The organism is Nostoc sp. (genome assembly GCF_036917275.1).
In the GTDB taxonomy this organism is placed as follows: Bacteria; Cyanobacteriota; Cyanobacteriia; order Cyanobacteriales; family Nostocaceae; genus Nostoc.
This window is the reverse complement of the sequence record NZ_JBALDF010000055.1, coordinates 115,344-230,686: the sequence shown is the minus strand read 5'-3', so window position 1 is coordinate 230,686 and position 115,343 is coordinate 115,344. Positions and strand designations below refer to the sequence as shown.

Below are 115,343 nucleotides of genomic sequence, written 5' to 3'. Positions count from 1 at the left end.
CTGCGTCGTTCGCTTCTTCAACGGCGCTGAGTATGAAATTCAAGGAATGTACGAATGGAATCGCTACAATTGGCGCTGGCCTCAGAAGTAGTGCTGTACATGGATAGCGGGGTGTTTAGTCGGTGCTGAGTTTTTAATCCTCGTGAATGAGTCTTTGATACTCATTAATCAGGCTCAGAACTCCGTTGATGAGTCTTTAATACTCGTTCATCGACCTTTTAACTCCGTTCACCGACCTTTTAACTCCGTTCATCGACCTTTTAACTCCGTTCATCCACCTTTTAACTCCGTTCATCGACCTTTTAACTCCGTTCATCCACCTTTTAACTCCGTTGATGAGTCTTTGATACTCGTTCATCCACCTTTTAACTCCGTTGATGAGTCTTTAATACTCGTTCATCGACCTTTTAACTCCGTTGATGAGTCTTTGATACTCGTGAATGAGTGTTTTATACTCTGACTATTGCTATAACGGTTCTCTTTACGTGAGGTACACCTGTAGGGGCACGGCACTGCCGTGCCCCTACACCTGGCGATATAATGTTGTACCGCATCTGAATGGAAACCGCTATATATACTGATGAAATTATTGCTTAAACAACGCCCAAGCCAAAAACCTTTCGGTATAATACAACGCTAAGTGATTGCTCACACCGTTAAAAACGGCATCAAAAGCGTGTTCTGCCCAAGGAATTTCTAAAAAAACCGCAGTATTACCAGATTCATGTAAACGTTTATACATTTGTCTACCAAATCGCGCTTCTACCAAATGGTCACGACTGCCGTAAATTAATAAAGTTGGTGGTAAAGGGTGCGTTAGATAATTTATTGGTGAAGCAATTTGATACTGATTAGGCAATTCATCTAAAGAACCACCGAGAAATGCTTTTAAAACAGCGCGGGTGTTGATAGGATCGGGAACTGGCGGTGTTTTGTATCCTTCAGTCAAGTTAACAGGCCCGTAATAGTTCACCACACCACGAATGGGTGGTGCATCTGGTTGATAAGCCGCTAGCATTGCTAAATGCGCTCCCGCAGAACGTCCTAAAAGTACCATACGTTTTGGATCGGCTTCATATTCTGCTGCATGTTTGCGAATAAAATTTAGGGCTGTACGCACATCATCTAACTGAGTTGGAAACTGATATTTAGATGCGTGTCGATAGTCAATTGCAAATACTGTATATCCACGATTAGCAATATATTGATTAAACTCAGAATTGGCATGAGGATTGCCATATTGCCAAGCTCCACCATAAATTACTACGACTGCTGGATATTTCCCTACCTCTGAGGGTTGGTAAACTTCCATTTTTAAAGGCACTCCCGCAGGAGTAGCAAAAATAATATCTGTTTGATGACGCGTTTTACCTAATGCAATACCCTTGAAGAAATTAACTAAGTTAAAGGGATTATTTTGCATCTTAGCCCTTACTTGGACTGGAATTTGCTCTAGATAATTTCCTCCCAATCCTTGTTTCATCGCTTTATCCATCTGCATTTGAGTCAGTGGAATATTCACTAGCACCCATCCACAAATTAGCAATCCTATCAAACTGAAAATGCAAGCTAAACGCTGTAGTTTATAACGACGGATGTAGAAAAAAGCAAGTGATAAAGAGAGCAAATTTAATAACAATAACCAAGGACTGATTTCTGGCGCTCCCACTGCTAGGGTGAGTAAAAACATATTTGGAGCCGGAAGAAGAATCCAAGAACTGAGAAACAGACTTGCAAAACTGAGTAATAATGCAAGCCAGGAGAAAAGTATTTTGGGTTTAGCAAACATAAATTAAAGTGCTGTAATAACGACTTTAAAGAAGTACAATCTATCCGCCAATGCTCCGGTTGGCAATAGTTAAATCATGTTGAGTCATATTACTTTAATAAGTATTCTTACTTTGAAGATGCACTAAAGCTGAGAGGATGTTTGAAAAGTCCATAATGATGTATCAAATATTTTTTCCCCCTCCCTAACCCTCCCCTTATGTATTGGCGAGGGAACCGAATTCTTATTGTTTCCCCCCAATATATCGGGGGGACTAAGGGGGGTAACAACGCAATTAAAATCACAGTTAACCACTTTTAAAACAACCTCTAAGATTAGGCGATCGCATTCAGCTTCTCAATTTTTTGTATAAATAAATACAAATGAGCCATATGTACGGAAATAGTTTGCCTTAAAAGTCAGAAATACTAGAGAATTGGTGCATAAGTTTTGGAATAACTTATTTCCTTAAACCCAGGTGATTTTGCAATGCTTGGCGCATCACTTCTACAGGTATAGTTTCCTGCTGCAACCAAATTTTTAAGGCTGCTACCCCTTGTTGAACTAACATTTCTAATCCATCGATCGCAATTGCACCTTGTTTTTGAGCTTGCTCTAGAAATTGCGTCGGTTTAGGGATATATATTAAATCGTAAGCGATCGCACCCGTTGGTAAATTCGCTATTTCCTCTACACTCAAAGGCGACTCATTAACTTTGGGATACATACCTATGGGGGTTGTGTTTACCAGCAGATTAGCTTGGGGAATTAGCTTTGAAAGTTCCTCCCATTGATCAACTTCTAAATTCTCACTTATGGGTGAATTGCTCCAACTCTTGGCAAATTCTTCTAATCTCTGCATATTCCGTCCAACAACATGAATTTTGGCAAAACCTAGCTGGTGACAACCTGCTACAACTGCCCTGGCTGCGCCACCATTGCCTAAAATTACCGCTACCTTCTGACTCCAATCCTGTTTATATGTTGTCTGCAAAGGAGCGATAAATCCTTCTATATCTGTATTTGTGCCCACCCATTTGTTATTTTGGCGACTAACAGTATTCACTGCGCCGATAGTTTTAGCCAGGGGCGTAATTTCTGAGAGGAAGGGCATGATTGCCTGTTTATGAGGGATTGTCACATTAAAACCGACAACCCCAATAGTAGCGAAACCTGCGATCGCTACCTCTAAATTCTCTGGTGCTATGGGAAAGGGAAGATAAACGTAATCTAATCCTAAATCAGCGATGTCTTCTCTGCGAGACGCTACGCGAACGACGAGCTGCGCTAACGCTGCATTATGCATCACTGGCGATAGCGAATGTTCTATCGGATGTCCAATTACACCGAGTAGTTTAGTTTTACCTGTAATTAATACTTTTGACATTTGTCATTAGTCATTTGTGATTTGTGATTTGTCAAGCATCAGCCTCAAAGGCTCAACGTTGAGGTTCAAAGGCTCAACGTTGAGGTTCAAAGGCTCAACGTTGAGGTTCAAAGGCTCAACGTTGAGGTTCAAAAGCTCAACGTTGAGGTTCAAAGGCTCATCGTTGAGGTTCAAAGGCTCATCGTTGAGGTTCAAAGGCTCAACGTTGAGGTTCAAAGGCTCAACGTTGAAGTTCAAAGGCTCATCGTTGAGGTTCAAAGGCTCATCGTTGAGGTTCAAAGGCTCATCGTTGAGGTTCAAAGGCTGAAACTTCAGACTTTTTTGCTTCTTTATCTCCTTCATCTTCCTCTGACTCCTCTGCTTTCTCTGCCCCCTACCTTCTTGCACTAGCCTACAATTATTAAAAGCTACTTAACATTTCTTATGATTATGCAGGCAACTACAGCCCCCTCTACAACTCCAATTCCTGGTAAATATTGGCAGTGGCGGGGGCACAACGTTTACTATGTGCGTGCGGGAGAAAAACAATCGCAACGTCCGCCTTTGCTTTTGGTACATGGATTTGGTGCTTCCACAGACCACTGGCGCAAGAATATCACAGGATTGTGTCAAAATTTTGAAGTATTTGCAATCGACCTTTTAGGATTCGGGCGATCGGCAAAACCCAAATTGCAGTACAGTGGCGACTTGTGGCGCGATCAACTCCATGATTTTATCAAAGAAGTAATTGGTCAAAAAGCAGTATTAGCGGGTAATTCTCTTGGCGGCTATGCTAGCTTGTGTGTTGCAGCACAACGTCCTGACAGTGCGGCTGGTTTAGTGTTACTCAATAGTGCCGGCCCTTTTAGCGAAAGCCAACCTACATCTGAGCCTGAAACTTTACAATCAGAAATTCAGCCACCGAAACAACCTGCTACTTTGCAGAAACTTCTCGGTGACAGTACTAAGTGGATTTTTCAACAACCTTTAGCCCAATCTCTGTTATTTCAATACGTGCGACAACGTTGGGTAATTCGACAAACCTTAGAAAAAGTTTATCTTGACAAGAGTGCGATTACAGACCAATTGGTAGAAGAAATTTCTCGCCCTGCTTACGATTCGGGTGCAATGGAAGTATTTGTGTCAGTCTTTAGCACTCCTCAAGGGGAAAAAGTTGATGTGCTACTAAAGCAATTAACTTGTCCTCTGTTGATGTTGTGGGGAGAAGCTGACCCTTGGATGAATGCTAGAGAACGTTCCCAAAAGTTTCGTCAATATTATCCTAAACTCACAGAACATTTCCTAACAGCCGGTCATTGCCCCCATGATGAAATACCTGATAGAGTAAACCAACTTTTAGGCGATTGGGTTTTGTCTATCTAAATTGCTAAAAAAACTCTTTCAACTCGCATCCACAAATATTAAGTATGTGATGCGAGTTGCACAAAGATATCAACGCCGCAAATGAAGTGCGATTCGTTCAGTCAAAACCGAGCAATCGGCGGATGACTGGCTTCTACAGGGTAATCCATGAGGATTGAGTTCGCACTTTAACCCCTTATAGATGATAAACTTCATAACCTGAGTCGATTTTATGTATCAGATACACAGCTAAAATAATTTAAAGGAAACTTTTCAGCAGAACATCCAATGCTGAGAATTAGTCTGTAAATATTATCTGGTGCGATCGCAGGAGGCAAAAAATGGGCTTGGCTGGATTAAGAATTGTGTTGGTAGAGCCAGCTGGGCCGATAAATGTCGGGGCGATCGCCAGAGTTATGAAAAATTTCGGAATACATCATTTAGTATTAGTAAATCCCCAATGCGATCCGCTATCAGTGGAAGCCTTGAAGATGGCTGTTCATGCTAAGGAAATTTTAGAATCTGCGGTATTAGTGGCGACATTACCAGAAGCATTGCATGGATGTGTACGGGCGATCGCTACTACTGGTCGCGTTCGGAGTTGGGAAACACCCTTAGAAAAACCCCGCACTGCACTACCCTGGTTACTGGAGGAACCAGAAAAACCGGCAGCCCTGATTTTTGGTAGGGAAGACCGGGGATTAAGCAATGAAGAATTAAATTATGCACAAAGGTTTGTTGGCATTCCTACGAGTCCAAATTATGTAGCCCTGAATTTAGCTACCGCCGTAGCAATCTGCTGTTACGAATTGTCACAATGCGTAGAACAACCGGATACTCAGACCTTACCCCAAACAGAACTTGCACCCTTAGATATAGTGGAAGCATATTACCAGCAATTAGAATCATTATTACTGAAAATTGGTTATGTGTATCCACATACGGCAGCTAGTCGCATGGAAAAATTTCGCCAACTATATAATCGCGCTCACCTGAAAACAGGGGAAGTAGCCATGCTGCGAGGGATTTTGCAGCAGGTAGAATGGGCGCTTAAAAACCAGAGGGATGGTGAAAACTTATAATTATTCGTTTAATATGTACGCAATCATCCCCCCAAAATAATTAAGATGGCTTATATAAACACAAAAATGCTACTTAGTGGCAAAGTTGAATTTGAGTATTAATATTGCTTAAAGATTAAGTTTTGGGTCAGGAGTCTGCAATAAAAAAGCCTAGTGGGTCACAAGGAGTAACGGTGTCAGAGTCAAGTGACGAATTAACAGCTTTCTCGCGGCGTCAACCTTTAAATGGCCGCCAGCGTCCACAAAAGGTTCAAAAAGTGGTACAGAAGAAAGTGAAAGTTAAGAGCCAGAAGCAGCAAGGTGCCACTGGCAAAGAAGCGGCGCAAACACGCCCAAAAGATCAGAGCAGTCCTCCCCCAATCCCTACTGCTACACGCAGGGTAAAATCGGGGTTAGTCATGCCAGCAGCAGTAAAACCAATACCTAGTGTTAAGGGGATTCCTCCTTTTCGACCAGGTGCTGTGATGGTGAAAACAGTGCAAATGGAAAAGCCAAAAAGAGGCCGGCGATCATCACGGAAGACGCGATTAAAGCCAATGGCCAAAACCATGTTGTATGTTGTGCGGTTGTTAATTGTAGGTGTGGGAATGGGTGCGATCGTTGGCACCGTGTTGTCAGTATTAGACCCGGCTAATCGCATCGGCACAAATTCGGTGACGCAATCTAATAGTAATGTGGCGCGATCGCAGCCACAACCTACCCAAACTCCCCCAGCCCCAGGTTCAAGCCTATACCTATCCCAAGAAATTATCCCTTTGAAAAATGCCGTGCAAAATTTGGCGGCGACCAACCCAAATCTTACACCCGGAGTTTTCTTGGTAGATTTAGATACTGGTAATTATGTAGATGTCAATAGTTCCGCCAGTTTTCCAGCAGCTAGCACAATTAAAGTGCCGATTTTGCTTGCCTTTTTCCAGGATGTGGACGCGGGAAAAATTCGCCTGGATGAAATGCTGACCATGCAACAGGATATGATAGCTGGCGGTTCTGGAAATCTGCAATACAAACCAGCCGGAACCCAGTACGCCGCTCTGGAAGTCGCCACTAAAATGATTACAATCAGCGATAACACAGCGACAAATATGCTGATTGCCCGATTGGGAGGAATGGAAGCTTTAAACCAGCGTTTTCGGAACTGGGGATTGACAAACACAATAATTCGTAATCAACTCCCAGATTTAGAAGGGACAAACACCACTAGTCCGAGGGAATTGGGGAATTTGATGGCGATTTTGAGTCAGGGAAATTTAGTGAGTATGCCATCACGCGATATCATGCTCGATATCTTGCGTCGCACTCAGAGAGACACTCTGCTACCATCGGGTTTGGGAACAGGCGCGAGGATATACCACAAAACTGGCGATATTGGCACAATGTTAGCAGATACAGGTTTAGTTGCTTTGCCAACTGGCAAGCGCTACATAGCTGCTGTGATGGTACAACGCCCTAATAACGACCCTCGTGCCGAAAAACTGATTAGCTCAATTTCTAGTGCTGCCTACCAAGAGTTTAGCCAAAATGCTGTTACACCCAACACTACCACAAGCACTATACCCGCAAATGGTTATCAGCCCTCTATTGTAAGTCCGGCTTTACCCAACGGTACGACAGGCATTGTACCCATGAGTGTCTATCAGCCTCCTGTTGTGAGTCCTGTACCTAACACTATGGGAGGTATGCCGGCAAATGGTTATCAATCTCCAGTCATGAATCCGCAGTATTATCCCCAAAGATAATTTGAAATTTTGGAATTTTGCATTGTTCATCACATCCACCCCCCCCTCATAAATGAGCGGCGAACTAGAACTGATTGCTTGCCAACCTCACCCGATTGAGAGTAACGGTTTTAATCCTAACGCGACTCTGCCATACGACTGTACAATTGAACACATTCTTTTGGTAATGAATAATTTTGTAGAGTTTTTAGGCTTTATAAATCAACAGCTTTACAGTAAGCAAATGGAACGTCTTGAGGTAATGCTGATGCCAGCCAACTTTAGTAGTATGGTTGGAGAATTCATGATTTCAAATATTCCGAAATACTGCTCTAACTTGGTGAAAAATCAATATCATAACGGACATCCTGACTTAATCCCTGCTGGGATGTTTCCTAAAAACTCTGTACAGCATTCTCATGTTGGTATTGAAGTAAAAGCTTCTCGTTATCAGAGTGGATGGCAGGGTCATAATCCCGAAGATACTTGGCTAATGGTATTTGTTTTTGATAGCAACCGTCCTGGTGACGCTGTTCAAAGTATTCAGCCAAAGCCCTTTCGTTTTATCAAGGTTATTGGTGCTAGCCTCACAAAAAATGATTGGTCATTCTCTGGACGTTCGGAAATTAGTCGCAGAACAATAACTGCCAGTGTTACTAAATCTGGATATCAAAAAATGATGTCCAACTGGATTTATAAAATTCCCAATTTACCATAGCGTTAGTTGCAAGTCTGTAATATTTGGGGAAGGTGTTTCTAAAGTTATCAAGTTAGGAATAGCGGTGCCACTCATCTCGTAATAATCTAAATTCCGCTCAATACCAATGCAGCAAACACCAACAGCTTCTGCCGCTGCAACTGTCGAACCAGAACCCATAAAAGTATCAGCAATTATGCCTTCACCTAAAGGTAGTGCAGCATAAACGAGCTGACGTAAAAAAGACTGTGGTTTAAGACTTGGGTGATTTGCAATAGCTCGTTCCTTCTGAGGTGTCCTTTCACTAGCAATAACATCACCCAAAGGTGTACCATCTCTGTTGCGTCTTAACCCTCCAGTTTGAAATTCTCGCAGACATTCGCTAAGTTTCATCCCTACTGGTATCGGCTTTCGTAAAATACCCCACGGCTCATAACATCCTCTGAGCATGGAAGACACATTAGGAAATTCATCTTCGGCATTTTTAGGGCGATCGCCACCACGAAGTGTTCTCACCAGGCGAATCAATTCTCCGCGAAACTCCAAACCGCCCTCAACTAGAGCAGAGAAAACTAACTGGGAAAGAAATGCATTACTTGCTATAAAAACATGACCACCAGGGCGAAGTACATTTACTACTAGTTTTGCCCACTCTACAAAGAAATTTTTTAAAGTTAGACGTTCTTTAGTAGTAAGTGCTGTAAATCGTGGTAAAGGTGCGCGTTGATGTCCATCAAATGATGGTGGTATTCTCCAAATACCTCCGTTTCCATTTGCTCTTTTTAGCAACTGGTCAAAATCATATTCTTTCACGCCGTAAGGTGGATCTGTAACTACTGCATGAATGCTGTTTTCGGGGATTCGACTTAGCCACTCGAAACAATCTGCGTGCAAAATAACAGATTTACCTATATTTTCTACTTTGTATTCAAAAGCCCATTGATTCATGATTTTAAGTAGTTTGTTTTCATATAAAAATTGTATTTTTATATTCCCATAAATATCAGGGTTAAATCGTTAAAAACAAAGTTAAAAAGCTCAACTATGCTGTTCTCTTTTAACGCTTAACTTTTTTGATACCGCATTCCGGGCAGTTGCGAAATTAAACCCATAAGTTCCAACTCTAACAAAGCACCGGAAACAGAGCCAGCAGCCATGCCGGTTTGTTGGATAATAAAATCGAAGGGTAAAGCATCACTAGCGAGTGCCTCCGGCACGCCTGCGGCGATCGCATCCATTACCGTTTGTAATTCTGGCGACAAAGTTGGCATTAACTGTTCTGGTGCTGTGGAAGCCTCGACTCCATCAATTTGTGGTATTGCTCCTAGCATTGTTAACAGTTCGTCTAGTTCTTTGAGAATGAAAGTTGCTCCCTGACTCAGTAACTTTAAACACCCTTGAGATGGATAATCGTCCAGTCTCCCAGGCAGTGCATAGACATCTCTACCAAATTCATTTGCGTAGGTAGCTGTTATTAAAGCACCAGATTTTAACGGCGCTTCCATTACCAGGATGGCGCGGCTTAAACCTGCAATAATTCGGTTGCGGCGGGGAAAGTGCGTGCGATCGGGTGGGGTTTTCGTGGGGTACTCACTCACGACTAACCCAGCCGTCAAAATTTGCTTGTACAAATCCCGATTTTTATGTGGATATATGACATCTACACCAGTTCCCAAAACTGCGATCGTGCGTCCACCTGCTTTCATGGCGGCGATGTGGCTTTCTGTGTCAATTCCCTCTGCCATACCAGAAACAACTGTAAAGCCATTTTTAGCCAAAGCTGTACTAATTTGGCGAGTCCAACGAATGCCGTATTCTGAGGGTTGGCGTGTTCCGACAATTCCAACCATCGGTTTTTGTCCAAGATTTTCTTGGAGTTCGACTTCACCGCGATAGTATAAAATCGGCGGTGGACTCGGAGTTTCCAGCAGTAAGCGGGGATAATCTGCATCTGCTGGTGTCCAGAAATGAGAATTTTCCTGCTGGTGCTTGGTGAATAGTTGTTCTGGGTGCAAACGCGATCGCTGTTGTACTACTTTTTCTAGTGTTTGAAAACCAAAACCCTCTACTTCCCCTAACTGTACCTTGGTAGCGTTCCAAGCTGTTGCTAACGTGCCAAAATGCTGTTGCAGCCGTCGCAGTAATACCGGGCCAATTCCAGAAATTTGCGTCCAAGCTAGCCAATATGCACCTTCCTCTACCACAGTTCTATCCTCACGCCTACTTGATTGAGTATTCCCAAATTAGGTTTAGCTGTTGATATAAAAAGGGAGTGGGGGAGATGGGGAAAGTTTCTTAAAACATGGAAGTTGAGCCTTTAACTATTAAATATTGACTCTTGGCTCTTGACTCTTGACTCTTAACCATTGACTATTAACTGTTGACTATTCCACTATCTTCTGTAATGAAATATTTCTATCGTCTTTTAATATGCCTATCTGGGTGCTTAATATTTTTACTGCTGCATAGTGGTTTTGGTTTGTTGCCGAGTTTCGCCGCCGAAAAGATTGTCGCCAGGTACGGATTGTTTGAGCAATCGCTCCCAGTGGCAGATATACGCAAGTATGCCGAGACACAAAAGGTTTCTGGCGATTTGCAATCTTTCTTGGGTTACCTCAGCGCTAAGGAGAAACAGAAGTTCCAAGATGCTCTTCAGGTGAAAATGTCTCTTGATATTGCGGCTTTAGATAAGCTGATAAATACAGGAATAGGCAAGCAAATTTTATCTTTTGCTTCTCAAGCGACTGTCTTTCCGACACGCTCCCCGATCGCCCGTCGTGATCAAGGCAGTATACAAGCCCTACGAGCTGCTATTATCTTAGGAGCAAAATCACCAGAAGGTTTAGGAATAACCAGCTTTCTAGAAGCCTATCCCAGTAATCAACTAGTTATTGATGTGTCAAAAGTTTCCAAACTACTCAGCATGGCAAATGCATCTTCTGGTTCTGCTGATGCACCACCAAAGGACAATGTAAGTTCTTCACCCTTAGGGCAAATTGCACTGCAATATCAGATACTCGCCGCCCAAGGTAAACAGTTCTCTGGTTGCTTATTTGGTGATTCTATTTCGGCTGAACTTGGTAATACTCTTGGAAATGGTACTTTTAATTTTGGGTTAAATGGTCTAAGTACAATTTCATTACTGGAACAACTGAAAAGTTTAATTCCTACCAAGCTTAAATGCGAAAAGGCGATTATTGCCATAGGTGGAAATGATGCTTGGTATGGAATTAGTGATCAGTTATTTAGCAAAAATCTGCAAGAGGCGATCGCACTTATCCGCACAATGCAAACTAAAGAGATTTTTCTAATTCCGGCTTTTTATTCAACAGTTGCAGCAAGCTTAGATCCAACTGTAGCAGCCCCACTTTCTAGAGTTGAACAAATTAATGTTCTAATTAATCAAGTTTCTGAAACAGAAAAAGTGCCAGTTGCAGCAGCAGGACTAGCACCATTGTATGAAAATAATGTTCTTAAAGAGAATTTGACGAGTGATGGTGACCATCTGAATGCAGAGGGTTTAAAAATCTATCGACAAGCATTATTAGAAATACTGCAAAAGTAATATAATGTCCGTCAAATTGCCCAGATAAAATCACACCACCTTACCAAAGTTACGTTTTATCCAACATAGTTAGTAATTAGTAATTCGTAAATACAAATTACTAATTACGAATTACTAATTATCACTTTTAGGTTTTCCAATTCAAAAACCGCGCATAAATATAAGCGATCCCTTCATCAATAATTGTCCGTACGCCTTGGCTATAACCCCACCATTCGTTTGGATCATAATCTTGTGTTTTAGCAGCAATCGCACCAACTTTAATATTAGGGGTAAGTAGTTTTTTGAACAACAACCAACTCCTACGGGTGTGAACGTCTAAGGAAAAAATATTAATTGATTGTAGCTGTAAATTTGAATTAGATAGCCAGCGCTTAAATTCGGCAGCAGATGCATAACTACGATCCTTAATTACCGTAGGTGTGGGAACAGCTACCACCTTGTCTGATTCTAAACCGAGTTTCTTGAAGGTGGCGGCTGACACTTCTGCAAAGTTCTTGTATTCACTAAGGTAATTTCCTTTTTCTATTGTGCCTCCTGTGGTAATTACTAGACGATAAGAACCGGTTTTAAATTCAGTCAAAGCTTCTTCTATTGCGTAATCAGGCAGCCATCCTTCAACGACTAATACTTCTGCTGATTTCATAGGGGAAGTCACGGCGAGAAATGAGTGTACATGAGTAATAGTGAAAAATATTAAATAAGCAATCAAAGCGATTGCGATCGCCCACCCATGAGCCGTAAATATCCACATTTCTTGGCGTTTTATTAGTTTGATTTTTGGAAATTTTTGACGCCGACTATTTTTTGTCTGCATTAAACCTTAGCTAAACGTTGTTCTTTCAAGTAAGTAAATACAGACTTATCTCCAATATCATCAGGAATTGCTTGCACTGTCTTTCGCAGCGCAAACACCAAAAACAACGTCGCCCAAATTCCTAATAAAACATTTTCCCCCTGAGTTGGTAAAATTCTCACCAAATGTCCTAACAACAGTAGCGGTACTGTTAGGGTTAATACTTTCGTTTCCAGGCGATTGAAGCAAAAAGCCTCTTTAAAATAAATACCTGTTAAAGCAACGAAGATAAAACCAACTCCAAATAAGGTAACAGGCTGATTGTAAATAGTGAGAGCCAAAGGTTCACTACTAGAGATTGCCAGAATCACTGATGCTATACTACCGATAGCCCAAAAAATTTGCAACATTCGGTGCAGTGATGCCATGTAAATATGAATGGTAAATAAACTTACACCAAGAGCGAGAATAAAACAAGCATATAAAGGTGTAAGTGTGGTAAAAACAGTCGGGTTATTGTTGAGCAAAACTAAAGCACTGCCTATGGCAAAGCTCAGTGCTGCTACTAATAACCCAGCCCGATAGATAATTACACCAGTGCGATCGCTCTGAGTAATTGTAAATTCTCCAAACTGACCTTGATAAACTTTTGGTACAGATAGTGTTTGCGTAGTCATATTCAAGAATATAGTTATGATTCTCTAGTAGAGTACACCAAGAAATTGCTCAAGGGTTACTCTTTTTATTATGGGTAATAAAACTAACTTAGTGTCACAATCCCTAAATTCTTAAGCAATTTTTGTCGCGTGGGCATTGCCTACCGTGCGCTCAAACCCTTATTTTTAGTTTATGTGCAGTGCCCAACGCCAGTTGCTCTAGTTAGGGAAACCTTAGATGCACTCTCTACGCTTTAGATTTACTACCAGAGACACATTTCTTAAGAGATGAAACCTTGGCTCCTTATCATCTAACCCGCACCGAATAAAACTCAGTTTCTGCCGAGAACAGTGCTCCAAAGTCAGGTGCTAAATAATTAGGGGTATAAATCACCTCTTTAATAGTGCAACCCCGAATAGCCCGCATCGCAGCCAAATAGCTATTTTTATTGATAATATAGCTATATAACTGAGAATTAAAACCCGATCTAACTTTGGAGCATTGCTCCCGTTTCTACCTGTTTAAGAGACTTTTATCTCACATCGAACTCAGGTCTTAAGGAATAGAAACCGATCGCAATAACCGCTCAACAACAGTTCTTGCGTTGCGTCCTCCTCTAGGGATGAGGCGATGGCAAAGAACGTGAGGGACGAGAAATTTCACATCGTCAGGAATGACATAATCACGCCCTAATAAAAAAGCTAGCGCTTGGGCAGCCCGTTGTAATGCTAATGTGCCACGCGGACTGACACCAAGGGCTATTTCCTCATCTTGGCGTGTTGCCCGCACCAATTCGAGGATGTACTGTTGCAAGGAGGTTGCCACTTTTACTTGAGAGCAGAAGTAACGCAATTCCTGTACTTCGGCCAAGGTAATACAAGGCTGCAAATCAGCAACTTTTACGCCATTTTGGAGATTTTGCAGCATCTGGAGTTCTTCTGCCTCGGAAGGATAGCCCAAACTCAGCGACAACATAAACCGATCCATTTGCGCTTCCGGCAGCGGAAAAGTACCTTGATACTCAATAGGGTTTTGAGTGGCAATAACAAAGAAGGGCTGGGGAACTGCACGAGAGACACCATCGACTGTTACCTGATGCTCTTCCATGACTTCCAGTAAAGCTGACTGAGTGCGGGGTGTAGCACGGTTGATTTCGTCAGTTAGGAGGATGTTCGCAAAGACTGGCCCAGGAAGAAAAGTAAATTCACCGCTTTTTGGATTCCAGATGTTGGTGCCAGTGATATCAGTTGGCAGTAAATCAGGGGTACATTGTAGCCGTTGAAATTTGCCATCCACAGAACGAGCTAGGGATTTAGCGAGCAGGGTTTTACCAACGCCAGGGACATCTTCTAGGAGGGCATGACCACCACCTAGCAGGGCGACTAGCACCAAGCGTATTGCCTCAGTTTTACCAACGATGGTAAGAGCCAGATTTTGTGTTAAAACGTCAATTTTTTCTCTCATGCAGTGTGGGGAGTGGGGAATAGGGACTGGGGACTGGGGACTGGGAACTGGATTATTCCCAATGCCCAATGCCCAATTTCCATAAATACATTGTTCCCACTCCTAACTCCTAACTCCTGTACAGACGCGATTAATCGCGTCTCCTAACTTTTAACTTTGCGCTCCAGCACTCAAAACTTCTTTAGCAACAATACAGTCAAGTTGAATTTGTGTTTTCAGAGCTTCTAGAGAAGAAAATTTTTGTTCAGGGCGCAAAAATTTAACTAGCTGCACAGCCAGTTTTTTACCATATAAATCACCAGACCAATCGAATAAATGTACTTCCGCAGATGAATAAGTACCGTTTACAGTTGGGCGGTTACCGAGATTCATTATGCCCAAGCTCTCACTAGGAGTAGCATCTGATGTTTCACTGAGAGTGAAAACGCGGACAGCGTAAACTCCTTGGTGGGGCAAGAACTTTTCTTTTGGTAGTTCGAGGTTGGCGGTGGGAAAGCCAATGGTTCTGCCTAATTGTTGACCTTGAACGACAACACCAATGAGAGTGTAGGGGCGTCCTAATAGAAGATTTGCGTTTTCGATGTCGCCATGCTCAAGGGTTTGGCGGATCAATGAAGTGCTAATGCGGGCATCCTGAGTCGAAGTAGTACTGACGCAATTGCTTTGGGTAGGCGAGTCACCTGTATAAGTTTGTAAAGGAACAATGGTAACGGGGATATTGTGCTTGGCGGCGATTAATTGCAAATCCTTGGCAGTACCACTACGCTTTTCGCCAAAACAAAAATCTTCCCCTATACTAATTTGCTGACATCGCAGTTGTTGCACGAGAATTCTTTGTACGAATTCTTCGGGTGTCAAGGCAGATAATTCTTTGTCAAAGGGTAGTAGTACCAGTTGTTCCACCCCAAGCGATCGCAATTGTTGGACTTTTTCATCCAGTGGTGTTAGCAAAGTCCGGGGTTGCCCCGTAAAAAACTCCTGTGGATGGGGGTCAAAGGTGACAACTGTTGAGTAAGTATATTCTTTATTTGTCAATTGTCCGTTGTCAGTTGTTAGTTGTCGATTTTCCTTTGACTGCGGACTACTGGCTACTGACAAGTGACTACCAGCGTGCAAGACTGGTTGAATTACCCTTTGATGACCAAGATGAACACCATCAAACTTGCCAAGGGCAACAGCAGTAGGCATTAGCAGCCCTTCGCTCGAAGAAGCAACCCACATAGAACACCCATTTTTAGACAAATTTAGCACGTGGATTCTGAGATTTTAGGTTTATTTTAGCTATCAGCAGGAAGCTACCTTATGGTAAACCGCCTTGAGGAGGACAGCTTTTGTAGACGGTCTGAACTTCCACCAACTGCCCATGAGGTCTTGTGCTATCAGCCAGGGTGTTAATGTCACTCCTTTTAACTATCAGCTAAAAGCCTAAGCCACGGCAAGTCACTCAAGATGGTTTCTTGTGCAATTAGCTTAACTACGAATTTTAGATTTTAGATAAAAGATTTTTTGGTTCATGCCCCGCCATGTTAGGGCAAAACAAATCCAAAATTGGTTGACAGCTAATTGCTAAGTCCAGATAACCTCAAATACGAGAGCTAAAAAGGCTCTAGTTTTGTGTTGAGACTGCAACAAGGTTTTACCCTCCCATCAGCCGCAAGAGAGGGCGTCTGTGGGTATCTGGGCTGTGTTGGTAGAATCTATAAAGTGTGTCCTCCTGTTGTCGCCCTTATCCTGTGGTCGGCGTGACAACTCTGGGCAGCGCTGTCTCACCGTACAGCCAACAAGTACGCTATCGCGCTGAAAGCTTCTGATCACCAATCTAATCTAAAATCTCCAATTCCTCTGATCGCAATCTTTAGGTAGAAAACTTACTAACAGGAAAAGATTCTGATAAAGAAACTGAGGTGGGAACCTGGAGTACGATTCCTTCCCGTGCCATGATAGCCCCAGGAAATTCCGCAGATGCTTGTTTCCCTACATGATCTAAAAAGTCGTCATTGTGCGCGGGGTCGTGGTGGTAAATTGCCAGAGTTTTGACGTTAGCAGCTTGTGCCACTTTCACTGCTTCTTGCCAAGTAGAATGTCCCCAGCCAATTTTTGGGGTTTTTGAGCTATGGTATTCTTCGTCTGTATAGGTGGAATCGTAAATCAGAATGTCAGCATTACGAGCTAGCCACAGCACATTGTCATCAAGTCGGTCGGGAAAATGTTCGGTATCGGTAATATAAGCAGCAGCACCACCATGCCAGTTGACGCGGTATCCTACGGCTTCACCTGGGTGGTTTAAAGGTGCTGTTTCTACAGTAACGTCATCGATGTGTATTGGTTGCCCCGGTCGAATGTCGTAAAAATTTAAATTGGCTTGCATAATCTGCAAGGGTACAGGAAAGTTCGGGTGCAACATCTGGTCATTAAGGCGCTGTTCTATGGTAGAACCATCAGGAGCGATCGCGCCGTAGATATGAAAGTCATTCCCCTTTACAAATCCTGGGGTAAAGAAGGGAAAACCCTGCATGTGATCCCAGTGAGAGTGGGTAAAAAATATATGAGCTTCTAACGGCATTTGGCACAACAAAGATTGCCCCAAAACATGTAGTCCCGTGCCAGCATCGAAAATTAAGCGTTTATCGCCCGCTTGCATTGATATGCAAGGGGTATTACCGCCGTAACGAACGGTGTGTGGTCCTGGACTGGGGATGCTGCCGCGAACGCCCCAAAATTGTACGGTAAACTGGTTCTCTATCCTAGACATGGGTGTTGCTTGCTGGACTGAGCGGGCGATAAATGAAAAATTGCTACTTATTTTGTCTAAGTTTATGCTGTCTCACCGATTTTGCTAGAGGAAGGATTTCTTGGTAAAACAGCATACCCTGTTTCTGGCTAATTGTGTAAATGTGGATAAGATACTCTCAAGTAAAATTCTCAATTTTTTGGGGTGGGTGTGTATAAGTTATTTCAAGAGCGCCCCTACGTTATAGCCTACATTTTTCTGTAATGCATTTGAATAACCCCGGTTTTATCCTGATTAATCAAATGATTCACGAAAACTTGAATTCCAACTCAGACAATTTATCTAGCCCGGTTACGTAAGTAAGATTATATTGTAACGGGGTAATACTGATATAGTTTTTACGTACAACGTACACGTCTGTAGGTACATTTTGAGGCAGATTTAATCCGGTTGGAGGTTCTACTTCCTCAATTACCTCTCCGGTTAACCAGTAGTACGTCTTTCCACGAGGATCAACTCGTTTATCAAACACATCAATGTAACGCCGCACTCCTTGACGGGTAAGAGTAACTCCGGCAATTTCTTCCCACTGAACAGCAGGAATATTGACGTTGAGTAGCATCAAATCTGGCAGCGGTTTTTGGGCTAACTGGTCTACGAGAATTTTGGCAAACTTAGCAGCAGGTTGAAAGTCTTTAGATGTGTGACTAATAAGACTTAGGGCTACACTGGGAATGCCTTCAATTAGACCTTCCATTGCCGCCGAAACAGTGCCGGAATACAAGATTTCAGTTCCCAAATTCGCACCTTGATTAATGCCAGAGAGAACCAAATCGGGGGGAGTATCTAGCAAAGCCCACAGCGCCAATTTGACGCAATCTGAAGGTGTACCATCGCAAGCCCAAGCTTTGACAGCAGGATGAAAAATCCCTTCAACAATTTCGGCGCGAATTGGTTGGTGTAAAGTTAACCCATGTCCAGTTGCCGATCGCTCTCGATCTGGGCAAACTACACTAACATCATGACCTGCCTCTGCCAAGTAGTTGGCTAGGGTACGGATACCCAAGGCAGAAATGCCGTCATCGTTGCTAATTAGTAATTTCATAGTCATTGGTCATTGCTCATTAGTTATTTGTTATTTTTTATTAGCCATTTGTCAATGTCGGAGGTCACAGCCAGCAAAAAAACATATATACTCACTAGTACACTGTGGCGTCAGTTTGTCTACCTTTAACAAGTTACTCAAGTTTTGGGACTTTAGATGTTAGCTGAATTTGAGCCAAGCTGTACTAGCCCAATTGTCTCTAACTGATAAACAGAAGTTTGGTTTCGACCCTCAACTTTAGCTGATGTTAATGGCATAGCTGTAAGTTTATTTATCGAGCAGTTCACAGCTTTTGACTATAGACTAATGACTAATGACCAATGACTAATAACTAATGACTAGTAATTTAGAAGCTCAACTCTTAGCACTGCGGCAAGAAGGAGAAAAAGCGATCGCAGCCGCCGATACCCTAGAACGTCTGGAGGAACTCAGAGTTAACTATCTGGGTAAGAAAGGGGAACTAGGGGCACTGTTGCGAAGTATGGGGCAAATGAGTGCAGAGGAACGACCGAAAATTGGAGCGATCGCCAATACAGTCAAAGAATCTCTGCAAACTAGTCTAGACCAGCAACGCGCCGCCCTGGAAGCTGCACAAATTCAAGCTTTGCTAGAGGCGGAAACTCTCGATGTAACTATGCCGGGAATTTACAGCCCCCAAGGTCGGATTCATCCCCTCAATGGTATTATCGACCGGGCACTGGATATCTTTGTCGGTATGGGCTACACCGTGGCTCAAGGGCCAGAGATGGAAACAGATTACTACAATTTCGAGGCTCTGAATACCCCGCCTGACCACCCTGCTCGTGATATGCAGGATACATTCTACCTCCCAGATGGTAATTTATTACGGACTCATACCTCATCAGTGCAAATTCGTTACATGGAAAGAGAGGAACCACCGGTTCGGGTTGTGGCTCCAGGGCGAGTTTATCGGCGAGATAATGTAGACGCGACTCACTCAGCAGTATTCCATCAAATAGAACTTTTAGCCATTGATGAGGGACTAACTTTTACAGACCTCAAAGGCACAATTAAGGTATTTTTACAAGCAATATTTGGCGAGTTACCAATTCGCTTCCGCGCTAGTTATTTTCCGTTTACCGAACCCTCGGCTGAGGTGGATTTGCAGTGGAATGGGCGCTGGCTAGAGGTGATGGGCTGCGGTATGGTCGATCCGAATGTACTTAAGTCTGTGGGTTATGATCCAGAAGTTTATACAGGGTTTGCTGCCGGTTTTGGTGTAGAACGCTTTGCAATGGTGTTACACCAAATCGATGATATTCGTCGCTTGTATGCTAGCGATTTGCGGTTTTTGCAGCAATTTTAGGGAAGCGATCGCTGTAAATAATCAGGCGTTTACTAAATTTGCAAAAGTCAATTTGATGAAAATGGAACCACAGATAAACACTCATGAATTATCTGTGGTTTTAATATTTTTCCAGAATTACAGCTAACCACAGAGCAAGTACTCAACGCTGGATAAAGGAAGACAGACCAAGTGATTTGAGAGGTGCGATCGCTTTTCAAACTTTCATCACTCGCTATGGTGAAAAGTATATCATTCGTGCGTGTCTGCGAGGAATTAATGGCGTTGAACTCAATATCTTAAGCATTTGGATGGTTGCAAACGATACAACCAAATTTGTCACCTTAGTGCCAGATCAAGGAGCCAACTCATGAAGGTACAGCACCCCCTATTCTCCCAAGTTGCCTTAGCGCAAGACTTACCAGAATACAAGCTGAAGCGCGGGAATGTTGCAACAATTGTGGAACATTACCCTATGCCTGAAGGGGAAGAAGACGGGTATAGTCTGGAAGGGTTTGATCTGCCCCATGTGACGATCGAAGTACCAGCATCTCAAATTATCCTCATTGCCCAGTGGCAGCAAGAAGAAATGATTTTAGCCAAGTTACGCCAGCTATCTAAAGTGAGGCTGTTGCAATTACAAGACTATCTTGATTTTCTCTTGCAAAAAGAAGAGTCTGAGCATCAAAGTAGGTTAAAGCTGTGACTGTTACTGTGGTCGAAACTATTAATTAGTCCCGAAGGTTTATTTTTGTAAACTAGAGGCAACGCCAGTTCTGCTAATTGATTTTACCCCAAATGAACGAATCAGAAGACTTTCGCCGGAATCTTTTCAGATGCTTGGGAGGTGAGTGGCCCGAGCCTTGTCCGCTCGATCCACGGCTGGAGGACTCTATAGCTCGTGAGGGATATCGAATTGACAAAGTAACATATCAGGTCGAACTTGGAGAGCGTGTGCCTGCATATGTTCTTGTACCAGATGGTGTGACTTCCAAATCACCTGCCCCAGCGATCGCTGTCTGGCATCAGCATAATAATAATTGGGCGCTTGGCAAAAGCGAACCGGCTGGTCTTATAGGCGATCCGACACAATTCACAGGTGTTGCTCTGGCACATGAAGGATATATTGTGCTTTGTCCAGACGCCCTGTGCTTTGAGGAACGACAGGACTCGATTCTTCGAGGAGGTGATTTTGAGCGCTTTGCTTTCTTGCGCTATCTCGTGAACGGGAAGTGCCTTGCATGGAAATACATACTTGATATGCATAGAGCTATTGACTACTTGTGTTCGCGACCGGATGTGAATACTGATGCGATCGGTTGCTACGGTCATTCCCTTGGCTCGACTTTCACATCCCTGGTTGGCCCGTGGGAGACACGGCTCAAATGTTTGGTGGGAAATTGCACTTTGCCTATTTACTCAGCGATTCATAGGACTCGTTTGATTGTTGATTTCAGCATCTTTATTCCTGGTTTGAACCAATACGGAGATACACCAGATATTGCAGCCCTGATTGCTCCTCGTCCTCTACACCTCAATTTTGGCACCGAGGATAAACGCAGTCCGATGCTTGAGATCAGGAAGGCTATGGAGACGATTGAGAAGGCTTATTATAAGTATGAAGCCAAAGATAGCTTTACCTACTTTATTGAGGAGAACCAGGGGCACGTATTGTCTGAGCAGATGTGGGAGCGTGCGAAATCTAAGTTTCTCAAATATTTGCCGCCAAAAGGTGGTCAATGAATTACACTAACCACCATGCGTGAAACTTTATTTAACTATTCCTGAATGACCGGGGATATCTGCCAAAGGTTCAAATCTACCACCTATGTATTTGGCGAGAAAATTCTCTGCGATCGCAAAAAAGTGCAAGCGATTTTCTGGTCTGGCAAAACCATGTCCTTCAGCAGTTTAGCGGCAATTGTCGCAATGTCCACAACGCAAGTTAGCAGCTTCTTTGTCAAAACCAAAGGCATTTAATAAAAACTGCCAACGACACTGCTTGGTAGTCAGATATTGATGCATTTGTTTAGCAGCGTATAATTGCGTCGGTGGCTGATTTCCGGCTTTTTGCCCAATGGTGTAATGGAAAGGATCAAGCCAGTTTAACTGACCGTTGCTATGGAGTAAAGATAAAGCGATCGCACCTTCGGGAAATTGTCGGGCTACTGCATTCACTTCTCCCTGTTTTGGTAATTTTTTCACAAGTTGCTGCGCTATTTGCTGTTGCGATCGCATTTGTTCTTGAAAAAATTCCTGTCTTTGCTTATCCTCCGAATCTAACCACCCTGTAGGTTCACTCACTAATGTCAACGCCTCTGCCGGTTTCCCATCCCTTCCAGCCCGGCCAATTTCTTGCACATATTCCGAAAGCAGATGTGGCGCGTGAAAATGGGCTACCCAACGAACATCTGATTTATTTATTCCCATACCAAATGCACAGGTACAAACCACAAAGGGGATTTTGCCACTTAACCAGCTTGCTTCTACTGCACGGCGTTCTGCTGCACCCAATCCCGCATGATAACTTGCTGTGGCATAACCCATGTCTGCTAACCATTGGGCTAAATCCTCGCTATCTCTCCTAGTGCGAACATAAACTAATCCAGATTGTTGCGGTCTATTTTGAATAAACTTTAATAATTGTTGTTTCCTACCTCTTGGTGTCCAAGCAATGCGGACGCTGGGATGCAAATTAGGACGGTAGGGATTCAAGCGGAAAATCTCTGGTTGCTGTAATTGTAAAACTGTTTGAATAATCTTTTGGGCTGAGGGGTCAGCAGTAGCGGTAAAAGCAGCAATGCTAATTTTTGTTCCTAGTGGTTTTGATTTTAGTAATGCCGGACGCACAGCCCCTAATCTGCGATAAGCTGGTCGAAAACTATCACCCCACTGCACCAAACAATGAGCTTCATCCAAAATTAAGCCATTAATTTGCAATTGTGGTTGACATAATCTTTCCCAGACTGGCGCACTTAACAAAGTTTCCGGCGATAAATAAAGTAATCTTAGCTGTTGACGTTCTAAAGCTTGCAGAGTTGCACGGCGTTGAGATGAAGACAATTCACTATGTAAAAGTGCAGCTTTCTGATGGCTTTCTCGTAGTTCCTGTACTTGATTTTCCATCAACGCCACCAAAGGTGAAACTACCAAAGTTAATCCTGTTTGTAGCAGTGCGGGAAGTTGAAAACAAATCGACTTCCCTCCACCTGTAGGCATAATAATCAGCGCATCTTTTTGTGCTAATAAACTGCTGACAATTTCTCCCTGTGGTGGACGAAAATCTTCATAACCCCAGATTTTTTGAAAAGCTGCGCGAACTTCTTGCCAAGATTTTGTTGTAGGCTGATTCATAATCAATGTGTAGATGCACCCATATCTTTGAACACTGAATATAGCCTCTGTTATCCAGCTAATGGTTCAGTAATTTCATCATCTTAGGTTGCAACGCATTGACTGCAAGAATGAATTACAATTAATTATTAGGCATTAACATATTAAATACAAGTTTCACATAGATGAACGAATAATTAAAACACAGATTTTACATCAGCACCGAATACTAATCAAGCATAAGCAATGTCTAAATTTGGCAAAGCCTATGTAAACCAATTTTACTCGATATATCGCTTCTCGTTTTTATGCAATGCACTTTGACCTCTCTCCTAAAAGGAGAGAGGCTTTGAATCTTATTCCCCTTCCCTACAAGGGAAGGGGCTGGGGGTTAGGTCTTTTGGACTCAACACAGAAGCGCTATAAGCACTCTTGGTTATTTACTAAAAGCGCTGATCGAGTGAACTATATAAAAATTACTGACTGTTCTGATTTGGGGAATGGAAGGGACAACCGCCTGCCGTTAATTTATCAAGAAAGACATTATTATCAAAATAATGCTCTAAAAGCTCAATTTTCAAATCATCAGTCACGCGAGCAATACTAACTCCGACTATTTCTACTGTTTCTCCTGTGGGTGCATAGTCTTTATAGGAACCATTAAATGTTCCCCAATGTCGCCACTTAAAGGTTACATTAGGCGGCCCCGATAGGACTTCTGTTAATTCCCAAAGAAAGCCATTCTGAAAGGCATTATGAAAAACCTCAAATGAAGATTCAAAGGTTTCTGTTTCAGAGCTATAATGCTCACTTTTACCCAGAAATAGGTTATAAGTACCTTCGTGGGCGACCTCTTGAGCAGTGAATTGCTGCCCCCCATTGCTACTCATCCTAAACTTATCAGTAACAATCGAAAGCCACTGTTGAGGATTAGATTTATTAGAAGCTTCCATCTCAAAAGTTCGGACTAAGTTTTGGGCGTAGGCGCAGCCCGTCGTAGACATCGCTTCTAAAGAACCTTCTGGATGCTGAAATTTGCTTTCTTGATGAAGAAATTCATTAGTGTAAGAATAATCCGGGCGTATTCCTTCTCGCCACTGTACTTCTTCATCATGAGCAATGACTATATCTCTATCTTGTACCCAGAGCGGCAATCCTGGAGTTTTTTCGCTACTCATACAAGCTAACTGACTATAACATTTTTTAGAATAAGGTTTTATGGATATAAGGTAAATCTAAAAATCTAAAAAAGTAAACAATATTCATAATGAACTCAATAGACTTGACTTTTTGCAAAAATCCGAATACGAGCAAAAAGAACCACAGATAAACATCAATGTTTATCTGTGGTTCGATTATTTTTACACTTTCTGTGCAGTTACTTTCTCTGGCTTTTCTTGAGTTTGCAATGCAGAATACAGCCTATTAAGTGCATTTACATAAGCTTGAGCAGATGCCACGATAATATCTGTGTTCGCTGCATGACCAGAAAAGACTCTAGATTCATAACGTAAACGAATCGTCACTTCTCCAATGGCATCAATACCAGCTGTTACTGACTGCACAGAAAACTCAATCAACTCGTTGGGCACATTCACCACCCGGTTGATGGCTTTGTAAACTGCATCCACTGGCCCAGTACCGATCGCAGCATCGGTTAATTCTTCACCTTCTGGGGTGCGGAGGGTGACTGTAGCGGTGGGTTTGGCATTGCTACCACAGGAAACTTGCACCAACTCTACCCGGAACAAATCAGGTGCTTGTTGGATTTCATCGTTAACGATCGCTTCTAAATCCCAATCAGAAATTTCTTTCTTTTTATCTGCTACCTCTTTGAATCTGACGAATGCTTTATTTAACTCAGTATCCGACAGTTCAAAGCCTAATTCTTTCAACCGAGTGCGGAAAGCATTTCTACCTGAATGTTTACCCAAAACTATTTGATTGTCTGTCAAGCCAATCAATTGGGCATCCATAATTTCATAAGTGAGTTTGTTTTTTAGCACACCATCTTGGTGAATCCCAGACTCATGAGCAAAGGCATTCGCCCCAACGATCGCTTTATTTGGTTGTACTAACATTCCCGTCAAATTGGAAACTAAGCGTGAGGTTTTGTAAATTTGCCGGGTGTCGATATTTGTCAGGGATTCTTGAGATTCTTCTGCTCTGCCGAGATAGGGATTAAAATATTGCCGCCGCACATGCAGCGCCATTACCAATTCTTCTAGTGATGCATTTCCGGCGCGTTCACCAATCCCATTAATCGTACATTCTAGTTGCCGTGCGCCATTTTTCACGGCTTCTAAGAAGTTAGCAACTGCCAAGCCTAAATCATTATGACCGTGAACGGAAATAATCGCTTGGTCGATGTTGGGGACATTTTCAATAATCCCCTTAATTATTGCCCCAAATTCGCTAGGGGTTGTGTAACCTACTGTATCGGGAATGTTAACTGTTGTTGCACCAGCTGCGATCGCTCGCTCTAAGACTTGGTAAAGAAATTCTGGATCGGTACGAGCCGCATCCATTGGTGAAAATTCTATATCTGTCATGAAGGATTTGGCGTATGCTACCATTTCTTCAGCGATCGCTAGCACTTCTGTCCGTGACTTCCGCAACTGATACTCTAAATGAATATCAGAAGTCGAAATAAATGTGTGAATTCTGGCGTTAACTGCTGGTTTTAATGCTTCTGCGGCTGCTTCAATATCTCCTTTAATCGCTCTTGCCAAACTGCAAATTACTGGACCATTTTCTGTCCCCACAATTTGGGAAATTTTCTTAACTGCTTCAAAATCTCCCGGACTAGCAAAGGCAAAGCCTGCCTCAATTATATCCACGCCCAGACGCGCTAATTGCTTGGCAATAACTAGCTTTTCGTCTATATTCAGAGTCGCTCCGGGACATTGCTCTCCATCTCGCAGTGTAGTATCAAAAATAATGATTCGATCAGTTGTATTTGTCATATGCCGTTTGTTGTTTAGTTGTTACTTGTAGCTCAAAATATCTTCAACCTTAGTTTTTCTTTTACTCTTAACCTTTGTTAATAATTGCTAAGGCTACTAACCTTCGGTTTTTTCTATTTGCTCTCTGATATCATTTAAATCTATATATCTGTCAGTAGCATTGCGTAGCTCTCTAGCTATCATTCCTTCTGTTGATACTACCGTAATGTGTGTATTTTTTGAGCGTAATAATTCGATTGCTCTTTCAAAATCTCCATCGCCACTGAATAATACTACCCGGTCATACTGGTCTACTGTATTAAACATATCTACAACAATTTCAATATCTAAATTCGCTTTTTGCGAGTAGCGACCAGAAGTATCATCATAGTATTCTTTAAGAATTTTAGTTCTGACTGTATATCCCAGACTAATTAGAGCATCTCTAAAACCTCGCTGATCTTGTGGGTCTTTTAAACCAGTGTACCAGAATGCATTAATTAAGGTTGTTTCTGATTGCTCATGTTTTAAGTATTCTAAGACTCGCCGCGGGTCAAAAAACCAGCCATTTTTTTGTTGAGCATAGAACATATTGTTTCCATCTACAAAAATAGACAGACGATTCATTGGAGAACCCATACAAATTTACACCTAATAATATAAATGAATTTAGATGGAACAATAGATTATAGCAATTTTCAAATAGCAAGTTTGCTAATATCTATAAAGTAGCTCTTCATCTATAGGTTTTATCCTACCTCTTTCAAGGCATCAAAACGGATGCAACATTGGACTTGAGATCCTGGGTGCTAAACCTTATTCACCTCCGGCACTGCAAGAGCCACCCAGTGATCAAAATCTACCAATAAAATTGAACCAGTAACAGCATTCATCGCTGTATAACATTAAAGTTTACTCCTAAAGAGGTATAGCATAGGCTTAGGGTAGGATATAAATTAATGCCTATCTATAAGTAAAGCTTTCAGTATCAGGACACGCTTTGTGGGAAGTACCAATATTGCGCTAAAGACAGAAGACGGACTTAGTACAGCTTCTGGTAAAACACCCAGTTAAGAGCGTAGTTGTTGGTTAGGCGAGGGTAAAATCTTGCCGCAACCAAGTGCAGAGGCGAAGTATATCCGGGTCTGAACTGTGAGACAATTACTACTTGTAACTCACTCAACAGGAAAAGAATAACTTAAGCACTACCTGAGTAGGAATCTCTTGGGGGCTAGTGCCAATAAAAGTTTGTTGATGAATAGAAGATACTTTACAAATGTATAAGATTATCATCTAAGTTTTATTTCAATGTACTTGTACTAAAACGTGGTCTGAATAAATAAAAGTGTTGGACTTAAATCAATCAGTAACACGATATGGCAGAAGAACCTACATCTACTTTAACTAAAAACTATGTCTCTGCTGCCAATAGACACTCAAGTAAACCGACAAAAGTAACGTCAACAGCATCGGCTCGCCAATCTAGGTGGATGGTTCGCTTAGGTCATCTCCTCGCTGGTGCTTGGGCAATCAGTGCAGGAGTGCTGAGTGCTTCTGGTGGGAACTTGGTTCAAGTGATGGAAAATAAGGCGCTTTCTGGCTTTTTTCAACTGCGTGGGTCGATTGTGCCTCCAGAAGACATCGTAATTTTAGCAATAGACGATCAGTCAATATCAGTTCCCGAACAGTACTATAAAACAAATCCGAAACAGTATGCCTACCTAGAAACACTGAAATCTTATCCTTATAAACGTGCTGCATATGCTCAGGTAATCACAAAGTTAATCAAAGCCGGTGCCCGCTCTGTAGCGGTAGATGTCCTTTTTGACACGGGAAGTAGTTATGGAGTTACTGACGATCGCCAACTCCAGGCAGTATTACAAAAATATGGCAGCAAAGTTACCTTAGCAGCCGTCTACGAAAATTCCCTGACGCATCAAGGGTCTTTTATACAGCTCATAGACCCACAACAGATGTTTCGTAAAGGGTCAGTATCCATTGGCTCAGTAAATTTCCCCGTAGGGGTAGATGGTAAAGTTGAGCAATTGGCGAGTGAGTTTTCTAAGTTGCTAGCTGAAGATAATTTGCTCGAGAAACTACCTTCTTTTGATGAAGCAGCGCTTAAGGCAGCAAAAGTAAATTATCCTCAACCAAAGGGCGATCGCATTTATTTTTGGGGGCCTGCGGGTACATTTGAGCAAATACCCTTTTGGCATGTACTCGATCCAGAAAACTGGAACACCTATTTACAACAGGGAAAGGCCTTCAAAGACAAAATAGTGCTGATTGGTGCGACAGATAAGTTAAACAATGATTATTATCCAGTCGCTGCTAGCAACAGCACTCAACCGATGTCGGGCGTAGAAATTCACGCCAATGCGATCGCAACTTTGATGCAAGGTAAAGCGATCGCCCCAGCAATTAACAGTCCACCGTTGCAGGGGTTGTTTGTGCTAATTCTAGTTGGCAGTACAGCCTTGATGATTAGCAGACGCAAACGTAGTATTAATAGATTTCTATATAGCCTTGCCCTTTCTGGCACTTGGGTAGGAATTAGTTATGGGTTATTTGTCTATAGTGAATTAATTTTCCCTACTACTTTACCAATGATCGCGATCGCGATGACCGGACTTTCCTATCTGACAACTTCATTGGTAAGGGAAAGTATCAGAAAACGCCAATTATTAGATATATTTCAGAAGTATAAAACTTCCCCCATTGTCCAAGAGATTATTAGCCAACAGGATGACTTACAAGACCTAATCCAGCAACGAGATTTAGCCTTATCAGGAAAAGTTTTGGCTCAACGCTACAAAATTGTCAAAGTTCTCGGTTCCGGTGGATTCAGCGAAACCTACATTGCCATAGATACCCAACGTCCTGGTAATCCGCGATGTGTTGTCAAGCAACTAAAACCAGCCAGCACCAAACCAGAAGCCTTGCAACTTGCCAGGCGTTTATTTAACTCAGAGGCGCAAACACTAGAAAAATTGGGAACGCACAGTCAAATCCCTCAACTTTTAGCGTATTTTGAAGAAGATGAAGAATTTTATTTAGTGCAAGAACAGATAATTGGTCATCCTTTAAATCAGGAACTCCCAACGGGTAGAGCAATTGAAGAAGTTGCAGTTATCAAAATTGTCAGGGACTTATTGCAAACATTAACATTTGTCCATAAAAACAACGTGATTCACCGGGATATTAAACCCAGTAATATCATCCGGCGACACTCAGACGGTAAACTAGTACTGATTGACTTTGGAGCGGTCAAAGAAGTCAGCACAAAACAGCTTGATCATCAAGAGCAAATCCCCTTCACCATTGGCATTGGTACTCAGGGTTACGCACCAAGCGAGCAATGTTTTGGGCGGCCACAATACAGTAGTGATATCTATGCAGTCGGCATGGTTGGAATTAAAGCCTTAACTGGTATAGCACCCCGTGAGTTAAATAGAGATGGTGATGGAGAGATAAAATGGAGCGATGCCTACGGCGGTAAACTACGCTCCCAGGTGAGCCACTCCCTAGCTCAGATTCTCAGTAAAATGGTGCTGGAGGACTTTAAAGAGCGATATCAGTCTGCATCAGAGGCTTTTGAGGATCTTGAAGCTCTTGAAGCTTTTAATGATGTTGTAAATTCCCAAAGCAGATACCTCATGCCACAGGATGACTCATTAATGAATACTTTAGATGATTTAGGCACTTCCACAAAATCTTGTTCAGAAGGACAAGAGACTGACAAATAAAAAAATATCCAATTACTGTGGAAGCTGTTCTTGAGCAGGGGAAGCAGAATCTGATAGTTGTATTGGATACAAGGATTTGGATAATTTAATTTTTGGAGTTCCCTAAGAATAATTAGGCATAAGGGTGGGGAGCAGAGAAGAATTTTCTCCTATACACCCCGCCCCCTTCTCTGTTCGTGTCTTCTTCACTCAATCCTGCACGTGATTTTAATTTAAGGACAAGAATTCTTCTCCTGTCGTCGGATGAATGGCTATTGTTTCATCCAAATCTTCTTTGGTAATGCCCTTGCGAATTGCCACGCCAAGACTTTGAATGATGTCTGCTGCGTGTTCACCTACCATATGAGCGCCCAAAACTTGCCCAGAATCACTATTTAAGACTATCTTCATAGTAGTTGGCTCATTCTGTTCGATTAACTGATACAACAGTGGTTGGAACTGGGTGCAGTAGCATTGTACAGATTCACCAAATTTTTCCCGTGCTTTCGCTTCTGTCATTCCCACACTAGCCGCTTCTGGACGGCAAAAAACAGCAGTGGGCACGTAATCGTAATTCAGTTTTTGTGGCTTGTTCCCAAAAACTGAATTGGCAAAGGCAATACCTTCTGCCTTAGCCACTGGAGACAATTGCAGGCGGCTGGTGCAGTCACCTACAGCAAAAATGTTTTCTTGGCTGGTGCGGCTGTATTCATCTACTTTAATGGCACCATCTTCACCAAGTTCAACATGGGCATTTTCCAAACCAAGATTCTTGGTATTTGGAGCGTAACCTGTGGCTACTAAGATGGTATCTGCTATAATTATTTCTCGGTTTTCACCAGTAATAGTTAACAACAAACCTTCTTCTGAGAATTTGATTTCTTGACTGGTGCTATTGGTGAACAACTTAATTCCCCGTTTGCTCAAACCTTGTTGTACCGCAGAGCGAATGTCATTATCAAACCCTGATAAAATTATCTCGTGTTTTTCAATTAGCGTCACCTCGCAGCCAAAAGCGTGCATCATGCTCGAAAATTCTACACCAATGTAGCCGCCGCCAATGACTGCTAAACGTTTCGGCAGATAAGGCAACTGAAACATCTCGCGGGATGTGATGCCGTATTCTATACCTGGGATTTGGGGCTTGAGGGGTTGTCCTCCCACAGCAATTAAAATTTTGTCTGCTGTAACTTTACGTCCATCGATATTGATAGTATGGGTATCGATGAAAGTGATATGTTGAGAAATTAGTTCAATCCCAGCTTTGTGCAATTGTTGAAAATAGGATTGGTTAATCTTATCAATATGCTGGTGTACTGACTTAATAAATAATGTCCAGTCAAAGTACGTTTGACACTCACTCCACCCATAACTCTGCGCTATTTGATTTTGCAGGGCGAAGTCAGCGGCGTAAACAATCAGTTTTTTGGGAACGCAACCGCGATTTACACAGGTTCCACCGATGGCTTCTTGTTCAGCAACAGCTACACGGGCACCGTAACTAGCTGCTTTTTTAGCTGCTGCCAATCCCCCAGGCCCAGCACCAATGACAAACAGGTCGTAATCAAATGTCATAAAAATCTGTTCCTTTTTCACTTTTTGGAAAGCAGAGCTATTTCATCCCTTATAGTTACTCAGACAAGACTTCATCTACTGTCTTTGGGTGGACAAATTGGGATGAAACCAGGCTAATATGTAGCAGATTGCCGCCTTAATAGCAATTACATCCAAAAGGAACAGCGATCGCTCGAATATTGCTACGTTATATTACATCATCTTGCTAAAAAAGCATCTTGTCTATTCTACCAGAGGTAAATGTTTGCGATGCCTAGTTTAGGCGGGTAGGCGATCGCACTTCTGGGCAGTAGTTTTTAGCTTATCCCCCAATTTGTAGAGGGTTGAGGCTGTAAACCCGCCATTTATTTTTTCGCAGGTGTAAAAAAACAAAAATTGAGGAACGCCAGAGATGGGGTTTACTCCTGATTTTGTATAACTCTTGGCGTGAAATACCGAAGTGATGCTCTAGCTGATCAGTTGACCATTCATAGCTTTCAACAACTGGAAAAGCTGGCTGCCAACCGTGCAAAGTTTTTTTAAGCAACTCAAGTTGAATTACTTCTTGCTGTAAGTTATTGTGACGCATATTAAATTATCCCTGGATTTATCGCTTTACTTGCTATTCACTAGTTTTGTTCGTCTTCTAAAATTTGAATAGTTGTAGTTGTGCAACTAGTTGAACGTGCAACCGTTGAACATAGAGGTTTATTCACAGTGACAAGAGTTAAAAAGAACAAGCAAGCTGGAGAGGCGTTTAAGAATTTACTCAAAGAAAAAAAGTTTAGCCAATACAAACTTGAGCAAGTAACTGGTCTGGATAAAAGCGTCATTAGCAAGATAGCAACCGGACAGACTGCTAACCCTACACCAACCACACTTGAAAAAATAGCAACTGCGTTGGGGATTGAACTAGGTGAATTAACAAGGATATTTGCTCAATCAACTGTACAATTTCAGCACTCAGCCACAAACCCTCAGTCTCAAGAGTCAATTTCTGAGATACCAATATCCAACAATTCTGATTTTGTGGGACGTGAGGAAGCGATCGCACACCTCAATAACCTTGTTAACGAAGGTACAAAAGTTATTCTAATTCACGCAGAGGGTGGCATAGGTAAAACAACCTTGGCTAGAAAATGGTTTGAGCTTCAAGGTTTAGAATATCTTGAACTGCGGGTAGGAATGACACCCCAAAACCTAAACTCAGTAGAAGATTGGGTAAGGCTCAAGCTCAGAGATGACTTTAAAATGAATCCAGAGCAAAACTTTATGACTATGCTGGAGCAATTTAAAAGCAAGCTCCAAGAAAAAAGAATCGGCGTATTAATTGATAATCTAGAACCTGCTTTGATAAATGGTGAATTTATCGAACCACATCACAGCTACTTTGTAGAACTATTAACAGTCTTAGCACACAGCAGTGTGCATTCAGTCACTTTAATTACAAGTCGTGAGCAAGTTTATGAACATACAATAAAGCGTATTAAAACTATTAAGAATTATCCCTTAGATGGTTTGAATAAAAAGGCGTGGCAAAACTATTTTGAAAGTTTCAGTATTAATATAGATACTGTTGCACTTAGTAGAATTCACGAAGCTTACGGAGGTAATGCTGAGGCAATGTTTATTCTCAGCGCTGAAATTTTAAGGCAGTATCAGGGTAATTTAAAGACTTATTGGCAGCAGAACCATCATGATTTATTGAGACATCGGTCTCTAAAATTACTGGTGCAGAGTCAGTTTAAAAAACTCAAAAAAGATGAATTTCAGGCTTATCATCTTATTTGTCGCTTAGGATACCATCTTAATCAAGATTATCCTTACGTGCCAGAAATATGGCTATTTTGTTTGATGTGGGATGTACCTAAACATCTACGTTTGCGGTTAGTTGATGCTTTAGTAGAGCGTTCTCTTGTAAAGATTAATAGTTTTGGTTACTACTTGCATCCAGTTATACGGTTAGAAGCAGTAGAAAATTTAAAATTAATGCAATATTCTTATGATAAAAGTTTATTGTCTATCAAAGAAGAAGTTGATAGTCTAATTACTATATCGTGTAATTTACAGTCCCTACTTTGCTGGATAAACGGAAAATTTTTTCAGATATCTAAACAATACAAAAAAACTGCTTTTAGAGCATTTTATCTTGGCTTCGTTATAGCAGAAAATATTGAAAATCAGAATTTTAATTTTGATAATGACAAGTATTATCATGAGCTTGCATGTTCTATTGAGCCAATTTTTGAAATATACTGTAAAATACAAAAAACTTCTTATCTAGATAGTTTAGTTGAGCAATTAGCAGATTTAATTGAGAAAAAATACTGTAATTTTATATTGAATTATCTGAATAATAATTTAGACTTAGTTCGCCAATCTATTATAAAAAAATATAAAGAAATAAACGACCAAACAATAGTATTAGAAGTACTAGAAATAATTTGGGAAAACTTTGCGGAGGAAATATTTAAACTTTTTAATAAGAAAACTGATGAAGAGCAAGACTACATAAACATAGTCGCAAATTTAATAGGTAAAATAATATCAAGTTTAGCGAAAAATAACTTTATTGAAGCTCAAAAGAATAACAATATTAATATTTTCAAAGAAATTAGCTGTGGTATCAAAGAAAGTTTTACTCGAAGAATGGCAGTTATGAATAAGGAAAGATCCAAGCTTATTTTCCAAAAAATAGGTAAAGCTATAGTAAATTCAGATGAATCAATTTTACAGAGTGATTGTTATTTTTGTTTCAAAAATGATATAGTAGATAATTATATTTATAAATTTCCATTTACTCAAGAAGATAAGAAGTTATTAAAACAGTATTATGATGCCAATAAGTTACTAGTACATTGTCTCAAGAGCAATAATGATGTAACCGATGAAGTGCGATCGCACATCGAAGACACCCTACTTTTACCCATCGCTGAAATAGAAAAACGACCATTCAAAAATTAAATCGCCTTCTTCTTTGCGTCAGGTAAAAATTAAAAATAAAGGCGGGTGCGGGGTTTGAACCCGCTAATCCCCACAATGGTGGAGACATAACCGATAACCCTAAATTCTTCGGCCCCGAAAGGCAAGTTGCGAACAGGGATAACCCGCCATGAAGCATGAAGGATAAGGTTTTCATTCTTTACCCTTCAGCAATATTTACAACTCATCCGTAGCCAGCATTTGGATGATCCGAGGCGTACCCGGATCGAACCCTGCCAAATCCCAAGACAGCGAATCTTCAGGATCTACCAAGGTAATCTGGTAAGGTGTCAAGCTAACATACACCGCTTTAACGTCAGGATTTACCTTTTTCCGGTACTTTTTCAAGGCTTGACTAGGATGCTGATTTCCCGCCCAGCTTTCCGAGTCAGTCCAAAAGCAGACTACATCTGCCTTAAACTTGTTCTTAATCATCCAGTCGTAAGCTACAGATGCATCAGTTCCACCAAAGTTTTGGTTGCTAGCTTTGCGAACCGCAGAACTAAAACTATCTTTGGCGGTGATACCTAATTCACGGAATTCGGTAGCAAAGCCGCGAATCATATAGTTTTTCTCTGCTTTTGCTGTTACCAGTGCCATTGTAGTGGCAATTTCACAACAACTCAGCCCCATATCTGCAACCAAGCTACCCATAGAACCAGAAACGTCTACGGCGTGCATAAACACTTTACCTGTGGGTTGCACAACATCAAAAGACAGTTCAACCGCCTTTTCTAAGATGTCCACAATCCGAGGAACTGGGTTCCAAGTTTTCTTACTGCGTCCTAATGTTCCACCAGATTGATAAGTTTTGAGTGCTTTCAAAACATCAATCGGATGGATGCGACCTTTACGCAGATGTTCTCTGCGATTAAGAACTGCTTCCACTTGCAGCAAATTGGCGCTTTCATCAGCTCGCAACACGCCCAGTTCAGTTAAAGAACCCAAGTTACGTAGCATTGCACCTATTGGCATTTCCTGAAATAGCAGCTGCCAAGCAAGCTTGTCCATTTTGCCCACAGGTGCAGCCATTTCGTGGGTTAAGCGTCCTTGGGAAATAGCTTCATGGGTTTGGGTAGGATTCCGCTTCAGCCACTCATACCACCAAATCTGCGCCAACGCCTCCGAGGGGATATCTGCTGGCAATTCTTCCCAACCTCTAACTACCCACTCAAATAGTTGACGGTGATTTTCTGTAGGCGGTTTGACATGAAACAACCGCAACGCATCTCGGTGGGAGAAGCCTTGACGCTGTTGATATTTCAACAGTTGATAAGCTAAACCCTTGACATCTTCCCGCGATAGCCAAGTTTTACCAGCTTCCCGCACTACCTTGCCAAATCCCCGCAGAGATTTGGTGTAGTTCAACCATTCGTAGAAGTGGCTACCAGTGCGGACAATTTGCGGAAAGATTTCACCAAAAGCCTGTTTTGCTTCTGGTGCTTCACCCATCGACAACAGTACCAAAGCTAAGATAGGCGCACTGTTATTGATGGCGCGTCCATCGCTAGCATACAAAATTTCTTCTGCTGCACGGCTGGGATTTTCGGCAACAGCAAGTCTTACAACTGTCACAAAATCTTCAGTTAATTCCTGTTTACCAGCGTAGTAAGTGCTTTTTGCTGTGCCAACCAACAGACAACGGCGCAGCATCTTCCAAATACCAGCATCAAACATCCAACCGCCGGAACGTCCCTGAACCATTTCCGCTTCCCGTCCGGGGATAGGCTGATTTTGAGGTGTAGTTGTCTTCTTTTTAGTGAAAAAATTGTAATTCATCGTTTCATCTCCCGGCCCTTACAGGCAAAAATGAAAGGTGGCAGAGCAGGAATCGAACCTGCGACATCCGGCTTAAGAGGCGATAACCCTAATTCGTCGGCCTTCTCAGGCAAGGTGTGAACAAGGATGTTTTTCGGCGCTCTACCAACTGAGCTACCTGCCACATGAAAATTTTGGATTTTGGATTTTGGATTTTAAATTTAATCCAAAATTATTTGGTGTAGCGGAGTGGGATTTGAACCCGCGACCTCTCGAACCCGATTCGATAACCCTAATTCGTCGGCCATTTCAGGCAAGGGGTGAACAAGGATGTTTAGCGCTCTACCTCTGAGCTACCCGCCACATGAAATTTTTGATTTGAGATTTTAAATTAAATCCAAAATTCAAAATTGTTCGACTGAGCGACTTGGCTTGAGCGAACGCAAGAGCGTCTCCAAGAGTTGCCGAAAGGAGCCGAAGTCCAAAATCTAAAATTAATTGGTGTAGTGGAGCGGGAATCGAACCCGCGACCTCCCGCTTGGCAGGCGATAACCCTCAATTCGTCGGCCTTTTCAGGCAAGGGGTGAATAAGGTTTAGGCGCTCTAACCACTGAGCTACCCACCACATGAAAAATTTTAGATTTTAAATTTTAGATTTTAGATTCAATTCCATTATCTAAAATTAGTTTGGTGTAGCGAAACAGGATTTTTACCTGCACCTCCAGAAGTTTGATCAAGGGTATTTAAGTTATATGCGATAACCCTCGATATGTCGTCCCTTCCGGGCAAGGTGGGCGCTCTGTCATTTGAGCTATCCGCTACTGGTGAAAGCTAACTTCCTAATGAAAGTTGACTTGTATTATTAATGTAGTATATGTATTATTTGTTGTCAAGGGGCTGGCAAGATAATTTAGAATTATTGTGGAAACAGAAGTTTGAGTGGCACAAGCAAGCGAGCTGCTACTCAAAATTTCGGGGGAATATTATCCACACTGGATTGCGATCGCTCTCGTCAAAACTTTCTTATTTTCTCTGGAAAAACTTTTGCCCGTAGTTTACCGCCGTAGGCATCGCAGACCAATATTAGATAAGTTGCAAGTTTAGAAGGTTATAACACTCACGAAACAAAGGTTTTGCCGACAAATTTGCCGTAACTTTGCCAAAAGATACAAAAAAGTGTCCTAATTTTTGCCAATATAGATAGTATTATTTCCCAAAATTCACTTGGCAAAAATCGGCATGAGTGAGAAACCCATAGAAAATAACGGCAAGGCTTTTCTCGTTTTACTTTTGCCCATCTCGTTCTTGATTATTTTCCTAGTTACCACTTGGAGACTTTTACTGGCAGTAATTTTCCTGGTAATTGGCTTCAAGCTTTGGCAGGAATATCAATGGCAACAGTGGACTGTACGAGTTAACCCAATTTTTCATCAATTGGTTCGTGAAAATCAGGGCAGACTTACGCCAATGGACTTGGCAATCAGGGGCAATTTTCCTGGAACAACGGCAAAACGCTACTTGGATGGTAAAGCCTCGGAATTTGGTGCCAGTATACTCAACTCTGAAGAGGCGGGGCAGTCTTATTACTTTATAACTGCCAGCATTCTCGGCAATATTCTTGATAGTAGTGAGCCTATCAAAGAACTTCCTACTCAACCAGTTACTAAGACTGCGCGATCGCTCCTAGCACCACTACCACCAATCCCACAGGAGGAAGAACTAGAAACCGAATCACTCCCTCAGCCAAACCCTGAATCAGCTAAACCATCGCTAGAAAAACAATTAGTTTTTGGTTCTTTGATCCAATCTGAACTTGCCAAACGGCTAAATGTCTATTCCAGTACAGTTTATAAACGGCGAAATGATCCAGAGTTTCCAGAGTGGAGTCGCAGCAAAGACCCTGATGGTATTGCCTGGTCATACTCGGAAAAAATTAAGGAGTTTTTCCCAGTGGAGGAAGAAGGTTAAACAATTCAAAATTAGAATTTTTGAATTTTCGTTTGTAAACCCACAGCTTCGTTGATGGAATTTAATCCGCTTTGTTCTAGTCGGACAAGCAAATCTAAAAGAATCCGGCGTACCATCAGTGGGCCTTCGTAAATCCAGCCTGTATAAACCTGGATCAAGCTAGCACCAGCAGTAATTTTTTCCCAAGCATCTTCACCAGAAAAAATACCACCAACGCCAATAATTGGGATTTGCCCTTGGGTTTGCTGCCAAATAAAACGAATTACCTCAGTGGAGCGATCGCGCAATGGTTCACCGCTAATTCCGCCAGCTTCATCCTGGGGTGATTTGCCTGTTTGGTCAATTATTTGGGTTTTCAGTCCATCACGGCGAATGGTGGTGTTAGTGGCGATAATTCCCGCCAGTTGGTAGGTTTTAGCCAAAGAAATAATGTCAGCGATCGCAACCCAATCCAAATCTGGCGCTATCTTGACAAAAATTGGTTTTTGTGCATAATTTTCTTGTTGCAATAAATCCAAGATGGTACTGAGCATAGAAGGATCTTGGAGCGATCGCAACCCTGGTGTATTCGGGGAAGAGACATTAACAACAAAATAGTCTCCTAAATCCTTGAGTAAACGAAAACTATCGAGATAATCCTGTGCGGCGGCTTCCAGGGGAGTTACCTTAGATTTACCCAAATTGATCCCTATGGGTATTAACTGGACGTTATCCTGCTTTTCCTGTCCCAAACGGGCCGCCATTGCTGCTGCACCGCGATTATTAAAGCCCATGCGATTGAGAGCAGCTTTGTCCAACGGCAAGCGAAACAAACGGGGACGCGGATTTCCTGGCTGTGCGTGAAAAGTTACAGTTCCTAGTTCTGCAAAGCCAAAACCCAGGTTAGACCAAATGCCAGCAGCTACTCCATCCTTGTCGAAGCCAGCTGCTAATCCTAGAGGATTTGGAAAGTTTAGCCCAAACAAATTTTGTTCTAAGCGTGAATCATATAGACATAAGGACTGCTTTAGGCGTTGGTTTACCCAACTAGATTTTTGGTGAATGCCTGTTTGGGATAGCCAATTAAAACTGCGAATCGTCTGCTGGTGTAACCACTCTGAATCGGTTTTTAGCAGATTGAACAAAAGCGGACGAATGGCAAGTTGATAAATATCCATTTCAATTCTTAATACTACTCGAATTCGGTAGACTGCCGCGCTTCCTCTTTAGCTAGTCGGAGTTCTTCTTTAGCTTGCCGCACTTGTTGAGCAATCTGCCGCATTTCTTCAGCAGTCTCCCTGACTTCTTCAGCAAGCTGTCGCTGCTCCTTTTGATTATCGGATGAAGTTTCGCCCATTTCCCTAGCACTCCCTGATCTATAGCAAGGGACTGGGGACTAGGGACTGGGGACTGGGTGAAAAGCCTTTTTGTATCTAAGTTTTATCATGTGTTAATGTCCTAACCACCTTAGCTATTGCTATAACTTCAACGAACGTGTTACTTAGAACTTTCAGCAAACACCCGTGGCAATATTACTCAGGGTGCTTTTCTGGGCATCTTATATATTACAAGTTATGTAAACCAATAAATCAGATGGGGCAGCCGCAAAAACCTATAGCCGCCGAACAGCAGATCCTCTCCTTGGGACGTGTCCTCCAGAGCCTCAGAGAAGAAGATGATGTTGACGTTCTGATTGAAACTACTATTTGTTATCTTAAAGAACAATTTGACTACAGACTGATTTGGATTGCTCTTTACGATCGCCTGAATCACATTTTATTCGGGAAAGGGGGTATCACACCTGATCGTGACACGAGCTTTTTACGACAAAGAGTTGTTCTCAGTCCTGGGGATTTATTAGAGCAAGTGGTGATTGAACAGCATCCCTTGGGCATAGCCGATTTGCAAACTGAAATCCGCGCCGCAGATTGGCGAAAAGTTGCAGAAAAATTCCACATCCAGGGAACCATTATTTTACCTATTCGCCATAAAGACCGCTGCTTAGGTTTGCTGTTACTGGGTTCAGAACGCTGGGGCTACTTACTCACAGGGGAAGCAAAAGCACGTTTGATGATGGTTTTAGGTGAATTGGGAGCAGTGCTTTATCAAAATGAGATGGATTTGCAGTACAAGCAAACCAAGAGAACCGACGAGCCATTATTAGAATTGCTAGAAAATTTCCGCACCCTGACTAACCTTAATCAAAAACTTGAAGCAGCGGTGCAAGCAACTCATAAATTTGTCTCCCCCAGTCGGACAAATGTTTACTGGTTTGAGCGGGAAGGGCGCTACTTTTGGTGTCGGATGAGCAATCAGCTGGTCAAAATAGATCGCAATTCCAGCAATCAGCAAGCAGCAGGAATTACTGTACAGGAGTTGAGCGACTTTTATTATGCTTTAGCAGTTAACCAAATTGTCTCGATTGGTGATGCCCGTAGTTCCTTGAAAAGCCATTTTACGGCAAAATTGCTGCAACGCTTGAAGGTGCGATCGCTCTTGGCAGCTCCGATAATTTGGCAAAAGAACTTGCTCGGTTTTGTGGCGGTGGAAAGCAATGAACCTCGAATCTGGACGGAGACAGACAAAAATTTTGTCCAAGGTGTTGCTGGCTTAATCTCCCTGGTTGCACCCGCTGAAAGCATGGAAAGCACCGTTAAACAGATTCAAGAGGATGCTCAACTGACTAGCCAAGTTGCCCAAGGTATTTATAGTCAAAATGACCTTCAGGAAACTTTACACAGCTGTGCTAAGAGAGTTTTAGCTCGATTAGCAGCCACCCGCTTTTTATTGTTGCAGTATGACCCTGAGCAGAATAATTATCAATTTATTTACCAAAGTCAGCCCTATAACCGCCGAGCATTGACATTTACGCTTCATCCTCTCAAAGAATTAGATGGGCAGCTTTTGCAACGTTCAACTCAAGCGGTGGAAATTGAGAACTTAGATGAAGATTTACGCTTTTTTAACTGGCGTCCCTTTTTACTAGAAGCTGGGGTGCGATCGCTACTTGTTTGTAAATGCACTCACGAGCATATACCAGCAGCGCTTCTGTTGATCACTCACGAAACCCATCGTTCTTGGACAACTCTGGAAAAGGAATTACTGTGGGCCGTCAGTCAACAGATTGGTGTCATTCTTCGTCAGTGGCAATTACACAACCGCACCACCCAGCAGCAAAAAACTTCCCAGGCATTTGAGGAATGCTTACGCATCCTGACACAATCCCAGAACAGCAAAATCGAGGTCAAAAAAAAGCATTTAGAACGGACAGCACTCGAACAAATAGCATCAATTTTGGGCTGTCCCTTAGCGGTACTGCTATCCTGGTCACCTGGTGAAAGTTGGGCAAAAATTATCCCTGGAGTGATTGAGAATAGTAAATTTGGGATTTTTTCTGAAGCATCTATTCCTATCCAGGCTGAAGCCTTAATTCAGTGGGCCCTTGCTACGGAGAGTTACCTGATTTTGAAGGTAGATGATTTACCCCCAGAAACTCGAAAATGGTTAAATGTTCCAGACAAAGGTCAAATTTTATTGATGGCATTACGTACCAATGCTGATTATGAAACCACAGGTGTAGTCTTGTTGGCAGACTATCAAGAGTGTCGCTGGTCAGAACAAAACCTCAGTGCAACAATAACTCTGATTTCTCAATTAGCCTGGTGGCGTCGTGAAAAGCAAATTACCCAACTTCTAGAATCCACAACAGAGGAATTACGACAACTCAACTGGTACAAACATCGTCGTTCAGAGGAAATCCAAAGAATAACAGCGCACTCCCTTAGACAAATACATGATTTGGGCATTCCTGCTAATGAACTTACTCTGATGCGCTACCAGCTATTGCTGCGGCAGTTAGACCACACAGCCACCTCCATGAGTGGAATGCTAAAACTTGAACACTGGCAATTAAATATAAGTTGGGAAACTATACCCGTAGCCAGTTTAATGAAGCGATCGCTCGAACGCATCGAAAATTTAGTCAAACAACAAAAGCTGTGGATTGGTGTACATGGTTTGGGACAACAGATTGAGGAGCAATCGCCAAAGAACTCTTCAGTAGCCAAAGGCGTTCCTACCTCAAACACTCAATCTTCAATGGCGATCGCTGGTGATATTGTCAAAATTGAATTAGTTATCCATGAATTATTGGTTACTGCCTGTAACCGTTCTCAAATCGGCGGCAGAATTGACATTTGGTGTCGCCGTTTAGATGTATCTAAAACCGTAGAGCCAAATTATTCTTCTGCAAGTACAGGGGCTGAACATCGGATATCTCTAGAACTATCGATTACATATAACGGTGCGATCGAACCAGAGCTACTGACAGAGCTACATCATAATACATTTAAAGATGTGCTTGCTGCCTCTAACCTTGACCAACCACCAGGTTTACACCTGCTAATCTGCCAAAATTTCGTGCAGAAGTTGGGAGGACAGTTGAATTTTTATCAATTACCAGATAATCGAGTAGTTAGCCGCTTGCTGTTGCCGTTAGTTGGTCATGATTCTTAGTAACATTTTTTAAAATGACTACAAAGATTAACAATTCATACTGATCAATGTCAAGGTTAATTAAACGGAAATATAAAATTATCTTGGCAATTATCTCAACTAGTTTGTATATATTTACTGAGTTCATCAAGGGGTCATCTGTAAGTTTAGAATAACTCCAATATCTCAAAAAAACGTGACATTATTTTGAAATATAGTTAGTATGTAACTTGATGAAACACTGACCATAATCATTCATTTCGGATGTAATACAAATACACACTTTCAATTCAGAAAAAATAATTAATTAGCCAAAAATTTGGCTATTAATAGGATTTTTACAAGAAAAATTACCAATTTATTCGTTAGCGTTGGTTTCGCAAAAGTGAACAATTAGGAGAATAAGGACAGTAATCTTTTAAGGCTTGTTGTGCAGCAGATTAAAGTTTTATTAGAAAAACTTCCTAAAATATCTTGGTGATATTTAACCAAGATATTTTGTACATAGAATAAAAAATAAAATTTTATTGTTTCACTTATATATTGTATTTATAAATTTACATAATTAATTAAAACTTTATATCATTTTTAGTATGTTAATAGCAACTTAAACCTTACTTTTTAGGTAATTAGATGAAATCAGTGCATCAAATCATAACTATCAGATTGTCAATTTTCAGTTCACTAAAAATAGAAATAGATGGAAGTTATCAAAATATATTTACAGGCATTAAGCAGATTAAACTTAAGCTGTTAAACTACTGCTTTCAGGAAGACCAATATAAAATTAATCTGTTTGGAGAAATCTATCAATGAATTTTAGATACTTCAAGCATTGGTTGAGATTTAGTTCAATCCGAAGCATTATTATTTTGGCTCTAATATCAATTCCTAACTTATGTGGTGCATTTGCTCAGACTAATCCTAAAGGTGGAATTGACTGGATTTTAGTAGTAGATACTTCTGCTTCCATGCGTGGTGTAGGTGGAACAAAAAATATTTTTGAGCCAGTCAAGAATTCTATTACAGAATTTGTTAATACGGCAAGATTAGGCGATACCGTTACTATCTATACTTTTGACAAAGATGTAACGTTAAATGCAGATGATATCAAGATTACCAGTAATCCAGACAGAGGTAAACTCAAGCAAATAATTAGCTCACTTCAAGCTGAGGGTGTGCGGACTCATACAGGTAAGGCTGTGGAAAAAGCGCTGGAACATTCCGCCCTGTTAAACAAACGTGCTGATGCTCTTGGTCGGACTGTCAGCATAGTATTTCTGACAGATGGATTAGAAGATGTGCGTGGTATTCCTAATCCTATTTCTATTCCTAGTAATACCCAATTTTTACGAGAGCAACAATGCAAACCCTATATATTTTTTGTGTCTTTAGGATTAAAAGAACACGAAAAGCAGCTGAATGACTTTGCGAGTAATCCAGCGCTTTGTGGGAAGGGGCAGGTATTGCGAGATCCGGGAGGAGTTCAACTCAACAAGCTGGCTCAAAATATCCGACCAGTGCTGATTACACCCAAGCTTGATGTAAATTTACCCACTGCCAATTTGCCGCCAGTATTACCGGGAACAACTACTGAACCGCTCAATGTTAATACCATCAGTAATGTCAATGGTAAGGTAAGTTTGCAACTGGAAGACCCTAATCAAAGTGGTATTCGCTTAATTTCACCCGATCGCACCATCGACTTAGCTGCTAATCAAGCAACTGTTATTCCGGTGCGTTTACAGATACCAGCAGAGGCAAAGGGGGGCGCTAGTAAGTTGCGTTTAGTGTTGACGATCGCAGACCAAGCGATCGCACCAATAAAAATTGACCTACCTGTAACCATTCAGTCACAACTGCAAATACAACCTACAAAGATAGATTTTGGCTCAATAGAAGCAGGGAAAACCACTGAAACCCAAACTTTTGTAGTTCGCACCAATATATCTGGAACAGCTAGCTTACAACTGCAAGGCAATTCCAAAGATGTTTCTATGGCAGAACCTTCAGCAGCCATATCCTTACAACCCGGAGAAACTAAAATTCCTGTGCAGTTGCAGGTTACTGATAGCAGTTTTGCAGGCGATCGCACCTTCACCTTAGTCCTAACTCCAAATAACTCAATTGCTAATCCTGTCAGTGCAGAAGTTCATCTGTATATTTTGATGCCCCTATGGCTAAAAATAGTTATTTGGTTGCTCTTAGTGCTGTTGGTGTTGTTAATTGCCCTGATAGTGATTTGTTTAATTCAACGCAAAACTCCCTTGGAATTAGTCGAAGATTTCCGCAACCGTAAACGCTTAGAAGGAGCATTGGTAGTGCTAGAACCAGTGCCACAATCATCGGAAGACGAAGAGATTAGTCTCACTCACCTACAGAAGGGTAGAGTATGCCTGAGTGATTTGATACCAGCCATTGCTGCGACAAATTCTGATGCCGAGTTAGTCACAGTTTGGCGGTTAGGCAAAAAGAATATAGATTTGCGGTGTTTGAAAGGTGTAATTTTTGTCAATACTAAAAATATAAATACAGATGAACTCTTCAACGAGGACATCATCCAGATTGGTAACGTTAAGTTGCAATTTAACTGGATTGAACACCAAAGACCCTCTGAGCCAAGCAGTGGGCAAACAAACTTTTGAATAATATCACAGGAAAGTGAATGTTAAGTCCCACGGTTGTGCGTCCCACGGTTGTTTTTCGTCCTACTGTTGTTATCGGGCTAGGAGGAACGGGTTATGAAGTCGTACTTAAACTTAAAAAGCGATTTATAGATGTTTACGGCTCAGTTCCAGAAGTTATTCGTTTTATTTCTATTGATACTACTGAAAATATCCAAGAACGAGAAAAATCACCTGATGGCACCAAGGTTATCTTAGAACCTAATGAACTTTATGCAATTTCTGTCGCAAATCCACAACTCCTAATACGTGAAGAGCATATCGCTAAATGGTGGCCTAAGGGCATTCCAACGTCCTGCCTGATCAGTGGTGCTGGACAGATTCGGGCCCGGGGACGGCTCGCCTTATTTGCTAAAGTAGCCGATATTAACGCTTTAATTGGTCAAGCAATCAATGCTGTACGCGAAATTCGCACTAGCACAACAATATTTTCAGGAGACTTTCAAGTTTCCAGTCGGGATGGTGTCGAAGTTTTTATTGTTGGTAGTTTGGCAGGTGGGACGGGCAGTGGCACATTCTTAGATACGGCTTTTTTAACACGGCAACATCTCAATAATTTTTTTAATATTACGGGGGTATTTGTTTTACCCAGAGTGTTTGCCAATATTCCCCAAACTCACTTAGTCAAGTCTAATGCTTATGGCGCTCTCAAAGAAATCGAACACTTTTGCGGATTGTCACCATCTAATAGTATTGAGATTGATTATGGCATCAAAAAAATCAAAGCCGATCGCCCTCCCTTTGATGCTGTATTTTTAATTGACGGGGTTAACAAAAATGGAACTGTAGTCGGTCGTCCAGATGATTTGCAAAATTTAGTTGCAGATGGCTTGTACATCCAAATTGGTTCTCAAATTGGTTTAGACGCTGCTAACGTTGCTGATAATATTCGCGCTTATCTGGCAACTGGTGAAAAAGTTCGAGGACGCAATATAAATTATTGTAGTTTTGGCTTTGCTACCCTGACTTTGCCAGTACAGCAATATGAGCGGATGAAATTAGAAGATGCTCAAAGCTTGCTAAAGAATGAGTTGATGGCATCTACCCCAGCAATCGATTTAGAAAGCGACATCGCCCGTTTTTTAGAAGATTGCAAATTAGCAGAAGCGACTACTGTCCTCAATGCGCTGACTGAAAGCGATCGCGGCGGACAGATGAAACCCGAATTTAGAATTGGCGAAATCCGTCAGGATCGCACAGCTTTACCGACAATCAAAGAACTCTACAAACGGCAGTTGGATCAATTTGAACAACGCACTGCTCAAGAATTGGGGTTGAATTTTCATCGCTTACAACAGACTACAACTGCTGCGATCGCAACTTTCTGGGAACGCGGTCTTAATCGTCCCAATGGACTAGCTTATGTTTTGGAATTTTTGAGCAAACTTTCCCAAAAATTAGACGAATTACAGCAAAGTGTGCAGCACAAATCACAAGAGGCGCAATCCAGTTTCAATGCTTTGAAATTAGAAGCTCAGGAAGAAAAAGTTAAAGAAGCCGCAGAAACTTGGTTCCCAAATAAAAACACGATCCAAGCAGCTTGTCAGAGATACAAAGAACGGGCTGACCAAAAGTGGAAAACTTATTTACATTGGAAACGGTGTGATAAAGCGGCTGAACTCTATGGTGTACTACGAGCTAAGGTAGAGCAAATCCAGGAAAAGTGTCAGCGTTTACACAGCAACTTAGATAAAGTTTATCGAGATTTAGAACAGAGTTATCACGAGGTCAGCCGTCAAGGAAGTAACGATAATCCTTTTATTCACACCATTCAGCGGATCAATCTCCAATCGAAACGCCCCAAAGTTGCTGGCGAAGATTTTATCCGTTGGCATCGAGAACAGTCTCAAACTTTAACGAATTGGTCTGAGAAAAAAGCTGAAGATGTCAAGAACGAAATTTTGAAATTTGTCGATGAAGCTTACTATCCGCTCACCAGCATGACTGTTGAGCAGGTTTTAGCAGATAGTAATCCCGAAGATGCGGGACAAGATTTGCAACAACTTGGCAAACTTGCAGTTCCTCTTTGGCAGTATGAAGTATCGGAAATTCCCATTCAACAGCAGCACTTAATCACAGAATTTTATTACTACGGAGTAGAGAGCAACAACACAATTTTTAGCGATCCACCTCTTTCTAATCGCTTGCCTAAAGGAAATAATAATCCTTCTTTCGTTCCAACAGGTGAACCCCATAAGGTCATGCTGTTTCGAGTGGAAGTCGGTGTTCCCTTATTTGCATTCAACGGAATGAGGGAACTGGAGTCAGCTTATCTAGATCCGAATAAAGTCTTCAAGCATTTACATCGCAATTGGACAAACTTAGCTAATTTAATTCCACCGGAAGACGACGGTGGAGCGTTGCGTTGGTTTGCATTAGCCCTGGCACCCGATCCATATAAATTGGTTGTCAATCAGAGTAAAAAATATTTTGTTTCTACAGAGCAAGCTAAAAGATTAGAGGGCGGGGTTTTGCCATTGGGAGGCGATCGCAAGTCAGCATTTAAAGCTTTCAAAAGTAACTTGCCTCTAGTTAAGGAAATTGCTGACAAAGTTGAGCGGATTACCCACGAAGACCAAGACAAAGCCAAATCTACTTTGCAAAACTACATCAATCACCTCAATCAGGTTTTAAAGGGAGGTAAGGTTGATCCGCAGATTCAAGAACAGGTAGAAATGGAAATCCAGGAAATTGAAGCCTACCTGGAAGATTTAGATGTGATTATTTAGCCCTATAGTTTGCACTCTGAGAGTGTCCCCATGCCAAAACCAACTATTTTACTTGCACTCGATCCTCACAGTGCCGCTTTTTGTGCAGCCATTAAACGGCAACTGCAAGAATTTCCAACCGCCGAAAGCTGTTTAATTCAAACTTATACTTTAATGTGGGATGGTCAAGCTTTTGGCTTTAGTGGCGAGTTAGATCAGTTTGCTGACACGAGTTTTGATCTCGCTCAAACTCACAGTAAACAAGCTTATGTCTCCAAAATTCGTACCCAGTTCAGCGAAGCGACAGGCGAACTACAAACTGCACTGATTGAATTATTGAAAACGGCTAATCAATCAAAAGAAGCGATCGCAGCGAAACGCCAAGGAGTGGAAATCAGCAGTACCCATCGAATATATCTCATGCTGTCAGTCAACAATCAATTTGCTAGGGCAGTAGTTTTTGACATAGTACGCTTGATTCGTTGGCTATTTTCTAAGTACTTTACAGATATTCCTTACAGCTTAGAAGCTTTATTGCTACTGCCAGGATTATTTACCCAAGCCACAACTGCTGATTACGGCGCTGCTTACACCCTCCTGAAAGAGTTAGATTACAAAATGACTACTGGAGTTGTGATTGCAGGCGCTCAAAAAGTACCGCCTTTTGATAACTGCTGGTTGATGGACGAGCAAATTGGGGGACTGAGGGATAATTTGCCCAGCTATGCTGATGCTTTGGCAGGTTTTCTCACCGTCGAACCGGAAACTAACGGCTTATTAATTGGCGCACAAAAAGTCCGGGGGAAAATACCTGCATATAGTGCATTTGGTTATGGAGAACTATTTTTTTCAGGAGAAATAACTATTAACCGTTTGAGTGCTGCTTTAGCTGCCGATATTGTGATGGAGCAGTTTTTACCGAAGGCAGAATTCACTCCAGAGGCAATTCGCAAATGCCTGTTAGATGCCAAAGGATTTATCCTTAGTGAAGATTTCAGCAATGCTTTTCTCGGATTAGAACGAGACAACGGCAAACCAGTTTGGCAAGATTTTAATCCGCGCCTTGAGATGCGTGCTGGCCAGGCTCAGGAATATGGGATGGAATTGCAGCGTGCTTATCGGCAATTTGAAAATAAAGAGCTACTTTCCTATAAACGCACACTGGAAAATTGTTGCAAACAATTACAGGCAACACTAACCGCCTTCTTAGATCGCACCATCAATAACTATGCTGATGCTACACCTAGAGGCTTGCATGAAGGAGCTAGGTTATTAAACATATTGACCTTTTTGTATTTGGAACTGCAAACGGATGCCATTGGCGATCAATCCCAAAATCTGGTTACAGAATTGCGTGCGGCTGAAGCATTTCTAGACTCAAGATTGCAGGTAACAATTGATCAAGAAGCCACTCAAAAGTTGCTCAACCAAGTTGTGTCCTTAAAATTGCGGCAGCAACAATTACAAGAGATTTTAGCTGAAAGAAAGTCTGAAGAACAACTGCAAGAGCTACAAACAACTCAGAAACAGTTAGAAACGGCAATTGCTGAGTATCGCCAAGCGTTAAATGCAGAAATCGAACAAGCTCGAAAAATTCGTTTTATGGCGATCGCTCATGCTCGTGAACAAGCCGAAGCTGCGATCGTTTCATCTCAAAATCACTTAACTCTCACTGAAAATCAACTTGAAACAGCCACAGATAAACTAAGTGAACTGCTAGCAGAAGAAAACAAATTTCGCTCTCAGTATCTAGTCATTTATCCTATTTTTCTTGCTACTGCTTTATTAGGCTTGCTGATTCTGACGGGAATTTTCAGTCAATCAGCACTATGGCTGTTATTACAAAATTTTTGGGCTAACTTAGTTAGTTATCTGCTTTGGACTGCGGTAACAATTCTGACTTACTTAGGGATAGTTTGGCTCAAGTACAGCACTAATATTCGCGATCGCATTCAAAAGGCTCAGAAACAAATTAAACGATTAGAAAGCACTGTTAAAGCAACCATCGTAGAATTACGCCGCAACTATAATGAACAATTAAAGTTGGAGTATGATTTATACGCCCAAAATCTCCGCGTCGAGGCATTGAATTCTCTGATTAAAACAGCTAAACAAAGAGCTGAGACTTTACGGCAAACTCTTACTGACTTGTCTGAGATATACAATAATTTGGTTGCTCAACGCGATCAAGCTACGACGAAGTTCTCGGAAATTAGACTCACAGTTCTTACCGATGCGGATATTGATGCTTATTACCAAAATTTCCTTACTACACTAACAACTGAGACATTCACTCAAGAACAAATTAGCCGCTCTCAGTCGTGGAAAATTCCTGCTGAAGCATTTAAAAACCAACTTATCCCCTTTGCTCGCCAGCAGTTCGAGCAATTGAGCAATTTGTCTATTGGGGAAGTGTTAAAACAATCAGATTTAATTGCTGCAAATACTGCCAATTTGCGTTTGAATCAACTTTATAATAACGCTAACTTGTTGCTGCGAATTCAGGATATTGATACTAACTTAAACCCAACTTCTCAACGAGAGATTACCCTTTGGGTGGGAGAAAAAGATAAAGAACAAATGTTTGCGTTTTACAGTCGATTTAGTCGCACTTTAACCGCGTTGGTAGCTGAAGATGAGCAGCGGTTGTCTATTTTGACCCGTTCGTTGGGCTTTCCGGCTTATTTTCTCAGTCAAATTGAGTTTTATCGAGACTGCTATGAACGGACTCAGAACGAACAAATCGAGCCAGACGAAAACATTCCCGATTTAATTCCAGAGGAAATTGGTTCTGGTAGGGAATTAAAACTAGCTTATCAAACGGTGATTTTAGCGATCGCTCTTGGGCTACTAACCCAGAATTCTCAAGGTGATTATCAATTTAACGGTCGATCACTTGGGAAAGATCGAGAACAAATTGCCTTAGCTTTAGCAACTGAGTTCACCTTTCAGGAACTTTATGGAAACTTAGAAGAACGTATCGAAACATTTGAACGTGATTTTATTTACCAGAAATTACAGGAGTTAGGAACATCTGCTTCATATTTAAATCATTACGAAGGTAAGCTTTTAGATCATCTACTCTCAGAGTATAACCCTCTGAATTAGGCATTAAATTGCCTATGGTCTGGTGAGAAATGCAAACCATCCATTTTGCAGAACTTAAATAGGATTTACGCAAAAATTGCCAAAAAGCTTAATTTATCGAACCGCCAAGACGAGGCAGTGCGTTGGGCGGCTCTGCCGACTTGAAGCAACTGCCGTGCCAAGAGCGCCAAGAATTCATAGAGTGTGCGTAAGTCCTATTAAATTTAAAAAATATCCCATCGTCGGGGCGTATTGCAATACGTCCCGACAAATGTACTAACAATGAAAATTTACAGTGCGAAGTGCAAAATGATTTCGTGAGCAGGATTTCAAAGACTCAAATTGAGCCAAAAAAGTTTTTCAGCCTGTGACAAGCTAATTTCAAAGTAGCCGATTATGCACAAAGCAGTTATTAAAGAGATGAAGATAAATCGTTTCATATTTTCCTCGAAATAAGATTTTCTGACATCTAGTTGTTCAGGGTTATTTGACAAAACTGAGTGCAAATGTATTCTGCACTTTCATCTAGTTCCAGGGATGAGCTAGCAAAGCCTGGGAAGTAATGCCTAAGCCAATTAGGGTGATACATAAGGCGCTTGCGACTGGTAACATTTTAATCTTGGGTATCTGGAATGGTAAATCCTCAAACCGATCCTTGGCGTAGACCAGCATTAACCCGATTCCAGTTAATACTGCTGCTAGACCTAAGCTAAAGGCAGATACCAGCGCTAATCCAAAGCCAATTCGTCCCATTGCGATCGCACTTAGCAACACTACTAAGGCTGAAGGACAAGGTAACAAGCCGCCCGATATTCCCAGCGCTAGGAGGCTAGACCAGTTCATAGAACTTAGATCACCATCAGGCGGTAAATGCGAATGCTCATGGTGTACATGGTGATGGTGATGATGCAAGTCGTGGCTGTGTTCATGACTATGTAGATGGTCATGTGAATGAGAAACCTGAGTCCCTTGCAATCGACTGATAAACAAATTCAGACCAATTACAGTTACCAGTACCCCAGAGAGGACGCTTAACCAAGGGTACAATTGCTCAGTCAAAATAAACTGGGATGTGCCAAGAGTGACCAGCCCTAGAGCAAATATGCCAGCCGTATGGGTAATCGTTACAATCAGCCCCAGGAATAGGGCATGTTGGGCATTACTACGGGAACCCACCAAATAAGCACCGACTATCGTTTTCCCATGACCAGGGGATAGAGCGTGCAAACCACCCCATAAAAAGGCGATCGCTATAGCTATTAGAATAGTCAAGAAATTATGATTTTCCTGGGTAATTAGGCTGGTGAAGAGATCGTTGCTTCTTCCTGTCAAAGCATTATCTAAGCGGCTGGATGACTTAACAGACGGCGGAGGCGCTTGTTCACTCGATGTCAAAGACGGATTGAGTTTAAAGTCAATTCGACGTTGGTCGAGAGGACTGCTGAGTAACTCAGTAGGGTAATCTCTCAGGCGGTTGGTAATACTCAAAGAGGTGAAATCACCTTGAATGGGAACGCCATTTGCAGCCACAGTAATCTCACGCCAGCCTAAGCGCTGTGGATAAAACTGATCTTCAAACTCGATTAACTGATTCGCGCCTACTAACTCCGTTGTACTCTGAAAATTACAACTCAGCCGCAGTGTAGATAATCCTCCGACACCTGGAGGAAATTCGACTGTTGATTTTATCAAAGATAGTGCTAAAGGCTGTTTGTCGATCAACAGTTCCAGATGTGAATTGACTTCCTGGCATTTTTGGTCAGGGTATTGAACCGTCTCTAGAGGTTCAGCTTTGCGGTTGTGATTGGTATCTAACTGATTAATTTCTTGAAAAGCAGGAATTTCTGCCATGTCTAAAACATAATCAATCCCTACACCATTGGTTGCTACCTGCACTCCTGCGTAGTGATTGATGGTGAAATTGCCTAATGGATGGGCATTTGCCGGGAGTATCCAAAAAAAACATATTCCGATAATTGCAGTACTCCAAGCCAAGCAATACAGCAGCTTTTTCATAAATAACTCCCTATAGCGTTAGGAGTGGGAGAGGTTATTTTGAGAGACAGAACGCGTTAAGTTTGCCAAGACTTGATGAGCTTGATCAGCATACTTGTGATGAAATTGAGGATTGAGGTTAACAGCTTGAGTTAGTCGCTTTATTGCTTCTTCACGATTACCTAAGTGAAACGCAATCATGCCAGCATGGAATTGCAGCAAGGCATCCTCTGTCCCGAAGCGAGTTGCCCGTTGGGCTGCCCTTTGGGCTTCTTGCCATTGCCCATTAGCCGCAGCTGCCCAAGCTAAAGTATCCTCTGCATATACATCGTCTCGGACTGCTACTTCACTACGGGCAATCTCTAGTGCCTCTGTTAAATGAATTCCATGTTCGGTGTAGTAAACTGCCAAAGCGCGATCGTAGATTCCTTTAACCTTGCTCAGGTAAGCCACTACCCCGATTAAATCTTCAGTTTCAGTTGCGCCTTTTTGGTCGAGAAGAGCTAGTTGAGCATCAGCCTTATACCCCAACGTTTCCACCTGTGGCATCAGTTCTATACCCTGGTTTGCTGCATTCAGAGCATCTTGCCAGCGATGCTGGGCCGCTAAGAGGCGGGCTAATCCTGTAAACGCAGCTATATGCCGTGGGAAGAGGTCAAGAGCTTCCCGATATCGCTGCTCAGACAACGCTAAATCCCCGGCTGCAAAAGCAAGATCCCCAGTCCGCACATGAAACCAAGCACGAGTTTCTGCGCTCATCGTGTAGAAAGAGTCCATCTTTTGCATAGCCTCATCTAGCAGTTGCCGTGCCGAGGCTAGATTGCCAGTTAACTCTAAGTAACGGGCGACAACTGCGTTATGACTATTCGATTCTTTCTGTACAAGGTTCTGCAATAGTTGATGAGTTGCTTCATAGTCGCCCAACTCCATCAGAATCGATGCCCTCAGTGAGACAATATTGGGATTATCAACAGATGAATTATTTAACACATCTAAAGCTGACCGAAACTGGTGTTGAGACAGTAAAGCTGATGCTAAGAGCATGGAAGAAACATGATTATGGCGCGGCTGTAGTGCCAGGGATCTACGGGCTGCTTGTTCTGCTCGTAACACATCTTCCACATCTGCCATTTCTCGAAAGCGCCTCAAATATTGATCAGCCAACAGACGTAAAAATATTGAGGAATTGGGAGATTGGGCAACTTTCTCCTCATAGACGCTGATAATATGCGATCGCTGTAAATAATCGGGGAAGACTAAATCTGACTGCTGAACTGGTAATATCTGCCTGGAATTAACAGTCAGCAGTTGCACAAGAGAGGAGTATGTGCCTAACTTACCATTGGTGTAGCCTAAACTTAGCGCTTGTGTATCAGAGGGTCTTAGTAAAACCAGTAGGCTAGTTAGCGCTAACACCCATAGTATTCGTAGATGCATAAACCTTACAAAGGATTACCTAAATAAGGGAAGGTAGGAAGAAAGTTGGCATCATTAGGCCCAACATTATCGCTAGTCAGCCCCGGAATTTCGCCTGTAGTAATCCCTGTAACTGCATTACCAAAGACAACAGATGCTGTGACATCGATTACGTCATCTTTTGGTCTTCTACCACCAAAATTGTTGCCTAACTGAGTCCCAAAATAACTACCACTAGGTTTGGAAAGGTCAGCTTGGATAACATCAGGAATCGCCACTGAGATCACTGCATCAGCTATGCCTTGAGGTCTACCAATCGCATTCACAAAGGCTCGAATGAATTGGGATTGATTGCTAGCGTCTTGGGTTGGTGTCTGAATATTACTATTATTATGAGCTTGAAAGTCCATAAAAAGTTCATTCAGGGCTGGAACTGCTAACCGCTCAATCTGAGCAAAATTCTGATTTCTGAATCTAGGAGTTTCAACACTAGTTGTTATCCAAACACCAATCTTGCCATTACCAAGCTCTTGCCTGGGTAGCTCGACAATAATTGAGTGGACATTGAATGGGGCTAAGGTGTCTTGTGCTTGTCCAGGTGGTCTAAAGGAAAGAACTTGGAAGGGAGGACTGGGATTAGGCTGAAGGCTATAGTTCCGATCGGGGATGATTTTGAAGAACTGTTCCAAATCGAAAAAGAACGGGTCTTTGCGTGTGCCAACAAAGAACTTCGTGGGGTTAATGCCGTTAAAGGAGAATATTTGGTTGAGTTGCCCTGTCCTACTTACTGGAAGCAAAGTTGACCTTGTTCCTACTTGGATTGGAGAAGTTGGGCGGCTGACTGTGACAGTTTGGTTTGAACCTGTGCCATTTATTTTGAATTGAAGTACGATATCTTCAACATTGTCACCAGTGTTATCAATATTGAACTGATAAAGAACATTTGGATCGAATGGTCTCATTTCACCAGAAACAATCAGAGGGTCGAAATCCATTACAAGGACAACATTATTGGGGTCTGTGGGACTTTCAAACACAAACAAATCTGTCAGATCCGCAGCAGTAAGTTGAGTGGCAAGAAAGGTTGTGTCCTGGTGGTCTGAAGCCAAAGCTTTAGGGGTTGCATAGATTAGGACTACGAGCGAAATAGCAACAATTGCCACTAAGCTACGAAAAAAACGAGTAGCTTTAGTCCAATATAGCGATCGCTTGATCGGAAAAAATGCCATATTTTGCACTAGTTTCTCTATCCGTGCCCAGCCTTTAATTGGTATAAAAGAGGTGATACTCCGAGCATTTATTTTCATAATTGCCCTCCTTGAGGTGTTTTGTATTTTCTATTGTATGTATATATTTACGTGAAAATAGCAAGTTGATAGCAAGTTGATTCATATTTCAAAAAAGACTGCGGTTATTACCGAAGTGCCTCACAGCTTATTGGCTTCTAATAGTACAGCGCGGCGGAAATAAACAATCCATTTCAAATCACCGAAACGTTTACGCTGTCTTTCTTTTGACTTTTGGCTTCTGCTTTGCGGTACTAGTCACTTAACAGACCAAAACTTGTTCACTTTTCTAGTTTAAAGTTTTAATACTTATACAATATTTGTACTACGTAAATTTAGATATTTCAGTTATATTCTTCTACCAGTCGCTACTTAGTAAGTCCGCATAGTAATTTTCTATTACATATAAGTATGTAATTGCGAATGAGACGTACTCCTACCGACAAGCAAGCTACACCTTGGTCTCTAAGAGTTGCGATCGCAATGATTTCAGATAATTTATATTTTGTTGCATAGTTAGGTTTATTCGTGCCTATCTACTTCCAGTCTCATTTCTTGATGTTTTTCTTATATGTTTTGAAGCAGGAGCCATTGACAGAGCGCTTCAGTGTTTCTCTTTTTGTTTGACAATGCTGGCAAAGCCCTTCTCTGGAAAAATTTACAGACTTAATTTAAGAGTCGAACCATCTGCCCATAGTTTTGTATTCCCAGACAAGTAGCTAAAAAATAAATCCAAAGATAGATTGACAACACATTTGTTCGCCGGAAGTCTCCTCCCTTCATAGCAAACTGGTTATAATTATTTTCCATCTCACTCAGAAATTAAATTCTCATCTAGACAGTATTTATATGGGACATATTCGTTCTAAATCTGACCTACCGACAAAAATCTGTCCGGTATGTCAACGTCCTTTCACATGGCGTAAAAAGTGGCAAGATTGCTGGGACGATGTGAAATACTGCTCAGAACGTTGTCGTCGTCGCCGTTCTCAATCTCAAAATGAAACTAACCGCAACACAAACGCAAATAGCGCAAGGGATTAATGGAGTCACAGGTGCAACCTAAATTAATTATTCATGGCGGGGCTGGTAGTTCTCTCCACGGTAAAGAAGGATTGGAGGCGGTGCGCCGATCGCTCCATACAGTAATAGAATTCGTCTATTCTCTGCTATTGTCAGGAGCAACTGCCTCTGAGGCGGTGGTGCAGGGTTGCCAAATGCTCGAAGATAACCCCCGCTTTAATGCTGGCACTGGTTCAGTACTGCAATCTGATGGGCAAATCCGCATGAGTGCTTCGCTGATGGATGGGGCATCAGGGCGGTTTAGTGGTGTGATTAATATCTCGCGAGTGAAAAATCCGATTGAGTTGGCACAATTTTTACAAAACTCCCCAGACCGAGTGCTATCAGATTTCGGATCGGCTGAGTTGGCGCGGGAAATGCAACTTCCCAGCTATAACGCTTTAACTGATTTGCGGTTACAAGAGTGGATACGAGAGCGCCAGGATAATTTTAAAAGCACAATGGCTAACGTGGTAGCAGAACCAGAAATCTTAGAAACCAGCAATGCTGGACGCGGTACCATTGGCGTGGTAGCTTTAGATGCTTATGGTAGGCTAGCTGCTGGCACTTCTACAGGTGGTAAAGGCTTTGAGCGGATTGGCAGGGTAAGTGATTCTGCGATGCCAGCAGGAAATTATGCTACTAGTAATGCTGGTGTTAGCTGTACTGGCATTGGCGAAGATATCATCGATGAGTGTTTAGCCCCACGCATTGTAGTGCGTGTCACTGATGGTATGTCCCTGAAAGAGGCCATGCAGCGATCCTTTGGGGAAGCCCACCAGAACAAGCGGGATTTGGGAGCGATCGCTTTAGATGTTAGTGGAGCGATCGCTTGGGGGAAAACCTGCGAAATCTTACTCGCCGCCTACCACGACGGCGAAAAAATTGGCGATACTTTGGAATGGACTGACAACGAACTGATCGGCTATTGCTGAATCAGTTTTAGTGCTTCGGCTAAAGTTTCTTGCCAGTCAACCATTGCGGCTAATTCTTGGGCTTTATAACGCCCTTTCCTGCGGAACACTGCGCGAACAAAGGCTTCTAGCGCCGCTCTTTTCAGTGCCACTTGATATCCTTGTTGCAGAATATCGATTAATTCTGCTTGATTCAAGTAAAAACCACTGGATTTGCGGCACTTATTTATTTTATTGATTTCACGCACCCTAATTTCTATAAAAAACTACTATTTTTCTATTGATTTATCGTAGTATAAACTTCATTATCTAAAAAAAGCTTTTATTGAGGGTTACAAGCCGTTGAAGGATATTTATGAGCAATCAGTAGTGCATTGCAGTTCATTACGAGTAACAACGAGGAAATCCATTAACATGACTGAGAAACTTGCACAAACGCAATATCCTGTTCATGACTTCATCCGTAGTCGTTGGAGTCCCAGAGCCTTAAACTCTTTCTGAGGGACTACGAGAACAGGAACTCTCACCCCGTGTCCACAAACCTTTAAAGGAATTTGTCTTTAGGGGAGCAAATTCTAAAAAGTTTTGCGCTTCATAAAGCATTCGTCCCCAAGTTAGTACATCAGGGGGAAAACCTAGACCAAAAAAGCTAAGAGTTGATTCGGTAACGATCGCAGTACTTACTGAAAGAGTAGCAGCAACTAGTACCGGACTAATCACGTTAGGTAAAATATGAATCCAAATTAATCGACTAGGAGAAGCACCAAGGGCACGAGCTGCTGTAACAAATTCCAATTCTCGCACTGTTAAAAAACTAGCTCGGACTAATCTGGCTACAGACATCCAGTTGAGTCCGCCAATCATCAGTACTATCAACACAAATATACCTAGTTCTGGGCCAGCGATCGCTTTGATTGCGTCCCGAAACAAAAATATCACCAATAATAAAAATGGCAGCCGTGGTAAAGCTAAACACAAATCTGTCAAACCCATCAAAGCAATATCCAGCCAGCCACCATAAAAACCAGAAAGTGCGCCGATGAGTGTACCGAGAGTTATGGCTACTGACATCGAAAAAATTCCAACTGCGATCGATATTCGTCCGCCGTGCAACACTCTTGCTAATATTTTCCCGAACTTCGGCTGTGATAGAGGGATTGAGTGCAAATTCTCCCATTGAATCACCAGGTGCCAATACCAGAATAGTAAATATGACAACACTGATGGCAATTAACGTGGGAATAGCAATTAGTAGACGATTAATTAAGTATTTATTCATTAGCCATCACAAAATCTGCCTTCCTCTTGTAAACGAGAAGGTAACTGATTTAATACAGGTTTATTTTTCAGTTTAGTAGATCAGAAACTTGCAAGATAGCATCACGGATACAAAAAGGTTTATCTTTAAAAACAACGGTAAACTAGTGGGATTTAAACAAAAAACAAGTTTAAATCCAGCTACTGGTGTTATTGTGTTGAGATTTTGGCTTCACTACTAATCTAGTTAGATTAGACATCTTACAAAAATCCTGGTTTATTGTCTAAAACCACAGATCAACTGCGATTAATACCGATAAATTATTTGTGTTGATCTGTGGTTTCATTTTCAACACTTTTTCTTTGCCAAGCTGGTTTCACCACCTGACGACTACGGGCAATTACCAAAGAATTATTAGGCACATCTTCTGTAATAGTGGAACCAGCAGCCACGTAGACATCATCTCCCAAGGTGAGCGGAGCCACTAAAACGCTATTGGAACCCGTTTTTGTCCGATCGCCTATTTTGGTACGATGTTTCTTCACACCGTCATAATTGGCAGTAATTGTACCGGCACCAATATTCACTTGATTGCCGACAACGCTATCACCTATATACGACAAATGTGCTGCATTGGTGCGATCGCCCAATTGCGTATTTTTCAATTCCACAAAATTCCCCACCCGGCAACCAGTACCCACTTGTACCTGACCGCGCAAATGAGCATAGGGGCCAATTCGGCTTCCTGCCTGCACGGTGCTATCTGTTACTACTGAATACTGCACCGTGACATTTTCAGCTAAGTGACTATTTTCGATTAAACTTCCTGGTCCAATGTGACTTCCTGTTTGAATCACCGTATTTCCCCGCAGGTGAGTTTGGGGTTCAATAATTACATCTACCTGTAATTCTACTGTTTCATCAATGGTGATGCTTGTGGGATCGATGAGGGTGACACCCGCCAGCATCCATTTTTCCTTGACTCGTTTTTGCAAAATTTCAGATGCTGTTGCTAGTTGGAGGCGATCATTAATGCCGAGAATTTCTTGGTAATCTTCTACATCCACTGCCATCACTTGTCCCACTTGAGTCACAGCATCAGTGAGATAGTATTCTTTTTGGGCATTGTTTGTCTGTAGATGGGGCAGTACCTTTGCCAAATCTGGCCAGCAGAAGCAGTAAACTCCAGCGTTAATCCGGTGATTTTGTCTTTGAGCAGCAGTACAATCCTTGTGTTCAACCATTTGCTGCACAATATTTTCATCGTTACAAAAAACGCGCCCGTAGCCTGTGGGGTCGGGTAGGTGCGAGGTGAGAATAGTCGCGGCGTTTTGATTTCGGGCGTGAGTTTGTAACATCTGCTTGAGGGTTTCGCTGCGTATCAACGGTAAATCGCCGTTAAGTATCAGCAAATCCCCAGTGTAGTCTTTCAAGTGAGGAAGTAATTGCTGGATGGCATGACCTGTTCCCAGTTGTACAGTCTGTTGGACAAACTCCAAGCTCTTAATTGAATGCATGGCGGCTTGCACTTCCTCGGACTGATACCCCACAATCACGATTCGCCGTGAGGGCGAAAGTGGTTCTACACTTTCGAGAACTCTCTCAACTAGCGATCGCCCACCCAAAGAATGTAAAACCTTGGGTAAGCGTGATTTCATCCGTGTGCCCCGTCCCGCCGCTAGAATTGCTACAACTACCATAATTAGCTATCAGCTATCAGTGAAATTATGATTAATCCTGTTGGTACTTTAAAATGTAGCCTCAAATCATACCAGCAAATCATAGAAGAGTGAAATATAAAAGGAGTCAGGAGAACTACTTTTGTAAAAGACGGAGATTATAATACCAATTTGCGCTTATTACATACAGCAGCTACAAATCATGATCCCCTACTCCCTACTCCCTACTCTTTTACATGACCAGACCAAATAAACTCGGCAAACTGCTGCATTAGTTTGGGATTACGCCAACCGGAATCAGCTTCTTCTTGCATCACTGAAAGTGCTTCTGCTGAAGTAAAAGCTCTTTTGTAAGGTCGTTCGCTAGTCAAAGCATCGTAAATATCAATTAACTGAAATACTTGCGCCAGGTAGGGAATATCATCTCCCTTGAGTCCATCAGAGTAGCCTGAGCCATCCCAGCGTTCGTGGTGATGACGAATAATCGGAATTACACCCCGCATACTGCGTAGTGGCTGGCAGATTTTTTCCCCAATCAAAACGTGCTGCTGCATGATCTGCCAATCTTCGGGGGTGAGTTTGCCTTTTTTCAGCAGCACTGCATCGGGAATACCCACCTTGCCGATATCGTGGAGATAACCAGCCCACATCAAATCTCGAATTTGGTAGCGTGAGAGATTGAGGTATTCACCAAAAACTTGTCCCAGTTTTACCAAGCGTTGACAATGGTCGCCCGTATTGGGATCGCGACTTTCAATCGACATGGCAATGGAAAATAGTACTTGTTCGGCATGGTCTAAATCTTCGTTCATACGCTTCTGCCGTACCAAAGACTTTACACGCGCCGCCAGTTCCACACGATCAAAGGGTTTGGTGAGAAAATCATCTGCCCCAACTTCAATTCCCCGAATGCGCGATCGCCTGTCATTTAACGCTGTAATAAAAATCACTGGAATTAGCCTGGTCTGCTCATCCTGTTTGAGCAATTGGCACACTTCAAATCCATCCATTCCTGGCATCATCACATCCAGCAAAATCAAATCTGGTTGTTTTTGAGTTACCAATCCTACAACAATGTAACCACTGTCTGCCTCAATTACTTCGTATCCTTCCATCCCCAAAAGGGCAACAGCAGTCATCCGACTGGCGGCATGATCGTCAACTACTAAAACCTTCGGCGGATCTAAATCAAACCCACTCACTTTAGAACCTTTGGCTTGTAATGTTCTAGAGACCAATGAATCATCATCACAATTAACATCAACTTTCATCCAAGAAGACACTGCTCCGCTATCTTCAAGCATAAGGTCTTCTTGAGATAAGCCTAAAGAATAAGCCTCCAGATTATTTGGCGATCCTACGGCATGATTTGAACCGATACTCTTCACTCTGCTAATGGGGTTTGAGCCACTAACAATTTGTTCTGTAAAGCCTGTATGGTTGGGTTTCCATTGAATCACAAAGGCACTCCAGTTTTTTGCACAAGTTAACAGTGTCACATTTCAAAAACAAATTTAATATTCAACTGGATCTGAGCCAGAGGTTCCATAGAGATTATGGATTATATCAAGCTACCTATCTGAGTTTTTCGCAGTATGTATCTTTTATGTTACGAACAAGGGGTATCTTGTTGTCAAATTTTTTGTTTTGCTTGTAATTCCAGTATTATAAATTCGCACAAATCTTAAATCAGGTTTTTTACGGAGATTTTTTAACATGGTAACGCCAGAAAGCACTGTAATTACTCGCTTTATATCAAGATATCGGGTTTTGAGTTGAAAGCCTTGATGGTAACATTAAGTATATATGTTTTTAGTTACTCACTTTTAGCAACACTAAAATACTCTTAAGCAGTATGTAAAATTAGATACTATCACAAATTTAATTTATTTGGCTCGTAAAAACTCGTTGCGTGAGTATCTGGAAGAGTAGGTTCCACAAACTTGAAAAAACTCTCCTGCCTAGCTCCATAATGGCTGTGAAAGGATTCACCAAGCTTTTGAGAGACAAAGGTGAAAGAACCATCTGCTGTTAACTTGGGTGTAAAATTCTCTAAGTCTGACATCTTATAAAAAAACTGAATAATGACCAATGCCCCATGCCCTATGCCCAATCCTCAATTTGTTGTTTCACCAGTTTGGCTGTTTGAACATCTAGAAGATCCGCAAGTCGTTATTGTGGATTGTCGCTTTTCTCTAGCTGATCCACAATTAGGACAACAACAATACCAGACAAGTCATATAGAAGGGTCATATTACGTAGATTTGAATCAGGATCTTTCCAGTCCAGTGGGTAAGCATGGCGGGAGACATCCTTTACCTAACCCCAATGATATAGCTAACAAATTTGCTGCGATTGGGATAAATTACCAAAAAAGTTTAGTTGTAGCTTATGATGATTCGCGCTTTGCCTTTGCGGCTCGTCTATGGTGGCTATTGCGCTATCTCGGACATGAGCAAGTCGTGGTACTGGATGGGGGCTTTGCTGGATGGCAAAAAGCTGGATATCCTGTTACAAATGTTGTTCCTCACACCCAGATGGGTACGTTTGTAGCTCAAGTACAAACAGAAAAGGTGGTAGATATTACAGTGGTGAAAAACCGCAAAGACAGCCACGAGGTAGTATTGGTAGATTCAAGAGAAAGCGATCGCTACCGAGGAGAAAAAGAGTCAATTGATAAAATTGCTGGACATATCCCTGGTGCAGTTAACTATCCCTGGCACGAAGTTACAGACTCTTGCAGCTACGTAATTCCTCAACCAGAACAACGCCGTCGGTGGGAAAAGCTAGCAACAGCCGAAGAAATCTTAGTGTATTGCGGTTCTGGTGTTACTGCTTGTGTGAATTTACTTTCTTTAGAACTAGCTGGCATTAATAAGGGTAAACTTTATGCTGGTAGCTGGAGTGATTGGATTTCTTATTTATAATTAGGAGTTACGAGTGAGAAGTTTAAAAAGCAACTAGAAGTCGCTACTACACTACATAGTCCACCTGCGTAGATTAAGAAAAAATCAAAGGTTTTTATACTTTTGTAAGTGGGTTTTGTATGTATAGCCAAGCCAGCGCACTGGCTCCCCATGAGCAACTGGCGTGCGACTAGAAGTTGCCAGGGTTAATATGAATTGAGACTTGACAAACATCCTCTTAGACTGAAGAAAAAATCTAAACTCCTAATTTCTACCTCCTGTACAGACGCGATTAATCGCGTCTCTGATCAAAATCGACCTAATTGCAAATTGTAATTAATACTGAAGAACCAGCCATCAAAATCAATATTTTCGGCGGTTGAACTACCTAAACTAACTCCAGCTTCTACATTCATATTAGTGGTATTAGATATTCGATAATTTAAGTGCCCGAATAGCCGATGAAATTGGTCTTCTCGATCGCGCTGTGTAAAGTCCGAGAAGCTCGCTTGGTAGTCAATACCAACCTGGAGAGGCTTTTGCAAGTAGTAGTTCAGAGAAATCCAAAAAGAATTGATTATCCGATCACGACTTAGGGGATCAGCAAAATTTACACTCAACTCGTAGAAGCTATCTAGCGTTAATTTTGGAGTTAAGGGATCTCGCCGTCCCAAAGACAGTAGCAGGGAATTCTCATTTAAAAAGCGATCGCCTGCTTTGAAGCTATCAAGGCTATGGCTGTTATTGGCATAAAATAACTGTTGATTGCTGTAACTGACTTCTCCGTACATTCGCCGTGAGAACTGCTGGTAAATACTGAGATTAAATCTCACCTGGTTGTAATTGTATTCTGACTGATTGATATAACGAATAAGATTGCCATCAATTGAGCCGTTTAAATAAGTCTTAGATCCTAAAGAGAAATATGCAGAGGCTAGCGTCAGTCCAGAAATAATTAAACCATCTTCTATGGGACTATCATTTGAGGAAAAAATATTGCTTGTCTGGAAATAATCTACACGGCCTTGTAGATAGCCTATGGGTTTAAACTTAGGTACGGATTGTTGTGTCCGTGGGAGTGGCTGTTGTTCTAGAGGTCGTAATCGCACCCACAACCCCAATTCGCGATCGCTCTCAGACTCAGGTGGCTGTTTTGGCGATCGCAGCAGCTGTATTAGCCTTTGTAGCCTTTGGGACTGATTTATTTGAGGTGCATTCAACAGTTGCTCTTTTGAGTCTAGAGGAGATGTAGGTAAAACACTTGGCTGTGATTCTAACTGGGGCGGGTCATTTTGCTTTTGAGTATCTCCAGGTTGTTCGGTTGCAGCTGGGGTTTGAGTAGTAGCTGGTGTTTGCTGTTGTGCCAGATTTAACGGCATCTGGGAGTCTAAACTTTGCGACTGACTGGACTGTTTGCACAAAAAGTTAATTACCTCTTGCTCTAACTTCTGACATAGCTGATAAGTTACCTGTGTGTTTGCTAAATTTTTAGAACGCCAAATATCTGTATTTGCAGATTCTGCCGCATCTACTCTAATGCAACACCAGCTTCCACCACTGGAAGCTAACAAAATACAAAAAAACAAATTCTTCCAGTTATTGAGTCGCATCTGGTTAGATCGCGTTGATCGCGTTTGGCGAATGTAGACCTATAAGCTGTATCGGAAGTTCCGACTCAGAAGATACAGCTATTAAGCGCATCTCTTTTCGTTTCGTAGGTATATACTGAAACTACAAACTGAAATTGCTGCTTTTCGGATTTTCTCCTAGATTTTTTTGCAAAACTGAGATGCTCTAATCCAATTTCTGCTCAACTTTAGTGAAATATAGTCAGTGAGTCATTTCACAACATATCCCTAACAACTCCTTTTCCCACATAACTGATGATCCTGTGGCTAATCTGATTAGAAAGGATTATCTGTAAAGTACTCCTGATTTAATTATTGATATCAAATAATAACTTTGAAATCTGCTACAGATTTTATTGCATAAAATGTCATGTTCAAAAAAAAACTTAAATAAACTCAATACATAATTTATTTGCTATCGATTTGATGTATGTATTAAATGTAGGCTAAAATGCAAATGAATTTAACTAGGAAAACTTAGAACAATTAGCAGAAGCTTAGAAGATGTTTTAAAAGTATTTTTGGTAACATCAACCTCTCCCAACCCTTATCTCCTAGCCCTCATTTCCTCATCAGTAAGGGGGGCTTAAAAGTTCTCTCCTTATGAGGGAGAAGAATGGAAGTGGCGTTTGTAGTATGCTTTGTAACTTTTTAAACATCTTCTTAAACCTTTAACTTTTTTGTTATTAGTTGAAGTTCATAAATTATAAAATTATGATTCATAAATTGTTTCCATTGTTAGTGATTGGTTTATGGGGAGTTATAGTACTGCCTTTGCAAAATCGGGTAAGTGCCATAACTCCTCTAACGCGAGCGGAGATTCAGAACCTCCGCAACTTGGTACTACTGATACCCAAAGATCAACTGAAGAAGCGTCCTGCACGCAAATTAGATGCAATGACTCCTGGTGATGGGTTGTCAACTGGTCGAGCTTCCCTAGCAGACTTGCGCTTTAACGACGGTTCTTTGGCACGAGTTGGCGAACAGGCTATATTTCAATTTTTACCAAAGACTCGCAGCTTTAGACTGTCAAACGGGACTGCGTTGCTGCTTATCCCACCTGGTAGGGGGCAAACACGTATACAAACGCCAAGTGCAGCAGCAGCAATTCGTGGTTCAGCATTATTTGTACGCTACGACAAACAAACAGATACCACGATTGTGGGTGCGCTGACAAATAGCGGCATTGAAGTTTCTAATCAGGAAGCTTCTCAAACTCAAGTGCTGCAAGCAGGACAGATGATGGTTATAGTTAAAGGCGAATTTCAGGGCTTATACGATTTTGATCTCAGAAATTTTTATCAAACGAGCGATCTGGTTCGGGGGCTTAATTTGACTAGGCAAAATCCTACGCCTACGGCCGATCAGGCGATCGCTAGCGTTCAAGCTGAAACTGCTGCGGCTTTAAAAGCACAGTCACCCATTACAGGTGAGGGAGTAGTTGAAAACCCATCTTTTATAGAGCTAACTACTAGTCCTTCAACTTCTTCCACCAACGATTCCCCAATAAAGTCCATTGGAGATGATTCCCCATCTAATTCCTTTGAGGACATAAGACAAGTTCTGTCAAATACTGAGCAATATATTGAAAAAAAGAATCCTATCAGGACAGTAAATCCGCCAGTAAATCTACCAGTAAATCCGCCAGTAAGTCTACCAGTAAATCCGCCAGTAAATCTACCAGTAAATCCGCCAGTAAGTCTACCAGTAAATCCGCCAGTCGAGCCTCCAGTCCAACCTCCAGTGAATCCGCCAGTAGAGCCTCCAGTCCAACCTCCAGTGAATCCGCCAGTCGAGCCTCCAGTAAATCCGCCAGTCCAACCTCCAGTGAATCCGCCAGTCGAGCCTCCAGTAAATCCGCCAGTCCAACCTCCAGTGAATCCTCCGGTCCAACCTCCAGTGAATCCTCCGGTCCAACCTCCAGTGAATCCTCCAGTCCAACCTCCAGTGAATCCTCCAGTCCAACCTCCAGTAAATCCGCCAGTAAAACCTCCAGAAACTACTTGAAACTACACGCGTAGCGGCTTGGCGTAGGCTACCGCTCCAAGCGTAGAAGACACAAGGAGAAAAAGAAATGTTTAAGATTTTAGTATTGATTTATACTTAAAACTGCTGAAAGAACTATAACAACTGTTAACTACTACCTCTACAGCAACCAAAGCAAAAAGTGATATTCCCTACGACTAGAGAGCATCTGCTAACGCTAGATTAAATCAAGGACAGGACTTACACAGGGTTCACGGGATATCCTTATATAGATATATTTCAATCAGATTCTGTGTGTAAGTTCCCAGGAACTAACTTGTTGCTAAAGAGAACATAAATTTATGACTTTTGATTACGACCTATTTGTAATTGGTGCGGGTTCTGGAGGTTTGGCGGCTTCCAAACGGGCGGCTAGCTACGGGGCAAAAGTGGCGATCGCTGAAGATGATTTAGTTGGTGGGACTTGTGTAATTCGTGGTTGCGTTCCCAAAAAACTCATGGTCTATGGTTCTCACTTCCCCGCACTATTCAGCGACGCCGCAGGCTATGGCTGGAAAGTCGGTAATGCTGAGTTGGACTGGGAACATTTCATTACATCTATAGATAAGGAAGTTCGACGACTGTCGCAACTACATATAAACTTTTTAGAAAAAGCGGGAGTGGAACTAATTCCTAGTCGCGCCACGTTGGTAGACCCCCACACTGTAGAAGTTGATGGACGCAAAGTTACAGCCGACAAAATTTTAATTGCTGTTGGTGGGCGTCCTGTCAAGCCAGATTTAGCAGGGATGGAATACGGCATTACCTCTAACGAAATCTTTCATCTCAAAGAACAACCGAAACACATCGTTATTATTGGTGCTGGTTATATCGGCACGGAATTTGCCTGTATTATGCGAGGTTTGGGTTCTGAGGTGACACAAATTACCAGAGGTGAAAAGATTTTGAACGGGTTTGATGAGGATGTCCGCATAGAAATCGAAGAGGGGATGACAAACCACGGAATTCGACTGATTAAGAATAATGTGATAAAAACAATTGAAGGTGTGCCAGAAGGGTTAAAACTGACTTTATCAGGGGATGATCAACAACCACTAATTGCCGATGTCTTTTTAGTAGCGACCGGTCGGACTCCTAATGTAGATGGACTAGGTTTAAAAAACGCTGGGGTTGATGTTGTCGCTAGTTCTATCGAAGGGCCTGGATACCCAACCACAAGTGCGATCGCAGTCAATGAATATAGTCAAACTAGTCAAGCGAATATATTTGCCGTTGGCGATGTCACCGACCGAATTAATTTAACTCCAGTGGCCATTGGCGAAGGTCGCGCCTTTGCAGATAGCGAATTTGGGAATAACCGCCGCCAATTAAGTCACCAAACTGTACCCACAGCAATATTTTCTAACCCAGAAGCCGCTACAGTCGGCTGGACAGAAGCCGAAGCACGGGAAAAACTCGGTGATGCTGTAACAATTTATCGCACTCGCTTCCGCCCTATGTACCATAGTTTAACTGGTAAACAAGAGAAGATAATGATGAAGTTGGTGGTTGATAGCAACACTGACAAAGTGCTAGGCGCTCACATGGTGGGTGAAAATGCCGCTGAAATCATTCAAGGTGTGGCGATCGCTGTGAAGATGGGCGCAACTAAAAAAGACTTTGACGCCACTGTTGGTATCCATCCCTCCGCAGCGGAAGAATTTGTCACAATGCGTTAATAAAAGTTAGGAGTTATGAGTTATGAGTTGAAGCAAGAAACTCATAACTTAAAACTAGGACTTACGCATACTCTACGAATTCTCGGCGCTCTTGGCGTCTTGGCGGTTCGATAAATTAAGCTTTTTGGCAATTTTTGCGTAAGTCCTAACTTAAAATTCCTAACTTCTTCTCACTTATAATTATCTACAGTCTTGCAATACATATATCTTCACGGCTTTGCTTCGAGTCCTAATTCTGCCAAAGCGCGGGATATCGGCGATCGCTTTACCCAAATTCACACGAAGCTAAAAATTCCTGATTTGAATGCTAGCAATTTTTCGCAGTTGACAATCACTCGTCAGATCACTCAAGTTGCCGCAGAATTCAGCAATGATTCTACGCCAGTAACGCTGATTGGCTCAAGTTTAGGTGGTTTTACCGCTGCCCACTTGGGACAGCAATATTTACAAGTAGAACGTCTTGTGTTGCTAGCACCAGCTTTGGGATTTTTATCTCATTGGTTGCCCAAGCTAGGTGATGAAGAAGTACAGCGTTGGCAGCAAGAAAAATATATGATGGTCTACCACTATAAGGAGGAGCGAAAGCTTCCCTTAAATTACAATTTTGTTACAGATGCTGCCCAATACCAAGAGGAGCTTTTACAACGTCCTATCCCCACCCTAATTTTGCATGGAAAAAAGGATGAAGTCATCCCCATCGAAGCTAGTCGTGACTTTGTGCGCTTGCGTCCTTGGGTGGAGTTAGTCGAACTCGCCAGTGACCATGCCTTGGCTAATGTTATGGAAGAAATTTGGCAGGCAATTCGCCTCTTTTGCCAGTTACCTTGAAGTTGTAAAATATTAAACTCAGACCTAACCGAATATTTTTCAGTAAGTACAACTTAACTCGTAGATCGAAGGAGGCTTTAGAGGATGTTTGAAAAGTCATGATTGATATATCAAATATTTTTTACCCCACCCTAACCCTCCCCGAAGATTGGGGAGGGAACTAGATTTCCGGTCTCCCCCCAATACATCGGGGAGCCACTGCGTTGCGGAGGTTCCCTCCGTTGTAGCAAGTGGCGTGGGATTAAGGGGGGTGATTTTAATCACAGCTAACCACTTTTCAAACAACCTCTTATTCACTCACTATCAAGGATAGTTAGGGGAAAATAAGTCTTTTGTGAACAGTATTGATTTAAAATCCAAAATCTAAAATCTAAAATTGATATGCTTCCCTTCATCCGGTCAGATTTAGCCAAATTTACTGCGTATAAACCCCACCCAAGCAGCGATACAGCCGATTCTGTTCCCATACAGTTTGATCGACTTGATACAAATGAAAGCCCCGATGATTTACCACCGGAGTTAAAAGAGAAGCTGGCCTGGACGTATCAGCAAGTAATTGAAACAAATCGTTATCCTGATGGTGGACATGAAACACTTAAGGATGCGATCGCCGAATACGTCAATGAATCTGCCGGTCTGTCGCTATCCAATACTGCTGCCAATATTTCTGTGGGCAATGGTTCAGATGAACTAATCCGCTCTTTATTAATCGCCACCTGTCTAGGAGGAGAAGGTTCAATTCTAGTTGCCAATCCCACTTTCTCTATGTACGGAATTTTGGCACAAACTTTGGGCATTCCTGTAGTGGCTGTGGGTAGAAATGAAACAAATTTTGAAATCGACATAAGCGCTGCCCAGTCTGCGATCGAACAAACTCAAAATCCCCCTATTCGCATAGTTTTTGTAGTGCATCCCAATTCGCCGACTGCCAATAGTTTAACTACGGCAGAGTTGACATGGTTAAAAAGTCTGAGCGAGCATATTTTGGTAGTAATTGATGAAGCTTACTTTGAATTCAGCCAAACTACCCTAGTGGGTGAATTAGCACAGCATCCTAATTGGGTAATATTACGCACTTTTTCTAAAGCCTTCCGATTGGCTGCTCTCCGTGTTGGCTATTGTGTCGCTCATCCGGAAGCGATCGCCATTTTAGAAAAAGTTCGCTTACCTTACAATCTCCCCAGCTTTTCCATAGCAGCAGCATTAGTTGCTTTACAAAACCGCACACTCTTGCTTTCGTCAATTCCCCAAACCCTGAGTGAACGAGCCAAACTCATCGAAGTTTTATCTCAGCAACCAGAACTACAAATTACCGCAAGTGCTGCTAACTTTATTTACCTACGTCTTAAACCAAATGCCTTTAATTCACAAGATACTGCATTAAAAACTTTCCACCAGAAACTTAGAACACTTGGCACCCTTGTGCGACACATTAGCGGAGGATTGCGAATTACTGTAGGAACGATAGAGGAAAATGCGCGCACTGTTAATCGAGTCCAAGCTGCTTTGGCAAATTTGGAATTTTAGCAATTTACTCAGTAATTAAATCGGCTGTCCACCTCACTGCCCAAACGGCGTACTATTCCCACTGTTTGTGGCAGCACACCTACTAAAAGAGCAAAAGCAACATCCGGCAGAAGAGCCACTATTTCTGGTGGGAAGTATTGTTCAAATTGATCGAGAATTTTCTGAACTCGCTGCCCAGGCACTGGGTTTTCTGTAATTTGTTTGATCAATCGAATCCACTGTCGCCTAATCAAGTAAGCCTTCTGGCGCTCTTCATTAGATTCGGGAGTTAATAAAGACAGATTACCTATGGGCAGTGCCCTTTGGCAATCACAATCGTAATCCCCACCTACAGCAGCCCCAGGTCCAGCAAACTCTGCATGGTATCGTTTGAAGAGGATTAATCCATTTCGTCTACGACTATTGACAATGAAAACTTCTCCACTGTGTAAACGTGTAAGGATATCCGAGCCTTGCGATCGCTCAGTTCCATCTGGCATGACAACAGAGTCAAGGAAACTAGTTTCAGGGTAATAAGTTGATACCATAGAGGTCTGATAGCGTCGATGCTGTTCGCTATCCATGTTTTTTAAACTTTCAACGAATTTGGTAGTACTATGCACTTCAAAAGGGAACTAGCTGTTATGTCAAATCAGGTTTTTGAATTCTTTTATTATCAAGAATCTTTCGGTCAACTTAACTAAAATACTAATAAATAGGCGTTGTTTAGTAATTGAGTGATTATATTTTATGAGATATAACTATATTTGTCTGTAAACTCTACGAGTGTTTTGTTAAAGTTTTTATAAAGATGAATATCTTAATTACAAAGTTATTATGAGGTATTGCTAATTTCCTAAAGATAATTTTACCGCTATTTCCATTATAATTTATTTATCTATATTATATAAAATAGTCAAAAATGTTTTTTTATTTTTTGTTTAACGACAAATCAAAAAGGGCAAATTTTAACATTTAATCATTTAATTGGACTTTTCCAAAGTTATACTTTTATTAAAATGACGAATGGGAATATCCGTAAAAAGTCTAAATAAAATATCCTGAAAAAATTATTCAAAGCTATGCACATCTAGCTATTTAGCTAATATGGCTAAGTCTTGAATTAGGTTATTTTGTACTTTTAGCGTCGATATTGGTGATAGATTTTATCCAAAGTAATTACAACATAAAAATTTATAGCAAAACAAAATTCAAATAGTGGAATCATCACTCAGATGCTTGTGCAATAACATCTGGCTCGAACGTCTTAGGAAAAATGTATTCCAATTCGATTCTACTTTATGCACCCGATATCCCAGCTTGAAATAAAGTTGCCTTGCTTGATGGTTATTTTCCAAAACGTGGAGATATAAATCTTGAAATCCCCACTCGCGAGAGACTTTTTCACAGCTAGTCAGTAAGCCTGAAGCTACACCATGTCTACGGAATTTTGGGTGAACCGCTAAATTAGATAAGTAAGGAAAACCCATGCCAACCTGGCTCCACGAATCACTGTAACGTACACCTAGTTCCACACTTCCCACTAAGTTATTAGCCGCACCAGTAGTAGCTTCAAAGGCGACTAAACAAATATGACGCGGCAAAGGTGATGCCATGCGATGCCTTAAGTCTTCATAAATACCCAGACGTAGCAATGGAAAAGCCCATCCCCACATACCCTGTTGGGAGTGAAAGCTTTCAGCAATAATTTGGGCAACACCGATCAAATCAGCAGGTGTCGCTGTACGAATTTGAAATTGGCAGCAAGCTGGATCGATTGGCTGTTGCTGGTATGGATGAAAAAACCGATATTTCAAGGCTAGTTTAGGATTGATTTTATTCAACGAAAATTTTCTCAAATATCCTCAAACACCATTTAAACTGAATAAAAACTTTATATCTGCCCAGGAGATTCAACTGACCTAAGATTGCTAATTCGCTTTTGCTTGTGGAGCCGACAAAGTTTTACACTTTAGTTTAAGGCTTTATAGCCTGTATTTTTGAAAGAGTCTTAGAAGTTACAGCTTCATAAATCTACAATCTTAAGTTCAGTCAGTTCAAGTGCATCCCTTGCTTTAGGTAGGGAGGATATCAGCCTGTTTACCACAAAAACATCTGTAAAGTGGTACAGGTTGAGGTGAATGGGCAGAGAAATAGCATAACCTGTCGGTAGGCAGCATCTACAAAATTGTTAGGTAAGTACACCAACGGCAAACTCTGGTTTAAAACCACCCTTGGTTGCAGTACTGAACTCGTTTTTACAATTGCCGCTACACTAACACGACTTTGCTACTGGGTCATAAAAACAGGCTGTACAGCTATTGGGGTAAGAATCTGCAAGGTTCCCTAATTCCTAATATCCAACTTTTCAACCACTATCACTTGTCTTAATGATAGTTCTGATTGCTAAATTGGAAAGAGATATTTGTCTAATAGTATACTTTAGCTTTAAATCTTATTGTTTTAATTTTGCTGATTGTACCATGACTACCATAAATAAAATTTACCTGCAAGTGTTAGTACAACTCCTGGGAAGGGAAAACTTAATATGCAGCTTCATCTGGATTTTTCAGCTAGCTATGAGTGCTGTATGTAGTATCAGAGATTGCTCACAGGAGGAAAAGGAAGATTTGGCAAGCAAGCATCGACTCTGTAACCCTAAAACTGACTATGAAAGCAATTACATTGCACCAAAGCAAACGGTAATCGGCATAAGCCATTGAGACAAATTACTGTGAGTAAACGCTCCTACACTCAGCAGTCATGTAGCCAAAGAGCCTTATTGGTCGAAATGCTCTGCTCTTACCTGACTCAGAAAAATCCTTACCTGATCAGATTATCCTTTATCCGACTGCCGTTGCAGCAGGAAAGCGGTGCATGAAATCCCAAGCAAACAGTAAGCCTAAAATTTTGGTTGTCGATGATGAACCAGACAACCTTGACTTGCTTTACCGCACTTTCTATCGCGACTATAAGGTGCTCAGGGCAGCCTCTGGTCCTGCGGCACTCGATCTGCTGGCTCAAGAGGGAGAAGTCGCAGTGATCATCTCCGATCAGCGGATGCCGATGATGAGCGGTACAGAATTTTTGAGCCTAACAGCAACTCAATATCCAGATATTATCCGGATTATTTTAACTGGCTACACCGATGTCGAAGACCTGGTGGAAGCAATCAACGCTGGTAAAGTATTTAAATATGTCACTAAACCGTGGGAAGCCGAGGAACTCAAAGCAGTAGTACGCCAAGCTTTGGATACCCACAATGTCCTCAAAGCCCGCACCCGCGAACTTACCCGCACACTCCGGCAAGAATCGCTGCTAAATACCGTCACAAATACGATTCGCAGTGCTTTAGACTATCGCCAAATTTTACAGGCAATTGTAGATACAGTGGGCCATATGTTGGAGGTGGATGTCTGCCTGTTGCGTCCCTTCCAAGATGAGCAGTTGGCGGATAAAGGATTCATTTATCAGAAAGCTCTGGAAGAAAAAGAACACGGGGACACGGGGATATGGGGACACGGAAATCAGCAAATCAATTTTCCTCTTGTTCCCCCATCTTCCTCTCCTCCTATTCCTCCCTCCTCCCTGCTGGCTCAAACGGTGTGGGAAACCCGCGAAGTCCAGGTAATTCACGATGTGATCGATGATGAGCGCATTCACGGTAAAACTCCCGAACTGCGCCAACGTGAGGCAGCTTTTGCGGCTGCTAACATTTGTTCTAGTTTAGTTGTGCCATTGATCTGCCAACAAGAACTGATGGCAGTGCTGGCACTGCACCAGTGTTCTCTACCTCGCTTTTGGGGGGATGATGAGGTGCAGCTAGTGTTGATGGTAGCGGATCAGGCAGCTTTAGCTTTGTCTCAAGCTTATGCTTACGAACAAGTACGTGCTCTTGCCAAGCGAGAAGCCCTAATTAATACGATTACTAGCGCGATTCGCTCTAGCTTAGACCCCCAAGATATTTTTGCGGCTATTACTCAGCAATTGGGGCAAGCCTTACAAGTCGATGGCTGTGTCTTGTCTTTGTGGACAGAGGAAGATGAATTTGTCCAGTGTGTGGGCTTGTATGACAGTTTTCAACAGCCGGAAAATTTGCGTAGGCACAGATCGCCGCAGGCATTGCTAGCCCCAGAGAAAAATTTAAATAATAATAACCTATTAACTCAGAGATTACCCTACTCTCATGCATCTATACAGGAGAATCCAATCCTCCAACAAATGCTACAGACACATGAACCAGTGGTAATTGGTAATGTGGGTCATTCTCCCTCACAAGTGAACGGTTTTGATTTGCCTTTAAAAATGCCAGCGCGATCGCTAATGTTTGTGCCATTATTGGCTGATGGGAAATGTATCGGTAGTATTACTTTACATGAAAGTAAAAAAGTCCGCCGATGGCTCTCATCTGATATCGATTTGGCTAAAGCAGTAGCAGCCCAAGCAGCGATCGCTGTGCAGCAGTCACACTTATATCAAAAAACTCGCCAACAAGCTGAACGCTTACTGGAATTAGACAAACAAAAAACCGAATTTTTCCAAAATATCTCCCACGAGTTTCGCACTCCCATTACCTTGATTCAAGGGCCTTTAGAGTCGGCGGTGGCGGCTGGTGAAGGATTATCTCACTCCCAAAGTGCGATCGCCCTGCGTAACTCCCGTCGCCTGCTGCGACTGGTAAATCAATTGCTAGATTTACAACGCCTGGATGCGGGGAGAATGCAGCCTAGTTTCCGCCCTTGCGATCTAGTCGAATTTGTCAGTCAAATTGTTGAATCTTTTCGTCCCTACTGTGAGAAAAAGGGACTGCATCTAGTCACTCAGTTAGATGAATGTTCTACGGTGTACTTAGATATGGAAAAATTTGACAAGGTGGTTTACAACCTCCTGTCAAATGCCATGAAGTTTACTCCTGAAGGTGGCACGATCAGCATTAGACTAAAATCTGAAAATGACCGTTGCATACTGCAAGTACAAGACACTGGTATTGGCATTGTTAAAGAACAAATTCCTCACCTATTTGAGCGCTTCCGTCAAGCTGAAGGTTCAGCAAATCGATCCTATGAAGGCAGTGGTTTGGGTTTAGCTTTAGTTAAAGAATTGGTAGAATTACATGGTGGTGAAGTCACTGTGGAATCAGTTTATGGCGAAGGCACTACCTTTAGTTTATGGCTTATTACTGGAAACGCTCATTTACCCGCACTGCAAGTATTAGAAACGCCTACCGAACTGAACACGAGCCGCGCTAGCGTAGAATTGGCTGATTTAGAACTGGTAGACTCAACAACAGACAATATTGAAGATATTACAAGAAACTTCTCGCCTAGTATTGATACTCAAGACTCAGCACTTAAGACTCAGCAACGTCAGATCGCTCAACAGGAGGAACCCCTACACACGGCTGGCTCCTCAATTCTAGTTGTAGATGATAACCCGGATTTGCGAACCTATGTATCTGAAATTTTCCGCCGCAATGGCTATCATGTACAGACAGCTCGTAATGGTTATGAAGGGTATGGGATAGCTAGGGAAATTATACCCAGCTTGATTGTGACTGACTTAATGATGCCCTTGGTGAGCGGACTTGAGATGATTCAGATGATCCGCAATGAGGAGAAGCTCAAAGGAACACCAATCATTCTGCTGACAGCGAAAGTTGACGAGGAAACCCGCATCGAAGGTACAGAACATGGGGCGGATGCTTATTTAGCAAAACCATTCAATGATCGGGAACTTTTGGCGGAAGTTCGGAATCTTTTAGCATTGAAAGAAAATGAACGACGAATCGTGGAGTTAAATACTTATCTAACAGAATCGGTGCTAAAGCGCTTTTTGCCGGCTGTATTGGTGCAAAAAGCCGCAACTGGAGATTTAACGTTAGATTTGCGCCCAGAACCACGCTTAATTACAGTTTTGTTTAGTGACATTGTGGGTTTTACACAGCTAGCAAATACCCTCAGATCCCGGCGAGTAGCAGAGTTGCTAAATGAATATTTAGAAGCCATGACTAAGGTTGTGTTTGGCAATGGCGGTACTGTAGATAAATTTATGGGAGATGCTATCTTAGCTTTATATGGAGCGCCGGAAGAACTAACTCCTAATGAACAGGTGCGTCGTGCTATCAATACAGCAAGAGCAATGCACCGCTCACTGGCTGACTTGAACCAGCGCTGGCGAGACCAAGGTGTATTCGATGGCGATAAACTTACTAGCGTCCAGTTCCGGTGCGGTATCCACCAAGGTACAGCTGTTGTGGGAATGTTTGGTAGTGCTGAACGTGCTGATTATACTGCCATTGGTCCAAGTGTGAATATTGCTGCCAGGTTACAAGCTGCTGCCCTTCCCGGTACGATCCTGGTTTCTGCTGCCGTGGCAGATTATTTGCAGGAAGAAGAAATTACTAAAGGCAGTCCGCTACAACTTAAAGGAGTAGATGAGACAGTTTTGACTTTCGCTGTTACACCAGAGATAATGGTTAATCGCTAAAATTTAGACTGGTATTTTAAAGCATTACCAATGAGTAAGAGTGCCTAATCATATCCAGTTTATATAATATGATACCATCGGTTGCAGACAAAACTCCAATTCCAGCCAAGGTCTGGAGGCGACACACTGACCCACCAGGTTTGTGGATTTCTGTCGTTATAGGTTCAGTCTCTCTGCACTTGCTGGCGTTCTGGCTAATGCGCTCATCTAATGCATTTAGTTTGTGGTTTCCCCAGCAAAGTCAATCTGTTGTTCCCATTGAATTGATAGACATTGCTCCCAAAACAAAATCAATAACTAAATCAAAATCAACAGCAAAAACAGTTTCGCCAAAGCTACTATCCTCAACTCAAAAGTCTGTACCAGCACGTTCACTACAAACAGCACGAATAACGCCTAGAAATCAAGATTTTGGCGCAATAAATTCTGCTGAGAATCTCCAGCAAAAGAGCCGACCTTTTAGGCAGCAGAGAGTTCTTACAGCCACACCGAAACCTACATCTACACCTACACCTATAGCCACACCAAAACCTACAGTTCTAGTCGGTAGTCTACCTTGGAACCGCCGTCAAGAGATTAAACTGGGAAAGGGAACACTACTATCAACAGGTATTCCATCAAATCCACCAGTTTCGGAAGCTGAAAACAGAAAAACTCCGCCACGCACTCCCACTCAGGAAACTCCATCAACTCGAACTAGAGAAACTCCATCAACTCGAACTAGAGAAACTCCAGCAACTCAAACTAGGGAAACTCCATCAACTCAAACTAGGGAAACTCCATCAACTCGAACTAGGGAAACTCCATCAACTCGAACTAGAGAAACTCCAGCAACTCGAACTAGAGAAACTCCATCAACTCGAACTAGAGAAACTCCAGCAACTCCGACTAGGGAAACTCCAGCAACTCCGACTGGGGGAGCATCGGTAGCCATAGTAGCTCCTTTGCTTAGAGATAAAGTCAGTAACTTAATACAATCAGGAAGATTACGACAAGATGCTTTACCAGACGTTATCGCTTTATACAGGGGAAGCAACACAAAACAATTGGACTCAAGTTTTCTCCCTGGCGATTCCAAAGTAAAGCCTGCACAGATCCTTGCCAGCTTAGTAATTGATAACAAGGGCAACTTTCAACAGGCTTTAGTCATAGAAATAGAACCAGCAACATCACAAAGTGAAAAAAGCACATATGAGCGAATTCTCAACGAGGTTTTCAAAACAGAAAACTTTCTTGCCGCTCACAACAACGATGGTACAAAACCAGATTTGAGCAATCTGTATGTATGGATCAAAATCCAACCTGCCAATTCCAATTAAATGCTTCAGTTTTTGCAAAAACTGTGTTATATTTGTAGGGTTGGAATTTTGCGGGCGTAGTTTAGTGGTAAAACTATAGCCTTCCAAGCTATTAATGCGGGTTCGATTCCCGCCGCCCGCTTAGAAAAAACTCTTAAGTGTACTAGTTCAGCACAGTATAAATCCACCTGAGATTTTAATTAGACAAGGGGTAAAAATTTTATATTTAATTTCGCCTAGCTACTTATGTAGTTACCACACTACCTACAGGTAGATAATAAATAGCAAGGCAAGCCAACACTAATACTGCGCTGTGTGTCGGGCTATTTTTGATCGGGTGTCTAATCTGCCCAGTCAATGCAAGTCTGATGTTAAATAGCTTAATTATTGCTTTTCTTTACCAAGAAATAGCCATAATTGGTAAACAAATAAAAAAATAGAGGAATATCGCACAGCTTTAATTTCCGAGTATCCCTCATTGCTCTCACATCAACAATAGAAATATTTATCTATTTATCCAAATCTGCCGCTAACGTAATCTTTAGTATCTTGCTGCTGAGGATTGTTGAAAATTAGTTCTGTTGCGTCGTACTCTACCATGTACCCGTTACGACCTCCAGTTTCTGTAGTTTTAACATTAAAAAAGGCTGTCTTATCAGAAACTCGCGCTGCTTGCTGCATATTATGGGTGACGATAACGATCGTATATTGCTCTTTAAGTTGGTGAATAAGTTCTTCAACCCGTAACGTGGAAATGGGGTCGAGGGCAGAGCAAGGTTCATCCATTAATATAACTTCAGGTTGGACTGCGATCGCTCTTGCAATACATAACCTCTGTTGTTGTCCACCTGATAAAGACGAGCCACTTTGTCGCAGTTTATCTTTTACTTCGTCCCACAAAGCCGCTTGCCGCAAACTCCGTTCTACCAATTCATCCATATTACCTTTGTAGCCGTTGATTTTGGCTCCAAAAGCAATATTGTCATAAATTGATTTTGGAAACGGGTTTGGTCTTTGAAACACCATCCCAATTCTCCGACGCACTTCTACAGGATCAATGTCGGATGCATACAAATTTTTATCGTAAAAAAGTATTTTACCTTCTGCTCGAAATGACTCAATCAGGTCATTGAGGCGGTTATAGCATCGCAACAATGTACTTTTACCACAACCAGAAGGGCCGATAAAGGCTGTCACCTGATTTTTCGGTATATCTAGCCAAATATTCTGCAAGGCTAAAAATTTGCCGTAGTAAACGTTGAGGTTTTCGGTGCGTAAAACGGTTTGAGTATCATTCACTGTGCTAACATTGGTAGCCATAAATTAAGTGCAGTATTAGTTTTAACGATACAAATCCGCCATGTAAATTGCTATTTCACTAAGCTTTCTTACGAGTTGCCCAGCGGGCGATGATACTTGTGATTAGAACCATCAATACCAAAATCAAAGATGCTGCCCAAGCTAGTGATTGCCAATTTTTAAACGGAGAAATAGCGTATTTGTAAACCAAAACAGCAAGGGAAGCTGTTGGTTGGAATAAGCTATCGGGCCAAAAATTGGAAAAAAGGGCGGTAAATAGTAAAGGTGCGGTTTCTCCAGATGCTCTGGCGATCGCTAGCGTTGCCCCAGTTACAATTGCTGGTAGAGCGGCTGGCAAAACTACTTGACTAACTGTTTGAAAGTTAGTTGCTCCTAAACCTACAGATGCTTGTCGCAAATCTTGCGATACTAACTGCAAGGCTTCATCAGTGGTTCGGACAATAATTGGCAACATCAAAATTGCCAGTGCAAACCCTCCACCTAGAGCAGAATATGATCCTAAGTTTAACTTTACCAGTGTCAAAACTACAATGCCATAGGCAAATACCCCAGCAATAATTGACGGGACTCCACTCAGCACGTTAGCCGCAAAACGTACCCCTCTCGCCACTTGGGCGGAGCTAAATTCTGTGATGTAAATTGCCGCTAAAACACCAAACGGGATACTAATCACCGCCGCAATTCCTACCATCAGCAGCGTGCCTAAAACTGCATTACCAAAGCCTCCTCCCTTTTGTAAAGCTTTGGGTGGCAGTTCAAAAAATACACTGGGACTCAAACTGCTAAAGCCTTGAATAATGACGTAAGAAAGCACTGCTAGCAAAGGCACAAGTGCCAATACCCCACAGATAAATGCGATTACGGTCATTACTGTATTAAACAGTGTTCTTTGAGACATGGGAGCGCGAGTTAGACTGCGCTCTGGAAAACTAGAAGTCATAATTCAACCCAAAACTAAGCTACAGTCGCTTGACTCTTAGAACGATAAACTCGGCCATGATATTTACTACCAGGGTCAAGAAGAATAGAACTAAAGCAGCGTACATTAAAGCCGAAACTTGCAAACCACTAGCTTCTGAAAATTGATTTGCTAGTAGAGAAGAAATCGTATTGCCTGGTGCTAACAGTGAGATACTAATGTTGTTGGAATTACCAATTAACATTGTTACAGCCATTGTTTCTCCCATTGCCCGACCGAGTGCCAACATCACAGCACTAACTATCCCTGAAAAGGCTGCTGGAACCAGAATTTGCAAAATCGTTTCCCATCGGGTTGCTCCTAGTCCTACGGCGGCTTGACGCAAACTGGGGGGTATAGAAATCAAGGCATCGCGTGATAGGGCTGTGATGATGGGCAAAGTCATAATTGCTAATATGACTCCCGCTGGCAACATTCCTGGCCCTGTAGGGGGGGTGCTAAAAAATGGTATCCAGCCAAAGTAACTATTGAGCCATTTTCCCAAGTTAGTTAAGATAGGCACTAAAACAAAAATACCCCAGACGCCGTAAACAACGCTGGGAATAGCTGCGAGCAGTTCTATAGCAAAAACCAGTACCAACTTCACTTTTGCGGGTAAAAAATCCTCACTTAGTACAATAGCCGTACCAACCCCTATCGGTACAGCTATCAACAGACCAATAAAAGAACTCAAGAGAGTTCCATAAATTTGAGGTAGCACCCCGTAGCTATCATTAACTGGGTTCCAAGTCGTGTTAGCTAAAAAGCTAGCCCCAAACTTTTGGATGGCAGGCCAAGAAGCAATTGCAACCTGCAAGCCAATCCATAATAAAGTGGCAGCAACCCCAAAGGCGAAAATTTTAGTAAGCCAAATAAAACCCTGATCTAGAGATTTTTCTACATCAGAGCGATTTTTTGTCGCTGATGAAATGTTTTGAGAATTTGTAGTCATGACTACCGACTTTCACAATTAAATCAGAAGAAAATGTAGGAGGCAACCAGATCAACAAAATTGTTGCTTCATCGTTTTTTGAAACTGAGACACTGGTAACACAGAGTTTCAAGTTACGAATGCTTATAGTCTCGTAAGCAGCCTAAAAATTATTGTCTAGGAATACCTCATGTCTTGACTGTGGCTACTTGCTAGCGCTAGTACCACTACCGACAGCAATTTTATAATCTGGACTAATTTGATCGGCAGCAGCAGCCACCTTTGTGATCACGTTTTCGGGTAGAGGAATATATCCTAGTGTAGTAGCCTGCTTTTGACCATCGGTTAAGGCGTATTCGATCGCAGCTTCAACTGCCTTAGCTTTTGCCGCATTGGGATATTTCTTGTAAGCCAAAATCCAGGTGTAAGTGACGATAGGATAGGAATCAGCCCCTTCTGGATCGGAAATGAAGACGCGGAGATCAGGGGGTAGAGTTACTGATGCCAGAGTTTTAGAGGCTGACTCCTCACTAGCTACAATGAACTTACCGCCTTTGTTTTCCAAAGCAGCAAACTTGAGACTATTTTGTTTGGCATAGCCATACTCGACATAACCAATAGAACCTTGTGTTTGTTGAATTTGGGCAGTAACACCCTCATTCCCCTTAGCACCAACTCCCGTAGGCCAGTTGACAGTTTTGCCTTCACCAACTTTAGTCTTCCACTCCGGGCTAACAGCGCTGAGGTGTTTTGTAAACACACCTGTTGTTCCGCTACCATCTGAACGATAAACAACTGTGATGGGCAGTTTAGGAAGCTTTGCACCTGGGTTAGCCTTGGCAACTTGCGGATCATCCCAAGACTTGATTTTGCCTAGTAGAATATCGGCGTAAACGGCTCGTGGTAGTTTTAGTTCTGCAACATCTGGCAAGTTGTAAGCTAGCACGATGCTACCAGCAGTTACAGGTAGTAAAATAACGCCTCTATCTGCTGGCACCTTCTGGATTTCTTCATCCTTCATGGCAACATCGCTGGCACCAAAGTCTACAGTCCCTTTGATAAATTGCTCAACTCCAGCACCGCTACCAACTGAGGCATAGTCAACTTGCAGATTTGGATATTTTTTATTTAGATCCGTAAACCATGTATCATACAGTGGTGCTGGGAAAGACGCACCAGCCCCGCTTAATTTTATATTTCCACCCAAATCTAATTTGGTTGGGCTGGAGGCAGTAGTATCTGTAGCAGTACCAGAAGGTGTGTCCTTGGTGGCTGTATTATCTGAGTTTTGCTGTCCGCCACATGCAGCTAGGCTGATTGTCAGTGCTAACACTGAAATTGAACCTGTGAGGCGATGAATTTTCATTACACTAAGACGTGAGGGCATCGCTATCAATTTGAGTAACTTTGCAGGTGAGCGCTTCTAAGGATACCCCTAAAGGATAATGGTTAAGGTAAAGGTTAGGTTAATAAAGCAAAAAAATGCTTGTTTTTTTTTGATGAAGAACAAACACTCGTTTCTACTTTTGCTTGATAAAATTAATACTGCTGCTTTAGTTATCCGTTACAAAAAGTACCACAGTAATTTTGTTACAGATATTTACAAAACTCTATAAATAATGTAAATTTATTGGTCAAGTCATAAAAAAATATGTAAATGTGGTATTATCTCAAACTTAATAAATTTGGGAATTTATGAAATTTGTTTCTGTTTATCAGTTTAAACAGACTTAAAGTCATAATTAAACAATCTAAGTTTAGCCAGTGAACTTATTGTTCAAAGAAAGCAGAAAATAATAAATTGCCTATTTTTATAAAGAGGAGGCGGGGCGATCGCTAAAAAATAGTGAATTAAGGAATTATCTTTAACACTTTGTAGCATAATTTGGCGCTGAATCTAAAAACTTAGTTTGAATCCTAAATTTTGCTAATTTGAACACCTATTAGGTCAAATACCATAATCAGACTACGCTTCAGTCAATAAAATTACAGCTATAGACACCTAAGTTATAATTCGCAGAACTGAAAAGTTACATACCAAAAAGGCAAAAAAAATATGCTAATTCTTAGAGGATGTTTGAGAAGTCGTAGAGTATACCAGAAACCCCACTTTCATTCCTTTAACAGAAGTGGATAGAGGCTTTTAAACCCCCATTGCCTTGTAGGGAAGGCTTGCTTGCGGGGTTAAGTTTCTGAAGTTTTGATGTTAGCAATAATACTTTTCAAGCATCCTTTTAGAGGTGTCAGTACAAATTTAATTTCAATGTTAATGAACATATTAGTTGCTGTTGGTTTTCTCTTTTGCCTTTCCCCGGTTGCCTGATAAATGTTTGCTGCTTCCAATCAATTACTATGGTCTATGATTGGCTTACTCCTGACAATGGGTGGTACCTTCCTAGAAGCTTATGGCATCACCTTACCTTGGAATTGGAGTAAGCACGGAATTCAGACTTTTTCTTTAGGTGTCACTTTTCAAATTGGCGCAGTACTGTTGGTGGGTTGTTTAGGGGGCAAAAGTGCCGGTGCGCTCTCGCAAATTGCCTATTTAGTGATGGGGTTAACCTTATTACCTGTATTTGCCGATGGTGGTGGTCTTGGTTATGTTAAGCTATCTCAGTTTGGTTATCTACTAGGTTTTATTCCTGGAGCTTGGATTTGTGGTTTCTTCGCCTTCAAAGCTAGACCTCGACTCGAAACTCTCGCCTTTAGTTGCATCTGTGGCTTATTAACTCTCCACCTATGGGGTATTACTTATTTAATTATTAGCTATATTTTTCAGTGGAAAGGTACAGAAAATCTACCATTAATGCAAGCAATCCTAAAATATTCCTGGTTTGCACTACCAGGGCAATTAAGTGTAGTTTGTGCCGTTACCGTAATAGCATATGTATTGCGTCACTTAATGTTTTATTAGTTATGGAGGGGCTAGAAATTTAAAATTCTTCTAATCCCTATACCCTAGTCCCTATACCCTAGTCCCTAGTCCCTAGTCCCTAGCCCCTAGTTTCATGCGTTTAAAAAATCGCCTTTTCTGGATCGCTGCCTTCATAGCTTTTTTCTTAGACCAAATAACAAAATACTGGGTGGTGCAAACCTTTAGCTTGGGACAGACACTACCACTTTTACCTGGAATATTTAACTTCACCTATGTCACTAACACTGGTGCCGCTTTTAGTCTGTTAAGTGGGAAAGTAGAGTGGTTGCGCTGGCTATCTTTAGGAGTGAGTTTAGTATTGATAGGCTTGGCCTTATTTAGTCCAATGTTAAATTTGTGGGATCAGTTAGGCTATGGCTTGATTTTAGGTGGAGCTATGGGCAACGGTATTGATCGCTTTGTTTTAGGCTATGTCGTTGATTTTCTGGATTTTCGCCTGATTAACTTTGCTGTATTTAATGTGGCAGATTCATTTATTAGTATCGGTATTGTTTGCCTGTTAATTGCTTCTTTGCAAAAAACACCGACTTCAACTGGCAGGCCCCATTAAACTATTAAGCCTGGGATGATTAATCCCAGGCTATTTGCTCAGTCCTATATGCCAAGACTTTATCTATAGTTCCAGCAATTGTAATTTGTCATCTTACACCAGTTTGCATAACTGGTGCAAGAGGTCAAGATGCAGCGGCGATCGCCAATGACAAACTAGTATTCGGATTATGCCCCAGATTTTAATTTAATTGCCTGTGGTAGGAGTTTTTGGCGAACTTGGAGTACTGGGAGAGTTTCCTGGTTCGGTAGTGCTGCCAGGAGTACCAGACTCAGGTGGAGTTGTTGAGCTTCCTGGTTCGGGATTGATTTCAGTAGTACCAGACTCAGGTGAAGTTGGGTTTCCTGGTACAGTACTGCTGCCAGGAATGCTAGATCCAGGTGGAGTAATGCTTCCTGGTGCTGGAGTTAAGTTGCCAGGAGCGCCAGGTTGAGATGGGGTGAGGGTTCCTGGTTCAGTAGGACTGCCAGGAGCGCCAGGTTGAGATGGGGTAATGTTTCCTGATCCTGGAGTTAAGTTGCCAGGTTCAGATGGGGTAGGGGTTCCTGATCCTGGAGTGGTTTCGGGAGTGCTAGATCCAGGTGGTGTTTTGGTTCCTGGTCTGGTTCCTGGTGCAGTTGTACTATCTGGAGTAGTGGTGCTACTGGGCGTGGTTTCTGCTGGTGTAGCGCTACTAGGGACGACTGCTGTGCCGCCGGGACAGCGGGAGTTGAGCGGAAAATACTCGCACAGAATTTTCATCCCTTCTGGCGACATCTTGATTTCCGTTGGTGCACTAGTAGAGTCGCTACTTGATTGGGCTATGGGGGATTTACTAGATTCGGCTACGGCAATATTAGTGGTGAGAGCCAAAAATAGAGCTGTACCAATCAGGCTCAGAGATTTTCCCATCATTCTAAAATTAACCTCAACGGAACACTCGACCCATTAAAACAGACAATGAGATTTATAAAATCTTCCTAAATGAAGATATTTAGGTTTGTTTCAGAATGTGTGGATATGTAAAATCGGTAAAAATTAAATCTGTTGTTTTTTAACAATTAGTGTTTAAAAATACAAGATTAAAAAATAAGCTTGTAGTTACTTAACTAGTAATAGTAGATGAAATAAGTCTTTGAGAATATATAAAAAATTTCTGCCTCTGGAAATAAGTGATAAAGATAACAAATTAATTACAAATGCAAAGTAAAATTAAGTATAAAATAGAGCAAAAAATTCCGTATATCTAATTTATGCTTTGGCTTATGAGTAAAATGATGAAAGACTAACATCTAAATTGTAATTCGCCCGATTCTTCACTAAAAAGTGTGATGTGAATAGCCGATGAGTTCACCCCAACCCCCTCACAAGCCACAAACGTTACTAGGTCAACTGACTCAAGCAGTACATACGATTCAAGCTAGGGTCGATTTTTCCAAATTGGCGCTCAAGCCTAATGCCAAGGTACCGGAACTTTGGGTGCAGGATGCGGGGGCGGATAAGGCAGAGGTATATCCACTGTTGGGCGATCGCTATATTCTAGGTCGTAGCTCTAAATCCAGCGATATCGTCATCCGTAACCCTGTTGTCAGCCAAATTCACCTATCGCTATCGCGGAATTCTACTCAGCGTACACCAGTTTTCATTATCAAAGATGAAAACTCCACCAATGGCATTTATCGTGGCAAGCGTCGTGTCAATTCCCTGGAACTGCGTCACGGCGATATTTTCACACTGGGTCCTCCAGAACTTGCCGCTTCTGTGCGGTTGCAATACGTCGATCCACCAGCCTGGTATGTCAAAGCTGCAAGTTTGACAGCTTATGGTGTCGGTGGTGTCAGTGCCCTGTTAGCGTTAGTAATTGGCGTTGAATGGCTGAAATTTTCAGTTAAACCTTTACCTACAGCTACACGCGCCCCAGTAGTTGTTTACGCTCGTGATGGAGCCACCCCGCTAAGAGAGCCTCGAACTATCTCTCACGTAGATATAAAGCGATTAGAGGAATTTGGCCCTTATTTGTCTGCTGCGGTGGTGGCTTCAGAGGATAGTCGTTATTACTGGCACTTTGGTGTTGACCCTCTGGGGATTTTACGAGCCGTGTTGATCAATAGCCGTAGCGGAGATGTGCAACAAGGAGCCAGCACTGTTACCCAGCAAGTTGCCCGCAGTTTGTTCCGCGAGTATGTAGGCAGACAGGATACCCTTGGACGCAAACTGCGGGAGGCAGTTGTCGCCCTGAAGTTAGAAACCTTTTACAGCAAAGATGAAATTTTGCTGATGTACTTAAATCGGGTTTTTTTGGGGGGAGATACCTCTGGCTTTGAAGATGCATCCCGGTATTACTTTGAGAAGTCGGCTAAAGAATTAACTTTGGCAGAAGCAGCAACATTGGTAGGAATTCTACCAGCTCCCAACGCTTTCGATTTTTGTGGGGATGGGCCAAATAAGCTAGAAGCAGCCGAATACCGGAATCGCGTGATTAAGCGGTTACTGGAGATGGGCAAAATTAAACCTGAAGATGCGAACCGAGCCAGACGCTCGACTGTCCAAGTTAGTCCTAAAGTTTGTGAGCAGCAAGCTAAGACGATCGCTCCTTATTTTTACAGCTACGTCTTCTCTGAACTTGAATCAATCTTGGGGGAGGGAGCCGCAAAGGAAGGGAATTATATCATTGAAACCCAGCTTGATCCAGCGATTCAGAGCAAAGCAGAATCAGCATTGCGAAATTCAGTCAACAATGGTGGTAGAAGTTTTAATTTTTCTCAAGGGGCGCTGGTCACCCTTGACTCCAGTACTGGCAGCATTTTGGCAATGGTGGGCGGGACTGATTACAAAAAAAGTCAGTTCAATCGCGCTGTTCAAGCCAAAAGACAACCAGGTTCTACTTTCAAAATCTTTACTTACACCGCCGCTATTCAACAGGGGATTCCAGAATCAAAAAGTTATTCTTGCGCCCCTTTAACTTGGCAAGGCTTTACTTACAAACCCTGTCGTGCTGGTGCTGACACTAGTTTAGATATTGCCACGGGGCTTGCCCTTTCAGAAAATCCCATCGCCCTACGAGTTGCCAAAGAAATCGGGCTGGATAAAGTGGTGGCAATGGCGCAGCGTTTGGGAATAAAGTCAACCCTTGATCCGGTTCCTGGCTTGGTACTAGGTCAAAGTGTCGTCAATGTTTTGGAAATGACTGGTGCTTTTGGCGCTATTGGCAATCGTGGCGTGTCAAATCCTCCCCATGCGATTAACCGAATTTTAGATAGTGGTGATTGCCGCGATCGCAATGATATCAAAACCTGCCGTGTCATCTACTCCTTCGACCAAAATACAGATGCCAACAAACGAGTGCTGCCAAATGGTGTAGCCGATGAAATGACTAGTTTGATGCGCGGCGTCATCACAAGAGGTACTGGTCGAAGTGCTGCCATTGGACTGGGGGAAGCTGGGAAAACAGGCACGACTGATAAAAACGTTGACTTATGGTTCATAGGTTTTATCCCCAGTCGGCGGCTTGTAACTGGTGTTTGGCTGGGAAACGACAATAATTCCCCTACATCTGGTAGCAGTGCCCAAGCAGCACAGTTGTGGGGAAATTATATGCGGAGAATTACTCGCTAAACGGGTATGGGGCATTGGGCACTTGTACTGAACTAGCTCAGTACAAGTGCCCAATTACTGATATCCCTGCCAAGGCATAACTTCAAGTTTGCCGTTAGGCTTGAATATCACTTGGAAGTGGGCGAGAGGTTCTTTATTGTTGGGAGCTGCTACATTGGAACCGTAAATAGCGTTGAACATCTTCGGAAGGGGTGTTTCTCGAAAATAGTCAAAGGCGACTTGGTTGAGTGGTTCATAGTCAGCAATTACACCATCTTTGTTGACTGCTACCCGGTATTTCAAATCTCGCGTAAAGGTGGGGGTACCACTCCAGGTTTGCCGAACTGTACTATAAAGCTTTTGGTTTAAACCTTTGACTATATTAGAGTCAGTAATTTTTGCACCCACTACCTCTGGCGTCCTCGCATATCCTCGCCAAGGGCTAACTTCTAGTACACTTTGTGTATTAAATACTACTCGAAATTGGGCGATTGGTTCATTGGAAATAGGAGCGCGGTTAGCTGGATTGTAAAGTACGTTAGGCAGAGGAGTTTGACCTACTCCTAGATTCGCCTCTTTATTGACTGCTTTATAACCGATAATCGCTCCATCTGCGGCTACACCCAGACGATAGATCAAATCCTGTTGCAATCCTGAACGATTAGTCCAAGCTGGATGAATTTGGTTGTACACTTGACGATTCAATGCACGCAGTTGGGATGGATCAGTAATTTCTGGAACTGTATTTAAAAGTGCTTCTAAATCTTTAACTGCCGGCTTTACATTAGCTGTAGGCTTTGGTGTGGGCGTTGCAGCAGCTACGGGAGTTACAGCAGCTGATGCTGGAGGAGTGATATTGTTTATTCTAGAGCTAGTTTGCTCATTTGGTTTAGGCTGCGGTGGACGCATTTGGGGAGGTGGAATCAAGTTAAAGGCGATCGCTGCTACTGCTAAACTTGACACACCCACAGCAGCAGGAACAGCCTGCCTGATTAAAGCTTGACTAGCACCGCCATAACGTCTGGTAACTGGTTGTAGTTCTAGGGAAAGTTCAGGTAAAGTTTGGCTATCAGCAAAAAACTGATCCACTGCTTCGACTAAATCAAACAACTGCACTGTATTCAAATCTATTTCAATCGGCGGACGTTTAGAATTGTTAGAGTGATCGAACCCCTCTGGAGCACCTTCGGAATGTATAATTAACCTGTGTCGGTTGCTGTCAACTTTTTGAAACTCAACTAGCTCCGATTCCTGGTTATGTGCTTGCGGATTAGGTACACTACTTAAAAATTCTTGGGCATATCCACTAACAGCCCTCACCAAACTTTCAAAAAATTCCCGCCCTCCCGTTAGGGGTTGATTATAACCAGATAAATAGCATTCTGCATTTACCAATATTGATAATTCCGGGCGCATTTCCTGGAAGTGTGCAACCCTGCTGACATCACTTAACCCTTCTAAAAGCAGTGTACAATTAGGTAGACTGTACTTACGTTGAATATTCATTCTACTTCACCGTCAAAAAGACTAATCCAGAACCGCTGCATTCCAGCTGTACCAGTACAAAATAGTAATTGTCCTAACAAATTTATTGCTAACTGATCTAATTTTTCATCAGAACTTAATGCCAGTACGCCGGAACGTCGAGCATTCATCCGGCTCTTAAAATGCGCTCTAAACCGTTCTAAGTAATTAGATAGGCGCAAATTCTGTTCTAATGGAATCTGCTTTTCTTCCATTTGTTGACATATCATTAGTAACTGGCGGATGACAACAGTTAAACGCCGCGCTATGTAGCAAGCAATGACCACCAGAGCTTTTGCTTCCATGATAGTTAAAGGACGACGCATATGCGCTCTTCGTAGCGGGTTAGAGCTACGCATCCGCCATAAATTCACCCTATCTTTAACAATTCCTTTAAGATCCAACTCTTGGGCAAAAGTTAGGATTGCTTCAGAACCACCAAGCTCTAAAGCTTCAATTGCCAATAAAATTAGGTCAATTTGCAACCGCGTTCTCCGAGGACACGTCTTAGAAGCGATCGCAGGATCTGGTAAAGTGTCCAGAATCATCGGCAGTGATTCTTGGGTTGAAATGTTGAACGGCGTTAAACTTGCTGAGACATTCATTCTATAAATACCTTGTGCGGTTCCAACAGACTAAGTAAAACAAATTTAAAATCGGTAGCCAAAACTTGAACATTAGACTTGTAGTAGTATGACTACCTGATATATACATTACTTAACTCTTTCTACTCAAAGTTTTCCCTATATTGAAATCAAAGTTTTAAAACATAAGTTAATTCACCTCATTTATTAGTGCAATACCTTTTCTAGCTTGGTTTAGATTCTAATTATCGTCAATCAAGGGCGAAGCTTCAGCCTCGACCCCCAGCGTATGACATTATAGTGTACGATTTTTCAGGGATCTGAAATTGAAGATTGGGGAGCCACTGCGTTTCCGGGGTTCTTGCGGTTGTTCGCGTTGAGAAAGCCTCTCTAAGAGTTGCGTCTTTGAACAGGAGAAGCAAGTGGCGTAATTGGGCATTTGTCAATAATCAATAGTTCTTTCTTCCCCTGCAACGCCAGATCCCTCACTCCTCCACTCTCCATTCCCCATGTCCCATTCCCCAATCCCTATTCTTATGGATTTGAAGTCTCTCGTTCGTGACATCCCAGATTTCCCCAAACCCGGAATTTTATTTCGGGATATTACTACGCTGCTGCGCGATCCAGAGGGACTGCGCTATACTATTGACTTTTTAACACAAAAATGCAACGAAGCTGGGATCAAGACGGATTATGTCATTGGTATGGAGTCGAGGGGATTCATTTTTGGCTCACCTTTGGCTTATAAATTAGGAGCTGGTTTTATTCCTGTCCGCAAAAGAGGGAAGTTACCAGCAGCGGTTCACTCAATTGAATATCAACTAGAGTATGGTACAGACTGCTTAGAAGTGCATCAAGACGCTTTACACCAAGGTAGCCGAGTTTTGATTGTGGACGATTTGATTGCTACGGGTGGAACTGCGAGTGCAACAGCAAAGTTAGTGCAGAAAATTGGCTGCGAACTAGTAGGGTTTGGGTTTATTATCGAGCTACGGGATTTAGAAGGGCGTAAATATTTGCCGGACGTACCGATTATCTCTCTGATTGAATATTAGTCATTGGTCATTAGATAAAAGGACAAAAGACAAATGACATCTACGAGAATTTCCTTGGAGACAGGTCGGGATTGGCTAATCAGGCTAGTCACGAGCGAAACTTTTATTTATGTGGTAAAGCGGATATTGCAGGCACTACTGACTTTGTTTTTGGCGTCAGCGTTGTCGTTTTTCATTATTCAACTCGCTCCAGGGGATTATGTAGATACGCTGCGGCAAAACCCGAAGATATCTCCAGAAAGAATTGAGGAAATCAAGCGGCAGTTTGGTCTGGATAAGTCTTGGCCAGAGCAATTTTGGCTATGGCTATGGCGAATCTTGACAAAAGGGGATTTTGGCACGAGTTTTATTTATCAACGTTCAGTGGCATCGCTGTTGTGGGAACGGGTACCAGCGACTTTGCTATTAGCGATCGCATCTCTAATTGTCACATGGGCGATCGCCATCCCTCTAGGGATTTTTGCTGCTGTTAATCAAAATAAGCTATCAGACCGAATTTTACAGGTGATTAGCTACACTGGACAAGGCTTTCCCAGTTTCATCACTGTCTTAGCACTGCTGGTTTTAGCCCAACTCACCTCGCCTTTATTCCCAGTGGGTAGTATGACTAGCATTAATCACTCAGAACTGACGTGGTTTGGCAGAATCTTAGATGTTGGCTGGCACATGATTTTACCCACGATCGCCCTCTCAATTACTAGTTTTGCTGGTTTACAACGCATCACTCGTGGCGAATTATTGGATGTGCTGCGTCAAGATTATATCCAAACGGCTCGTGCCAAAGGTCTACCAGAAAACCGCGTCATCTACGTTCATGCACTCCGTAATGCGATAAATCCCTTGATTACCTTATTGGGTTTTGAATTAGCTGGTTTATTAAGCGGTGCCTTCATTGCGGAATATTTCTTCAACTGGCCCGGTTTAGGGAGGTTGACTATACAGGCTTTACAAGCTCAAGATTTATATTTGTTAATGGCAAGCTTGGTAATGGGCGCAGTCTTGCTGATTGCTGGTAATTTAATCGCCGATTTAATGTTAAAAGCCGCCGATCCTCGCATTCGCTTAGAAAATCTCAATTAGTCATTCCCCATTTCTCCCCATCTCATCTCCATGCTGTCCGAAGTCTATTACTTGGTGCGCTCAAAAACTGACGGTAATTATCTCATAGCTCGTCCTGACACCGAAACATCAGGTTATTTATTGCTGTTTAAGGAAAACTTTGATGCCCTTAGTTATCTCAACACCCATGCGGCAGAAGTGGCAAATCGCTTTGCAGTAGAATCTATTGCGCGTACACAGTTGGGAAACTTGCTCAAACGCTGGGGTTTTAGCGGTGTGGGTATTGTCACTGATCCCTTATTGCCCAAGGTTGAGTTTTTGCAGCACAGTTAAATTTATGGATTAGCGTAGACGCTTCTTTAGCCTGTCGTCAGACATCGCTTGCTAATTTATTTAAGTAAATAATTATGCGATCGCTAAGTAGCCTCTCGTAGACATCGCACAAGTAAAATTAGGTGATATGTCCGTCAATCATTTCATAACGGTTACCGTTATCTGGAAACAACTCTAAATCGGCGGTAGTCCAGCGCACTCTCTCAGATATCGGCTGGTTCATAAACCATGACTATTGAAGGATTTACCAATTTTAAGGAACGTGGATTAAATAAAATACAAAACTTCATCCTGTATCTAGCTTCCCTCTCCTTTACAAGGAGAGGGATTGAGGGTGAGGTAAGCTAGGGACATAAATTGTGTGTTATTTAATTCTTGTTCCTAACCTAAGATTGACAGGATTTATTCAGCCCGCGCAGGCGGGCTTGGTTTGTGTAACCGCATTCAGTCTGTCGGAGACTTTACACTACTACCTTTTCTAAACTCAACTTAGAACGCTTGACTTGCTCAGGAATCGCCACAGGATAATTTCCGGTGAAGCAGGCAGAACAGAAACTATTGGTGTCTTCTCGTGTCGCTTCTAGCATTCCCTCCCAACTGAGATAGGCGAGGCTGTCTACTTCCAATTGCTTGGCAATTTCTGCTACTGACTTGGTAGCAGCAATCAGCTGATCCTGAGAATCGGTATCGATGCCATAGAAGCAGGGATGAGTTACAGGTGGGGAGGAGATTCGCATATGTACCTCTACTGCACCTACATCACGCAAGGTTTTGACTAGTTTTCGGCTGGTAGTACCGCGAACAATCGAGTCGTCTACGATGATCACTCGTTTACCCACTAGCACATCTTTGAGGGGGTTGAGTTTCATGCGGATACCTGACTCACGCATGGTTTGGGTTGGTTGAATAAAGGTTCGCCCAACGTAGCGATTTTTAATCAGTCCTTCGGCGTAAGCTACACCAGAAGCTTGGGAAAATCCAATAGCAGCAGGGATACCAGAATCAGGAACACCAAAGACAATATCGGCATCTACAAAGGATTCTTTAGCTAATTGATGTCCTAACCGCATCCGATAGCTGTACAAACTCTCGTTGTGCATGACGCTATCAGGGCGGGCAAAGTAGATCATCTCAAAGATACACAATTTCCGCTGGGGCTGTTGACTCCAATGATAGGAAGCCAAACCTTCTTCAGTAATCCAAACTAATTCACCTGGTTCTACGTCTCGCAGGTATTCGGCTCCAATGATGTCTAAACCACAAGTCTCCGAAGCCAAAACGTAACGGACTGGATTACCTGCCAAAGTCCCAATTACTAGAGGGCGAATGCCATTGGTGTCACGGACACCCATAACGCCGTTAGGAGTGCCAATAACTAAACTAAAGGCTCCTTGGCAACGGTGAAATGCCTGAATTGCACCTTCTAGCCAATCTGCACCAGCATTTATCGCTTCGGCGATCGCAAAAGCGATCATTTCTGAGTCTGTAGTTGTGACTAAGTTGTATTTTTTCTCAAGCAACTCTTGACGTAATTGCACCGTATTGACTAAATTTCCATTATGTGCTAGAGCTAATGACCCCAAACGGGTTTCTAGCACTGCGGGTTGGGCATTAACTTTGCGGCTAGAACCTGTGGTGGAATAACGTGTGTGACCAACAGCAAGGCTACCAGGCAATTGATCCAAGATGGATTCATTGAAAACTTGAGACACCAAGCCCATATCTTTATGGAGGTGTACTTGTGTACCCTCAAAGGTGGCAATACCAGCTGATTCTTGACCCCGATGCTGGAGGGCATACAATCCAAAGTAGGTCAGTTTAGCAACGTTTTCTCCTGGTGCGTAAATGCCAAAAACACCGCAAGCTTCTTCTGGCTTGTCAGGCTGATTTTCATGACTATTGATTTGGTTGTTGATCTGGTCGGGGTATTCATCCGAAGTGACAGAATGAATAGAAATCATGCTAGCTTTGCTCCTGATTGGGGGTCAATCAATTTTGGATTTTAGATTTACAACTTTGGATTGACCGCATTCCTACTAGGGTGCGGCTTGGGATTTGAGAGTGGCTATTTTTAAATTTGTTTTGCTCACTAGGAGCAAGACATGAACCAGAAGAAACACCCGCAATCCAAAATCTAAAATTCAAAATCTAAAATCGGTAGTCAAGTCACTGGAATTATGTCGATAGATGGTAGCAGATTTCTTAACAAATCTTTAACCATCCATTAAAACAGTATCGTAATTATGCTCAGGGATACTAATAAAAGAGTCAGGAGTTAGGAATTATACTTTTTATTCCTAATATCCTCACTTTCAACTCCTAACTTCTTTAACTGGGGGTAGTGGTATGGATGGCGAGACGTCTGGCGATCGCATGGGAATAGCGATCGCCCATATCTTCGATCCTAACTTTGATTAAGGTTTGATTATCAGTAGTGAAAACCCCCAAACCCGTCTCAAAATTGCCAACTATACCCAGTTTTTGCCATTCTTGACCTAGATGTTCCTGTAAGTATGATTCCCAAATTTCTTGTTGTTCTGATGCTACAGAAACTAAAATCCTGGCACCGCCTTCGGCAAACAGCACCTCATCAAGGCGAGGTAGTGACTGGGTTGGTGCTATTTCTAAATTGATTTCGGCACCAAGGTTGCCAGCAATACAACATTCGGCTAGAGCGATCGCCACCCCTCCTTCAGCAGAATCATGGGCTGAACGAACCCAACTATTACGAATTCCTTCACGACAAACTTTCTGGACGCGGCGTTCCAAGTCAAAATCTACCCGTGGCGGTTTTCCGGCAACAGTACTGTGGATAGTGGCTAAATACTCGGATGCTTCTAAACTAATTTTGGATGCCAGAGGCAATCCGAGAAGATAAATCACATCGCCGGATGCTTGCCAAGCTTGACCACAAATTTTGGTTATATCGGGAATCAAGCCTACCATACCCACAACAGGAGTAGGATAAATGGGTTGTGGGATGCCTTGAGAATCAAAAGTTTCATTGTACAAAGAGACATTTCCACCTGTGACGGGTGTTGCCAATTCTCGACAAGCTTCTGCCAAACCGCGACAAGCTTCTGCTAATTGCCAGTAACCAATCGGTTTTTCTGGAGAGCCAAAATTCAGGTTATCCGTTACCGCCAGAGGTTCTGCACCCACACAGCTAAGATTGCGTGCAGCTTCTGCCACCACTGCCTTAGCTCCCTCGTAAGGGTCAAGATAAACATAACGAGGATTGCAATCTACCGTTGCTGCCACTCCTAATTTTAGATTTGGGATTTGGGATTTTAGATTAGGGACTTGTTCAAGTGGGCGTAAGCGCACTACAGCTGCATCTGCACCACCTGGCAGGATTACTGTATTATTTTGTACTTGATGATCATACTGACGATATACCCAGTTTTTAGAGGCGATCGTGGGTGTATCGAGCAAAGTCAAGAGAATATCATTCCAAGTTTGCAGGCGTCCTTGGAGTTCTATTCCAGCACTTGTGCAAGGAGGTAAGGAATCAGGAGTCCATTCCCAAGCTTTACGAGCATATTCTGGAGGTTCTGTCAACAAATCCCGGTGATAAAGTGGGGTATTTTCCGCCAAAGCTTCAGCAGGAATTTCTGCTGCTACTTCACCCTGGAAGAGAATCCGCACGATGGGTTCAGCAATTACTGTACCGGCAACAACAGCATGAAGTCCCCAACGGTGGAAAATGTCGATTAATTCTTGCTCACGCCCTTTATGGGCAACGAACAGCATCCGTTCTTGAGATTCTGAAAGCAAATATTCATAGGGAACCATCCCCGTTTCTCTTGCGGGAATTTTATCTAAATCTAGTTCAATTCCCACACCGCCTTTTGCTGCCATCTCTGAGGTAGAACAGGTAATCCCGGCTGCTCCCATATCCTGGGCGGCGACAACTGCACCTGTTTTAAATGCCTCCAGACAAGCTTCAATTAACGACTTTTCCAAAAAGGGGTCGCCTACTTGCACAGCCGGACGGTCATCCATTGAGTGTTCGCTCAATTCTGCACTGGCAAAACTTGCGCCCCCCATGCCATCGCGCCCTGTGGTGGAACCGACATACAACACAGGGTTACCTAAGCCAGATGCCCCAGATTTGACAATTTCTAGCGTTTCCATCAACCCCAGCGCCATAACGTTCACCAGAGGATTACCAGAATAAGCAGGATCAAAGTAAACTTCGCCACCAACGGTGGGCACTCCCACACAGTTGCCATAATGGGCAATTCCTGCAACCACACCAGTAAATAACCTTTGGGTTTTGGCATCTTCGAGGGAACCAAAGCGCAACGAGTTCAATATCGCAATGGGACGCGCACCCATTGTAAAAATATCTCTGAGAATGCCTCCTACTCCCGTTGCCGCTCCCTGAAAGGGTTCGACAGCTGAAGGGTGATTGTGGGATTCAATCTTAAAGGCTAGTTGCAGTCCGTCACCCAAATCTACAACCCCAGCATTTTCACCAGGTCCGACAAGGATGCGGGATCCTTCGGTAGGAAACTGTTTGAGTAAAGGTCGAGAATTTTTGTAACAGCAATGCTCTGACCACATTACGCCAAACATTCCCAGTTCAGCTTTGTTGGGATGACGCCCTAAGCGATGGACAATTTCTGCGTATTCTTCTGGTTTTATACCTTCAGCAGCGATTTCTTGGGGGGAAAAGGGAGCAGGAGATGTGGCGGTCATGGAAATAATGCACCAATTGTACAGAGCATTATTCTATCGATTTACTTGCCCTCTAAATGCAGATATAGGATTGTTCATCGTTAGATGCTACAGATCAGCTGAATAAATAAATCTACTTAGGGACTTCCAAAGAATAATTTATCGAACAAGTATAGACTACAGCAGCGATCAAATAATCTGTTTTACCGAAAGTCTGTGGATGCCATACCCCTACAATTTAGTTCTTTTTTTAATTGGAAGTCCCTAAAGATAAATATTGTAATACGTCTAAAGATAGATTGTATTAAATCCAAAAATATTGGTAATTGTACTGATAATTATGAAGTAATAAAAATTTCTTTTCTTGTAACGTGCATAAATGATTTCCCGATGACGAAAATGGCTATCAGTCTGTCAAATGACCCATTAGAAGGCAGAAAAATCAGAGGATGCGATGGTCGCGAAGCGAACCGCTTTCTCTACGAGACGCTCCGCGAACGGTAGTATCGCAAGTCTTGATGCTCTGGAATCTGATTAATTCCTTGGAATTTGATTGTGCTGAAGTGATGACAACAGCAGACTGAATTACTAAATGGCTCTTGGAGAAAGAATTCTGGGAATTTTGTTGCCAAGCTGCTCATTTGGATCAGCAAACTAAACTAACCTAATTGAGAGAATTTGAATCATGGCTAGACTAACCGTTCCACCCAATTTCATTGGCACCCCTAATTCCGACACTTTAATCGGGGAACAGTTAAATGTATCTCCAGCAATAGGTATCGATATTCTAACTGGAGGTTTGATTTATACGCTTTCAGGAAAGGACACCATTAAGGGCACGGGTGCTGCCAGCATCGACAACTTGAATCAGGGCGGAAATGGGACTGGCATCGCTAACAGTGGCAGTCTGAATACAGAGGACGGAGAAGACGCGATCGCTGGTACAGGTACTGGCGGTAATGGCGGCGATGTTGACAAGGGTAACGGCGGCGACGGTGGAGTTGGGACTGGCATCGCCAATAGTGGCAGTCTGAATACAGGGGACGGAGAAGACGCGATCGCTGGTACTGCTACTGGCGGTAATGGCGGCAAGGGCGGCAACGACAATGGCAACAGTGGCGACGGTGGAGTTGGAACTGGCATCGCTAATAGTGGCAGTATTAATGTCGGGGACGGAAACGACACAATCATCGGCACAGGGAAGGGCGGTAACGGCGGCACTGATATCAATAGCAACGGCGGCAACGGCGAAACTGGAACTGGCATCGCTAACAACCGTGGCAGTATTAATCTAGGGGACGGAAACGACATAATCATCGGCATCGGTACTGGCGGTAACGGCGGTTCGTACGGCTACGTCAAAGGCGTTGACATTGGTGTTGGCGGAACTGGGACAGGCATCGCTAACAGTGGCATTCTAAATGCAGGGGACGGAAAAGACACGATCACCGGGACAGGGAAGGGCGGCAACGGCAGCGGTGTTTTGGCTGGTGGCGAGGGCGGAATTGGGACAGGCATCGCTAACAGTGGCATTTTAAATGCAGGGGACGGAAAAGACGCGATCGTTGGTACAGGGAAGGGCGGCAATGGCGGCGAGATATTGGAGGGCGATATATTGGACGGCAAAGATCGTGGTGCCGCCGAGGGCGGAACTGGGACAGGCATCGCTAACAGTGGCATTTTAAATGCAGGGGATGGAGAAGACACGCTCACCGGCACTGGCACTGGTGGCATCGGCGGCTACGGCCGTTACCAGGGCAGCATCGGCGGAGTTGGGATCGGCATCAGCAACAGTAGCGACCTGGATACTGGAGACGGAGAAGACACAATCACTGGTATGGCTACTGGCGGCATTGGCGGCTCGACGGGCAATGGCGACGGTGGCGAGGGTGGTACTGGGATTGGTATCGCTAACAGTGGGAGTTTGAATACAGGGGACGGAAGAGACACGATCACTGGCACAGGCAAGGGCGGCATGGGGGGCGGCGGTATTGTCAGCGACGCTGGAACTGGGACAGGCATCAGCAACAGTGGCAATTTTAATACAGGAGACGGAGAAGACACGATCGCCGGCATTGGTACTGGCGGTAACGACACCTCCGACAACTACTCCCCTTTCGCCGGTGACGACGCTACTGGGATCGGCATCGCCAACAGTGGCAGTCTGAATACAGGGTATGGAAAAGACACGATCACCGGGACAGGGAAGGGCGGCAACGGCAGCGGTGGGACTGGGACAGGCATTAGCAACAATGGCAATCTGAATGCAGGGGACGGAGAAGACACAATCACTGGCATCGGTACTGGCAGCATCCGCAACGTCGGCGTCGGCTCCTTTACCGCTAATGGTGGAACTGGGACAGGCATCGCTAACAGTCGCAGTCTGGATGCAGGGGGCGGAAAAGACACCATCGCTGGCACTGGTACTGGGGGCAACGGCGGCAGGGGCGGCGATGTTGACAGCGGCAGTTCCGGCATCTCAGGCGGATCTGGGATTGGTATCAGCAACAGTGGCCAACTGAATACAGGGAATGGAGAAGACACGATCATCGGCACAGGCAAGGGCGGCAAGGCGGGCGATGTTAACAGAATCGACAATAATATTCAGGGCATCGGCGGCAAGGGCGGAGTAGGGATCGGTATCAGCAACAGTAACAAACTGAATACTGGTGACGGAGAAGACACTATTGTCGGCATCAGTACTGGCGGCAACGGCGGTATCGCTCCCGGCAGTATCGGCGACGGCGGTGCTGGCACTGGCATCCAGAACAGTAAAAATGGCACCATCATTACAGGGTTGGACAACGACACAATTACCGCTTATGGCAACAGTTCTGGAAAAAACGCCACCGCCTATGGCATCTTCAACGACGGAATAATTGATACTGGCAATGGTTCTGACAAGCTTACCGGACAGGCTACAGCAACAATTGGTGGTACTGCCTATGGCATTTATGGACAAGGAAGAATTGATACTGGTAATGGCAATGACGAAATTATTGCCACCAGTATCCTAGATGGAGTTCAGCAGAAAGTGACTATCGGTGGCGGCATCAAGATTGCTCTGGGTACTGGGGATGACTACTTTAAAGGATTCGGTGCTGCGAAGGTTGATGGTGGGGACGGTTTTGACACCCTTGATCTGAGAGCTTTCAACCGCTCTCAACTGAGCGTATCTGGTGTTATTTCTGGCAATCCCCTTAAAAGTGCCAACATCACTTTTAATAACAATGGGAACTCTATTAGCTTATCTACCACTGGCTTTGAGAAATTTATCTTTGCAGATAGCTCTTTCTGCTACAGTACTTTGGTAAACGGGGCATAGATTTATTAACTATCTTACCTTGTATCCCTGTATGGAGGATGTCACTTCCTCTATCTCGTGTTTTAACCCCTGAGTGTCTAATAGGTGTAATTTGCTCTTAATCTGAAAAAGCATCTACCAGCGTATATATTCTTAGCTCCAAACTTGCATAGATTTACTGTAACTCAGGGATTACTCGCCTATATGCAGTTTAGCTGTAACAATAAAGTGACGAAAATCACACGGATCTATGATTAGGATCGTCTCCCTGCGATCGCTAACTAGGCATAATTAATGACAACTGAACTCTAGCCGAGTCATTAATAGGGAACACACTTAATAGCCGACAGCCTTAATCAAGGACTGTCGGTTTTTTATGTCTGTATGTCTATCATCCTTTGAGAAATGCCCCATAGTTATACTTAAATAAATTTCCCCACAACTGGTTAGTAACTTGACAGAGATTTTGCCACAGCCACTACCAAATGTGGGGAAGGTATGATCAAATTGGGTATCTTATGCCTATGGAGCGCTAATATATTGCACTCACTCTAGTAGACTGGAAGTATACTCCTAAAGCCAGCACACACTTTGTATTAAGACATTGCTTGAATGATGTAATCAAAGTAAGGTGCTGCTTCGGCAGCGTCTTCTGCACTCAGTAAGCTAAGGGAGGCTGTTTTGAGGGAATTGATCGCTTCTACCATTCCAGGCACGGGAACGCCCAATGAATTGTACATTTCCCGCACACCAATCAAACCAATTTTTTCAATTGGCTCTTTGTCGCCGGCAAGCACACCATAAGTAATTAGACGCAAGTACCAGCCAAAATCGCGGATACATAGAGAGCGTTGGCGTTCTCCGTAAGCATTACCTCCGGGGGAGATGAAGTCAGGACGCTTCTGCCAGAGTTGTTTGGTTGCTTCTTGAACTATCTTTTTTTCGTTTTCGGCTAAAGTAGCCGCAATCCGCGTCCGTTGTACGCCGGTTTCCAAAAAGTCTTTGATGTTTTTAAGTTCGCCACTGCTGGGATAACGCAGTTCGTCGTCGGCTTTGAGAATAACTTGGCTAATTACAGTCATGATTATTGAAATCACCTGAAATATTATCTGTTAGTTTAGCGAGTTGGAGGTACACAAGTGAAGGGATCGGAGCTAGTTATGTATTGAATTTATCTATTTAGGGAGTGGGGAGTGGGGGAGATGAGGGAGCAGGGGAGAAGAAAAACTATTGATTCTTGCCCAATGCCCAATGCCCCATGCCCAATACAACTCTTGGAGAGGCTGCGCCAACGACTACGCTCAGTACAAGTGCCCCATGCTCAATGCCCAATGACAAATGACAAATGACAAATGACAAATGACTAAAATAATTTGGCAGCAGGGTGAATTAATTGAAGTGACGATCGCTAACCTGAGTGATACAGGCGATGGTGTGGGACGCGCTGATGAGCGTGTTGTGTTTGTCCCAGATACTGTACCGGGCGATCGCGCCATTGTCCGCTTGGTTCATGTTAAACCAAAATACGCCCACGGCAAGCTCCAGCAGCTATTGGAACCATCCCCTGAGCGGATCCGACCCAGTTGTATTGTGGCGGATAAGTGCGGTGGTTGCCAGTGGCAGCAGATTAATTACGATTACCAGCTAGTAGCCAAGCAAAATCAAGTTATCCAAGCTTTGGAACGGATTGGCGGTTTTCTCCAACCACCGGTAGATCCGGTACTCGCCGCCCCTTCTGCTTTAAACTACCGTAATAAATCTACATATCCTCTGGGTACATCGGCAACAGGACAGGTACAAGCTGGTTACTACCAAAAAGGTAGTCACCAATTAATTAACTTAAATCAATGTCCAGTCCAAGACTCACGATTAAATCCCTTACTTGCCGAAGTTAAGCAGGATATTCAACAACGGGGTTGGCAAATTTACGACGAACAGCGCCACCTTGGACAAATTCGCCATCTTGGTTTACGCATTGGCCGACATACTGGGGAAATGTTGCTGACTCTGGTGGTGAAGGACTGGAATTTATCAGGAATTGAAACCCAAGCCCAGGAATGGTTAAAGCGCTATCCGCAGTTAGTGGGAGTGTCGCTCAACCGCAATAGCGATCGCACAAATGCTATCTTTGGATCAGAAACCCGTTGCATCGCTGGAGTCCCACACCTGCGTGAGAATTTTGCTGGATTGGAATTTCAAGTGCGCCCAGATACATTTTTCCAAGTTTATACAGAAACAGCAGAGGCACTATTGCAGGTAATTCAATCAGAACTCAATCTTCAAGGGCATGAGTTGCTAGTTGATGCTTACTGTGGTATCGGGACTTTAACTTTACCCCTCGCCAAAAAAGTCAGGATTGCTACAGGATTAGAAGTGCAACCAGCAGCAGTGGAACAAGCTATTTTGAATGCCCACCATAACGGAATTGATAATGTGACTTTCCTTGTCGGGGCAGTAGAGAAATTGCTGCCAAAAATGGGCACAATACCAGAAGTAGTAATACTCGATCCGCCACGCAAGGGGTGCGATCGCGCTGTGATCGACACTTTACGGCAATTGAAACCATCTCGGATCGTTTACGTCAGCTGTAAAGTAGCCACCCTCGCCCGCGACCTGAAATTACTTTGTCAAGATGGGCAATATACTATCACACGCGTACAACCTGCTGATTTTTTTCCTCAAACGGCTCATGTTGAAGCTGCCGCCTTTCTTGCGCTATCAAATTTGTACAAGGATAGTAATTCCTTTACAAAAACTGAAATTTGAAATTTTTAGTTTAGTGGATACTAAAGATGCTAAAATTGAATTAAGATAAAAATAGAAATTCATTTTGTTTAAATAAATTCAAGTTGCATAGCCTCTTAAAAATATGAATTGGATGTGTAAATTACAAATCGGCAATCAATGTAGAGTATGCCAATACTCTGTCAAATTACTAGCATCTTTTTAAGTTGCTTAATTCATTATCAAAACTATTCCAGCCGTTTTATATCTAAACAATTCCAACTCATACTATAGAGCTAATGCTCCCTAGCATTTTCAAAATTTAGTTTTAAAGACGCAAGTTTGAAGGCAGCATGACCACCTCAAGTTTTATCAGAGTGCCTGTAATAGCAAACTGATGTCTAGCTAACTGAAAGCTATGGGGTTTCTCTTGTGATTACTATTTCACTCCGTCCAGTTGGACGTTATTGGGGCACTATTAGTTTTGCCTCAACCCTCTACCTTTGTCCAATATTAGATTTACTGTTGGCAGAAATCCCAGCAAAATTACAAGCAGAACTGCGGCTAGGACTTCAAGAAGCTTTAGTCAACGCAGCTAAACATGGCAATAATCTTGATCCAAGTAAAACAGTTGTAGTCCGTTTTTCTTTAATAGATAATCAATATTGGTGGATAATATCAGACCAGGGTAGCGGCTTTACTCCTTCATCTACTAGTGATGAGGAGCCAACAGATTATTTACCACCAGATGAATCAGAAAGTGGTCGTGGTTTATGTCTTCTGCATCAAATTTTTGATCAGGTAGAGTGGAACCGCAAAGGCACAGAATTGAGGCTTTGTAAACAAATGGAAAATCGTCCCCGTTTATCTCTGCGACGGTAGTTTATTTAGAAGTTAAGAGTTAGGAGTTAAGAGTTAAAAATTTCAAACTTTTAACTCCTGACTCCTAATTTTTAAGTTTTTCCGTGAGTTTGACAGGGAGGCGCAGAAATAGAGCGATCTAACCAACCAACTGCTTGTTCTAATCTGGCTTGAGCTTCTTGTGGCTGATTCTTTAAAAGATACACAATAGCTGCTGCCACTTGTTCATTAGCGCGGGAATTGCGGTTAGACTTGAGGCGATGCCAATCGTTAGGGGAGATGCTCAGTCTTTCCATCAAGGCTTGAGCTAGTTCCAGAGTACTAAGTTCATTTAGTTGACTAGTTTGAGGCAGCTGGGTAGATTGGGACATAATCTATTGGCACATTTGCATTTACTTCTACTGTACTACTTGTAAATGAAGCCGTCTAAACAATCACAGCCATCAGGGGAAACTCCAGAACCAGATTTTGACCAAGAATTTGAGGAAGTAGAGCGATCGCTCCTGTCCTTAAAAGAACGTTATGATCAAGTGCAGCGCGATCGCCAACAACAGGCACAATGGCAACAGCATCGAGATAAACTGAAGCACAATAAATCTCAGACACCAGAAATCAAAGCAGAGTTACGGCAAATTCAACAGCAGTTGGAAATGCTAGAACTAAAATTAGAAAGCCAGTTATTTTCTTGGCGTAGCCTCAAAAAACCTTTTTGGCAAGTCGTCCGCTTTGGTGGAATGGGCGTTATCATAGGCTGGATATTAAAGTCTTATGCTGGATAAATATGGTAAATCGACGGATTGCAGAAATATTGCGAAGTGGTCAACCTGATGAGTCTCTCCAAGTTCAAGGCTGGGTGCGGACGAAACGCGAGTCCAAAGGGTTTGCTTTTATTGAAGTCAATGACGGCTCATCACTAGCTAATTTGCAAGTCGTCATCAATCAAGATTTGCCAGACTATGAAGCTATATTGAAAAAATTGAACACAGGTGCTGCTGTTGAGGCGACAGGGGTACTAGTGGCTTCTCTTGGTAAAGGACAACGGATTGAGTTGAAAGCCGATACAGTAGAAGTTTACGGAGAAGCTGATCCCGATACATATCCCCTGCAAAAGAAACGCCATTCCTTTGAGTTTCTGCGAACCATTGGACATTTGCGATCGCGTACCAATTCCTTTGGTGCAGTTTTCCGCGTCAGAAATGCTTGTTCGACAGCAATTCACCAATTTTTCCATGAAAGAGGCTTTTTGTGGGTACACACCCCGATCATTACTGCTAGCGACTGTGAAGGCGCGGGTGAACTTTTTAGTGTTACCAGTTTAGATTTAAAGAATATTCCCCGCACAGAAAACCAAGCAGTAGATTATAGCCAAGACTTTTTTGCTAAACCCACATATTTAACAGTTAGCGGCCAGTTGGAAGCGGAAGTTATGGCGATGGCGTTTTCTAACGTCTACACATTTGGCCCTACCTTCCGTGCAGAAAATTCCAATACTTCCCGCCACCTAGCAGAATTTTGGATGGTTGAGCCAGAAATGGCTTTTTGTGACCTAGAAGGCGATATGGATTTAGCTGAGGCGTTTCTCAAACACATTTTTAAATATGTGTTGGAAACTTGCCCAGAAGATATGGAATTTTTCAATGAACGCATTGATAAATCTGTGTTGGCGACAGCCGAAAATATTATTAATAATCAGTTTGAACGCTTAACTTACACAGAAGCGATCGCACTTTTAGAAAAAGCTGATGTTAAATTTGAATATCCTGTGAGTTGGGGTTTAGATTTACAATCAGAACACGAACGCTATCTAGCTGAACAATTATTTAAAAAACCTGCGATCGTTACAGATTATCCAGCGCAAATCAAAGCTTTTTATATGCGCTTAAACGACGATGAAAAAACCGTCCGAGCAATGGATATTCTCGCACCCAAAATTGGCGAAATTGTTGGTGGTTCTCAACGGGAAGAACGCCTAGAAGTTCTAGAACGCCGCGTGTTAGCGCAAGGATTAAACCCAGAAGACTTGTGGTGGTATCTTGATTTACGTCGTTATGGTACTGTTCCCCATGCGGGTTTTGGACTAGGTTTTGAACGACTCGTACAATTTATAACAGGTATGGGAAATATCCGTGATGTGATTCCCTTTCCTCGTACACCACAAAGTGCTGAGTTTTAGTTTAAATTTTAGACCTATTATCGCGTCTACACAAACCGATTGCGTCTGCGCGGATTAATAAAACATTGAAACCCGCGAATGCGGGTTTTGTTTGTATAGCTACGTATTTTCTAAAACTATTAATTAAAATTAAGATTTTTGAATCTCCTCTTGTAAAACTTGAACTTGCTCAATAGATAATTCAGTAACTTGAGCAATTTGTTCTAAACTCATTCCAATTCGCAACAAATTTAAAGCCAACTTTCTTGTTGTTTCTACTTCACCTTTGGCTTCGCCTTCTTCTAGGATTTGTTGATAAATGACTGATTCGCGCATAATCTCACTCCTTAAAATCTTGTTAATTACATTTTTATTTAACACCAGACCTGCTAGAATTCCACTGGCAGCAGCTATATTTCTTTGTAACTGGCGATCGCTAATTGCTTCAACTGCTTTGGCTACTTGGGTTAATACCATTGTAGGATCGTTTGTTTGACTTAGCACGGCAAAGGGTAATAAACCTGGAATACTCATAAACCTGTCTGTTGGTTGTTCCCACAGGCGTATTACCTCAAACTGATGGTAAGTGTTGTTTAATCTAAAACTGTTTTCAGTAACTAATTGTGAACTTGTTTTTCTCAAATAGATTACTATTTGACGCATTTCTTTGTTATGAAAGCGGCGAGAAACCCTAACTCGATAATCTAACATCCGAAAGGGGATATCTTTATCGGCGTGGGTTTGAAACTCGGTATGTAGAACTAAATCATCAGATTGCAATAAAATTAACGAATCGGTGCGAATTGGTTCGCTTGATAATTCAGTCGGGCTAAGTTCTGTTAATTTAATCGGTGAACCTAGTAACCAAGTTGCTAAGTCATCTTTGAAGTTTTCGGCAATGAATTTACAGATATTGTCATACATGACAGCCTTAAATAAAGGGTATCAGGTATTGTTTATTAAGATTAAATTTGTTTATGTTGGGTTGACGCAAGAAAACCCAACATAATATACATCACTGTTTGAAACAGCATCTAATTACCAAGTACTTCTTGTCTACGCCGCTCCTGTTCCTGCTCCTCAACTCCTTGGCGTACTTCCGAATATTTGTTTACGGCTGTATTAGCTTCACCTCTTATCACTAATCTTAATTCCTGAGCTTCATCGCCATCTCCTAAAAGAGAAATTAATTCCCTTCTTTGTGCTTTGTCAAGTGTAAAAAACCACTTTATAAAAGCTTTTAAAATTTCTTCTCGTGAACCAGATACCTCATTATGGGCAACAACACAAGAAGGACAAACGTTAACCGCATAACTTTCATACCAGTAATTTATAAAGGAATTTACTTTACTAATTCCAAACCTTGTTTCAGAGCATTCCTGACTCGATACATCTTGATTGGCAATACAGTCTAAAATGGAAGTTGTATGAGAACTATCAAATACGTTTGCTAACGCTCCAACAACAACAGAACCAGGATATCCAGGCAGTATTTCTCCTGTTGAATTAAGCCAAGGATATTTAGTCAATACTAAGGAGTAATGATATCGATCATGTATACAATAGCTGATTGCTTGCTCTGGAATATAGGAATTTTTCAGATATTGATTAATACTATTTCTATCAAATCTCATTCGCTTGTAATAGTTAGAAGAAAATATATCTTCTTGGCAGCTTTTCGCCACCTGAGCTAGTCTGTTGATATTTACCTGTGCATCACTTTTCATTGGTGTTAACAATAAAGCCGAGCTAGTTACCAGCAAAGTGATTAAGCCTTTAACTGTGAAATTTTTCATTGATTTCCCTCTCTTATTACTTGTTCTAATTCATCAGAAGTTTTAGGAATTGGATATGTAGATTCCCAAGGATTAGGGATATTAGCCCCATCATTATTTGTATCTACTGTATTTTTTGGCCGTTCTGTTGTAACTTGTTGCTTAGGCGGTACTTGCCGTTGATTTGAGGTTGTTACAGTTGTTTTTGGTTGCTGCTTAGTTTGCAAATAAACTTGTTTAGCTTTTTCAAGGCTAATTTTTGTCTGTTGCTGTTTATCGGCTTGTTGCCTTTTTTGTGTTATTAAAGCCCTTGCCCTTATATCAGCATTTAACTGCTCTCTTCTTTTCCTCATTTCTCTTCTTTCCCTTATCACAGCTTCTAACTGCTCTCTTTCTGTTCTAACAGCAGCTTCTTTTCTAATAGCCGCTTGTCTTTCTTCCTCGGCTTTTAAAGCAGACTGAAGTTTTTGTTTTTCTATCTCCTCTATTTGAGCTTGTTCGGTTTCAACTTTGTCAGATGTATGCAAAGTTGAAGGACTTATTGTAGGTTGAGATTTAATAGTTAATGGGATTTCAGGAATTTGGGTAACTGGACTAGGAATAACTACCGGAACATTTTCTAGAGGAGAAACAGAAACCGGATTTTTGGTGTTTGGTTGATTAATAGCCGCAATAACAACAGCAAAACATCCCAGTCCTAAACCAATGACAACTTTCCAAAATTTTTGGTTTTTCTGAGTATGGCTAGAAGAGGCATTGACTGATTTAGATCCACCGACTGATACAGTAGCAACAGAACTAGATGACGCAGCAGATTTCAACCCATTGCTTGATTTAATTGCCGTTTGTTGCCATAGTATTCTAGGTATTTGTAAAGCTTTTTCAATTTCGTTCAATTTCTGCAAAATCACTTGCGTATTTTGAGGACGATGATTTGCAGTAGGAGCCATCAAATGGTCGATTAAATCTGCCAAAAGTGGAGAAAGATTGAGTGCAGATTTTCGCCAGTGCAACTCGTTAGTCAGAGGGTCATAAATTTCTTTATCCTGGGGTTCCTTACCTGTGAGCAGAAAAATAAAAGTCCGTCCCAATGCAAAAAAGTCTGACTGCTGTACCGAATAACCGTTTTGTTGTTCTGGCGGTGAATAGCCTTGTGAAATAATTCTGGTATGGGAATTTCCCGCCACGATGGTTGTCGTGACTTGTCGAACTGCACCAAAATCAATTAAGACAAGCTGCCCACTTGGTCGCAGCATGATATTCTGAGGCTTAATATCACGGTGAAAATATTGATGAGCGTGTACTAAAGCGAGAATTTCTACAAGTTGTTTAAGCCAATTGAGAGCTTGAGCTTCAGAAAGACGTTGATAATTACGAAATTCCATCCACTGCTCTAAATTTACGCCTTCAATTTTCTCCATTGCTAAACAGTGCAATGGTACAGAGCTATTTATAGGTAAAATAGTAAAATAACTATCTGGTTCTACCTTGGGAATACCCGCATTGTTTAGCTGACTCAAAACCTTTGCTTCCTGCTGAAACAGTTCAATAGCTTTAGGGTTCTTCTCAGTCAGCACTTTTAAAACTTTAGTTTTCCCACACTCGTCAACTTCAAAAGTGTTACCAAAGCCACCTTGTCCTAGTTGTTTGATTACCCGATAGCGTCCTTGCAGTAGTATTTCTGACCCACAGTTACGGCAAATAAGGTTGTTTGCATTCACTAGGTCAACAGGTTTTGGACAATGGGGATTTATACAATAGGTCATTACACAGAAGTAAATATCCTAAAAAATCGATTTTTATTGATATCTAAACAGAGGGCTAAATCTATAAGGTTCTATTAATAGAGTTCCCTGAAATTTTGGCAAAGTAACATATATAGCAGTTCTTACTTCAGTATTAAATCTCATACACAATAAATTAGGGTTACAACAATTGTTGTAACCCTACAGACTGGCTATATTAAATTTGCTCGAAAACCGCCATAGAATAACAATTAACCTCATAACTGCCGAATTATGAGCAATTCTTCACATTGACTACATCTAGATTAATGCAAAGGCAAATATTTTCTTGCTTGCGTGGGATAAGTAAAGCTATTGTTAAAAGAAATCGTTCAAAGCAAAACCCTCATTCAAGAAGTCAAGTAGGAAGCTAGAATGGTAATTTTGAATAAATAAGTAAAATCTAATACTGGTATTTTAGATAATAGACGCACCCAAACTTGTATCCAGATTCGTATTCCTAAAGACTTGCATGAGGAATCAGTCATTTCACAACTGGTTTATCACTATGGGGTCACAATAATTATTGCTGATGCTCAGGTAAGCACAAACGTGCCACAACACAGTTGCTTCCATCTACAACTGCGAGGTACTGTTTCCCAGATTGAAAGCACCTTAATTTACCTGGATGAGTTGGATTTAAAAGTTTTGCACCAATCCAGTCCTGAAGAAAATGGGTGGTAATCAATTTTTGATTTCGGATTTTGGATTTTAGATTGATAATCCAAAATCCAAAACCTAAAATCTAAAATCGGCTATGCCATTTGATTTTCAATCGCCCACCGCGCTAATTCAGTGCGGTTGTGTAGATTGGTTTTGCCCAACATATTGGACACATGGCTTTCAACTGTACGCTGACTAACATTGAGTTCTTCAGCAATTTCCCGGTTAGCTAAACCCCTAGCGACAAACTGGACTACTTTCAGTTCGGTTGGGGTCAACTGCACATCGAAGGGAACCTGGATGCGGGAACTGTTTTCGCCTCCTTTGGCTTGGTGTTCTTTCCAACGGATAGTTTGTTTCAGCGAGGATTCAACTTGTGCTACGAGTTCTTCTGGTTCAAAGGGTTTGACCATATAAACATCAGCACCTTTATTTAAACCCTTAACTCGGTCTGCACTTTGTCCCTTAGCTGAAAGGAAAAGAACCGGAATCCAGCTGGTGCGTTCGTTTTGCCGGACTTGTTCCACAAAAGTATATCCGTCCATTTCCGGCATCATCACGTCGCAGATAATCATGTCTGGAACATCTTGCTCTAAAATTTCCAGAGCTTCACGTCCATTTTCGGCGGTGACAACTTCGTATCCCCGGAATTCTAAGTAATCCTTCACCAGCAAGATGAGGTTAGGGTCATCATCAATCAATAGAAGTCGTTTGTGATCTTTCATGCTGGGCTCTTTCATAGCAGTGGCACTTGTCGCGCTTCGGTCCATCAAAGTCTTGAATATTTATCCTCTACGGTGGGCTATTCGAGATGTGTCCTTTTTCCTACTTAACTTGCCTTTACTGTCTCGAAGTCTCAAAAATGCCGAGCACTTTCAATAGACTAGTAGCTCGATAGCAAAAGTCCAGCAAGGATACGTATAGCAGTAGTATCTATAATGCGCTATTATATATCGCTTTGAAAGGGGCGGGGTAAAAAACACTGATTAAATAATAATCTTTCTGACTCACAAGTAAGTATTGGCTTAAAGATGACCCTACCTTAAAACAACCCGCACTTTCTTAAAGCTTACTGCTATAACATATCCTTCGGTTGTTAAGCCTCTATGAGGTGTTCACGAGAAACTAGGGAAGTTTCTGGCAAAGGATGGGTTGAAAATGCATATTCTTCCACCTTATTGCCTGTTAAGTGTTCTCGGATGAGCCGCAGGGTAACTTCCGGGTTTGCTTGGCGATACCAAGCCTCATCAGGGTAAACCACCATTATGAGTCCAGAACAACAAACGCGCAAGTAGTTGGCTTAAGTTCTAAAGACAGACGTAAATGGGATAACTTTGTTGCGGCTGATCAAGTTTTAACTCTTTAAGTCGCTTTTTGAAGTATTCCCAGGATTCCAGACTAGCTCGTTTTGAGTAGCAGTTAGTGATTGTCTGGTCAGCGCAAATAAAAATGTATCGCTGAATTTTTGCAAGTCCTAAAGTTTCTACACAATTCCTCAGGGCTTGATGTTCAACAGACTTAGTGGTTTTGGAGATTTGATGGCTAGACCGGATCACTGTATTGTTACTCATCGAGTGGCTCCCTGATTACAGTTCTATAACAATTTCCAAGCTTTGCAAATAAAGTTCACCAGATAAAATATTCGTAACTTACGGAACGGAACCTAAAAACTATAAATAATTAAGCATTTATACTTAAGTACCCTAATGCTCTTCTAGTTCGGGAACCCGTACTCAAGGAATTCTTGCCATTGGACGCCACTTTTCGGTAGATTAGCACTCAGGAGTTGAGAGTGCTAAACTCTGGAGGAAATAATATGGCTGCTTTATCTTTAAGCGTTTCTACAGTTAAACCTTTGAGCGATCGCGTTTTCGTAAAAGTGAACGCCTCTGAGGAAAAGACCGCAGGTGGTTTGTATTTGCCTGATACCGCCAAGGAAAAGCCCCAGGTAGGGGAAGTAGTCGCCCTTGGTCCTGGCAAGCGTAACGATGACGGTAGCCGTCAGGAATTGGAAATTAAAGTCGGTGATAAGGTGCTGTACTCGAAGTACGCTGGCACCGACATTAAGCTCGGCACCGAAGAATATGTACTGCTTTCTGAAAAAGATATCTTAGCAGTCGTTATCTAATGGGTTATGAGGGCTATGGGTTATCAGGTATGGGTTATGGCGTATGGGAACAATCCCCAATCCCCATTACCCCTTATCCCTGGAGGGAACCCCAAGTTCCCCAATCCCCAGTCGCTAATACCCAATTCAAGAAAAAATTGACCTAATCCCTGGATTTAGACACCTATGGCAAAGCGCATTATCTATAACGAAAACGCCCGTCGCGCCTTAGAGCGAGGCATTGACATCCTGGCTGAGGCTGTAGCTGTTACCCTTGGCCCCAAAGGTCGTAACGTAGTCTTAGAAAAGAAATTTGGCGCACCGCAAATTGTCAATGACGGTGTAACGATCGCCAAAGAAATCGAATTAGAAGACCACATTGAAAACACTGGCGTAGCTTTGATTCGTCAAGCTGCTTCTAAAACCAACGATGCTGCGGGCGATGGCACCACAACTGCCACCGTTTTAGCTCATGCGATCGTCAAAGAAGGCTTGCGGAACGTTGCAGCTGGTGCTAATGCGATTTCGCTCAAGCGTGGTATAGACAAAGCTACTGCCTTCCTCGTAGAAAAAATTGCTGAACACGCCCGTCCAGTGGAAGATTCCAAAGCCATTGCCCAAGTTGGTGCGATCTCGGCTGGTAATGACGAAGAAGTTGGTCAGATGATTGCTCAAGCAATGGACAAGGTGGGCAAAGAAGGCGTAATTTCCCTAGAAGAAGGGAAATCTATGTTCACTGAGTTGGAAATCACTGAAGGGATGCGCTTTGATAAAGGCTACATCTCTCCTTATTTCGCTACCGACGCTGAACGGATGGAAGCGGTTTTTGATGAGCCTTTCCTACTGCTGACCGATAAGAAAATCGCTTTGGTACAAGACCTCGTACCAGTGTTAGAGCAAGTAGCTCGTGCTGGTCGTCCTTTGGTGATTATTGCCGAAGATATTGAAAAAGAAGCTTTGGCAACCTTAGTAGTAAACCGTTTACGCGGTGTACTCAACGTTGCTGCTGTTAAGGCTCCTGGCTTTGGCGATCGCCGCAAAGCACTACTAGAAGATATCGCCGTTTTAACTGGTGGTCAACTAGTTACCGAAGATGCTGGTTTGAAGCTAGATAACACCAAGCTGGATAGCCTGGGTAAAGCTCGCCGGATCACCATTACCAAGGACAGCACCACAATTGTTGCCGAAGGTAACGAAGCTGCTGTTAAGGCTCGTGTCGAACAGATTCGTCGTCAAATCGACGAAACCGAATCTTCTTACGACAAAGAGAAGCTGCAAGAGCGTCTTGCTAAACTCTCTGGTGGTGTCGCTGTGGTGAAAGTGGGTGCAGCCACCGAAACCGAGATGAAAGACAAGAAACTGCGCCTAGAAGACGCTATCAACGCCACTAAAGCTGCTGTGGAAGAAGGTATCGTTCCTGGCGGTGGTACAACTCTGGCTCACCTTGCTCCGGAATTGGAAACTTGGGCAAAGAGCAATCTTAAGGATGAAGAGTTGATTGGTGCGTTGATTGTCGTTCGCGCCTTACCCGCACCTCTGAAGCGGATTGCTGAAAACGCTGGTCAGAATGGTGCTGTGATCGCTGAACGCGTGAAAGAGAAAGAATTTAGTGTTGGCTACAACGCTGCGACAAACGAATTCGTCGATTTGTTAGAGGCTGGTATTGTTGAC

General features: G+C 42.4%; 89 protein-coding genes and 3 tRNA genes (2 of these 92 cut by a window edge). 43 read left to right on the top strand and 49 right to left on the bottom strand.

The window, feature by feature from the left end:
- Window positions 1–91 carry the final stretch of a hypothetical protein gene (locus V7K35_RS20795; RefSeq protein WP_335081174.1) on the top strand. The gene continues 518 nt to the left of window position 1, outside the view, so 91 of the gene's 609 nt are visible here — the last part of the coding sequence; its start codon lies beyond the left edge, outside the window; its stop codon occupies window positions 89–91.
- A gap of 51 nt (window positions 92–142) precedes the next feature.
- Entirely contained in the window at window positions 143–460 is a 318-nt protein-coding gene (locus V7K35_RS20790; protein ID WP_335081172.1) for a hypothetical protein, read from the top strand.
- A 126-nt stretch (window positions 461–586) separates the two neighbouring features.
- Here the strand turns inward: V7K35_RS20790 and V7K35_RS20785 are convergent, their stop codons facing one another.
- The 3 genes from V7K35_RS20785 to V7K35_RS20775 form a co-directional block, all read right to left on the bottom strand.
- Window positions 587–1,789: an alpha/beta hydrolase gene (locus tag V7K35_RS20785; protein WP_335081170.1), complete on the bottom strand. Its 1,203-nt coding sequence runs from the start codon at window positions 1,787–1,789 to the stop codon at window positions 587–589.
- A gap of 439 nt (window positions 1,790–2,228) precedes the next feature.
- Window positions 2,229–3,155: a shikimate dehydrogenase gene (locus tag V7K35_RS20780; protein ID WP_335081168.1), complete on the bottom strand. Its 927-nt coding sequence runs from the start codon at window positions 3,153–3,155 to the stop codon at window positions 2,229–2,231.
- Between the two features lie 6 nt (window positions 3,156–3,161).
- Entirely contained in the window at window positions 3,162–3,497 is a 336-nt protein-coding gene (locus V7K35_RS20775; protein WP_335081166.1) for a hypothetical protein, read from the bottom strand.
- Window positions 3,498–3,584: 87 nt separating this feature from the next.
- Between V7K35_RS20775 and V7K35_RS20770 the strand changes: the two genes are divergently transcribed.
- The 4 genes from V7K35_RS20770 to V7K35_RS20755 all read left to right on the top strand — a co-directional run bounded on the left by V7K35_RS20770 (window position 3,585) and on the right by V7K35_RS20755 (window position 8,011).
- Window positions 3,585–4,517 (top strand): alpha/beta fold hydrolase, encoded by a 933-nt coding sequence (locus tag V7K35_RS20770; protein WP_335081164.1) that lies wholly within the window; start codon window positions 3,585–3,587, stop codon window positions 4,515–4,517.
- A 320-nt stretch (window positions 4,518–4,837) separates the two neighbouring features.
- Window positions 4,838–5,578: an RNA methyltransferase gene (locus tag V7K35_RS20765; protein WP_335081162.1), complete on the top strand. Its 741-nt coding sequence runs from the start codon at window positions 4,838–4,840 to the stop codon at window positions 5,576–5,578.
- Between the two features lie 173 nt (window positions 5,579–5,751).
- On the top strand, window positions 5,752–7,314 hold the full coding sequence (locus tag V7K35_RS20760) for a serine hydrolase (RefSeq protein ID WP_335081160.1): 1,563 nt from the start codon (window positions 5,752–5,754) through the stop codon (window positions 7,312–7,314).
- A 52-nt stretch (window positions 7,315–7,366) separates the two neighbouring features.
- Window positions 7,367–8,011 carry a hypothetical protein gene (locus tag V7K35_RS20755; protein ID WP_335081158.1) on the top strand — a complete coding sequence of 215 codons (645 nt, stop codon included), beginning with the start codon at window positions 7,367–7,369 and terminating at the stop codon, window positions 8,009–8,011.
- Here the strand turns inward: V7K35_RS20755 and V7K35_RS20750 are convergent.
- Entirely contained in the window at window positions 8,003–8,938 is a 936-nt protein-coding gene (locus tag V7K35_RS20750; RefSeq protein WP_334796887.1) for a DNA-methyltransferase, read from the bottom strand. The two genes, V7K35_RS20755 and V7K35_RS20750, sit on opposite strands and share 9 nt — an antisense overlap.
- Window positions 8,939–9,054: 116 nt before the next feature.
- Window positions 9,055–10,194: a DNA-processing protein DprA gene (dprA, locus tag V7K35_RS20745; RefSeq protein ID WP_335081156.1), complete on the bottom strand. Its 1,140-nt coding sequence runs from the start codon at window positions 10,192–10,194 to the stop codon at window positions 9,055–9,057.
- Between the two features lie 200 nt (window positions 10,195–10,394).
- Here dprA and V7K35_RS20740 point away from each other — a divergent pair, with 200 nt between their 5' ends.
- Window positions 10,395–11,555, top strand: a complete 1,161-nt coding sequence (locus V7K35_RS20740) for an alpha/beta hydrolase (protein ID WP_335081153.1) — start codon at window positions 10,395–10,397, stop codon at window positions 11,553–11,555.
- Between the two features lie 127 nt (window positions 11,556–11,682).
- On the opposite strand, the gene V7K35_RS20735 is transcribed toward V7K35_RS20740, so the two are convergent.
- The 6 genes from V7K35_RS20735 to surE form a co-directional block, all read right to left on the bottom strand.
- Window positions 11,683–12,372, bottom strand: a complete 690-nt coding sequence (locus V7K35_RS20735; protein ID WP_335081151.1) for an ElyC/SanA/YdcF family protein — start codon at window positions 12,370–12,372, stop codon at window positions 11,683–11,685.
- Window positions 12,372–13,028 (bottom strand): DUF2301 domain-containing membrane protein, encoded by a 657-nt coding sequence (locus V7K35_RS20730; RefSeq protein WP_335081149.1) that lies wholly within the window; start codon window positions 13,026–13,028, stop codon window positions 12,372–12,374. The genes V7K35_RS20735 and V7K35_RS20730 overlap by 1 nt, the downstream gene beginning before the upstream one ends.
- A gap of 535 nt (window positions 13,029–13,563) precedes the next feature.
- A complete protein-coding gene (locus V7K35_RS20725) occupies window positions 13,564–14,472 on the bottom strand; it encodes an AAA family ATPase (protein WP_334870104.1) in 909 nt (302 codons plus the stop codon).
- Between the two features lie 150 nt (window positions 14,473–14,622).
- Window positions 14,623–15,723 (bottom strand): bifunctional riboflavin kinase/FAD synthetase, encoded by a 1,101-nt coding sequence (locus tag V7K35_RS20720; protein WP_442939748.1) that lies wholly within the window; start codon window positions 15,721–15,723, stop codon window positions 14,623–14,625.
- Between the two features lie 604 nt (window positions 15,724–16,327).
- A complete protein-coding gene (locus V7K35_RS20715; protein WP_334796879.1) occupies window positions 16,328–17,224 on the bottom strand; it encodes an MBL fold metallo-hydrolase in 897 nt (298 codons plus the stop codon).
- A 286-nt stretch (window positions 17,225–17,510) separates the two neighbouring features.
- On the bottom strand, window positions 17,511–18,308 hold the full coding sequence (gene surE / locus V7K35_RS20710; RefSeq protein WP_334796928.1) for a 5'/3'-nucleotidase SurE: 798 nt from the start codon (window positions 18,306–18,308) through the stop codon (window positions 17,511–17,513).
- Between the two features lie 334 nt (window positions 18,309–18,642).
- Between surE and pheS the strand changes: the two genes are divergently transcribed.
- From pheS to V7K35_RS20695, 3 genes are all read left to right on the top strand, one after another.
- Window positions 18,643–19,635 carry a phenylalanine--tRNA ligase subunit alpha gene (gene pheS, locus V7K35_RS20705; protein ID WP_334796878.1) on the top strand — a complete coding sequence of 331 codons (993 nt, stop codon included), beginning with the start codon at window positions 18,643–18,645 and terminating at the stop codon, window positions 19,633–19,635.
- Between the two features lie 349 nt (window positions 19,636–19,984).
- Complete coding sequence (locus V7K35_RS20700) at window positions 19,985–20,320, top strand: DUF4926 domain-containing protein (RefSeq protein ID WP_335081145.1); 336 nt, start codon at window positions 19,985–19,987, stop codon at window positions 20,318–20,320.
- Window positions 20,321–20,412: 92 nt separating this feature from the next.
- Entirely contained in the window at window positions 20,413–21,357 is a 945-nt protein-coding gene (locus tag V7K35_RS20695) for a dienelactone hydrolase family protein (RefSeq protein WP_335081143.1), read from the top strand.
- Window positions 21,358–21,525: 168 nt separating this feature from the next.
- On the opposite strand, the gene V7K35_RS20690 is transcribed toward V7K35_RS20695, so the two are convergent.
- The 4 genes from V7K35_RS20690 to V7K35_RS20675 all read right to left on the bottom strand — a co-directional run bounded on the left by V7K35_RS20690 (window position 21,526) and on the right by V7K35_RS20675 (window position 26,531).
- Window positions 21,526–22,968 carry a RecQ family ATP-dependent DNA helicase gene (locus tag V7K35_RS20690; RefSeq protein WP_335081141.1) on the bottom strand — a complete coding sequence of 481 codons (1,443 nt, stop codon included), beginning with the start codon at window positions 22,966–22,968 and terminating at the stop codon, window positions 21,526–21,528.
- Between the two features lie 455 nt (window positions 22,969–23,423).
- The gene (locus tag V7K35_RS20685) at window positions 23,424–24,125 is read right to left on the bottom strand and encodes a SnoaL-like polyketide cyclase (protein WP_335081139.1); all 702 of its coding nucleotides are present in this window, start codon (window positions 24,123–24,125) and stop codon (window positions 23,424–23,426) included.
- Window positions 24,126–24,308: 183 nt separating this feature from the next.
- Window positions 24,309–25,913, bottom strand: coding sequence for a 2-isopropylmalate synthase (locus V7K35_RS20680; RefSeq protein ID WP_335081137.1), 1,605 nt, complete (start codon window positions 25,911–25,913; stop codon window positions 24,309–24,311).
- 96 nt (window positions 25,914–26,009) lie between these two features.
- Window positions 26,010–26,531: a LabA-like NYN domain-containing protein gene (locus V7K35_RS20675; RefSeq protein ID WP_334798192.1), complete on the bottom strand. Its 522-nt coding sequence runs from the start codon at window positions 26,529–26,531 to the stop codon at window positions 26,010–26,012.
- Window positions 26,532–27,268: 737 nt separating this feature from the next.
- Here V7K35_RS20675 and V7K35_RS20670 point away from each other — a divergent pair.
- Window positions 27,269–29,638 carry a CHASE2 domain-containing serine/threonine-protein kinase gene (locus V7K35_RS20670; RefSeq protein ID WP_335081134.1) on the top strand — a complete coding sequence of 790 codons (2,370 nt, stop codon included), beginning with the start codon at window positions 27,269–27,271 and terminating at the stop codon, window positions 29,636–29,638.
- A 207-nt stretch (window positions 29,639–29,845) separates the two neighbouring features.
- Here V7K35_RS20670 and gorA read toward each other — a convergent pair whose 3' ends face one another.
- Together gorA and V7K35_RS20660 are read right to left on the bottom strand one after the other, a co-directional pair.
- Window positions 29,846–31,192, bottom strand: coding sequence for a glutathione-disulfide reductase (gene gorA, locus V7K35_RS20665; protein ID WP_335081131.1), 1,347 nt, complete (start codon window positions 31,190–31,192; stop codon window positions 29,846–29,848).
- Window positions 31,193–31,493: 301 nt separating this feature from the next.
- Window positions 31,494–31,760 (bottom strand): hypothetical protein, encoded by a 267-nt coding sequence (locus tag V7K35_RS20660; RefSeq protein WP_335081129.1) that lies wholly within the window; start codon window positions 31,758–31,760, stop codon window positions 31,494–31,496.
- 80 nt (window positions 31,761–31,840) lie between these two features.
- Here V7K35_RS20660 and V7K35_RS20655 point away from each other — a divergent pair, with 80 nt between their 5' ends.
- Window positions 31,841–34,135: a helix-turn-helix domain-containing protein gene (locus V7K35_RS20655; protein ID WP_335081126.1), complete on the top strand. Its 2,295-nt coding sequence runs from the start codon at window positions 31,841–31,843 to the stop codon at window positions 34,133–34,135.
- Window positions 34,136–34,330: 195 nt separating this feature from the next.
- On the opposite strand, the gene V7K35_RS20650 is transcribed toward V7K35_RS20655, so the two are convergent.
- The 3 genes from V7K35_RS20650 to V7K35_RS20640 form a co-directional block, all read right to left on the bottom strand.
- Complete coding sequence (locus V7K35_RS20650; protein ID WP_335081124.1) at window positions 34,331–35,932, bottom strand: TROVE domain-containing protein; 1,602 nt, start codon at window positions 35,930–35,932, stop codon at window positions 34,331–34,333.
- Between the two features lie 37 nt (window positions 35,933–35,969).
- Window positions 35,970–36,095: transfer RNA gene (locus V7K35_RS20645), tRNA-OTHER, on the bottom strand.
- A gap of 315 nt (window positions 36,096–36,410) precedes the next feature.
- Window positions 36,411–36,537: transfer RNA gene (locus V7K35_RS20640), tRNA-OTHER, on the bottom strand.
- Window positions 36,538–36,850: 313 nt separating this feature from the next.
- Between V7K35_RS20640 and V7K35_RS20635 the strand changes: the two genes are divergently transcribed.
- The gene (locus V7K35_RS20635; protein WP_335081122.1) at window positions 36,851–37,015 is read left to right on the top strand and encodes a hypothetical protein; all 165 of its coding nucleotides are present in this window, start codon (window positions 36,851–36,853) and stop codon (window positions 37,013–37,015) included.
- Window positions 37,016–37,150: 135 nt separating this feature from the next.
- Window positions 37,151–37,879, top strand: a complete 729-nt coding sequence (locus V7K35_RS20630; protein WP_335081120.1) for a hypothetical protein — start codon at window positions 37,151–37,153, stop codon at window positions 37,877–37,879.
- A gap of 11 nt (window positions 37,880–37,890) precedes the next feature.
- On the opposite strand, the gene V7K35_RS20625 is transcribed toward V7K35_RS20630, so the two are convergent.
- Complete coding sequence (locus V7K35_RS20625) at window positions 37,891–39,036, bottom strand: quinone-dependent dihydroorotate dehydrogenase (protein WP_335081118.1); 1,146 nt, start codon at window positions 39,034–39,036, stop codon at window positions 37,891–37,893.
- Between the two features lie 14 nt (window positions 39,037–39,050).
- Entirely contained in the window at window positions 39,051–39,215 is a 165-nt protein-coding gene (locus V7K35_RS20620; RefSeq protein WP_335081116.1) for a hypothetical protein, read from the bottom strand.
- A gap of 236 nt (window positions 39,216–39,451) precedes the next feature.
- Here V7K35_RS20620 and V7K35_RS20615 point away from each other — a divergent pair, with 236 nt between their 5' ends.
- The 4 genes from V7K35_RS20615 (at window position 39,452) to V7K35_RS20600 (ending at window position 50,852) form a co-directional block, all read left to right on the top strand.
- Window positions 39,452–42,373 (top strand): sensor histidine kinase, encoded by a 2,922-nt coding sequence (locus tag V7K35_RS20615; protein ID WP_335081113.1) that lies wholly within the window; start codon window positions 39,452–39,454, stop codon window positions 42,371–42,373.
- An 851-nt stretch (window positions 42,374–43,224) separates the two neighbouring features.
- Window positions 43,225–44,997, top strand: a complete 1,773-nt coding sequence (locus V7K35_RS20610; RefSeq protein ID WP_335081111.1) for a vWA domain-containing protein — start codon at window positions 43,225–43,227, stop codon at window positions 44,995–44,997.
- Window positions 44,998–45,017: 20 nt separating this feature from the next.
- On the top strand, window positions 45,018–47,765 hold the full coding sequence (locus V7K35_RS20605; RefSeq protein ID WP_335081109.1) for a tubulin-like doman-containing protein: 2,748 nt from the start codon (window positions 45,018–45,020) through the stop codon (window positions 47,763–47,765).
- Between the two features lie 30 nt (window positions 47,766–47,795).
- Window positions 47,796–50,852 carry a hypothetical protein gene (locus V7K35_RS20600; protein ID WP_335081107.1) on the top strand — a complete coding sequence of 1,019 codons (3,057 nt, stop codon included), beginning with the start codon at window positions 47,796–47,798 and terminating at the stop codon, window positions 50,850–50,852.
- 504 nt (window positions 50,853–51,356) lie between these two features.
- Here V7K35_RS20600 and V7K35_RS20595 read toward each other — a convergent pair.
- Genes V7K35_RS20595 through V7K35_RS20585 form a run of 3 tightly spaced genes read right to left on the bottom strand, consistent with a single transcriptional unit; the run spans window position 51,357 to window position 55,549 of the window.
- On the bottom strand, window positions 51,357–52,847 hold the full coding sequence (locus V7K35_RS20595; RefSeq protein ID WP_335081105.1) for a nickel/cobalt transporter: 1,491 nt from the start codon (window positions 52,845–52,847) through the stop codon (window positions 51,357–51,359).
- A gap of 18 nt (window positions 52,848–52,865) precedes the next feature.
- The gene (locus tag V7K35_RS20590; protein WP_335081103.1) at window positions 52,866–54,263 is read right to left on the bottom strand and encodes a tetratricopeptide repeat protein; all 1,398 of its coding nucleotides are present in this window, start codon (window positions 54,261–54,263) and stop codon (window positions 52,866–52,868) included.
- A 5-nt stretch (window positions 54,264–54,268) separates the two neighbouring features.
- A complete protein-coding gene (locus V7K35_RS20585) occupies window positions 54,269–55,549 on the bottom strand; it encodes a DUF4331 domain-containing protein (protein WP_335081100.1) in 1,281 nt (426 codons plus the stop codon).
- An 828-nt stretch (window positions 55,550–56,377) separates the two neighbouring features.
- On the opposite strand from V7K35_RS20585, the gene V7K35_RS20580 reads away from it, so the two are divergent.
- Window positions 56,378–56,572 carry a DUF2256 domain-containing protein gene (locus V7K35_RS20580; RefSeq protein ID WP_335081098.1) on the top strand — a complete coding sequence of 65 codons (195 nt, stop codon included), beginning with the start codon at window positions 56,378–56,380 and terminating at the stop codon, window positions 56,570–56,572.
- A complete protein-coding gene (locus V7K35_RS20575; RefSeq protein ID WP_335081096.1) occupies window positions 56,572–57,525 on the top strand; it encodes an isoaspartyl peptidase/L-asparaginase in 954 nt (317 codons plus the stop codon). The genes V7K35_RS20580 and V7K35_RS20575 overlap by 1 nt, the downstream gene beginning before the upstream one ends.
- Here the strand turns inward: V7K35_RS20575 and V7K35_RS20570 are convergent.
- The 4 genes from V7K35_RS20570 to V7K35_RS20555 all read right to left on the bottom strand — a co-directional run bounded on the left by V7K35_RS20570 (window position 57,516) and on the right by V7K35_RS20555 (window position 61,901).
- On the bottom strand, window positions 57,516–57,752 hold the full coding sequence (locus tag V7K35_RS20570) for a hypothetical protein (protein ID WP_335081095.1): 237 nt from the start codon (window positions 57,750–57,752) through the stop codon (window positions 57,516–57,518). The two genes, V7K35_RS20575 and V7K35_RS20570, sit on opposite strands and share 10 nt — an antisense overlap.
- Window positions 57,753–57,990: 238 nt before the next feature.
- Complete coding sequence (locus tag V7K35_RS20565; RefSeq protein ID WP_335081093.1) at window positions 57,991–58,575, bottom strand: ABC transporter permease; 585 nt, start codon at window positions 58,573–58,575, stop codon at window positions 57,991–57,993.
- A 507-nt stretch (window positions 58,576–59,082) separates the two neighbouring features.
- Window positions 59,083–60,462 (bottom strand): bifunctional UDP-N-acetylglucosamine diphosphorylase/glucosamine-1-phosphate N-acetyltransferase GlmU, encoded by a 1,380-nt coding sequence (glmU, locus tag V7K35_RS20560; RefSeq protein ID WP_335081090.1) that lies wholly within the window; start codon window positions 60,460–60,462, stop codon window positions 59,083–59,085.
- A 203-nt stretch (window positions 60,463–60,665) separates the two neighbouring features.
- Complete coding sequence (locus V7K35_RS20555; RefSeq protein ID WP_335081088.1) at window positions 60,666–61,901, bottom strand: response regulator; 1,236 nt, start codon at window positions 61,899–61,901, stop codon at window positions 60,666–60,668.
- A 645-nt stretch (window positions 61,902–62,546) separates the two neighbouring features.
- Between V7K35_RS20555 and V7K35_RS20550 the strand changes: the two genes are divergently transcribed.
- On the top strand, window positions 62,547–63,368 hold the full coding sequence (locus V7K35_RS20550) for a sulfurtransferase (protein ID WP_335081202.1): 822 nt from the start codon (window positions 62,547–62,549) through the stop codon (window positions 63,366–63,368).
- 287 nt (window positions 63,369–63,655) lie between these two features.
- On the opposite strand, the gene V7K35_RS20545 is transcribed toward V7K35_RS20550, so the two are convergent.
- Complete coding sequence (locus V7K35_RS20545; protein WP_335081086.1) at window positions 63,656–64,957, bottom strand: hypothetical protein; 1,302 nt, start codon at window positions 64,955–64,957, stop codon at window positions 63,656–63,658.
- A gap of 732 nt (window positions 64,958–65,689) precedes the next feature.
- Between V7K35_RS20545 and V7K35_RS20540 the strand changes: the two genes are divergently transcribed.
- The 4 genes from V7K35_RS20540 to V7K35_RS20525 all read left to right on the top strand — a co-directional run bounded on the left by V7K35_RS20540 (window position 65,690) and on the right by V7K35_RS20525 (window position 71,034).
- Window positions 65,690–66,982: a FecR family protein gene (locus tag V7K35_RS20540; RefSeq protein ID WP_335081083.1), complete on the top strand. Its 1,293-nt coding sequence runs from the start codon at window positions 65,690–65,692 to the stop codon at window positions 66,980–66,982.
- Between the two features lie 320 nt (window positions 66,983–67,302).
- The gene (gene gor, locus V7K35_RS20535) at window positions 67,303–68,679 is read left to right on the top strand and encodes a glutathione-disulfide reductase (protein ID WP_335081081.1); all 1,377 of its coding nucleotides are present in this window, start codon (window positions 67,303–67,305) and stop codon (window positions 68,677–68,679) included.
- 192 nt (window positions 68,680–68,871) lie between these two features.
- A complete protein-coding gene (locus tag V7K35_RS20530) occupies window positions 68,872–69,507 on the top strand; it encodes a YqiA/YcfP family alpha/beta fold hydrolase (RefSeq protein ID WP_335081079.1) in 636 nt (211 codons plus the stop codon).
- Between the two features lie 381 nt (window positions 69,508–69,888).
- Entirely contained in the window at window positions 69,889–71,034 is a 1,146-nt protein-coding gene (locus V7K35_RS20525) for a histidinol-phosphate transaminase (RefSeq protein ID WP_335081077.1), read from the top strand.
- 8 nt (window positions 71,035–71,042) lie between these two features.
- Here the strand turns inward: V7K35_RS20525 and V7K35_RS20520 are convergent, their stop codons facing one another.
- Window positions 71,043–71,597 (bottom strand): hypothetical protein, encoded by a 555-nt coding sequence (locus tag V7K35_RS20520; protein WP_335081075.1) that lies wholly within the window; start codon window positions 71,595–71,597, stop codon window positions 71,043–71,045.
- Between the two features lie 627 nt (window positions 71,598–72,224).
- On the bottom strand, window positions 72,225–72,857 hold the full coding sequence (locus V7K35_RS20515; protein WP_442935879.1) for a GNAT family N-acetyltransferase: 633 nt from the start codon (window positions 72,855–72,857) through the stop codon (window positions 72,225–72,227).
- 1,033 nt (window positions 72,858–73,890) lie between these two features.
- On the opposite strand from V7K35_RS20515, the gene V7K35_RS20510 reads away from it, so the two are divergent.
- From V7K35_RS20510 to V7K35_RS20500, 3 genes are all read left to right on the top strand, one after another.
- Window positions 73,891–77,499, top strand: coding sequence for a response regulator (locus V7K35_RS20510; protein WP_335081073.1), 3,609 nt, complete (start codon window positions 73,891–73,893; stop codon window positions 77,497–77,499).
- A gap of 68 nt (window positions 77,500–77,567) precedes the next feature.
- Window positions 77,568–78,818: a hypothetical protein gene (locus V7K35_RS20505; protein WP_335081071.1), complete on the top strand. Its 1,251-nt coding sequence runs from the start codon at window positions 77,568–77,570 to the stop codon at window positions 78,816–78,818.
- 50 nt (window positions 78,819–78,868) lie between these two features.
- A tRNA-Gly gene (locus V7K35_RS20500) sits at window positions 78,869–78,939 on the top strand.
- Window positions 78,940–79,310: 371 nt separating this feature from the next.
- Here the strand turns inward: V7K35_RS20500 and pstB are convergent.
- The 4 genes from pstB to pstS form a co-directional block, all read right to left on the bottom strand.
- Window positions 79,311–80,117 (bottom strand): phosphate ABC transporter ATP-binding protein PstB, encoded by an 807-nt coding sequence (pstB, locus tag V7K35_RS20495; protein WP_334794310.1) that lies wholly within the window; start codon window positions 80,115–80,117, stop codon window positions 79,311–79,313.
- 58 nt (window positions 80,118–80,175) lie between these two features.
- Entirely contained in the window at window positions 80,176–81,057 is an 882-nt protein-coding gene (gene pstA, locus V7K35_RS20490; RefSeq protein ID WP_335081069.1) for a phosphate ABC transporter permease PstA, read from the bottom strand.
- Window positions 81,058–81,076: 19 nt separating this feature from the next.
- Complete coding sequence (gene pstC, locus V7K35_RS20485) at window positions 81,077–82,027, bottom strand: phosphate ABC transporter permease subunit PstC (protein ID WP_335081067.1); 951 nt, start codon at window positions 82,025–82,027, stop codon at window positions 81,077–81,079.
- 184 nt (window positions 82,028–82,211) lie between these two features.
- Window positions 82,212–83,393, bottom strand: coding sequence for a phosphate ABC transporter substrate-binding protein PstS (gene pstS, locus V7K35_RS20480; RefSeq protein ID WP_335081065.1), 1,182 nt, complete (start codon window positions 83,391–83,393; stop codon window positions 82,212–82,214).
- Between the two features lie 939 nt (window positions 83,394–84,332).
- Between pstS and V7K35_RS20475 the strand changes: the two genes are divergently transcribed.
- The gene (locus tag V7K35_RS20475; protein ID WP_334794315.1) at window positions 84,333–84,920 is read left to right on the top strand and encodes a biotin transporter BioY; all 588 of its coding nucleotides are present in this window, start codon (window positions 84,333–84,335) and stop codon (window positions 84,918–84,920) included.
- A 94-nt stretch (window positions 84,921–85,014) separates the two neighbouring features.
- Complete coding sequence (gene lspA / locus V7K35_RS20470) at window positions 85,015–85,491, top strand: signal peptidase II (RefSeq protein WP_335081062.1); 477 nt, start codon at window positions 85,015–85,017, stop codon at window positions 85,489–85,491.
- Between the two features lie 186 nt (window positions 85,492–85,677).
- Here lspA and V7K35_RS20465 read toward each other — a convergent pair whose 3' ends face one another.
- Window positions 85,678–86,385, bottom strand: coding sequence for a hypothetical protein (locus V7K35_RS20465; protein ID WP_335081060.1), 708 nt, complete (start codon window positions 86,383–86,385; stop codon window positions 85,678–85,680).
- 429 nt (window positions 86,386–86,814) lie between these two features.
- Between V7K35_RS20465 and V7K35_RS20460 the strand changes: the two genes are divergently transcribed.
- Window positions 86,815–89,085, top strand: coding sequence for a transglycosylase domain-containing protein (locus tag V7K35_RS20460; RefSeq protein WP_335081058.1), 2,271 nt, complete (start codon window positions 86,815–86,817; stop codon window positions 89,083–89,085).
- Between the two features lie 54 nt (window positions 89,086–89,139).
- On the opposite strand, the gene V7K35_RS20455 is transcribed toward V7K35_RS20460, so the two are convergent.
- Together V7K35_RS20455 and V7K35_RS20450 are read right to left on the bottom strand one after the other, a co-directional pair.
- Window positions 89,140–90,570, bottom strand: a complete 1,431-nt coding sequence (locus V7K35_RS20455) for a DUF4335 domain-containing protein (protein WP_335081056.1) — start codon at window positions 90,568–90,570, stop codon at window positions 89,140–89,142.
- Complete coding sequence (locus V7K35_RS20450; RefSeq protein ID WP_334794320.1) at window positions 90,567–91,193, bottom strand: DUF3038 domain-containing protein; 627 nt, start codon at window positions 91,191–91,193, stop codon at window positions 90,567–90,569. Before V7K35_RS20450 ends, V7K35_RS20455 begins: the two co-directional genes overlap by 4 nt.
- A gap of 515 nt (window positions 91,194–91,708) precedes the next feature.
- On the opposite strand from V7K35_RS20450, the gene V7K35_RS20445 reads away from it, so the two are divergent.
- From V7K35_RS20445 to V7K35_RS20435, 3 genes are read left to right on the top strand one after another with little or no spacing between them, the layout of a single operon-like run.
- Entirely contained in the window at window positions 91,709–92,227 is a 519-nt protein-coding gene (locus V7K35_RS20445; protein ID WP_334968231.1) for an adenine phosphoribosyltransferase, read from the top strand.
- A 33-nt stretch (window positions 92,228–92,260) separates the two neighbouring features.
- Window positions 92,261–93,307 carry an ABC transporter permease gene (locus V7K35_RS20440; protein WP_335081054.1) on the top strand — a complete coding sequence of 349 codons (1,047 nt, stop codon included), beginning with the start codon at window positions 92,261–92,263 and terminating at the stop codon, window positions 93,305–93,307.
- A gap of 30 nt (window positions 93,308–93,337) precedes the next feature.
- Window positions 93,338–93,619 carry a hypothetical protein gene (locus V7K35_RS20435; RefSeq protein ID WP_335081052.1) on the top strand — a complete coding sequence of 94 codons (282 nt, stop codon included), beginning with the start codon at window positions 93,338–93,340 and terminating at the stop codon, window positions 93,617–93,619.
- A 461-nt stretch (window positions 93,620–94,080) separates the two neighbouring features.
- On the opposite strand, the gene purF is transcribed toward V7K35_RS20435, so the two are convergent.
- Both purF and purL read right to left on the bottom strand, forming a co-directional pair.
- Complete coding sequence (purF, locus tag V7K35_RS20425) at window positions 94,081–95,580, bottom strand: amidophosphoribosyltransferase (RefSeq protein ID WP_335081050.1); 1,500 nt, start codon at window positions 95,578–95,580, stop codon at window positions 94,081–94,083.
- A 367-nt stretch (window positions 95,581–95,947) separates the two neighbouring features.
- Window positions 95,948–98,323 (bottom strand): phosphoribosylformylglycinamidine synthase subunit PurL, encoded by a 2,376-nt coding sequence (gene purL, locus V7K35_RS20420; protein ID WP_335081048.1) that lies wholly within the window; start codon window positions 98,321–98,323, stop codon window positions 95,948–95,950.
- A 428-nt stretch (window positions 98,324–98,751) separates the two neighbouring features.
- Here purL and V7K35_RS20415 point away from each other — a divergent pair, with 428 nt between their 5' ends.
- Both V7K35_RS20415 and V7K35_RS20410 read left to right on the top strand, forming a co-directional pair.
- The gene (locus tag V7K35_RS20415) at window positions 98,752–98,886 is read left to right on the top strand and encodes a hypothetical protein (RefSeq protein ID WP_335081046.1); all 135 of its coding nucleotides are present in this window, start codon (window positions 98,752–98,754) and stop codon (window positions 98,884–98,886) included.
- A gap of 101 nt (window positions 98,887–98,987) precedes the next feature.
- Window positions 98,988–101,627 carry a beta strand repeat-containing protein gene (locus V7K35_RS20410; RefSeq protein ID WP_335081044.1) on the top strand — a complete coding sequence of 880 codons (2,640 nt, stop codon included), beginning with the start codon at window positions 98,988–98,990 and terminating at the stop codon, window positions 101,625–101,627.
- 575 nt (window positions 101,628–102,202) lie between these two features.
- On the opposite strand, the gene V7K35_RS20405 is transcribed toward V7K35_RS20410, so the two are convergent.
- Complete coding sequence (locus V7K35_RS20405) at window positions 102,203–102,688, bottom strand: allophycocyanin subunit alpha-B (protein WP_109007747.1); 486 nt, start codon at window positions 102,686–102,688, stop codon at window positions 102,203–102,205.
- A gap of 277 nt (window positions 102,689–102,965) precedes the next feature.
- Between V7K35_RS20405 and rlmD the strand changes: the two genes are divergently transcribed.
- Window positions 102,966–104,372 carry a 23S rRNA (uracil(1939)-C(5))-methyltransferase RlmD gene (rlmD, locus tag V7K35_RS20400; protein WP_335081042.1) on the top strand — a complete coding sequence of 469 codons (1,407 nt, stop codon included), beginning with the start codon at window positions 102,966–102,968 and terminating at the stop codon, window positions 104,370–104,372.
- A gap of 390 nt (window positions 104,373–104,762) precedes the next feature.
- Complete coding sequence (locus V7K35_RS20395) at window positions 104,763–105,212, top strand: ATP-binding protein (protein WP_298911492.1); 450 nt, start codon at window positions 104,763–104,765, stop codon at window positions 105,210–105,212.
- Between the two features lie 71 nt (window positions 105,213–105,283).
- Here the strand turns inward: V7K35_RS20395 and V7K35_RS20390 are convergent, their stop codons facing one another.
- The gene (locus V7K35_RS20390) at window positions 105,284–105,562 is read right to left on the bottom strand and encodes a DUF6439 family protein (RefSeq protein WP_334794331.1); all 279 of its coding nucleotides are present in this window, start codon (window positions 105,560–105,562) and stop codon (window positions 105,284–105,286) included.
- A gap of 45 nt (window positions 105,563–105,607) precedes the next feature.
- On the opposite strand from V7K35_RS20390, the gene V7K35_RS20385 reads away from it, so the two are divergent.
- A complete protein-coding gene (locus V7K35_RS20385; RefSeq protein WP_335081039.1) occupies window positions 105,608–105,970 on the top strand; it encodes a hypothetical protein in 363 nt (120 codons plus the stop codon).
- Window positions 105,971–105,972: 2 nt separating this feature from the next.
- Window positions 105,973–107,364, top strand: coding sequence for an asparagine--tRNA ligase (asnS, locus tag V7K35_RS20380; protein WP_335081037.1), 1,392 nt, complete (start codon window positions 105,973–105,975; stop codon window positions 107,362–107,364).
- A gap of 129 nt (window positions 107,365–107,493) precedes the next feature.
- Here the strand turns inward: asnS and V7K35_RS20375 are convergent, their stop codons facing one another.
- The 3 genes from V7K35_RS20375 to V7K35_RS20365 all read right to left on the bottom strand — a co-directional run bounded on the left by V7K35_RS20375 (window position 107,494) and on the right by V7K35_RS20365 (window position 110,884).
- Window positions 107,494–108,267: an Rpn family recombination-promoting nuclease/putative transposase gene (locus tag V7K35_RS20375; RefSeq protein ID WP_335081035.1), complete on the bottom strand. Its 774-nt coding sequence runs from the start codon at window positions 108,265–108,267 to the stop codon at window positions 107,494–107,496.
- A 110-nt stretch (window positions 108,268–108,377) separates the two neighbouring features.
- Window positions 108,378–109,139 (bottom strand): hypothetical protein, encoded by a 762-nt coding sequence (locus tag V7K35_RS20370; RefSeq protein WP_335081033.1) that lies wholly within the window; start codon window positions 109,137–109,139, stop codon window positions 108,378–108,380.
- Window positions 109,136–110,884, bottom strand: coding sequence for a protein kinase domain-containing protein (locus V7K35_RS20365; protein WP_335081031.1), 1,749 nt, complete (start codon window positions 110,882–110,884; stop codon window positions 109,136–109,138). The genes V7K35_RS20370 and V7K35_RS20365 overlap by 4 nt, the downstream gene beginning before the upstream one ends.
- Window positions 110,885–111,316: 432 nt before the next feature.
- On the opposite strand from V7K35_RS20365, the gene V7K35_RS20360 reads away from it, so the two are divergent.
- Entirely contained in the window at window positions 111,317–111,586 is a 270-nt protein-coding gene (locus V7K35_RS20360) for an NIL domain-containing protein (protein WP_335081200.1), read from the top strand.
- A 71-nt stretch (window positions 111,587–111,657) separates the two neighbouring features.
- Here V7K35_RS20360 and V7K35_RS20355 read toward each other — a convergent pair whose 3' ends face one another.
- From V7K35_RS20355 to V7K35_RS20345, 3 genes are all read right to left on the bottom strand, one after another.
- Entirely contained in the window at window positions 111,658–112,335 is a 678-nt protein-coding gene (locus V7K35_RS20355; protein ID WP_334794355.1) for a response regulator transcription factor, read from the bottom strand.
- A gap of 326 nt (window positions 112,336–112,661) precedes the next feature.
- Window positions 112,662–112,829 (bottom strand): hypothetical protein, encoded by a 168-nt coding sequence (locus tag V7K35_RS20350; protein ID WP_335081029.1) that lies wholly within the window; start codon window positions 112,827–112,829, stop codon window positions 112,662–112,664.
- A 43-nt stretch (window positions 112,830–112,872) separates the two neighbouring features.
- Entirely contained in the window at window positions 112,873–113,136 is a 264-nt protein-coding gene (locus tag V7K35_RS20345) for a hypothetical protein (protein ID WP_335081027.1), read from the bottom strand.
- Between the two features lie 245 nt (window positions 113,137–113,381).
- Here V7K35_RS20345 and groES point away from each other — a divergent pair, with 245 nt between their 5' ends.
- Both groES and groL read left to right on the top strand, forming a co-directional pair.
- Complete coding sequence (gene groES, locus V7K35_RS20340) at window positions 113,382–113,693, top strand: co-chaperone GroES (protein ID WP_069071443.1); 312 nt, start codon at window positions 113,382–113,384, stop codon at window positions 113,691–113,693.
- A 165-nt stretch (window positions 113,694–113,858) separates the two neighbouring features.
- Window positions 113,859–115,343 carry the 5' portion of a chaperonin GroEL gene (groL, locus tag V7K35_RS20335; protein WP_335081025.1) on the top strand. 150 nt of this gene lie beyond the right edge of the window, so 1,485 of the gene's 1,635 nt are visible here — the first part of the coding sequence; it begins with the start codon at window positions 113,859–113,861; its stop codon lies off the right edge, out of view.

Coding starts and splice junctions, on each gene's coding strand:
- V7K35_RS20575 (WP_335081096.1), top strand. CDS start 56,572: ATGGAGTCACAGGTGCAACCTAAATTAATTATTCATGGCGGGGCTGGT.
- V7K35_RS20355 (WP_334794355.1), bottom strand. CDS start 112,335: ATGGACCGAAGCGCGACAAGTGCCACTGCTATGAAAGAGCCCAGCATG.
- V7K35_RS20410 (WP_335081044.1), top strand. CDS start 98,988: ATGGCTAGACTAACCGTTCCACCCAATTTCATTGGCACCCCTAATTCC.
- V7K35_RS20435 (WP_335081052.1), top strand. CDS start 93,338: ATGCTGTCCGAAGTCTATTACTTGGTGCGCTCAAAAACTGACGGTAAT.
- rlmD (WP_335081042.1), top strand. CDS start 102,966: ATGACTAAAATAATTTGGCAGCAGGGTGAATTAATTGAAGTGACGATC.
- purL (WP_335081048.1), bottom strand. CDS start 98,323: ATGACCGCCACATCTCCTGCTCCCTTTTCCCCCCAAGAAATCGCTGCT.
- pstB (WP_334794310.1), bottom strand. CDS start 80,117: ATGGCTACCAATGTTAGCACAGTGAATGATACTCAAACCGTTTTACGC.
- V7K35_RS20650 (WP_335081124.1), bottom strand. CDS start 35,932: ATGAATTACAATTTTTTCACTAAAAAGAAGACAACTACACCTCAAAAT.
- V7K35_RS20770 (WP_335081164.1), top strand. CDS start 3,585: ATGCAGGCAACTACAGCCCCCTCTACAACTCCAATTCCTGGTAAATAT.
- V7K35_RS20405 (WP_109007747.1), bottom strand. CDS start 102,688: ATGACTGTAATTAGCCAAGTTATTCTCAAAGCCGACGACGAACTGCGT.
- V7K35_RS20370 (WP_335081033.1), bottom strand. CDS start 109,139: ATGAAAAATTTCACAGTTAAAGGCTTAATCACTTTGCTGGTAACTAGC.
- V7K35_RS20680 (WP_335081137.1), bottom strand. CDS start 25,913: ATGACAAATACAACTGATCGAATCATTATTTTTGATACTACACTGCGA.
- V7K35_RS20455 (WP_335081056.1), bottom strand. CDS start 90,570: ATGAATATTCAACGTAAGTACAGTCTACCTAATTGTACACTGCTTTTA.
- V7K35_RS20460 (WP_335081058.1), top strand. CDS start 86,815: ATGAGTTCACCCCAACCCCCTCACAAGCCACAAACGTTACTAGGTCAA.
- V7K35_RS20545 (WP_335081086.1), bottom strand. CDS start 64,957: ATGCGACTCAATAACTGGAAGAATTTGTTTTTTTGTATTTTGTTAGCT.
- pstS (WP_335081065.1), bottom strand. CDS start 83,393: ATGCCCTCACGTCTTAGTGTAATGAAAATTCATCGCCTCACAGGTTCA.
- surE (WP_334796928.1), bottom strand. CDS start 18,308: ATGAAATTACTAATTAGCAACGATGACGGCATTTCTGCCTTGGGTATC.
- V7K35_RS20350 (WP_335081029.1), bottom strand. CDS start 112,829: ATGGTGGTTTACCCTGATGAGGCTTGGTATCGCCAAGCAAACCCGGAA.
- V7K35_RS20365 (WP_335081031.1), bottom strand. CDS start 110,884: ATGACCTATTGTATAAATCCCCATTGTCCAAAACCTGTTGACCTAGTG.
- V7K35_RS20765 (WP_335081162.1), top strand. CDS start 4,838: ATGGGCTTGGCTGGATTAAGAATTGTGTTGGTAGAGCCAGCTGGGCCG.
- V7K35_RS20565 (WP_335081093.1), bottom strand. CDS start 58,575: ATGTCAGTAGCCATAACTCTCGGTACACTCATCGGCGCACTTTCTGGT.
- V7K35_RS20675 (WP_334798192.1), bottom strand. CDS start 26,531: ATGGGTTCTCCAATGAATCGTCTGTCTATTTTTGTAGATGGAAACAAT.
- V7K35_RS20585 (WP_335081100.1), bottom strand. CDS start 55,549: ATGAAAATAAATGCTCGGAGTATCACCTCTTTTATACCAATTAAAGGC.
- V7K35_RS20660 (WP_335081129.1), bottom strand. CDS start 31,760: ATGCGTCACAATAACTTACAGCAAGAAGTAATTCAACTTGAGTTGCTT.
- V7K35_RS20690 (WP_335081141.1), bottom strand. CDS start 22,968: ATGAATCAGCCTACAACAAAATCTTGGCAAGAAGTTCGCGCAGCTTTT.
- V7K35_RS20520 (WP_335081075.1), bottom strand. CDS start 71,597: ATGGATAGCGAACAGCATCGACGCTATCAGACCTCTATGGTATCAACT.
- V7K35_RS20780 (WP_335081168.1), bottom strand. CDS start 3,155: ATGTCAAAAGTATTAATTACAGGTAAAACTAAACTACTCGGTGTAATT.
- V7K35_RS20600 (WP_335081107.1), top strand. CDS start 47,796: ATGCCAAAACCAACTATTTTACTTGCACTCGATCCTCACAGTGCCGCT.
- V7K35_RS20615 (WP_335081113.1), top strand. CDS start 39,452: ATGGGGCAGCCGCAAAAACCTATAGCCGCCGAACAGCAGATCCTCTCC.
- V7K35_RS20625 (WP_335081118.1), bottom strand. CDS start 39,036: ATGGATATTTATCAACTTGCCATTCGTCCGCTTTTGTTCAATCTGCTA.
- V7K35_RS20580 (WP_335081098.1), top strand. CDS start 56,378: ATGGGACATATTCGTTCTAAATCTGACCTACCGACAAAAATCTGTCCG.
- gorA (WP_335081131.1), bottom strand. CDS start 31,192: ATGACATTTGATTACGACCTGTTTGTCATTGGTGCTGGGCCTGGGGGA.
- V7K35_RS20375 (WP_335081035.1), bottom strand. CDS start 108,267: ATGTATGACAATATCTGTAAATTCATTGCCGAAAACTTCAAAGATGAC.
- V7K35_RS20440 (WP_335081054.1), top strand. CDS start 92,261: ATGACATCTACGAGAATTTCCTTGGAGACAGGTCGGGATTGGCTAATC.
- V7K35_RS20415 (WP_335081046.1), top strand. CDS start 98,752: ATGCGATGGTCGCGAAGCGAACCGCTTTCTCTACGAGACGCTCCGCGA.
- V7K35_RS20510 (WP_335081073.1), top strand. CDS start 73,891: ATGAAATCCCAAGCAAACAGTAAGCCTAAAATTTTGGTTGTCGATGAT.
- purF (WP_335081050.1), bottom strand. CDS start 95,580: ATGATTTCTATTCATTCTGTCACTTCGGATGAATACCCCGACCAGATC.
- V7K35_RS20605 (WP_335081109.1), top strand. CDS start 45,018: ATGTTAAGTCCCACGGTTGTGCGTCCCACGGTTGTTTTTCGTCCTACT.
- asnS (WP_335081037.1), top strand. CDS start 105,973: ATGGTAAATCGACGGATTGCAGAAATATTGCGAAGTGGTCAACCTGAT.
- V7K35_RS20465 (WP_335081060.1), bottom strand. CDS start 86,385: ATGATGGGAAAATCTCTGAGCCTGATTGGTACAGCTCTATTTTTGGCT.
- V7K35_RS20385 (WP_335081039.1), top strand. CDS start 105,608: ATGAAGCCGTCTAAACAATCACAGCCATCAGGGGAAACTCCAGAACCA.
- groES (WP_069071443.1), top strand. CDS start 113,382: ATGGCTGCTTTATCTTTAAGCGTTTCTACAGTTAAACCTTTGAGCGAT.
- V7K35_RS20750 (WP_334796887.1), bottom strand. CDS start 8,938: ATGAATCAATGGGCTTTTGAATACAAAGTAGAAAATATAGGTAAATCT.
- V7K35_RS20715 (WP_334796879.1), bottom strand. CDS start 17,224: ATGTCTAGGATAGAGAACCAGTTTACCGTACAATTTTGGGGCGTTCGC.
- V7K35_RS20755 (WP_335081158.1), top strand. CDS start 7,367: ATGAGCGGCGAACTAGAACTGATTGCTTGCCAACCTCACCCGATTGAG.
- pstC (WP_335081067.1), bottom strand. CDS start 82,027: ATGACTACAAATTCTCAAAACATTTCATCAGCGACAAAAAATCGCTCT.
- V7K35_RS20445 (WP_334968231.1), top strand. CDS start 91,709: ATGGATTTGAAGTCTCTCGTTCGTGACATCCCAGATTTCCCCAAACCC.
- V7K35_RS20725 (WP_334870104.1), bottom strand. CDS start 14,472: ATGAGAGAAAAAATTGACGTTTTAACACAAAATCTGGCTCTTACCATC.
- V7K35_RS20550 (WP_335081202.1), top strand. CDS start 62,547: ATGCCCAATCCTCAATTTGTTGTTTCACCAGTTTGGCTGTTTGAACAT.
- pheS (WP_334796878.1), top strand. CDS start 18,643: ATGACTAGTAATTTAGAAGCTCAACTCTTAGCACTGCGGCAAGAAGGA.
- V7K35_RS20735 (WP_335081151.1), bottom strand. CDS start 12,372: ATGCAGACAAAAAATAGTCGGCGTCAAAAATTTCCAAAAATCAAACTA.
- V7K35_RS20775 (WP_335081166.1), bottom strand. CDS start 3,497: ATGAAGGAGATAAAGAAGCAAAAAAGTCTGAAGTTTCAGCCTTTGAAC.
- V7K35_RS20730 (WP_335081149.1), bottom strand. CDS start 13,028: ATGACTACGCAAACACTATCTGTACCAAAAGTTTATCAAGGTCAGTTT.
- lspA (WP_335081062.1), top strand. CDS start 85,015: ATGCGTTTAAAAAATCGCCTTTTCTGGATCGCTGCCTTCATAGCTTTT.
- V7K35_RS20670 (WP_335081134.1), top strand. CDS start 27,269: ATGGCAGAAGAACCTACATCTACTTTAACTAAAAACTATGTCTCTGCT.
- V7K35_RS20525 (WP_335081077.1), top strand. CDS start 69,889: ATGCTTCCCTTCATCCGGTCAGATTTAGCCAAATTTACTGCGTATAAA.
- V7K35_RS20695 (WP_335081143.1), top strand. CDS start 20,413: ATGAACGAATCAGAAGACTTTCGCCGGAATCTTTTCAGATGCTTGGGA.
- V7K35_RS20740 (WP_335081153.1), top strand. CDS start 10,395: ATGAAATATTTCTATCGTCTTTTAATATGCCTATCTGGGTGCTTAATA.
- V7K35_RS20505 (WP_335081071.1), top strand. CDS start 77,568: ATGATACCATCGGTTGCAGACAAAACTCCAATTCCAGCCAAGGTCTGG.
- V7K35_RS20345 (WP_335081027.1), bottom strand. CDS start 113,136: ATGAGTAACAATACAGTGATCCGGTCTAGCCATCAAATCTCCAAAACC.
- V7K35_RS20595 (WP_335081105.1), bottom strand. CDS start 52,847: ATGAAAAAGCTGCTGTATTGCTTGGCTTGGAGTACTGCAATTATCGGA.
- V7K35_RS20475 (WP_334794315.1), top strand. CDS start 84,333: ATGTTTGCTGCTTCCAATCAATTACTATGGTCTATGATTGGCTTACTC.
- V7K35_RS20390 (WP_334794331.1), bottom strand. CDS start 105,562: ATGTCCCAATCTACCCAGCTGCCTCAAACTAGTCAACTAAATGAACTT.
- V7K35_RS20630 (WP_335081120.1), top strand. CDS start 37,151: ATGAGTGAGAAACCCATAGAAAATAACGGCAAGGCTTTTCTCGTTTTA.
- V7K35_RS20685 (WP_335081139.1), bottom strand. CDS start 24,125: ATGAGTAGCGAAAAAACTCCAGGATTGCCGCTCTGGGTACAAGATAGA.
- V7K35_RS20700 (WP_335081145.1), top strand. CDS start 19,985: ATGAAGGTACAGCACCCCCTATTCTCCCAAGTTGCCTTAGCGCAAGAC.
- V7K35_RS20785 (WP_335081170.1), bottom strand. CDS start 1,789: ATGTTTGCTAAACCCAAAATACTTTTCTCCTGGCTTGCATTATTACTC.
- V7K35_RS20450 (WP_334794320.1), bottom strand. CDS start 91,193: ATGAATGTCTCAGCAAGTTTAACGCCGTTCAACATTTCAACCCAAGAA.
- gor (WP_335081081.1), top strand. CDS start 67,303: ATGACTTTTGATTACGACCTATTTGTAATTGGTGCGGGTTCTGGAGGT.
- glmU (WP_335081090.1), bottom strand. CDS start 60,462: ATGGTAGTTGTAGCAATTCTAGCGGCGGGACGGGGCACACGGATGAAA.
- V7K35_RS20620 (WP_335081116.1), bottom strand. CDS start 39,215: ATGGGCGAAACTTCATCCGATAATCAAAAGGAGCAGCGACAGCTTGCT.
- pstA (WP_335081069.1), bottom strand. CDS start 81,057: ATGACTTCTAGTTTTCCAGAGCGCAGTCTAACTCGCGCTCCCATGTCT.
- V7K35_RS20590 (WP_335081103.1), bottom strand. CDS start 54,263: ATGCATCTACGAATACTATGGGTGTTAGCGCTAACTAGCCTACTGGTT.
- V7K35_RS20540 (WP_335081083.1), top strand. CDS start 65,690: ATGATTCATAAATTGTTTCCATTGTTAGTGATTGGTTTATGGGGAGTT.